We start from the raw sequence: 115,343 nt of genomic DNA, 5'->3' as shown, positions 1-115,343 counted from the left end.
TGTCGGAAGCCTTATCGATCCGCAAGTTGATTTCGTTTCATTATTTCGAATACGCGAAAGGGTTCACGTTCGACGGCGAAGCCCACGATTTCTGGGAGTTGCTGTACGTCGACAAAGGGGAAGTCGAGGTGCGCGCCGGCGAACGGACGCATCTGCTGAAGGCCGGAATGGTTATTTTCCACCAGCCGGGCGAATTCCACGCGGTTCGCGTCGGAGCCGCGCACAAACCGCCGAACCTGATCGTCATGGCCTGGGCATGCGAGTCGCCTCATCTGAATAGGCTGGCGGGCAAAATCGCGGCGCTCGGCAACGAAGAGCGGAATTTGCTGTCGCTCCTGCTGCAGGAAGGATTCCGCACCTATAAGCCGCCGTTCGACGATCCGTACGCGCACGGCTTGTCGCTGCGGGAAGATGCGCCTTTCGCGGGCGAGCAAGCGCTGAAGTCGTTTTTGACGCTGCTGCTCATCCGCCTCATTCGGAACGAATGCCGCGACGAGGAAGCCGCGCCAGACAAGCGGAAGCTTACTTCGGCCAGACAGGAGAAAGCCGAACAACGAATTGTTCGGCTGGCAATCGCGTATATGAAGGACAACCTATCGGAGGCGCTTACGCTGGACGATCTGTGCCGGGAGGTCCATCTCGGCCGTAGTCAGCTGAAACGCATCTTCCGCACGCATATGGCGCAAGGCGCGCTCGATTGTTTCAAACGGCTGAAGATCGAAGAGGCGAAGACGATGATTCGCGAGGAGCTGTACAATTTCTCGGAAATCGCGGCCAAGCTCGGCTACGCGAGCCTGCATTATTTCTCCCGGGATTTCAAGCGCGCCGTCGGCATGTCGCCCTCGGAATATGCAAAGTCGACGCAGGCTCGCATCGGCGTGCGGGGGCAAAGCGAAATGCTGCCGTAACCAAAGATTACGGCAATCCAAGTCGCTGCCGACATGCTGCACGCAACCTTCAGTTGCTGCAATCCAAGTCGCTGCCGACATGCTGCACGCAACCTTCAGTTGCTGCAATCCAAGTCGGCCAACTTACCGTTCACCCGCTCTCTCACCTCGAGCAGCCAGGATGCCGAACGCGGGTAGTCGCTGAAGGTAATCGGCCGCTCCAACCCGTCTTCGATTAGCGCGACGACGGCTTCTTTCCCGATTCGCGATTCCAGCAGCTCCATCGCCCGCAGATCCTGCAGCGCTTCGGCGAACACCTCCAGTCGGATCGACTCGATCGGCCCGTCCTCGCCCGGATAGACGAGGAACGAGTCCCCGGACGGGAAGCTCATGTCGGCATCCGTCACCCGGAAGGGATCGACCGCCTTGCGCGAGTATTGCGAATTCCAGAAGTTGTAGCCCCAATGCAGGAAGCCCTGCAATCCGTATTTGTACAGCTGCAGCCCGATGATCCGGTTGCGGCTGGACGGCATATGGAAGAACCGGTTCGATACGCCCTGCCGCTGGGAGACGCAATAGTAGGTCCACAGCGGATCCACGCCATGTTCGAGGAACGACTCGATATGGTCGTTGGCCGGCACCGGAATTTCGACCAGCCCGAGCTCGTGGAAGGCGTAGTCCGATAGCGCGTCGATCATCGGGAATTCGCTCAGATGCTCCCGCAGCATCGCGCTGACCGTCCGGTACTGCTCTAGATGCTCCCGGGAAGGCTCGTCGGATACGTGAAAATAACTGCGGGCCTCAAGTCCGTTCGCCTTGATGAAGGCCACCAGCTCAGGCAGGAACGCATTCAGGAAACCGCGGTACGCTTCGCCGGCCGCATCCGTCTCCCAACCGAAAATCCGCCGCTCCTCCCCATCCGCGATCGCCACGATCTTCGGCGCGTGCTTCGCCCCCCACTGCGTGAACAGATGAGAGAACTCGAAGTATTCGATTCCCTTCTCGAGCGCAAGTTCCACCCACCGCTTCAAACGATCGAACCCGAAGCTGTACCGCCCGTCCGCAAGCGTCACGTCGACGAGCTGCACGGTCGGCCGCTCTCCGCCGATTTCCGTATCGAGCGGCGGCGTGAAGAGCGGCGTCAGCAGCATGTTGATGCCGTGCGCGGCCGCCGTCCCGATGAACTGTTCCAGCCGCCGCCAGTGCTCCTCGCTGAATGCGGGACAGCCGTAATACGTGGCAATGCAATCCGCGTGGAACCACTCGGTATGGATGAGACGCTGCTTCGGCAGCTGCTGCGGAACGACGGTCAGCCGGAACGTCTCTTCGCCTAGCGCATCGCCCGACTCTTCCTCGAATAGGACACGGACCGGGTAAGTTCCGCCTGCCGCCGACGTCGGAATGTCAACCGTCACCCATACCGCCCGCCACTGTCCCGGCAGCGCCCGCGGCGGCTGCACGTCCGGCGGGTACAACGGATCGGGATACAGTCCCGGCGTCGTTCGCAGGCTGTCCGCGTCGGCGTCGTCGAAGCACGGCAGCTCCGACGGAGCCAAGCCGACGGTGCGGATCGCGACCGTGCCGCCCAGCGTCGATTCCGCGCGCACGATCAACGGCTTAATCATGTTCTTGGATCGGTACGCGACCTGGAAAGCGTAAGTCTCGCCCTGCAAGGCGGATGCCTGTTGGAAGGACATCTCCGTCAACTCTTCGTCGCTGAATACTTTCGACAAGGAGCTCAAGACTCTCGTCTCTAATTTTTCGTTCACGCCTATCGTTCTCCCTTCACAACCACGGGAGGCTTCGCGCATGCGCCCTGCCTCTCCCTTGCCCCTATTGTAGCGGCACCTTGGCTGGCGCGAATTTAGCAGAAAAGCCGCTTGGTTTGTACGATTGGAGCAAGGAGCGCGCGAGACCAAGCAGCGGCGGACAAGTACCGTCCGTGCCCCGTCCACACGAACCGTCCCCCTCACTCCGAGATTACAATATGAAAAAGCCTCCGGCGCCGCAGTATAGCGGATTCGAAGGCTTCCGAATCGTATGGCTCGTTAAGCATGTACACGCTGGCGGCGCTCGATGCGTTCAGGCGCGGCGCGTTCACGTCGCATCCGCCGGAATCTGGCATAGCACGTATCGCCCCGTCCATTGCGTCGTCGCGGCGATCGCCGTTTGGCCGTTCCGTTCGAAGAAAAGCGCCGCGCCTTCCTGATCCTTGAACGTCCAGCCTCGATCCGTAAACCAACGTTTGACCTTCTCTTTGGCGCCGTCCGTCTTCGTCAGATACCAGTCGAAGCGCGCGTCGTCCGCCACCTTCGCAAGCGTGTCCTGGGGCGCCTGCCGGACGATCGCGAGCGCCTCGCGCTTGCTAACCGAATCGAACGGCAGGGGTGGATAATAGCTTTTGCTCCACAAGACCATACCCGCGATGGCGGCTAAGCCGAGGAGCAGCAGTCCGGATACATAGGCTCCTAATCGACTGGTTGTCATCCCTGTCACCTCCGTTGATGGCAAACTTTCGCAGTGCCGAAGCTAGTTCGGCGAATTCAGCAAGCTGCCCGCTTCGTCGTAGTATTTGTAACCGAAACGATAGGAGTCTTCCTCTGTCTTAGGCAGCTCCAGCCAAGTTGCCGACTTCTGGCGGACAGGGAACGTCTGCACGATCGACTCGTCGTTGACGGACAGCTCGAGCTTCGCGACTTCGCTTCGTTCGTTAGCTATGAAGAGAAAGTTCGGAACGGCGCCTTCCGGGCCGTGAATGAGGAAAGAAGCGAAATCTTCGTTACTCGGTCCCGTGCCGCTGCTCCATGCGTAATTGCCCTTATCGTTCCGATTGAATTCAATATAGGCCGGTTTGTTATTCGCCAAAAAAGCGACGTAGCGGTCATCGCCGATATCCCTGGTTTCCAGCAGCTCGACCTCGGCGCCGCGATAGCCGTCGATCGATTGAATGACTTGGATGACCGATTCGTTGTCATTGCCGTACAGCTGCTTGTCCTTGCCCGACGTATAAAGGATGAGAATCGCTAGCAGCGCGACGGCGGCGAGAATGAAGCCGTTCGCTTTATATTTCCGGTTCATGCCGCCCCTCCTACTCGTCCGTCATTTCGGTCAAGCTGGACATGAAGTCCTCGAACGAAGCCGCGATCGGCATGGTCGTCACGCCGATTATCGCCATGCCGTCCGCATACACGCCTTCTTCCCACTCTTCCACCACCTGCACGATCGGCGGACTGTCGTCCGTCTCTTCGCGGTAATCGAAGAAATAATATTCGCCGAACGGATCCCAAGCGAACGGAACGAGCTTATCCGGGAAGCCGCGGCTCTCGACGAACACGCGATGCTTAGCGGGCAAATAATCTTCGCTGGCTTGATCGAAATTCAGAAACCCGCTCAGCAGCAGCGTGCCCTCGCCGTCCGGCAGCACGACCTGCATGACCGATTCCGGCTGCGAGCCGCTCTCCAGCAAGCGGAGGAACGCGGGCGGATATGGGAACTCGCCGGGTTCGCCGGCAATCTTATGCTCGGGCGGAGGCGGCGGCAATTCCTCTTCCTCGGGCGGCGTACCGGTCTCGTCGGGGGTCAGCAGCGTCGAATGCATGGGGCCGTCAATCAATTCAAAATAAGGCATCGTCGCCAAACTAACCGCAGACTCCGGCCTCATGGAGACGCCAACCAGTTTATCCAAACCCTCGTACTCCGAGAATGGATTCATGGCGACCAGCACGAGCAGAAACAACGCCGCAATGCCTCGGCGCCAGTAACGCGGCCCCCTCCTTGCCTGCACTCGCCCTTCCTCTTCCGCTTCCGCATCCTCCACGGGATCGGCCAACTCTTCCCGCCAATCGGCGTCCGCCGTCAACGCGGCGATCAGCTCATCGGCCTCTTCGTACCGGTCTCCCGGCACGTGAAGCTCGATCGGGAACGGCGCGCTCCCCATAAATACGCGCATATAGCCGCCAGCCCCCGGCTCGCGCCGGAAATACGGGATGCCTTCCGCTTGCAGCAATTGCTCGAAGAACATCGCCTCCAGCTCGCTGCAATCGCGTAGTTTCACATAATGGCGCCGATCCGCCAGCTTCATATCCAACTTGCTCTCCTCCTCTATTCATAGCTCTTGCGAGCTCGATCCGTCGTTAAGGTACCATATTGTACCACGAATTCCAATATCCCCATACCTCTATCTTTTTGACGACGGTGCTGCCCATTTTGTTCCACTGCCTACAGCCAAAATGGCAATTGGGAAGACGCCTATATTCGGTACCTCAAGCTACGCAAGCTCGGGCTCGTCAAACCGAATCTCACGGCCGAAATGCCGTTCGAGCGCATCCGCGATTATACGGCGCGCTTCGGCCATCAGCTGTTCATATTGCACGCAAAAAAGCCCGCCCGCCGCGATGCGCAAGCGCAAACACAGCCAAGCAGGCTCTCTCATTGTTGCCCGAATAACAAAATCGCCGGCGGCTAGGCGCCCTTAACTCCCAAGCCCGTCTTCGGCTCGCCCGGCAGCCGCCGCTTCATGTTCGTGATCGCGACGCCGGCCAGGATCAACACGCCGCCGCCGAGCTGCGCGAGCAGGATCGGATCGCCCAGCACGAAATGACTGACGATGATCGCGATGAACGGCGGGATGTTCATGAACATCGCGCTCATGGACGCGCCCGCCACCGCGATGCCGGAATTCCACCAGAAGCCGGCCAGTCCTTGGCCGATGACGGCGACGCAGACGAGCAGCGCCCACGTGAACACGCGATGGCTCGCGTGTAGATCGCCGTTCATCGCTTCGACCGCGACGGCCGGCGACATGAGGATCGTGCCGATCACCGTAGCGTAGATCGTGACCTCGTACGAGGACATTCCCGCCGTCAGCTTGCGGATGAATAGCAGGCTGACCGACATTCCCAGCATGGCGACCAGCAAATAGAAGTCGCCGTGCGAGATGCCGAGCTCCTTGCCGCCGTACAGCACGATGCAGACGACGCCAATGAGCGCCACGATCGCGCCGGTCAGCTTTTGCCCGGTGATGACCTCCTTCAGGAAGATGCGCGACAGCAGCGTCGTCGCGATGGGGGAGAGCGCGACGATCAGCGCGGCATTGCCCGCCGTCGACTCCTTCAGACCGGTAAAATAAAACAGCTGATTGATCAGCGTGCCGGTTATGCCGGCCATGAGCAGGAGTCCCCACTCGCGCTTCGTCGGCCGCCGCATCGATTTGTTGATGAGCGCAACCGAGATGAGGAAGAGCGACATGACGACCAGCCTCGCGAACGACAGGAAGATCGGCGAGAATTCGCGCAGCATGTACGCGCTCGCCACGTAGTTGCCTCCCCACAGCAGGGAGACGCCCCATAATTTAAGATATACCGTACGATCCGACATGTAAGAGATTCTCCTTGGTTGAAAATATGCCGGGACGGATTCAGCCCGCCCCTTTCCGCTATGCGCGCGGACTGCGCTTCAGCGCGTTCGCCCGCGCGAGCCGCTCGGAGAATCCATCCCGCAGCGTCCGCAGCTTTTCCATTTTCTCGTCGATGTGTCCGAGAATGTTCTCCAGCCGACGCGTCGCCTCGTCCAGCAGCGCATCGCGCTCCTCTTCCGTATGCGGCTCCTCGTAATATGAAGCTTTAAGCCGGTCCAGTTCTTCCTCCGCCTGCAAAATATCGCGAATCTCCTGCAGCGAAGCGCCAAGCACCTGCTTCAGCTTCAAAATATGCCGGGTGCGCGCCAGCATGCTCTCGCAATAGAGCCGATGGCGGCCTTCGGTGCGCGAGACGTCCGGCAGCAGACCGACTTCCTCGTAATAATGCAGCGTTCGTGCGGTAATGCCAAGCTGCTGCGTCACTTCTTCCACCGTATATTTGCGGGTATCCGTCATGAGGCGGAGGCAGCCTCCTCTCTTCCGTTGCTTCATGTTCTTCCTACCATACCAGATTTTGAAGCTTACGTTAACGTTAGATTTTGGTTGAACAAGGTGAAACAGCTGCGCCGTCCGTTGGCGGCACAGCAAGTTTCATTCCGGAGAAATAGAAGATTAATTATATACGTGAAAACTATAAATTCTTATATTTCAAGAAAAAACCTTTGCGGGCGACGGTACATTCACCGTCCGCAAAGGTTTCCTGCTCGCTCGCGCTATGCCGCCTTACACGCGCTCCGCCGTTTTCTTGGCTTCCGCGTAACGATTCGCCGGAATCGGCAGTCCCAAATTCCCGCGCAGCGTATCGCTCTCGTACTCGGTGCGGAACAAGCCCCGCTCTTGGAGAATCGGCACGACGTGCGTAATGAAATCTTCCAGCCCGCGCGGCACCGAGGTCCCGACCATGAAACCGTCGGCGGCGCCCGCCTCGAACCACTCCTGCACCCGGTCCGCGACCTGCTCCGGCGTGCCGATGAAGGTCGGACGAGGCGTCGCGACCGACAGCGCGACCTGCCGCAGCGTCAGCCCCTTCTCCTTCGCCTGCGCCTTAATCCGGTCGGTGCTGCTCTGGAAGCTGTTGCGGCCCAGGTCGCCCAGTTCAGGGAACGGCGCGTCCAGATCGTACTGGGAGAAATCGTGGTGCTCGAAGAAGCGGCCCAGATAGAGCAGCGCGTTCTCCGGCGACACGAGGTCGACGACCTCCTGGTATTTGCGCTCCGCTTCCTCTTCGGTCGCGCCGATGACCGGCCCTATGCCCGGGAAGATCAGAACGTCGTCCGGATTCCGGCCGAATCCGACCGCGCGGCGCTTCACGTCCTGATAGAACGCGATCGCCTCCTCGATCGTTTCGTGTCCGGTGAAGATGGCGTCGGCCTCCTTGGCCGCGTAGTTCTTCCCAACCTCGGATGAGCCCGCCTGGAAAATAACCGGACGGCCTTGCTTGCTGCGCGCGATGTTCAGCGGACCTTTCACCGAGAAAAATTCGCCCTCGTGATCTAGCGCGTGCATTTTCGCCGGATCGAAGAACACCCCGGCATCCTTGTCGCGCACGAACGCGTCGTCTTCCCACGAATCCCACAACCCTCGCGTTACCTCGAGATATTCCGTCGCGATCCGGTACCGCTTGGCATGGTCCGGATGCTCCTTCTTCCCGTAATTGAGCGCCGAGCCTTCGAGCGGGGAGGTCACGACGTTCCACCCCGCGCGGCCGCCGCTGATAACGTCGAGCGAGCCGAACTGGCGCGCCACCGTGAACGGCTCGCTATAGGACGTCGACAGCGTCCCGACGAGTCCGATATGTTGGCTAACCGAAGCGAGCGCGCTCAAGATCGTGATCGGCTCGAACCGGTTCAAGAAGTGGGGAATCGACTTCTCGTTAATATAGAGGCCGTCCGCAATGAAGGCGAGGTCAAATTTACCGGCTTCGGCTTGCTCGACCCAGCGTTTGTATACCTCGAAATTGACGCTCGCGTCGGACGGAACGTCCGGGTGACGCCAGAGCGAAGTGCTGCTGCCGACGCCGTGAAGCATCGCGCCGAGCTTCAATTGCCTGCGTTTGCTCATGCCGGATGCCCTCCTTGCGAAGCGGCCGCCGATAGCGCCGCGGACGACTCGCTTCCGATGCCTGCGGATGGAACGCCGCTCGCAGATACGCCCGCGGATGGCAGGCTGCACGACGATGCTTCGCCGGAAGCGGCCGCAGGAACCCAAGTCGCCGGCCGACCGGCTTCGCCGCCCCGCTCCGCCTCGTACGCCTGCTTAATCCGCTCGATCTGGTTCAGATGCGTCTGGACATGCTTGGCGAAGCCGCGGATGATGTCGCGGACGCGCACCGTCTCGCCTTTGAAATTAATGCCGCTCTTGTCGAATTCCGCTTCGCCGAGCCGGCGGAACAGCTGGCCGTTGTAGCGAAGCAGTCCCCAGAACGCGTCGAGAATCTCGTAGACGTCGCTGTCGTTCGCATGCTGCCCGGACACCCACAGATCTTGGTTGAACGCCGGCAGCTGCGCTTTCGTGTCCGCGAGAATATCCCGAATGCGGAAGGAGACGACGATATTATGGTCGGCCAGGTGGGCCAGCACTTCGGCGACGCTCCACGTGGTCTCGGATTGTTTCCATTTCAGTTGCTCTTCCCCAAGGCCCGCGATGGCCCGGGTTAACTGCAGATGGGTGTCCAGATAGGACTGGATATCGGTTTCGCTCATACGGTTCCCCTCCGTTTAATGGTCGTGTGCCGGCGCGGACGCCGGGTTGAAGCGAGAGAGCGCGAACAGACGGCTATACGCTCCGTCGGCGGCACCGTCGGCCATGTCGGCCAACAGTTCGCCGACCGCGCTCGCGAACTTGAAGCCGTGGCCGGAGAAGCCGCCCGCGATCAGCACGTGCGGGTGCTCCGGATGACGGTCGAGGATGAAATGTTCGTCCGGGGTCATCGCGTATTTGCAAGCCGAGCCGCGCAGCAGACGTCCGGCGGCGCCGGGCATGAAGGCGCCGAGCGCGCCGCGCAGATCGCCCTCGTCCTCGGCGTAACGGCCGAAGGGCGCAAGCGGCTCGCCCGGCTGCCATGGATGGCCGCCGTCGTGCCTGCCGATCTTCAGCCCCGTCCCCGCGATATCCGGGAAGCCGTAGTACACGCCGCCCGCGGTCGCCATCGTGAATCCCGGGAATGTTCCTGCCCGGAAGCCGCCTTCGCGCGTCTCGAACCAGCCGACGACTTTGCGAAGGGGGCGGATCGGCAGCGGCAGGAAGTCGGCCAGACCGCCGAACCAGGCGCCGGCGCACAGCACGGCCGCCCCGGCATGGTAATCGCCATGCGGCGTATGCGCGCTTACGCTTCCAGCGCGGGCCGTAACGCCGATTACCGGCGTGCCGGTCAGCAACTTCGCGCCATGAGCCAGCGCAAGCTTCCGGTAGGCGGCTACGCATCGCTCGCTGAACAAATAGCCGGCTTCCGGCTCGTACAGCGCCTCGAACCGATCGGGCAGCGCAAGACCCGGCCAGCGGCGGCGGATGTCCGCCGCGTCCAGCAGCTCGGCGGACACGCCCAGCCGAACCGCGTCCGAATATCGGCCGCGATGCGAGTGAACGTCCGGGTCGGCGATATTGAGCACGCCGGACTTCGCGAGCAGGCGCTCGCCCGTCAGCGCCTCCGCCTCCTCCCACAAGTGCTGGGCGCGCAGCGCAAGAGGGACGTACGCGTCCCCGCCGCTATAGGCGTGCCGGATCAGCCGCGTCTCGCCATGGTGGCTGCCTTCGCCGTGCGGCGGATCGAACGCGTCGAGCAGCAGCACGCGGGCTCCCCGCTTGGCCAGCTGATAGCCGGCGCTCATGCCCATGGAGCCCGCGCCGACGACGAGGAAGTCGTAGACGCGCTCGGCGGCCGTGGTTCCGCGGTTGCCGCCCGCCCGGCTCATCCGGCGAGATTCCCGCCTGCTTCGCCCGCGAAATGCGCGAGCGCCCGAACCGCCGCCGCGGCGAGGAAATCGGCCGCGACCGGCAGCGCGCGTTCGTCCAGATCGAACGCAGGATGGTGCCACTCCTGCGGTCCGGACGTGCCGAGGAAGACGAACAGTCCCGGCACGAGTTGCTGATACACCGCGAAATCTTCGCCCGCCGGCGAAGGAACGGGCACGACCGGCAGCAGGCCAAGTTGCTCCGCTTCCTGCCAAGCGAGCGCGGCCAGACTCTCGTCGTTGCGGACCGGGGGCGGACCTTCGATCCACCGCAGCTTGGCGGTCGTGCCGTATGCGGCCGCGACGCCGTCCACGATCTGGGCGAAGCGCGTTATCACGCGGCTGCGCACCTGCTCGTCGAACGTGCGGATCGTCCCTTCGAGCACAGCCAACTCCGGGATGACGTTCCAGATCGTGCCGCTGTGCAGCTTCGTCACGCTGACGACCGCGCTGTCGAGCGAGCCGACGCTGCGGCTGACGATCGACTGCAGCGCGGTCACGATATGCGCCGCCGACACGATCGGGTCGATGCCGGCTTCGGGCACCGCGGCGTGCGAGCCGAGACCGGCCACCTCCACGATGAACCCGTCCGCGGCCGCCATGATCGGGCCGCCCTTGATGCCGATCGTGCCGACGGGCAGATCCGGCTTGTTATGCAGGCCGAACACGGCGAGCACGCCGTCAAGCGCCCCGCTCTCGACCACCTTCCGCGCGCCCGAAGCCTTCTCTTCCGCGGGCTGGAACAGCAGCCGAACCGTTCCGGCCAGCTCCGCCTCGCGCTCCTTCAACAAATAAGCGGCGCCGATCAAGGCGGCCGTATGGAAATCATGGCCGCAGGCATGCATCTTGCCCGGATGCTCGGACGCGAAAGGCAGCCCGGTCTCCTCTTGGATGGGCAGAGCGTCGATGTCCGCGCGCAGGGCGATGACCGGCCCCGGCCGCGCGCCGCCGATCTCGGCGATCAGCCCCGTCCGAAGCGGATAGGGGGCGATGCGGATGCCGGCGGCTTCCAGCCATCTGCGTATCCGGGCCGTCGTCTCGAACTCCTCGTGGGACAGCTCCGGATAACGGTGCAGCTCCCGCCGGATCTCGGTCAGGCGTCCCGACAGGGCCGCCGCGCTGCGAAGCGTCGTTTCGTTACTCATATCGCCCTCTCCTCGCTTTGCTTTATGCCGTCACTTCGGCGAACGCCTCGTTCAGCAATTCATAGGAGCGCACCCGCTTCTCGAACGGCGCGACGTTCGCCGTGACGATGAATTCGTCGACGCCGGCCGCCTCCTGCAGCTCCAGCAGCTTCGCGCGCACCGTCGCCTTGGAACCGGCCGCGATCAGCGGCGCTTTCTCCTCGATCGTATACGGCTCCCCGGACTGACGTCCGTATTCTTCCGCTTGCTCGATCGTGCCGAGCGTTACCTTCCGCCCGCTGGCCAAGTAAACTTTCACGAGCTTCTGAGGCGGGATCAAGCCTTGCGCCTCCTCATCCGTGTCCGCCACGATCGCGGATAACGCCAAGATCGCCTGCGGCGAGGCGCCGCTCGCGCCGTTGAATTCGGCTTTGTACTTCCGCACCGCCCGGATCGCCGCGTCTTCGTCCCCGCCGATGAACAGCGAGAACACGTACGGCAGGCCAAGGCTGGCCGCGAGCGCGGCGCTGTCCTCCGATGCGCCGAGCACGTACAGCTCCGGCGAGGCGAGCGGAATCGGCGTCGCCGCAAGTCCCGCCAACGGATCGCCTTCTTCGAGCTCGCCCGTCAGATGGCGGCGCAGCCCGACGATCTTGTCCGTGAGCGGCTCCGGATTCGCCACGCCCCGCTGCAGCGCCTGCGTGCTGCGGGGCAGCCCGCCCGGCGCGCGGCCGACGCCCAGATCGACGCGCCCCGGCGCGAGCGAGGCGAGCACGTTGAAGTTCTCCGCGACTTTGTAGGGGCTGTAATGCTGAAGCATAATGCCGCCGGAGCCGACGCGGATGCGGTCCGTCTTCGCCAGCAGATACGCGATCAGCACTTCGGGCGACGAGCCGGCCAGATGCTCCGAATCGTGGTGCTCCGACACCCAGAAGCGCCGGAAGCCGAGCGCCTCCGCGCGCCGGGCGAGCTCTACCGTCTTCGCCAAGGCGTCTTCTGCCGTTTCGCCCGGGTAGATCGGGCTTTGATCCAATATGCTCAATGAGACGGTCATCCTCATTCCTCCTAAATCGTATAGCTCGCCTCCGGCGTCAGCCGCTTCAGGAACTGCCTCGTCCGCTCTTCCTTCGGATTGCCGAACAGCTGCGCGGGCGGCCCTTCCTCGACGATGACCCCTTCGTCCATGAACACGACGCGATTCGCCACGTCCTGGGCGAAGCCCATCTCGTGGGTCACGATGATCATCGTGATGCCCTCCTTCGCGATGCGCCGGATGACGGCCAGCACTTCGCCGACCAACTCGGGGTCAAGCGCCGAAGTCGGCTCGTCGAACAAGATGACCTCCGGCTCGAGCGCTAGCGCCCGCGCGATGCCGACGCGCTGCTGCTGTCCGCCGGAGAGCCGGCTCGGATAGGCGTCCAGCTTCGCGCCGAGACCGACTTTCTCCAGCAGGGCGATGCCCCGCTTGCGCGCCTCGTCCTTGCTCATTTTCTTCACGACGACGAGACCTTCCATAACATTCTCGAGCGCCGTCTTGTGGCTGAACAAATTGTATTGCTGGAACACCATCGCGGAGCGCCGGCGCAGCGCATGGACGTCCTTCTTCCCGGCGCGCCTGGCGTCCAGCGCCTGATCGCCGATGCGAATTTCGCCTTCGCCCGGCTTCTCCAAGTAATTGATGCACCGAAGCAGCGTCGTTTTGCCCGAGCCGCTCGGCCCGAGAATCGCGACGACTTCCCCCTTCCCGACGTGAAGGTCGATGCCTTTGAGCACCTCCTGCCGCCCGAAGCTCTTGCGGATGCCGCTTAGTCGGATCATGCTACCCCTCCTCTGCTATACAGGCTGATCCGCCGCTCGATCGCCGCCGCGATCCGTTCGATCGCGATCGTCAGCCCCCAGAAAATAATCGCGGCAGCCAAATACGCCTCGAAATATTTCCAGTTCGTCGACGCGACGATCTGCGCCTTCGCGTTCAAATCGACGACCGACACGGTAAACGCGAGCGTCGATCCGTGCAGCATGCCGATGACGGAGTTCGTCAAGTTCGGCAAGGCGGCCGCGACCGCCTGCGGGAACACGATGCGCCGAATCGCCTGCGGCACCGTCATGCCGACCGACAGCGCGGCTTCCATCTGGCCGCGGTCGATGGCCATCAGACCGGAGCGAACCACTTCGGACATATAAGCGCCGGCCGTAATGGAGAAGGAGACGAACGCGAACGCGATCATCGGCACCTTGGCCGAGTTCCAGCCGAGATCGAACTGCGCGGATAACGCGTCGATCAGCAGCGGCAGGCTGAAATAAATGAGCAGCAGATGCACGAGCATCGGCGTCCCCCGGATGAACGTCACGTAGCCGCTCGCGATTTGCGCCAGCACCGGAATGCGATACATGCGCGCGAGCGCCGTACCCGTGCCGATGACGAAGCCGCACGTGACGGAGACGAGCGTCAGAATAAGCGTCGTCGGAATCGCCGGCAGCAGTCCGACGAACGCGGTCCAGATAAAGGATGGATCAAGCTTCATATCGTGGCACCTCCTTGCCGCTCACCTCCGGGGACCGCTCGCGCATCGGCTTGCGTCCGCGCCACAACCGCCAGCGACGTTCCGCGTCCGCCGCGTCCCTCCGCATATGGCGCTGCAGCTTGCGCTCGAAGAGCAGCAGAATCCGTTCTAGCGTGAAGCTGACAGCCAAATAGATAATGGCCAGCGCGATATACGTCTCCATGAAATGGCGGGTCAGCGTGCCGAGCGTCTGCGCCTTGCCCGTCAGTTCCATAACGCCCAGCGCGAAGGCGAGCGACGTCTCCTTCAGCATGGCGATGACCAAGTTCGCGAATACCGGCACGGCGATCGCGATCGCCTGCGGCAGCACGATGCGCGCGAACGCCTGGTAGCCCGACATGCCCACCGAGTAGGCTGCTTCCACCTGTCCCCGATCCACGGCCGTCACCGCCGCCCTGATGATCTCCGAGATCGTCGCTCCGGCGTTCAGGCCGAACGTGACGATGACGAAGAACAGCACCGGTAACTTGGTCACGTCGATATAGACGAGCTTCAGCAGCTCCGGCAGCCCGTAATAGAACAGGAACAGCTGGATGAGGATCGGCGTGCCCCGGAAGAACGACGTGTACACCTGGGACAACCGCTGCAGCACCGGCACCTTGTACAGCCTGGGGAGCGCCGCCAGCAGGCCGACGATTAGCCCGATTCCGATGGCGCCCGCCACGATCGCCAGCGTCAGATGCAGCACCTGCAGCAGCTTGGGGATAAAATCAAAAATGTAGGTGATATCGAAGCCATACTCCATCCGTCGCTCTCACCTTTCTCGTCTTAGTGCCGTACGCTATTTGACCGTATCTGCCGTAAAGTCGCTGCCCAGCCATTCTTCGCTCAGCTTGCCGAGCGTGCCGTCGGATTTGATCTCCGTCAGCGCGCCGTCGATCGCGTCCGCGAGCTTCTGCGCTTCCGGTTCGTCCTTGCGGAAAATAAACAGGATATCCGCCTCGGACAACGGCTCCCCGACCGTCTTCAGCTTCTTCTGCGGATCTTCCAGCGCCAGCGCGAAGTCGGCGCCGATCGTCGCGTCGACGCGGCCGCTCGCGATCTGGTTGATCGAATCGTTGGCGGCGCTGCCCTCGTAGACGATCTCGATTTTCTTGTCGTGATCCTTGTTGTAATTCTCGAGAATCTGATTGCCCGCGCTCGTCGGACTCGTGATCGCCTTCTTGCCGGCAAGGTCATCCAGCGTCTGGACCGAATCGTTGTCCTTGGCGACGATGATCCGGTTGCGCCAGTGCGCGTAAGGCACTTTGTTGAACAGGTACTTCTGCTCGCGCTCCGGGTTCTTCTCCATCTCGTGCGCCACGAAGTCGATCTTCTTCGTCTCCAAGCTCAGCAAGAGGTTCGAGAACTCCATCGTCTGGAATTCGAATTCGTACGCCGCCAGCCGCTCGTCGATCTCGCGCACCAGCTCCACGTCGAAGCCGGTCAGCTTGCCGTTCTCGTCGATGAAGCAAATTTGCGGGAATTCCGTGCCCGTGCCGACGACGATTTTCGTCACCTCGCCGCCAGCTTTGGCATTGCCGCCCGATGCTTCGGCCGACGCGTTCACCGCGTTATTGCCGCCTTCGTTATTGCTCGAGCCGCAGCCCGTAACGACCAGCGTCAAGGATAAAGCGGCCGCAGCCGCCGTCAACATTCTTCTTTTCATCTTCATGCCCCTCCATATTTAGGCGAACGGCCGCGCCCATGAGCGGGTCGCCTTGCCGGTTTCGCCGTTTCTAATTTGATGCCGCGCGCGTGTTATTGCCCGGCCGCCTGCCGCCGATCTCCGTTTCGCCGCGCGAACAAATCCGGATCGATCACCTTGCGCAGCAAATGCATCGTGCCGTCCCCGTTGCCGGGGTCGAACGCGCGAATGCTCTCGTAGCCCCGGCGCAGATACATCGGCAGCAGCCAAGGATGGCGCTCCGCCGTGCCGAGCGTGACCGCCGGCTCGCCGATCCGCTCGCGGATGACTTCGTATTCCACCCAGGTCAGCAGCTTGTCGCCGTACCCTTTGCCTTGCTCGTCCGGATGAACGGCGAACCATTTGATGAACGGATAATCCGTAAAGTCCTTCACTTCGTTCCCTTTGGACAGCGTGATGGTCGCCTTAATGACGCCGTCCGCCTCCAACACGTAGCATTCGTTCCGAATGATGTTATCCCTCACGAGCGCGACGTCCGCATGGGCTGCCGGCCAGTTCAACTTCAGCTCCCGAATGAGCGAATACGCCCCGTAGATGACTTCGCGCAGCCGCGCCGCATCGTCCACGCCTGCCAAACGGAACACTTCCCCCATGACTTCACCCCTTCTATTTGCGCGAATATAATTCCCATGTGTTTAATGGGATTTAAGATGCTACTACTGTATCACCGCCTCTTGACGTCGCGCTAATAGAGTTTCTCTATAGATGGATTGAAGAATAGCAAATTGGTTGGGCATGCAAATTGGTTTGAATATGCAAATTGGTTTGAATATGCAAATTGGTTTGAGCAGATGTAATGCTGCTCAGCATTTTGCACAGATGTTATGCTGCTCGGCATTTTGCCTCAAATACTATACATGCTCTCTTTCGCCAAAATCGCGTGGATGAATTCCTCGTTCTCCCCGGTCAGGGCGATCAGGTTCGTATACAGCGAGATGCCCTTCGTTTCCTCGATCTCGACGGGAATGAGGCTCCCCCGCTCCTCTTCCTCCTTGGCGCACAAGCCCGGCAAGAAGCAGATGCCCGCCTTCTGAAGCACGAGTTTCTTGGCGGTCTCGGAGTTGTCGGCGTGGAACGCGATATGCGGCTTATGCTCGAGATGCTCGAAGACGCGGTGCAGCCGCAGCCAATCGAGCGAACCGCACTCGAAGAAGACGAGCGTCTGATGGCGAATCTCGCCGATCGTCACCCGGCGCGTCTCGGCGAACGGATGTCCCTCATAGACGTAGAGTCGGATCGGATCTTCATAGAACGGATAAGATTGCAGCGAAGGATGGCTCAGCTTGCGCACGAACGCGAGGTCGATCTCGCGGTCGAGCAGCTTTTTGACCAGCTCGTCGGACGGCGCGGTCGTAAGCTTGAACGCAAGCTCGGGGAAGTGGCGGCGCAGCTGCGGCAGAATATCCGGGATCAAATAATTGGACACCGACACCGTGCTGCCGATGCGCAGCTCTTGGGGACGGACGACCCGGTCCTGCAGGTGGAGCCGGCCCTTCTGGATCGTCTGAAGTATTTGCTGGGCATAAGGAAGGAACTGCTTGCCTTTCTCCGTCAGCATGATCTGCTTGCCTTGGCGGTCGAACAGCTTGCAGTCCAGCTCGCGCTCGAGCGTCTGAATGCGGGCGGTCACCGACGGCTGGGACAGGAATAACACCTCGGCCGCCTTGTTGAAGCTGCCGTAATGGTTGACGTACACGAACGCTTCGATGTTCTCGATATTCATGCATGGATCCCTCCTTGGAATGAATGGGCGCGATAGAAGTTTTCAATTCCAGCATTGAAATTAACTTTATCATATAGGAATAGTTGGGATTTTGGAATATAGTAGCCGTATGAAAAATGTAAAGGGGGATGCGCATGCATAATGCCGTTATCGAAGTGCGAGATGCGAGAGAGGAGGATCGTGGCGGCTTCATCGACGTGCTGCTAGCCGCTTACGTTCAATACGCGGACGTGCTGCCCGCCGGACGGTGGGAGACGTATCGGGCTTCGCTGCGCGCGTCGTTCGATGAAGGACGGCCGATCGCCCGTATCGTCGCCGTGCTGGAAGGGCGCATTCTCGGGAGTTTGCAGCTGTTCGGTTCTTCGGAGGAAGCGTACGGGATGCCGGAGCTGAACATTCGCAATCCGGTCTTTCGTTATTTGGCGGTCGCGCCCGAGGCCAGAGGCCGCGGCGTGGCGACGCTGCTCATCCGCGAGGCGATCCGCCGCGCCAAGACGCTCGGCGGCGATCGGCTGAATCTGCACACGACCGATGTAATGCAGGACGCGATCCGCCTGTACGAGCGGCTCGGCTTCGAGCGCGCGCCCGAGACGGACATGACCGGCGGCGAAGCGATCGTCAAAGGGTACCGGCTTGAGCTGAACGAGGCGGCGCTTCGGATCTAGAGGCGCACAAACGAAAAGGCGTCAAACGCTCTCGTTTGACGCCTTGCTACTTTCATCGCCATACGAATTTCCCCATCCCGAGCAGAGCCGCGGCGCTTACGTCTTCACCGCTAATTTATGCCGGTCCGGCGCATGCGGCGGCTGCTCCATCCAGCCATTCTCGATCATGATGTTCCCGCCGTCCTCGGCGTAATTTCCCGTTTCGGCGAACAGCTTGGCATAGGTGACGCTCAAATCATGTCTCGGGCTGACCGCGATCGAGTCCCCGAAATTACGTGCCTTGGCCGAGGACAGACTCGTAACGAAAAACAGCATCAGTTTGTCCGAGAACGGCGAAACCGTGCTCGTCGTTATCGTGTATTGGGGAGGGATCGTAGCGGGCAAATCCTCCTTGCTCAGCACGTTCAATAGGTCGCGGTTCTGTTTGTGATTGATGTTTTTGCCGCGGAGGAAATAATCCCGGATTTGCTGGGAATCCGCCACTTGGGCGAAACCGACCAACAGCACGGCCTTCAGCGTGTTGAACTGCAGGTTCGCGAAGATTTGCGAGATCTCGACGCCGAGTAACGGCCTTTTATCCCCCAACAATCCGTTGAAGAAGCTTTGCTTATGCACGATCTCCGGCTCGGAAGGAGCATATACGGCGGGCGGATATATAAGCCTTTGCGCTGCATCAAGTCCGTCATTTCACTTGGAGATCCCTTTGCGTAAATCGTGGCGCGATGTATTGGGCAAGGTAATTGCATAGAAGATCGTGCCGACCTTGAGCATCAAGTCCATGAACTCCAGGTAGAAATTATCCGAGAATAACCGGGGTACGCCCTTGTTCACATCCTTCTCCGTAAACCCCAGTGGCAGCGAGTGACGTTCGGGCCGATACATGTTCACAACGAAATCCGAGATATCCAAGGCCAGCTTGTCGCATTTTTTTAGAATGCGGTGGACTTCTTTATCTTCGACGGTCGCAAGGAAATGACTGATCAAGCAGTGCGACAGCGTATTGGCTATGTAAAAATTCCATAGGTTTCCTACCTCGGCCGACGTCATCTGAAGCATGATGGTTCATCGTGTCTACCTCCTCCCGGTGCAGGTCGTTGTCTCATACAATGCCCAACTCTTATAAAAGCATACTAAGATTAGCCTAAGCTTGGACATCCTGCAGTTGAATTCATCGCCATGGGACAAAAAAGAACCGCTCCCTCGAGCAGCTCTCCTGGCAGACGGTAGACGAAATATTCGCATCCGTCATACTGTTACGCATGATCAAGCGTGCTTACTCGCCGTAGGCCACCCGAACCGGCAGCCCGCTCTGCGCCGAGCGCAGCGCGGCATGAGTCACCGACATCGTCCGCGCCGCGTCCGCATACGACGAACGAATGCCCGAGGCGTCGCCCGTGCGCACGGCGCGAATGAACGCTTCGTTCTCGCGCTCGTACGGATTGCCGGCGTTCCGATGCTCGGTCAGCACGCCTTTCTCCGTCAGAATCAGCTTGTCCGGCCGCACCTCGACTTGTCCTTGCGCGGTGTAGACGGTCAGTCCGACCTGCCCGCCTTCCGGCAAGATGCACGTGTTGGAGATCGTCGCGACGGCGCCGCTCGCCAGCTTCATCGTGACGGTGCCCACGTCGTGGACGGTCACGCCCTCGTACCGCTCGTGCATCGCGCGCTGCGCGAAGGCGGCATAGACCTCTTCCACCTCGCCGAGCAAATACCGCAGCAGGTCGACGATGTGCGTCGTCTGCTCGATGAATTGACCGCCGGAGCCCTCCTGCTTCCGCCACCAGTACACCTGCGGCATGTCGCCCATCCAATACCCGAGCGCCATCCCGGCCGTCCGGTCGCGGAGCAGTTCCGCCGCTCTCGAGGCCGCGTCCGCATACCGGAAGTGATAGCCGACGGAAGTCGTCAATCCGGCTCTCTTCACCGCTTCGGCGATCGCCAGCGGCTCGTCGATGTCGGCGCCGAGCGGCTTCTCGACGAGGAACGGAATGCCTCGCTCGACGAGCTGCCGCTCGATGTCGCCGTGCGCGAAAGGCGGGACGCAAATATACACCGCGTCCGGCTTGGCTTGATCGAGCATCTGCTCCACGCTCGCATACGGCTGGGCCGTCGCGTAACGCAGCGCGGACTGCTCCGCTTTGGCCAGGCTGGAACCGACGAACGCGCTCACGGCTACCCCGTCCATTTTGGTTAAAATATCGGCGTGTACGTTGCTGAACCAGCCGGTTCCGACAATCCCCACGTTCAACGTCATGTTTACCCTCATCCTCTCGCTCATTCGTATAGCGCAGCCTCCGGGACGTAACGCACCGGAGGCTCTAACCAATTTCGTTATGAAAGCCCGCAAGCCTCATTACCCCGTCTGCCTCGGCCGTAACTTACGCCGTCAGTTCGCCGGCGCTCTCCTGCTTCGTTTCCCGGCGCGGTACCGCGAAGTTGAGCAGCAGGAAGCCGGCGACGAAGACGACCGTGCCCAAGATGACGATCCACGTAATCGGCTCGCGGAAGAACAGATACGCCCATAGAATCGTGAACAGCACCGAGCAGTTGCCGACGATCGCCACGATCGCGAAGGGCACCTTCTTAATCGCCTCGGCGAACCATAGGAAGCTAAGTCCCGTGATGACGCCGAGCAGAACCAATGCGATCCAGGCGCCGGCCGTCCACTCGCCGGATAGCCCCTCCGACCGGAAAGGCAGCGGCAGCGCGCACAGCACGGCGCTCCATAGAAATACCGAGAAGTTCAAATTGCCCGCGTCTATCGTACGCACGAGGACGCGCTGACTTAGGATATGCACCGCCGCGCCGATACCGGCGAGCGTGAAGAGCAGCGTCGTGAGCGCGCCTCCGCCAAGCAGCAGCCCGATCGGCATGCCGTTCCAACCGACGATGAGCACGCCAACCACGCACAGCGCGGAGGCGATCCAGCCGCGAGGCGTCATCCGCTCGCCGAGCATGAATCGCGCCGCCAGCAGCAGCGTGATCGTCTGCGCGGGCTGCACGAGAATGTCCGCGTAGGCATACCCGATCGCGATCGCGATATTCTCGAATAGGTAGTTCAGCGACTTGCCGATCGCCCCGATCCAGATCCAGGGAAGCGCCGACCGAAGCGAGATACCCCGGTCTTTCACCAGCAGATAGACGCCCAGGAAGACGACTCCGAGGAAAAATCGCGCGAACGTGATCAGCCAGCTGTCCGCCATGCCAGACGCCATCTTGACGAGAATGCCGACGAAACTCCACGAGAGCGTCGCCAGCAGAAGCAGCACATAGCTCACCGATTAGCGGTCCAGCTGCTCGCGCCACTTGAATTTGGGCTGCCAACCGAGCAGACGCTTCGCCTTCTCGCTGCTGAGCAGCGACTCATGGCCGGTTAGGTCCGCCCGAAAATCGGTCACGCCCGGGTACCGCGCGGCCATCAGCTCGCGGCTCGGGATGTCCATGCTCGATTCGTCCGCCGCCAAATTGAGCGCGACCGAGCCGAGCCCTTCCGCCTCGACCGCCAGCCGGCACGCCTCCGCCGCGTCGCGCGTGTCGATGTAGCTCCACAGAATGCGCTCGCGCTCCTCCGGGTTATGGATGAACGACGGGAACCGCTCGTACCATTCCGGCGGAATGACGTTGCCGAGCCGCAGCGAGACGACCTGCATGCCGGTACGGCGGTGGAACATGTCCGCCGTCGCCTCGTTCACGATCTTCGACAGCCCGTAGCTGTCCTGCGGCAGCTGCGGGTGCGCCTCGTCCATCGGCACGTAGGCAGGACTTAGCGGATGCACCGCGAAGCAGATGCCGTAGGACGATTCGCTCGAGGCGATGACCGCCTTGCGAATGCCCAGACCGGCCGCCGCCTCGAGCACGTTGTAGGTCGTCATGACGTTATTGCGGAACGTCACCTCCGGCGAGGTCATGCCCGCCCTTGGAATCGCCGCCATATGCACGACCGCGTCCGCGCCCGCCAGCGCCCCGTACGTCTGGCCCAGATCTTCCAGATCGATCGTCAGCGACGGGCACAATGCTTCTTCGGGCGGACGGTTGTCCACGCTCAGCACCTCATAGCCCTCCTCGATGAAATGCTTGACGACCCATCTGCCCAGCATCCCGCTTCCGCCCGTTACTACTACCTTCGCCATTGTGCGCTCTCCTTGTCTAATCGGGAATGGAATTTATGCCAAAATCTCTTCGATGCGCTTCAGCGTCTCCTCGCTCAGCTCGATGCCAGACGCTTTCGCGTTCTCGGTCACCTGCTCCGGACGGCTTGCGCCGACGAGCGCGCTCGCTACGTTCGGCTGGCGCAAAATCCAAGCTAGCGCGAGGTTGCCCACGGTGATATCGAGCTCGGCCGCGACGCCTTCGAGCGCGCGCACCTTCAAGATTTTCTCCTCCGTAATGCCATTGCGCACCCACTCGAGCCTTGCCGCCCGGCTGCCATCCGGAATCGCGGAAGCCGACGAATATTTGCCGGTCAGGAGCCCCTGCGCCAGCGGCGAGAACACGACCTGACCAATGCCGGCGCGTTCGCCGAGCGGGATGACTTCCTTCTCGATGTAGCGCTCGAACATGTTGTAGATCGGCTGATTCACGACGATTCGATCCAGCAGGTAGCGGTCCGCGACGCCGAGCGCCTCCGCCATCTGGGCGGCTTGCCACTCGCTCACGCCGACGTACAGCGCTTTGCCTTGGCGGACGAGATCGTCCAGCGCGCGCAGCGTCTCTTCGAGCCGCGTCTCCGGATCATAGCGATGGCAATAATAGATGTCCACGTAATCGTGGCCGAGCCGCTTAAGACTCGCGTCCGCCTGCTCGAGGATATGCTTGCGGGAGAGGCCGCGGTCGTTCGGTCCGTCGCCCATCTGGCCGAACACTTTCGTCGCCAGCACGTAGGAATGCCGTGGATACGCTTTCAACGTTTCGCCGACCAGCACTTCCGCCGCGCCCCGCTCGTACACGTTGGCCGTGTCGAAGAAGTTGATGCCGAGCTCGTAAGCCGTTTTGATCGCGTTCACCGCGTTCTCGCGCTCCACGTAGCCGCCGTATGTAAGCCAGCTGCCCAAGCTGATTTCGCTAACCTTGATGCCGCTTCCGCCTAATTTCCGATACTTCATGAACATAGCCTCCTATTCATTCGTTACCAAAATCTAGTATTGCGATGCGATTCACCATCATTCTATCTTACTTCGATCGCGATGGAAATAAGTTCTGAACGCGGGAAAGGATTTGGCAAGTTCTATGCAAAAACGACGAATTGGATTGCACGAAGCCTTTGGCGCGCGCAGCATTTCGTCACGACGAATTGGTTTGCACGATGCCTTTGGCGCGCGCAGCATTTCGTCCAAAGACGGGAGCAGCATATCGTCCAAGCGAGCCGGCAGCATGCCGTCAACGTAAAACAGTCCCCGGCCCTAACCAGACCGGAGACTGTCGCGCGCAACGGCAAGATACAACCGCTCGCGAAGTTATCTATTTCCTTAAGGCAGCACGTTGCCCGCCGCGCGGAAGATCGAATACCATTCCTCGCGCGTCAGCTCGACGTGGCTCGCCTTGATGCAGTCGGTCAGACGCTCGACGTTCGTCGTGCCCGTCACCGGCTGCATGCGCGCCGGATGGCGGAGCAGCCACGACATCGCGATCGTCGTGGCGCTGACTTCGTATTTGGCCGCGATTTCGTCGATGACCTCGTTCAATTCCGGGAATTTGTCGTTGCCGAGGAACACGCCCTCGAAGAAGCCGTACTGGAACGGCGACCATGGCTGAATCGTGATGTCGTGCAGACGACAGAAGTCCAGAATGCCGCCGTCGCGGTTCACCGCGGATTCATTGGCCATATTCACGTTGAAGCCGTTCGAGATCATCGTCGCGTTCGTAATGCTCAGCTGCAGCTGGTTGGCGACGAGCGGCTGCTTCACGTATTTTTGGAGCAGCTGAATTTGCATAGGATGCTGGTTGGAGACGCCGAAGTGACGCACCTTGCCCGAGCTGGCCAGCTGATCGAACGCTTCGGCCACTTCCTCCGGCTCGACGAGCGTATCCGGTCGGTGCAGCAGCAGAATGTCCAGATAATCGGTGCGAAGACGGGACAGAATGCCGTCGACGGACGCCAGAATATGTTCCTTCGAGAAATCGAACATGCCCTTAGCGGGACGAATGCCGCATTTGGACTGCAGGATGATGTTCTCCCTCACGCGGTCGTTCATATGTATCGCATCGGCGAAAATCTCTTCGCAGGCGCCCCCGCCGTAAATATCAGCGTGATCGAAGAAATTCGCCCCTTGGTCCAGCGACGCCTGCACGAACCGCTCCGCTTCCTTCTTCTCCAGCGAGTTGATCCGCATGCAGCCAACCGCGATTACAGGCACATCCAATCCGCTCGTGCCTAACTTGATCGTACGCATACCGTGTATCCTCCTCTGTGTGTTCGCGCTCTTATCCATTCAAGACCATGATGAAGCTATTAGGCCAACCGCATTGTCTCACATTCGCGCGGCCGCGATCAAGGACGCCGCCCATCCTTGGCCGCTCGCTCGTCCCCCACTATTGTAACGAATGCGTTGCCGCAGGCAAGGGGCGAGAACCGTTATAACGATACTCGCCCGGACAAGGCGAACCGGCTGGCGCCTGTCTAATGCGGCTGCGTGATGCGCTTGTATTTCAAGCCAAAAAAACCCGCCTTTGCCCGGACGGGGTTTTACCAGCTGTAGCCTTTGCCGCTGTTGCGGTATAGCCATAGAAAATACGTTCGCGCCATTAAGAACGTGAGCAAGAGCGTAATCCACGAGTAATACCCGTTCCAATGCAAGAAACGGATCAATTCCGTATTGCGCTCGATCACGACTTCCAGCATCGTCATCGCGGTCGGGAAAGCGAGGATCCACGCCCACTTCTTCCATCTCGCCGCTCGATTCGGATAATGCAAATTGAAAATGACGCACAGCGCCGGATAAATAAAGTATTCGAACGAGAAGCTCGTCGCGTTCGCCTTCACGAATTCCCGAACCGGATATTCGATCAGCCCCCATTCCACGACCAGCAAGCCGAAGCTCCACGTCATCGATTGCTTGAAGAGAAAAATAATGGTCGCTTCCCGGAGCTTGTCTCTGGGCATGAGCCAGATAAGGGCCACCGCGATGAGGAAGTCGATGGTTATAAGAATCGTCCGGTCCATGGCCAATTCGGACACGCCGTTCACCTCCAGTCGGGGCGTATCGTTACAAGTGCACCATTATTTTGCATCATGCAAGGATTTGTATGCGCATCTGTTCAAAAGATCGCACCCTCGCGGCGCAAAAAAAAACGGCCATCGGCATAATGCCGTTGACCGCCTTGCATGATTCGATTTAACCGATTAGCGATTAGTATGCCGTCCAGCCTGCATCGGCCGTCACGACGGTGCCGTTCACGAAGCTGGAATCGTCGGAAGCAAGGAACAACGCAACCTTCGCGATTTCTTCCGGACCGCCTACGCGCGGGTTAACCTGCATGCCGACCATGGCGCGGCTCATACCGAATTCGTTCGGAGCCGTCATCGACGTTCCGATGTTCGTCGCCACGCCGCCCGGCGCGATCGCGTTGCAGCGGATGCCCGACGTCGCGTATTGGAAGCCGACGTTCTTCGTGAAACCGACCACCGCGTGCTTCGCCGCCGTGTAAGCCGCGCCTGCGCGGGAGCCGAACAAGCCGCCGGCCGAAGCGACGTTCACGATGACGCCGCTCTTCTTCTCCTGGAAGATCGGCAGCACTTTGCGCGTCGCGCGCATCGGACCCGTCGTATTGATCGCGAAGACCCGCTCCCACAGCTCGTCCGTCAGATCGCCCGCCGGCACGAAATTGTCCATGATGCCCGCGTTGTTGACCAGAATGTCGACCGTGCCGAATTGCTCGACGGCCGTATCGATCATGCGCTGGATATCCGCTTCGACGGCGACGTTCGCCGCGACCGCGATCGCTTGTCCGCCTTTGCCTTCGATGCCCGTCACGACCTCCTGCGCGGATTCAAGCCGCAGGTCGGCGACGACGACTTTCGCTCCTTCGGCCGCGTACAGCTCCGCGATCGCTTTGCCCATACCCGATGCCGCGCCCGTGACGACGGCTACTTTGCCCGTAAGTTTCATGTTGAATGACCTCCTGAATGGGATGATGTATAGGATTCGGCATCACGCGCGAGTCGATGCCGTCTAAACGAGTAAACCAACAACTGTACAGTAGAGAACAGCTGTTAAACCGAGTATAATAGACGATTGGAAGGGGTTACAATCAGTAAAATCGGCTGATTTGCCCGTTAACGGACAAATCGCGCGAAACTGTTCAATAACGCGAAGAGGGAATGGATGGGCATGTCCGACACGAAGAAAACCGACAGGCGGATACTCCGCAGCCGCGCCGCCTTGCGGGAAGCGCTGCTCGCGCTCATGGCGGAGAAGCCGTTCACCGCGATCTCCATCACCGAGATCGTGCAGCTGGCCGACTACAACCGCGGCACGTTCTACGCCAACTACGAGAGCAAGGAAGCGCTGCTCGACGACGTGCTGGACGAGCTGATCGAGAAGCTGCTCCAATCTTTCCGCGCGCCGTACGAGAACGTGCAAGTGTTCAACATTTACGAGCTGTCGGCCAATTCCGTCACGATCTTCGAGCACTTCAGCGAGCATGCCGACGTGTATACGACGCTGATGAAGAGCGACGTTCTGCCGCTGCTACGAGAGCGCCTGTTCTCCGCGCTCAAGCGGATTACGCAGGAGGAGCTGATCTACGAAGTGGAGGGAGCGGACCGCGAGCTGCTCGCGATCTATTCCATTCACGCGCTGCTCGGCCTCGTCCTCTATTGGGTGGAAAGCGGGTTCGCGCATTCCACTTCCTATATGCAGGATCAGCTCGTGAAGATTATTAATTGGCGTCCTTCAGGAGCGCGGACCGTCGTGCCGCGGCCGAGACGGAAGTAGGCTTGAGCGTTTAACGCGCAAAAAAAGGATCGCGATCCGGCTTGCCGGGGGTTGCGATCCTTTTGTCGATACCGTCCATATATCTTTGCGCTCACCGCTTACCCATACGGACCATTCGGCTCTACATTCACCAAGCCGGCCGCCAACACGTAGCTCAGCCGCACGAAATCATAGCCGCCCTTCCCGTTCGGACGACGATAGCCGAAGTACAGCGTGCCCCTGTCTTCCCCGATAAATTGAATATCATCGCGACTGATGGTCCCGCCTTGGCCGAGCACCCGCTCTAAATCCGCGTCCTTTAATAGCTTGTCGTACATTTCCGCCGTCGCGCGATCCTTCAAGTTGATCAGCGTCACGTAGCCGGTCGATTCCGGGCGAACGACGATGAAGTCTTCGCCCGCGCCAAGTACCGCGTAGTTGTCTTCCTTGCCGGTTAGCGCGGTTAGATCATGCTCCCGAATGACGATGCCGTCGGCCGAGAAAAACGCGACTTTTCGTCCGTCGGACAACAGGTACACTTGAACCCACTTCTTCGCGTTCTCGTCGAGGTATTGATAGGATGTCCCGAACCGCTCTTCCAGCCGTCCCGAGTAAGTAGCCTTGCGCTGGGCGACGATTTTCTTATTGAGGATGAACACGCCATATACGTCATGCTTCCGCTCCTTCGGCTCGCCGTAGGTATCCGCGAAAAGGTACAGCCCGTCATGTCCGTACCCATATAACGCAAGCTCCCCTTTGAACCCGGTCGTCTCCAGCCGGCCGTATTCGACCGGAGCCTGATTGCTGGGCCGAGAAATATAGAGCTGTCCCGTTTCCCGGTTAATCCACGTGCCGCCGCCGATCGCGTATTCGTCCTTCTTCTTAATCGCGACTGTACGCTCGGCCGGCTGCCAGCTTACGTCAGCATCCATTGCCTCGGAAAAAAACCGCATCGGCACATATATCCGACCATCGATGCTGCGAAGCGGCGTTGTCAGCTTCCGGGGCTTGCCATTCACGATCGCCTCGTCCGAGCCAAGCGCTAGCCGAACCGTTAGCTTCGGATAAGTCATCGAGACGAGCTTGACCGAACCGTGCCAGTCGACGACGGTGTCAAGAAGTTCTCCCGTATCCCGCACCGGCAGATAGATTGTACCGTTAATGGCGAGCGCAGGCGTCTCGGGTTGAAAAAGACTGCCGTTCATCGTGATGCGAATGCCCGTTGCCTCTGAGGAAGCGGCGGTCGCGGCGTTGGCGTCGCGAGCTTCCCAAGCCAGGACGGGCATTGCCAGCGCGGCGGCGAGCGCGGCAACGGCAATGCGTTTTGATCGTTTGAATTCGCTCAACAGAGTACCCTCCCAATCAAAGCTAGTATCTCGTACGAAGGAATAATCGCAGATTGTTCGATCCTCATTTTACCATATTTGGCGATACGCCGTTAGGCACCCCCCCAACCGTGCTCCTGAACATCAAGAAACACCGCCCGATTATCGAGCGGCGTTCCTGTCATTCTGCTAGATTCCCGATTCGATTAGTAACGCGGCCACGTCGGGTACGTGTACTTGTCATTATCATAGACGTAGACGAGCCCGGTCGAATACGTCCCCAGCTCGGCTCCCGCCGGATTCGACAGCAGGATCGAGAAATACTCGAACCATTCTTTGACGCTGTCGTCGTACATCGTGATCGTGATCTTCTTCTGCGTTTCGCCCGGGGCGAACGTCAGCACGCCGGATTGAGCCGCGTAATCCCGGCCGGCCAGCGCCGAATAATCCTTCGTCGCATAGGCGACCGAAGCCGTGCCGCTCGTATCGCCCGTTCGGGCGACCGTCATCGTCACTTGCTTGCTCTCTTCATAGACGGTCGTCGTGAACGGACTGAACTGCAGCACGCCTGCCGGGTCGTTGTCCTTGATCGTCACGCCGCTCAAGTAGTTAGGGCCGACGACCGCGCCTCCCGTCGCATCGAGCAGCCGGACTTGAAACTGCTCCTCCGCCTCGTGCATGCTATCGTCTACGATCGGGACCTCGATGAACTTCTCCGTTTCGCCGTCCGCGAACGTCAACTGGCCGCTATTGCCCGCGTAATCCGCATTCTCCGCGGCCGAACCGCCTAGAATCGAATACGTGAGGGTGGCTTCTCCGTCAGCTCCGTCCATGCGCGTCACCTGCAGCTTCGCAGATCCGCCGTTCTCGTCCACGGCGTATTGGCTCGCGCCCAGCATGAACATGCCCGGGTGCTGCTCCTCGTGCGGCTCGTTGTCCTCGATCGTATACGTTCTCGTGCCGTACGTACCGATGACCGCGCCGCTGGTCGGATTGGACAGCGTGATCGTCAACGTCTCGTTGCCCTCGGACAGCGCATCGTCGAGAATCGGCAGCGGAATATATTGCAGCGTCTCATCCACCGGGAATACAAGCGTGCCGCTCGATCCGGTAAAATCGCTTCCTTCCTCGGCGGTGACGCCGGCGATCGTATAGTCGATGGCAGCCTCCACGTCCGCGCCGTCCGTGCGAATGACGTTAATATAGTGCGTGCCGGACGCTTCGCCCATCGGCGCGGTCGGATTCACTTCGAAGCTGCCGGCGCGGGGCGTCCACGGCTCGTTATCCAGAATGCGCACCTTCGTAAAGGACGACTCGGCGAGCGTGGCATCGTTCGTCGGATTGCTCAAGGACAGGTGGAAATATTCGTTCCCTTCGCTCTCCGCGTCGTCATACAGGGTCACCTGAATCGTCTTGCTGCTCTCGCCCGGCTCGAACGACAGCGTGCCGCCCGTTCCTTCGAAATCGGCTCCGTTGCCCGCCGTGCCGCCGTCGATCTGATAATCGACCGCGACATAGCCGTCCGTTCCTTCGGACCGCGCGACGGTGAGGGAGACCGTTCCGTCCGGATGGTTCTCGTCAACCTCGGTCAGCGCCGTCGCGAAGCCCAATTTGCCCGGATTATACGGCACGTCGGGATCGTTGTCCGCGATGGTCACCGTCGTCGTGCCGCGGTCGATCGACGTTACGCCGTCGCTGACGTTGAACAGCTCGACGCTGAACGATTCGGCCGGCTCGAATTGGATATCGTTCGTGATCGGAATCTCGATCGTCGCGAACGTCTCGCCCGGCCCGAAGGTGATTTGGCCGCTCGCCGCCAAATAATCCGTCCCCTCCGTCGCCGTCCCGCCATAAGTCGCGTAGTCAACGGTCAAAGAGCTTGCCGCGCCCGTTCGGCTCACGCCGACGTACGCATAACCGGCGCCTTCGTCGACCGTTACGACCGGCGCGTCGAAGGAGATCGCAGCCGGCGGATCCGGAATCCAATCGTCGCCCTCCTCCGCATAGATGACGCTGCCCGGCAAAGCGAGCGAAGCGGCCAGCAGCGCGGCTCCGATTTTACGGCCAATCGTTCTCGTGTTCAGCACAAATAAACCTTGCATGAATAAAACCTCCGATATGATTTGATTTTCATGGGATAAAGGAATGGGTGGAACCGGCAGGGTAAGCAAAGACATACGCAGGGCGTGATGCCATGAGGATCACGGACGGACAAGCGTTGTCGAATAGGGAGCAGATGCTTCCAAAACGGGGAGATGTGCGGTCGTGCGCGGATGTATCCGTTAAGCCGTTCTAGAGACGGCGACGCTTGTCGTCAATCGTTCGTACGTCCGTCACCTCCTTTCAGAGCGTAAGGACAATGCGAATGGTAATGAGAGGGAACGAGAAATAAAGCCATAGAAAAACAATTGCGGGAGAAGAGAAAAGGTTGGGAGAAGAAAAGATTGAGAGAAGAAATGAAAACTTGCTTGCGGGTACCAACTCGGTGTGATAAGGAGGTGCTGCCGATCTTGCATAGGGGGTCATGCGGTGGTGTTCGATACGCTACGTATCTATATTGCCATAAATTTCGAAATTGGCAAGACCTTTCGCGAAAAATAGGCCCTTGGTGGTACTTCGTGCCCAAGGCGAAATGGCTAATTCCGTCTATATATGTTGATAACGAGACGCGCCCTCCCGTGCCAAAGTCTCCATGCCCGATGTAGCGGGCGGATCCAGAGGTTTGGGGTAGACGCATCCCATGCAGCGTAATAAGAGCTACTTTTGAATGTCGGGCAGCTCTTCTACCGCCGAAGCGCCCACATCCCCGCCTGCTTAATCAACCGCCGGTACATCTCGCTCCGGAACGACGGATTGTGATGCCCCGGCATCAGATAGACGACGCGGCCGAGGCCGAAGTCGTGCGCCCACGCCGCGGGCCAGCGCGCGCCTTCGTGCTCATACTCGAGCAGCAGCGTCGTCTGCCCGATCGGATCCATGTCGAACCGGTACGGTTCTTCGTCCATGACGAAACCGTCGATGCCTGCCATGATCGGATGCCCTTCCGCGTCCGCAGCCGGATGGAACCTCAGCTCCGTATACGGCGGATGCCCCGTGAACTTCGCTCCGATCAGCTGCGCCAGCTCCGGGTCGCACTGCAGCGAGATGCCGTTGTGGATGACGAGCAGTCCGCCTCCGCCGCTGACGCAGCCGAGCAGTCCGGCGACTTCCTCGGGCTCCTTCTTGATCTGCCACGCGTCGGAGTAAGAGATGACCAGCTCGAAGTGCGCGAGTTCCGGGGCGCGCAGTCGCCCGTAATCCTCCGTAACCGTAACCTCGAGCTCGCCCTCGAAAATACTCCGCACCTCGTCCATCGCCGCCTGCAGCGGGTGATACTTCGGATTCGTCAAATCGCCGATCAACAAAGCTTTTGCAAGTTCCGCCACTGTTCTCGCCTCCTTCGTATTAGGTCCAGCTCATCTCGGCTCCGGTGTAGTCCCGGAACGCCGGATGCGCGCGATCTTCCGTCTCGTCTAGGTAGGCCGCGATGACGCCGGCAATGCCCGTCGCCGCTTCCTCCGTGGATATTGCGCCATGTTCGCTGAGCTTGCCGCCCATGTAACTGCGCATCCAGCCGGGATGGATGACGAGCACCTTGCCGCCGTGCTTGCGCAGCTCGTTATGCAAGATGTTGGACTGAATGTTAAGCGCCGCCTTGGACATGCAGTAGCCGTACCAGCCTTCGCGCCACGTCTGGTTAATCTGGCCCGCCTCGGACGAAATGTTCACGACGAGTTTCCGTTCGCCCGCGAGGAGCAGTCCGGTCAGCGCCTCCGCCATCCGCAGCGGCCCGACCGCGTTCACCCGGTACATCGTCTGCAGTCGTTCGAAATCGATGCCGCCGTGGATATTCCCTTCTTGGTTGCCCGCGATGCCCGCGTTGTTCACGAGCAGATCGATCCGATCCGTGCGCGCCGCGATCCGCTCGGCTGCATCCCGCACGCTCGCTTCGTCCGAGACGTCGAGCTCAAGCACGATCACTTGATTCCGCGTCTCCTCCGGGAGTTCATCAAGCGCCGGCCAATCCGTCAAATACCGGCCCGCGAACACCGTGTAGCCATCCTTCACGAGCTCCATCGTCAACGCGAAGCCGAGTCCCCGGTCCGCGCCGGTGACAACCGCGTATTTCTCCATGCACGTCTCTCCTTCTCATCAAACTCGGGCTGCCCTGCCGCATTCGTTATCCCCTGTTGTGCCGCCAGCCGTGCTCGGGCTTCCAGCCGAGCAGCCGCTTCGCCTTCGCGTTGTCGGACCAGGCCGCATGACCGGTCAGATCTGCGTAACGGTCCGTTATGGACGGGTAGTACCGCCGCAGCAGCTCGGCGTTGTCCACCGGCGAACAAGTATCGTCCGCCGTAATGTTCAACGCCTCGCAGCCTGCCCCGTCCGCCTCTACCGCAAGACGCGCCGCCCGCGCCGCGTCCCGGACATCCACATAGCTCCATAGGAATCGGGACGCGCCCTCATGGCGGGCCAGCCATTCGTATTCGTCCGGCAGCGGCACGTGGCCGAACCGGAGCGAGACGACCTGCATGCCGCATCGGCGGTGGAACATGGCGGCCGTCTGCTCGCTGGCGATCTTGGATAAGCCATAGCCCTCCTGCGGCAGCAGCGGGTGCGATTCGTCGACGGGGATCGCATACGGGGCGAACCGGTTCGCCGCGTAGCAATAGCCGTAGATCGATTCGCTGGAAGCGATTGCAGCCTTGGCGATGCCAAGCCCGGCCGCCGCCTCAAGTACATTATAGGTGGACATGACGTTAAGTTGGACAACTTTTTCGTTCGGATACGTGCCGGGCGCGTTGATGCCCGCCAAGTGGATGACGGCCTCGGCGCCTTGGAGCGCGCCGTATACTTCGCCCAATTCGAGCAGATCCACGATTCGCGTCCGGCATAGCCGCTTCTGCGGGAACTGCCGGTCCAGATTGACCGGCTCGTGCCCGTGCGCGAGCAGCTCTTCGACGACGTAAGCGCCGATTCGGCCGCTTCCGCCGGTTACGGCGATTTTCATCCGTTCACCGCCTCCTCCGCGCCTTCCCGCCCGTTCGCTTCCTCCCGTTCGATCATCGTCATCGCCGCCCGCATATAGCCCAGCGCGTACGCCATGCCGGCATGCCACGGCGCCGCGCATTGCGTCATCGGCGTATGGTCGGGAATGAGCACGCCGTCGAAGCCGGAACGCTTGCACAACCGGAGCGCCCGAATCATGTCGATGTCTCCTTCGTCCAGGAACACCTCGTCGTAATGCGGCACCTTGCCCCTTACGTTGCGAAAATGAATATATCCGAAGTCCCGGCCATATTCGGCAATCGCCTCGTAGACGCTGCCTTCCGTCATCTCCGCCGTCGTGCCCATGCAGAACTCCAGCTTGTTCGACGGGCTCGGATACAGGTCAAGCAGACGCCGGTAATAATCCGGCTTATAGACCAGCCGGGCCGTCCCGCGAACGGTCGCAAGCGGCGGGTCGTCCGGGTGCGCGGCCATAACGACGCCCGCCTCCTCCGCCACCGGGATGATCTCCCGCAAGAAGCGTTCAACCCGGTCCCACAGCTGCTCCTCCGAGATCGGGGCGATGAACCCTTCCGGCGCGACGGGATCATACGTGAAGTTCCACACCGTCCCGTTCGGAATCGGCGTCTGCGCCGGATCGTGGAACACCGCCGTTCTCGCCCGTCCGCGCGCCGCCTCGACGCTCGTCAGCCCCCAGACGCCGGCGATGCTGAAGTTGTAGCCGAACACCGGAATGCCCGCGCGTCCGGCATTGCGGATGATCGTCTTCAGCCGTTCTATCTGCTCGCCGCGCCGCGGCCCGTCGAGCAGCACGTCGTGCCAGTGGGCAGGGCAGAAGTTCTCGATCGCGTGAAAAGCAAGCCCTTCCGCGTTCATCTGCGCCTTCAGGCGAAGCATCGATTCCAGCGAATACATTTCCTCGTGCCGCGCCAGATCGATGACCGGCTCCATGTAATCCGTCAAATGCGCCACGATATCGGTGCAGCCCAGCTGCCAGGCGAAGCGGAAGTTGTCCGGCGTCAGCATCCGCTGTCCGAGTCCAAGTCCGAGCCTCATGGCGACACCCCCTCACGCGGCTCGCCGTACGCCGCCAACTCGCGGATCGAATACCCGAGCGTCGTGCCCGCTTCCGTCATATTCACGCGGATATACCGCGCGGTAAGGGGTTCCGGACAAATCTGCTCCGGCTCGCCCGCCCCATCTGTCCGCTCGAATATCTTCGTCCACCGTTCGCCGTCCGTCGAGACGGCCAGTTCGAATGCGCGCGCGTGCCCTTCGCCCCACAAGAGCTTGATTCGCTTGATCCTGCGCTCCGCCTCCAGGTCGACGGCCAGCCACTGATCGCCCCGGCGCTTCGATACCCAAGCGGTCTCCCGCCTGCCATCCACCGCGCATTCGCCGCCCTGCTCGTTCGAATACTGGCAGGAGCTGACGGCAACCGGACGATGACGCGCGACATTGCGCGATGAGGCGAACCGAACGCCCCCTGCCTCGGCGCCGGCTTCCAGCGTCGTCAGCAGCAGCACGCTTCGTCCCGGAAGGCGCATCTCCATTCCTTCCGCCAGATCCGCGTCTTCGATGCGAAACGCCGGCGCCGGATATCCCGCGGCATCCGCCGTTCGTTCGTCCTCGCGGTATTGGTACCCGCGCAAGACCGCGCGTCCGGCCGCGTCCGGCACGACCAACCGAATTCGCTGCTCCTCTTCCCGATGATTAACCACTACCAGCGTCAGATGCCCGCCCCCGTCCGTTGCCGGGATGACGGCCGCCGCCGCGCGCACGCCAGGAACGCCGCTATCGCTTGCGTAAACGATTCGGCTGCCCCGCGGACAATACCGCGACAACATCGCCATCGGGTCATACCACGGACGAAGCGCACGATCCGCTTCGTCGCCGACCGTGTTCCAGAATCCCCACGTCTTCAGCTGGCCGGACCCTGCCGGGTAGCCGGGAGCCCGATGCATCGAATCGTCCAGCATCCAGGAGATGACGCCCGCTTGCCCGCCTCGCATCGTCTGAATCGCGAAATCCGCCATCAACAGGCCGTATTCGAACGTCTTCACGCGGCTCTGTTGATCGTGCGCCTCGTCCTTCCCTTCCACGATGCCCGCCTCGGTCATCAGGTACGGCTTCGCGGCGCCCTCCGAATCGTACCGATCGACGAAATCCCGCTTCTCCCGCACCATCCGCTCCATATCCCCGCTTACGATATCATGGTCGTTCACATAGCGGTGGACGTCGTAGGCGGCCACGATATCGCCCAGCGCGTACACGGTCAGATCTACCCAGTCATCCTCGTTCGAGGAGTCCGGTCCGATCAGCCCGATGCGTTCCGTCAAGCCGCGCTCCTCCATCATCCTTCGCACATGGAGCATGCCGCGCCGCCAGAGCGCGAACCGGTTGCCGTCTTCCGTCGCCCAGGAGCCGTTCGGCTCGTTGATGAAGTTATAGTACAGCAGGACGGAATAACCTTTCACGTCCAGCATATGTACGAGGAAATCGCCGATCAACTCCGCCCACGCCGCATCGTCCGTGGCCGTCAGACCGATCTCCGGACTGCGGCTCCATTCGCCGATGATGACCTTAATATCGTGGCGCTCGCAATAATCCAGAATACGGTAAGCCCGCAGCATCATCGGCGTGTTCCAATCGTAGATCGGCCTTCCGTCCGCATCCCAGCCGGTCGTATAGGCGTTCGCCCGCAGCATGAGCCGGATCAGCGGCGCCCGCGTGAACGCGACGCGCTCGACGATCATCGCCCATTGTTCGTCCGTGTAATCGTAATCGTCGGACGGGTCCCATTCGAAGCCGACGCCCATATAGGATTCGACCAGCACGTGATCCATATCGACGATGATCGTGCCTTCGTCACTCCGGATGCTCCCCTCGTGCCGCCATTCTTCTTCCCGCATCGCTGCCTTCGCTCCTCTCGCAAAGTACCTTTTCCTCGCCAAGCCTACTCCTCGTCAGACGCGCTGACCGATCGGTTCTCAAGCCCGCTCGCCGTCCCCCGCCGGATCGGCAGCCAATCCAGCACATGTTGGATCTCCTCATCCCAATAGCTCCACTCGTGCCCCGCATTCGGCGTCTCGACATACGTCAGATCGACGCGGTCCGCGAAATGCCGGTGGAAATCCCGATTGATCGCCAGGTTGAAATCGGCCGTCCCGCATGCTTGATAGAACTTCGGCAGCCGCGCGCCCTCCCCGATCTTCCCTTCCAGCACATGCGCCAAATCGTGCTCGCTCCCGTCATACGCCTCCGCGGAACCGAACGTAAGCCGCGCCATCTCGAACAGAATCGGATTGCTGAAACCCGCGTTCGGGTCGACGACAATCCGGCTTCGTTGGCTTAGACTACCCGACAAGCTCGCGACCGCCGCGAATCGATCCGGCTGCCGGATGCCGAGCTTGAACGCGCCGTAGCCGCCCATCGACAGCCCCGCGGCGAACGTGTCCTCGCGCCGGTCCGAGACGGGGAAAAAGTCCCGCACGATGCCCGGCAGCTCCTCGGTTAGATACGTCCAATACGGGAAGCCCTGCTTCATATCGGAATAGAAGCTGTACTGCACCGCGGGCATGACGATCACGATTCCTTTGTCCGCGGCATACCGTTCAATCGAGCTGAACCGCTGCCAGCAGGTGTGATTGTCCGACGCGCCGTGCAGCAGATAGAGCGCCGGATAAGGCGGGCCGCCTTCCGACGAAGCAAGCCCCACCCTTCTGCGCGTCCGCTCCGGCAGAATGACGTCGATCGAGCTCTGCAGCCCGAGCGTCTCCGCGAAAAATTCCACATGCGCAAGCGCCAACTTTTTCCTCCCCCTTCCCCCTCCTCCGAGGGGAACCAAAGGGCTTCGCCCTCTGGACTCCGTCTTCGTGCCAATACAATTGTTCGCTGTGGGCGGTTGGTTCGAGCTTGGCACGCTTTTGTCCTTGCGGACAAAGCTCCAAGCGCTTTCTCCCTCGCCCCTTCCCCCTCCGCCGAGGGGAACCAAAGGGCTTCGCCCTCCGGACTCCGTCTTCGTGCCAATACGATTTGTTCCCGTTGGGCGGGTAGTTCGAGCTTGGCACGCTTTTGTCCTTGCGGACAAAGCTCCAAGCGCGCGTGGGTTCCCAGTCCTCCTCCGGCGCGGGAGCTAGGATTCCTAGCAATGACAAAGCCCCCGTTGCCAGGGGCCTTGCTTGTTTTGGATTACTAGCCTTTCACCGAGCCGATCAGCGCTCCCTTGACGAAATGCTTTTGCAGGAACGGATAGACGGCGAGAATCGGCAAGCTCGATACGATGATCGACGCCATTTTGACCGTGAACGGGTTGACCTGCTGCTGCACCGCCACCGAAATGCCCGCCTGCGAGATCGCCGCCGACGTGTTGCTGATCAGATCCTTGAGCACCATCTGCAGCTGCCACATATCCTTCTCCGTCGCGTAGAGCACCGAGGAGAAGAAGTCGTTCCAGTAGCCGACGGCGATGAACAGCCCGACCGTGGCGAGCACCGGCTTGGAGAGCGGCAGGACGACCTGGAAGAAAATCGTCAGATCATTCGCCCCGTCGATGCGCGCCGCTTCCTCCAGCTCATCGGGAATGCCTCGGAAGAAGCCGACCATGACGAAAATGTTCCACGCCCCCATCGTCCCCGGCAGGATGAGCGCCCAATACGTATCGATCATATGCAGCGTCTTCACAAGCAGGTAAGTCGGGATTAAGCCCCCGCTGAACAGCATCGTGAACAGGATGAGCAGCGAGAACAGCTTCCCGCCGCGCAGCCGCTTCCGCGAGATCGCGTAAGCCGTCGTCGCCGAGAAGAACGTGCCGATCGCCGTGCCGCAGATGGTCGTAATGAGCGTCACCTTGAAGCCGGAGAGGATCGACACATTTTGGAACACCGCCGCGTACGCCGTCAGCGAGAAGCCCGCCGGGATAAGGAACAGCCCGCCTTCGGCCGTCCGGTCGGACTCGCTGATCGAGCCCATGACCATATACCAGAACGGGTAAATCATGATCAGCATCAGCACGATGAAGAACAGCCCGTTTGCATAGGAGAACATTTTTTCGCCTCGCGTAAGTCTCATACCGCTCGCTCCTTTACCACAGGCCTTCCTGGCCGCTCTTCTTCACGATCGTATTGACGGTCAGGATCAGCACCATGGCCACCGCCGATTTGAACAATCCCGCCGCCGTGGCGTAGCTGTAGTTCGCCTCCTGAATGCCGACGCGGTACACGTACGTATCGATAATGTCCGCCACGTCGTAGACGAGCGCGTTGTACAGCAGGAAGATCTGCTGGAAGCCCGCCTCCAGAATGTTCGCCAGGCTAAGGATGATGAGGATGACGATGACCGGCCGGATCGCGGGCAGCGTCACGTGCCACATTTGGCGCAGCTTGGTCGCCCCGTCGATGCGCGCCGCCTCGTACAGCTCCGCGTTCACCCCGGCAATGGCCGCCAGGTAGATGATCGTGCCCCAACCGACTTCCTTGTATGCGTCCGTGATGACGAGCATCGGGCGGAAATAGCGCACGTCGCCCAGGAAATCGACCGGTGAACCGCCGAAATGCTGGATGACGACATTCACCATTCCGTCGACCGGGTTCAGGAACGTAATAATGATGCCGGAGAAAATGACCCAGCTGACAAAATGCGGCAGGTAAATCACCGATTGGGCGAACCGCTTGAAGACGACGCCGCGCAGCTCGTTCAGCAGCAGCGCCAGAATGATCGGGATCGTGAACGAAGCCGCCAATTTGTACAAACTGATAATGATCGTATTGCTGAGAATCTCGACGAAATCCGGCGAGTTGAACAGCCGCGTGAACTGATCGAACCCGACCCACTCGCTGCCCGAGATGCCCTTGTAGATGTTGTAGTCCTGAAACGCGATCACCACGCCGTACATCGGACCGTAGCGGAACAAGAGGATGAGCAGCAGGCCCGGCAGCAGCAGCAAGTACAAATACCGGTCCCGGATCAAATCCTTCCACAGCGGCCGCCTAGCGCCAGCGCCTGCGCCCGCAGCTTGGCCCCGGCGCGCCGCTCCATTCATAACTGCCATGCGCTTCTCCTCCTATCGCCCTTTACTTGTAAGGCGTAATGTTCGCTTCATACCACTTGTCGTACTCGGCGCGCTCGGCTTGCTCCTTGTCGAACAGCCCCGCCGCCTCCTCGTCGATCTTCTTGCCGCCCAGCTTCTCGTACGTCTTGGCGAAACCGTCGAGCGCGTCGATCGGCGTCTTGCCCGTAATAATGCCCCAGAACAGCTCATCGCGCGCCTTCTTCACGTCCGCGGAATAGCGGTCCCACTCCGGCCGGTTGATCGCCTTGAACACGACGATCTTATCGCGCATCGGCTGGGAAGTCGTGAGCTTCTGCTCGAACATGGCCGTCACTTCCGGCGTGTTCTTGATGTTGGCCGCGTCCTTGCGCTGGATGTACCAGCCGAAGTTGCCGAGGCCGAGCTTGCTGCCTTCCTCCGGCTGAATCGTCGGCGTGAACGTGCCGTTCTCCATCTTGTAGTGCTCGCCTTCCCGGCCGAACGTGACGAGCTTGAACACCTCCGGCGTCGCCATCGTGTTCAGCACCTGAACGGCGTCGCCCGCTTCGGCCGCATCCGTGACGATCAGGTAGCACCAGCCGATGCGCGGATCCGGCAGATCCGAGCCGAAGCCGTCCGGTCCTTGAATCGGGTCAACCGAGATATATTCGCCTTGCGGGTTGAGTTTCTTGAACGACATCGCGACCGAGTTCCCCGGGTTGAAGTAATCGACCCACCGGTAGAACGAGCCGACCTTGCCGGAGGCGAAAATATCGTTCACCTTCGTGTCGTCGTTGTTCGCGCTTGTCGTCATGCGGGGATCGAGGACGCCTTCCTTGTACAGGTCCGCGAGCAGGGCGAGCACCGTCTTCACCTTCGGATCGAGCGCGCCGAATTGGATGGAGCCGTCCGGCTGCTTCACGAAATTCTCCACGTCCAGCCCGTACGCGTAGAAGAACGGCGCCAAGCTGCGGTAGTAGTTGTCGCCCGAGAGGCCGAACGTATCCTTCTTGCCATTGCCGTCCGGATCGTTGTTGGCAAAGGCGCGCAGGACGTTCACGTATTCGTCGAGCGTCTTCGGCACCTGCAGGCCGAGCTTGTCGAGCCAGTCTTTGCGCAGAATGGTCGTCATGTAGCTCGCCTCGGGCACGTCGCCCGGAATGCGGAACATCTTCCCGCTCTTATCCCAATGGTAGAACAGGGTGTCTTTCGAATAGTAGTTGATGATTTCTTTGCCGTATTTCTGAAGCGACGGGGTCAAGTCCTGCGCGATGCCCGCGTCCACCCACTTCGTGAATTCCTTCGTATCGCCCGTCCACAGAATGCCGGGCCGCGTGTCCTTCGCGCTCATCAGCAGGTTGATCTTCGTGTTCAGCTCCGACCAGTCCGGGAGAAAAACCGGCTTTACGTCGACCTTCCGCCCCATCGTCTTGCCCAATTCTTCCTCCAGCGTCTTCTCCGCCCAGGAATCCGGCGTCTTGGAACCTGCCATCAGCGCCATGCTAATCGCCAGCGGCTCCGTCGGCGCGGTATCTCCGCCCTCTTGATTCGCCGTCTGCCCACCGTTGCCGGGTTCGTTGGCGCCGTCGCCATTCCCATCGCCATTCCCGCTGCCGTTACTGCCGGAGCACGCGGCGACGAACATCACCGACGCCAGCGTTAAAGCCAGAAGCACTCTCGTCCGTTTCATTCACAATCCCCCTATTATGAATTCATCCATTGGGCGCGACTGGAAATGTACGCGCTTTCAATTACACGTTGATTATATCCCCGCCGTTAAATTCTGTAAACAAAATTATTTTATTTTAATAAAAATAATTCAATTTGTTTAATTTAGTTTCTCGAAAACGGTCGAAAGAACTCCGCAATGAAGAGGGTCTTGACGAATAGAGGCGGATTTGAGGGATGAAGGAACATCGAAGAAAAAGTAGAGTTTCATTGGGTTCCATCCTGGTGCAGCGTATGATTGCGAACTAAGTTTCCGTGTCATACACGGCGGGTTTCCCTATCGGGGCAATCACGCGATTTTGTTGAATAAGTTGAAACACCTTTAGTGGATATATGACACTATCCGTGAACTAGTCATCATTCTGCTGAAATTGGTACTCGCAATCCAGTTGCTCCCCCTCCCCCAAACGGGTAATACCTCATATGCGCCGCCTATGGTAGGATGACACTATCCTACTTGGAGGTGCCATCATGTCGGAATCGCAGAACCCGAAGGAAGAAGATCCGCAGCCAAACGCGCCGGAAACGGAATTGAACGATCTGGAGCAAACGCTGACCGAGCAAGAATTGAATGATACGCAAGGCGGTTGGGGCAGACAACGACGCCGCAACTTCTAATAAACGAACAAAGCCGGCCGCGCACGATATGACGTGCACGGCCGGCTTTGTTATTACCCAATTAGTTACCCCTTATATTCGTTTACCGAAGCGCGCTCCACCAGCTCGGTCGACAGCAGCACGTGCTCGGCCGTCGCGTCCGGCTCGTTGATCCGGCGCAGGATGAGCTGCGCCGCTCGGCTGCCGATGACCGACTTCGGCACGCGGACCGTCGTCAGCTTCGGATGCATGATCTCGGTCAGCGTCAGATCGTCGAAGCCGACGACCGAGACGTCCGCCGGGCAGTGAATGCCGCCCTCCGCCAAGAAGCGCAGCGCCTCGAAGGCGGTCAGGTCGTTCGCGCAGAACAATCCCGTCACCGGCCGCTCGCCCGAAGCCTGCGCCCTCAGATCGCTGGCGAACTGCGGCGAGACGTACATGCCGGTGCCGCTTACCCCGACGCCGGCGACAAATTCATACGACACTTCCTTGCCGGTCCGGCGGATATAATCGCGGATCGCCTCGATGAAGCCGCGATTGCGCTCCCGGAAACTCCAGGACGTATGCTCGTCGCCGACGAAGGCGACTCTGCGGTGTCCGGCTTCTAGCAAATACGTCGTTGCTTGGTAGGCGCCAAGGAAGTTGTTGGCCAGCACGTGGTCGATCGAAGGGTCGAGCAAATTCGCGTCCACCATCATGAACGGGAAGGCGTTCGCCTTGAGCGAGTTGACATAGCTGTCGGGCAGATGTCCCATGACGATAGCGCCGTCCACTTTGCGCTCGTGGATGCTCGACGGAAGCCCGTCCTTCGGGGAGAGCGAAATATCGATGCTGGAGAGAATCATGCTGAAGTTATGATTTTGCAGCTCGTTCTCGATGCCATGGAGCACCTTGCCCCAATACTCCATATCGTCCAGGTAGGCTCTTGGCATGAGCACCGCCAGGTTGCCGGTTTTCGCCGCCGGTATCGTCTTCCGGGACATTTTGAAGCGGTAGCCCATCTCCTCCGCCGTCTTCCAGATCGTTTCCTTCGTCCCGTCGTTGACGGCCGGATCGTTGGACAACGCCTTCGATACGAGCGCCTTCGATACTTGCAAATGATCCGCGATCATCTGCAGCGTTACTTTCTTCACGGCTATCGATCCCCCTTGATGTTGCGTGTATAGCTTAAGCATAATGGTTAGTTCAACAAATTTCAACTATCAAAGTAAATAATTAGTGGAATTGTTAGGCATTAATTAGCCGCTTCCCCATGTTCAAGCCACCTTGAACTTCGCTATCCGCCCCAGCGATATTCCCCGACTCATTTCTCTCCTTCAGACATAAACGGAATTTCGGTATCGTGCCGCATGCTTCGATCGCGCTTGCCGCATTTGCCTCCCCTTATGCTTCTTAGCGGATTTCGATGACCTGGTTTATAAATAAAATTCAACTTTATCAAAGGTATTGCAAATTTGTTTATTTAACTTTATTATATCGTTCGAGGCGAAACGGCTGCGATGACTTCAGTGACGCGGCGCGTTTCATCCCGAAATACAAGATGATTGATAAGCGTGCAGCTTATTAATGCTTGTATTCGAACAAATGAAAGTGCTTACATGAAAATGAGGGAGGTGAGGCCGAAAGAAAATCCGTACGGTGACGGCAAGACGGCTTGATTCGCGTCGTAGTTCGGTTTCGCCCGGACGGCCTGCTGCAATCATCCGGCCCTTCGGCCCATCTCATTCCATTAGGAGGTAAGATTCATGACGTTTAATACCCGTACGATTTGGCTGGCGATATTATCGGCGCTCCTGCTGCTCGCATGCGCCGCCGCGTTCGCGACCGCCCCCGTCAAGGCGGCGACGGTCAATCTCGCCCTTGGCAAAGCCGTTACCGTCTCTTCCACGGAGAACGCCCAATACGGCGGCGCCAATGCGGTGGACGGCAGCACCGCCACCCGCTGGTCGTCGATCGCGAACGATCAGCAGTATATCATCGTCGACCTCGGCGCAACCCGTTCCGTATCCAGCGTAGTACTGAAGTGGGAAGCCGCCTACGCCAAGGGGTTCCAAATCCAAACCTCCAACGACAACGCGACCTGGACGACCGTTTACTCCAACTACAACGGCACCGGCGGCACCAATACGATCACATTCAACGCCAACGTCCGTTATGTCAAAATGTACGCGTTCCAGCGCGCGACCGCGTACGGCTATTCCCTTTATGAATTCGAGATTTACGGCGAGGACGGAGCCGGATCGGGCGGCGGCAACCTCGCGCTCGGCAGGCCGGTGAGCGTAGCCACGACGGAGGACGCGACCAAGGCCGCTTCCTACGCGGTGGACGGCAGCACGTCGACCCGCTGGAGCTCGGCCTACGCCGATCAGCAGTATATCACCGTCGATCTCGGCTCTCAGCAGACGGTGGCCAAGGTCGTCCTGCGCTGGGAGCTGGCTTACGCGAAGCAGTTCCAAGTACAGACCTCCGCGGATAACGTCTCGTGGACGACCGTTTACTCGAATTACAACGGCACCGGCGGCGTCAATTCCATCACCTTCTCGCCCGTTACGGCCCGCTATGTGAAGGTCTATCTCATCCAACGCGCGACGGCTTACGGATTCTCGCTCTATGAGCTCGAAGCGTATGCCAGCGCAAGCGGCGGCACCGGCGGCGTCGCGGCGGTCAAGCAGCGCGTGTTGGATTACCTGTACGGCATTTCCGGCAATCACACGATCGTCGGCATCGAGAACAAGAACGCCGGCACGCCGACGAGCGACAGCAATACGATCGCCTCGATTACGGGGAGAACGCCTTCCTTGTGGGGTGGGGATTTCGGATTCGGGAGCCAGGCCGTCAACAACCGCTGGAACATGATCAACGAAGCGAAGAACCAGTTCAACAAAGGCGCGCTCGTCACGCTCATGTATCATCCTTGCGCTCCGACGCGCGACGAATATTGCTCGTGGGACGACATCGGCGCCGGCAATGCCGCCAAGCTGACCTCCGCTCAATTCACCCAGCTGACGACGCCGGGCACGAGCTTGTACAACGCCTGGATCGGCCGTCTGGACACATTAGCCACCTACCTGCAGGATCTGGAGAACAACAACGTCGTCGTGCTGTTCCGTCCGTTCCACGAGATGAACCAATGCGTCTTCTGGTGGGCATGCCACAAGGGCGCGAACGGCACCGCGAAGCTGTATCAGATCACGCACGATTACCTCGTTAATACCAAGGGGCTCGAGAACTTGATCTGGGTATGGAACGTACAGGACTTCTCGAACTTGAGCACGGAGATCGACGCATACAATCCGGGCTCCGCTTACTTCGACATCGCCTCGCTCGACGTGTACAACACCGGGTACACCCAGAACAACTACAATACGATGCTCCGGGTATCGGCCGGCAAGCCGATCGCGATCGGCGAATGCCAGTTCATGCCGTCCGCCTCGTTGCTCGCCAGCCAGAACAAGTGGATTTACGCCATGCTCTGGCCGGATTTCATCGAAGAGAACCGCAGTTCGCTGCCGGGCATTTACGGCGCATCCAACGTGCTGACGTTGGACGAAATGCCGGGCTGGAATTAGCGCGCTTGCACGCAAAATAGCCAAAGAAACCCGTCATCCTCGCTGGATGACGGGTTTCTTTGGCTTCTAGACTCTTGAGGTCCGCTTTACTTCGCCGCATAGCTATCCAACAGCTGACGAACCTGCCGCATCATGAACCCCACGTGCTTGGCGTCCCGGGTCAGACCGCTCGCCATGACGCTGCCTTCAAGGGCGGACACGATAAAGGACGCCATCGATTCCGCGTCCAGCTCGTTCCCGAATTCGCCATTCGCGATTCCCTCATCCAATATCCGCCGTACAAGTCCGAGCATGATCTCGTACGCGGTCAACGCTTTATCGCGAAGCTCGGGGAACGTATCGTCGCTCTCGACGGCCGCGTTCAGCAGCGGACAGCCGCCCTTGAGCGGCGGATTATGGACCGGATCCGCGTGCACGCCGCAGATCGCCATGATTTTATCCGTCGCCGAGCGCGCCTCGGCGATCGCCTTCTTGAGCTGCTCCAGCAGCAATTCGCCCGCGTATTCGAACGCTTCCAGCGCGATCTCGTCCTTGTTCGCGAAGCGCCGGTAGAGCCCGCCTTTCGTCAGTCCCGTCGTATCCATGATGTCTTGGATCGACGAAGCCGCATAACCCTTCTGATTGAAAAGCTCGGCCGCTTTCCTCACGATTTGCCGCCGCGCCTGCTCGTCTTTGCGCATTATTCACGCCTCCATGGTCCCTAAATCGCTTTGGCGCTATTGTAACACTGATCAGGAGCCGCGTCACAACCCGATGTTGAGCGGCATGGAAAATTAGTGTTGAATCGCCTCGAGAATTCGACTATGATTAATCCGAACCGAACGGTTCGGTTCGGACTTGGCACAGAAAAGCCTTTACCCCTACCTTGAGAGGAGCACTCGCATGAACGCATTCCGAATTGTCCGTATTCCCATCCTTCCCCTGCAGATGGTCAACGCCCACCTGCTGATCGGTCCGAACGGCTGCATCCTGGTCGACGCCGGCATTCCGGGGTCCGAGAAAAAAATCGAATTGGCGCTCGCCCAAGAGCGGCTGACCTTCACGGATATCAAGCTCATCGTAATCACGCATGCGCATATCGACCATGCCGGAAGCGCCGCGATCGTCCGCGAGCGGTCGGGCGCGCCGATCGTCGCCCATGAAGGCGACGCGAAGCATTTTACGCAGGAAGAAGCAATGACGTTCTGCCCGACCGGCTGGGTCGCCAGACTGTATATCAAGACGCCGGTCATGTTCCGGCCGTATCGCGCCTTCGCGCCGGACATTCTGCTCCGCGGGCAGGAGACGATCGATTTGAGCCGGTTCGGCATAGAGGGGCAAGTCAAGCCTACGCCCGGGCATACGGCCGGCTCGGTGTCGATCGAATTGGACCGCCGCGAAGCGTTGGTCGGCGACTTGGTCGCCTCCGGAATTCTGCTCGGCGGCATCGTCCGAACCGGCCGCGCCGCGCGCCCGCCCTTCGAAGATGACCCCCACGCCGTAGCCCGCGAGCTCGACCGGCTTCTCGCCTCCGGCGTCGAAACGTTCCACATCGGGCACGGCGGTCCCTTGAAGGCGGCCGAGGTCGAGCGTCACGTCCGCTCGCTCCTGCTGCTCCCGCCGGCGCTCGAGCATAAGCGCTGCTGCGGAGGTAGCCACAGCGAGACTCTCGTTCATTCCGCGAAGTAGATATATTCGTATTCCGTTTCGAAGAAAATTTCTTTGTAGCCCGCCCACGACGGGTCGTCTTTCAGTTCTTCCGCGCTTAGCAAGTTGTGCGGCAATGGAAAAACGATCCGGTCGTCATCGATCAAACGCCCGTTCAGATAGAATCCCGGCGTCGCGCTCGGATAGCGGACATCTAGCTCCTCGAGCGGATTCCGTTTCCGGTATTCCAGAATCAGTTCCGTCTTTCTGCGGATGCTGTTTTCCGCATACGTCACTAGCAATGCCGGCGGTCTCAGCTCATACGTATATCCTTCGATCTGTTCAATGAACCAATACCGGTACAAATTATGCGCGAACTCCAACGTGGGCTCGTAATAATGATGCCACTCCTGGTCATCGACCAAGGCGTTCGTCCACATCGTCACGAATGCTTCCAGACGGCCGCTGTACTGCGACTTACTCGTTCGGTAGATCTGCATGTAGTTCTCGTATTCTTTGAAAGCAAAGAAGATCGCCGAAGTAACGGTCTTGTTCCGATAGTTCATCATATAGGACTGAATGTCCTCGGCAAGCTCGGCATGCCGGGTCAACGCATCCTTCAGCACGGGAACCGGTAATCCAGCAGAAACGCCCGCAGCTGCTCCGGCCGTTCCGCCACGAATACCGGATCGCTCTCCCGGAGCAGCCCGGCCGAATCGTAGCCCCATGCGGCGCCCACGCTCGCGATCCCGATCCGGTTGCCCGCCGCCAAGTCCCTGCGCTCGTCGCCGACGTACAGCAGCCGCGCCCGGTCCGTGCCGCTAGACTTGACGAACCGGGCTAAGTCTCTCGACTTCGAGAACGGATGCGCCGCGTATAACTCATAATCAAACGGCTCCATCCGGTTGTGCCGCAAGAACGCGCGCGTCGCTTCCTTCCCGTTCGAAGTCAAGAATCCGAGCTTGTATCCACGCGACTTCAATTCCGCTAGCAATTCCGGCATGCCCGGAACGGCGGGCAGCGTCGGCAAATCCGCCTGATACCGCCGCTTAATCGCCATCCCGACGAGCGGCATCCGGTGCAACGGCACGCCCAGCAGTCTGCAGCGCTCCCGGATGGACAGACCGCCAAGCGACTCCGCTTCGTCCGGAGCAATTGGCCGATATCCCTTTTCGCCCGCGATTTCGTTATAATACTTCACGGCCAGCGGCCTGGTCTGCACCAGCACGCCGTTAAAATTCAGCAACACGCACGCCAATTCAGCCCTCTCCCATCCCTGGAAAATAATCTCATGCCATCATACCAAATCGGAGACTCCTCCGCTATGGCGCGCGCCAAAAGCCCGCCATCACGGAAGACGGCAGGCGGATGCCTTACTTCGCGGCCGCCTTCCGCTTGCGGAACAGGCTCAAGAACAGCAGCGCGATCGGATACGCCAAACCGATCAGCAGCGCCACCGCGACCCATGTCGTGTTGTCCCACTCTTGCTGGTACACATAGTCCGGATAGACGACGGCCGAGAAGATGGCGATCAGCAGGCCGACCGGCACGGTTAACGTTTTGGCATGCTTCGTGATGCGGAACGTCTCGGCGATCCCCATGATTACGACATCGAAATACAGGATCAGTTTGATGAAAATCAAAATGAACCACAGGAACGCCACGATCACCTCTACCCGCTGAAGAAAGTTACCGACGTTGATTTTGCGAGCCACCACGTAGGTCGGATAGAGTTGGGTCGTCGTATTGTCGGGACCGAGCACCATCGTGCTGACCATGACCAGCACCGTCAGCATAACGCCGCTGAGCAAGGTGCCGTAGACGAACGCCTTCGCCATGGATGAACGCCAGTCGTAAGCCGCGTTCAAGGACGCGAAGGTGACGAACATTGGAAGGAACGAATAACTCATGACTTGCAACGCCCCTCTGACCAACGACATCGATTCGAACTCGCCGGCCGGCAGCAGCTGGTTAACCCGAATATCCGGCATGATAAAGAGGATGAAAAAGATAAACAACAGCAGCACCCACGGAAAGTAAATTTCCGCGGTGCGCGCGATAGACGGAATCCCCATGCGCATCCCCACGACGACCGTAATGATGAAGAGCACGTGAATTGCTTCGCTCGGCGTATCCGGCATGATCTGCGTCGTCACGAAGCGGCCGATATAGTAAAGCACCTGCGCGCAAAAAACGAACACTAGCAAGGCAATCGTCAAGCTGATCCCTTTGCCGATCCATCGGCCGAACAACCGCTCGTTGATTTGGAACAAATTCGAATTGGCGTTGCGCTTGAATACCTGGACGTATAGCGCAATGAGCATCAGCCCGCTGCCCGTGCCCGCCAGCTGCAGGATCCAGGCGCTCTGCTTCGCTTCGGCCGCGAGCGCGGAAGGCACGACGAGAATCGTCGTGCCGATGATGAAGTACGCGACCAGAATCATGAGCTGCCGGGGCGTAAGCTGTTCGTTCATCTTTCCTCCCCTTCCCTTACGAGGCGATAAGACCGAGTCGGGTTAATGCCTCGGTCATCGGGGCTAGCCCGACCCGCATCCAATCTGACGGATTCGGCAGCGCGTAACCGAACGAGCGCGCTGCGAACGCGACATTGCCGGCCGCCATCATGCATACATACAGGAGCACCGCTTTTTTGGCTCCTCCGGTCCACAGCCTCGGAAGCTCGAGCGCCGCAATCGATACGGTGAGCAACAGCACGATGACCGCGGCCATCACGAGGGGCCGTCCCCCGCTTTATTCACGGGCGATTCTCCGATCGTGCCGGTTCCGGTAATGGATACATGGACGTCCATCGCGATATCCAGCTCCTTGAAGCGCTCGTCCCAATTGTCTTTGACCTTCTTCCAATGCCCTGGATCCGCGCGGTGGATGGCGATGCCGAATCCGAAAATATCGGTTCCGAGCCGCTTCGCCTTGGCGACCGCTTGCCGCATGACGTCTTTGCCGACAGCCTCGACTTTCCCGTTCAAGGTTTGCAGCACCGCCGGATCTGTCAGGTCGATCTCGCATTCCACGCTGGAGATGTCGGCGCGGATTTTAGTTTGGAGTTGGATGCTCATGCGACCCTCCTTCACCTCGCCGCGCATCTTCGTTCGAATCGCGGCGATATTGATCCCGACCACGCCGCCGTCCGGACAAGACACGTGCAGCGAAGTGCGTTTGATCCGATCCGTAATGGCGTTGTAGCCGCGGGATTCCTTCTCGTTCAGCCAGCCGACGAGCTTATCCTTCTTGAAAGCGGCGATGCCGGCATGCTGAAGCCGCACGCTCGGCGAGGACGATTTCACGTTCTCCTCCAGCTTGCCTTTGGACGGCTCGCCGTAAATATGGATGCCGCTTAAGACCGGGCTCACCCCTTCGGCGAGTATGAATTTGCTTAGCTCGTCCAGCTTGATGGCGGCGACCGGCGACCATTCCTTGTTCGCCACTTCCAGCGCGTTGAAAATAAAATTGGCGGGTATTTTCTCGATCGGCGTCAGCACGCCCAGCACGTCTTTGGCCGAGTTGCCTTTGGCGATGACCACCGTAAAGTCGGACCGTATTTCATTGCCCCGCATAAGAAAATCGAGCGGTCTGGCAATGCCGCGCTTCGCGAGCTCCTCGGAGAGGACGACGATCCGAATATGGGAGAAAAAGATTTTTCGAGAGATCGAAGAGGTCAGCCGCCGCACCCCTTCGTTCAGCGTGACCCCTTTGGCCGAATAGACGACGACCGGCGCGCTCGTATCGCCTTGTTTCTGCGAGACGTTGCCCGGGTTGACGACTTGCACCGTCAACAAATATTGATTATCCTTCCAGTCTATGCCCATAGCCGCCGCGATCGAGATATCGTTGAGCTCCTTGCGGCTCCAGCATCCGCTCAGCGCGATCATGCAGGCGAGGAGCGCCATGGCGGATAGCAGCCGTCCGCTCCGCGCGCTCATGCTCGATCCTTCATCACGCGGATGCGATTGAACAGCTTGCGGAACGGCAATCGAAGGAAAGCATCCTTCTGCTTGGCCAGCTCGAGCGGCGCGAACGGGCTTAAATACGGAATGCCGAACGACTGCAGCGAATTCAGATGCATGATGATGAGCAGCGTTCCGATGAAAATGCCGATAAGCCCAAAGGAAGCCGCCAGCGCCATTAACGGGAACCGCAAGATCCGAATGGCGTTGGATAAATCGTAAGACGGGAACACGAAGCTGCAGATCGCCGTAATCGCCACGACGATGACCATCGCGGCCGAGATGATGCCCGCTTCCACGGCCGCTTGGCCGATGACGAGCGTCCCGACGAAGGAGAGCGCCGAACCGATGCTTCGGGGCATGCGCAGCGCGGCCTCCCGCAGCACCTCGAACGTTCCTTCCATAATGAGCGCCTCGACGAAAGCCGGGAACGGGATGCCCTCCCGCTGCGCGCTTAAGCTGATCAACAGCTGCGTCGGAATCATTTCCTGATGGAAGGTCGTGATCGCCACATACAAGGAAGGCGCCGACAGGGCGACCACGAAGCCCGCATACCGCAAAATGCGCAGCAGCGTGCTGATATCGAACCGATGGTAATAATCCTCCGAAGCCTTTAAGAAGGTGGCGAACAGAGCCGGCGCAACGAGCACGAAGGGCGTGCCGTCGACCAGAATCGCGATTTTTCCTTTCGTCAGTTCCATGGCGATGACGTCCGGACGCTCCGAGTTATAGAGCGTGGGGAATATGGTCAGCTGCTGGTCTTGAATCATTTCCTCGATATTGCTGCTCTCGAAGATCCCGTCGATCTTAATCTTAAGCAGTCTGCTGCGCGCCTCGGCGACCAAACTATCTTTGGCCACGCCGCGAAGGTACATCATCGCCACGTCGGTCTTGGTTACGTCGCCGATCTTGAACGATTCCAGCCACAGATTCGGATCCTTGATCTTCCTCCGAATAAGCGCCGTATTGGTTCGGATCGATTCCGAGAACGCTTCTCGGGGACCGCGGACGACCGTCTCGACGCTCGTCTCGCTGACGCCCCGATCCTTCCAGCCTTTGGTCCCTGCCGAGAGCGCGGAAGTCGAGCCGCCGATGAAGATCGCCGCATCCCCGGACAGGACGTGGTCGAACACCTGCTCCATATTCGTTAACACGCTAATTTCGCCGACTGCCAGCATCGTTGCGGCCACGACCGCGATCGGATCTTGATCGCCGTCGAGAGGGGCCGACGCCGTCAACAGCGTGCGCATAATAAAATCATTGATTACCGTCACATCAACAAGACCATCGGTATACACGACGGCCATCGGCTTGCCCAGCGCGGCAAAGCTGCTCTCGCGGATAATGATATCGGCGCTATGGCCCACGCGATCGCGAATGCACCGGAGATTATCCGGTAATTGCGCGGCTATCGGCGTTTGCGGTGAAGGCTCCGTAATTACGGGCTGTTTGTCGTGCATGGCATCTGATGCGTGAGTCCCCATCCCGGTGTCCCCCGAAGTCGAATTCGGTTTACATTATTCCCCACTGGAGGAAGGGTATGCACGTCTGACGGGGATGACGCCAACAACCCGGTAGTCGTCCTCGTAGATGACGTTTCAGGCGACGCGGCCGGCGACCTGTAACCTCGTCAACAATAAAGAGAGCTGCCCGGCAGATCCTAGCGGATCTCTTGGGCAGCTCACGACTTCTCTTTGTTCCTATCCGAATTACGAGAATTTCTGAATAACAATCGATGCGCTAACGACTGGCGTTCCCCCGCCAATGGCTGCTTGCAAGGTCAATGCTCCCATATTATCAATCCGGTTTAACGTCAATATCCCGCCGGCCGTTAATTGGGCGACGACTTGGCCTTGATAGGGATTGTTCCCTGCGCTTGAACCGTAATTGCTGCAAGGAACCAAGGCCGGCGGAACCGGGCCGGCGGCGTCCGGATCAAAGAACAGCCCGAATGCGGAGTTGCCCGGCGTAGGGAAGACTTCCCAGCTAATATGGTAGAACCCGCTCTCCAGAATATTAATCGTCGACGGCGAAGTGAATGTTAGCGCGGTCGAGTTGATGACCCCGTCGTTAAAAGCGACGGCTCCTCCTTGACCGCCCGGAGCCGGTGCCGCGGCTATCGTTTGAGCAACCGTGCTGCACAGAAACGCAAAGGATGCTACTGCGGCAGGACCGACTGGGCCGACAGGACCGGCAGGACCGGCAGGACCGGCAGGACCGACAGGGCCGACAGGACCGGCAGGGCCCACGGGACCGACAAGCCCTTGAGGACCGACAAGTCCTTGAGGACCGGCGGGACCGACAAGCCCTTGGGGACCTGCGGGACCAACTGGACCGGCAGGACCGGCAGGACCTTGTGGACCTTGCGGTCCCGGAGGTCCTGGAGGACCAACTAATTTACCCATTAATTGTTTCACGCCCCTTAACATTTTTTTAAGTGAAAGCGGCGGTCTCGAGGAACGCGGGCGAGCGAAGACGGCTGCCGTCGCCATGCGGTCCCGAGCCCTTAGAATTACAGAATAATGTATTCCGAATGAGGTCTTTTTGTGTGCGTAAGCTGTATTGTCGTCTATACCATTCTATCTCTCCTACATATGCTATCCTATGATGCTTGTTAGTACAGGACGGAGGCGAATCATGAACAGCTTTAAAACCGGATTAGTGGGGATTATGGTTGCCAACCCGCAGCAAAGGAAGCGCGTTCTAGGACAATATCTCCGGCACAATACGACGAATATGAAGTTATTCAGTTTCACTCCCTCTTCGATAGACTGGAAGAAGAACACCGTGGTCGGACTACATCGTTCCAACCGAAAATGGGTCGTCCGACGATTCCCTCTTCCCCATGTCGTGTATAACCGCTGTTACGGCACGAATCATGAGATCATCGAACGACTGGAGGCGGCGATCGGAAGCGATAAATGTTTCAATCATCTCAATCAATTCAACAAACTTGAAATCTACCAACGATTAGGCCGATGGCTAAGCGACCATTTACCGGAAACCGTTGCCTATGATCCCAACGCAGCCGTTCACATGCTAGATAAGCATAAAGTCATCTATTTCAAACCCGTTTTTGGACATCAGGGCAAAGGCGTTTACCGCGTAGAATTGAATCATGCAGGCGAAATCCACATTGGTCACCACTATTTTTCGCCTCAAACCATCGTGAACGACTTCAGCGCGTTTCAAGCTAGCATGCAGGAACTTCTTGGCGTAACGCCCTATATCATTCAAGAAGGGGTCGATATTCGAAAAATAAACAATCAAACGTTCGATATACGGGCTCTCGTCCAAAAAAACGACAGAGGCACCTGGTCGGTTACGAATCTCGTCAGCCGGATTGCTTCTAAAGGCAGCTACAATACAAGCATCTACGAGAAGGCTTGTTTATCGCAAGATGTCCTCAAACGATTGGTTCCGCTTGAAAACGTGAACGGGATTGTTCGTTCCATTTATGACATCAGTTTACGATCAGCCGAAATCATCGACACCGAAACCGATTATCATATGGGCGAGTTCAGCGTTGACATCGCGTTGGACGACAACGCGCATGCTTGGATCATCGAGCTCAACGGGAAGCCGCAGAAAGAGCTCTATCAGGGCATCCGCAAGCAAACCGCCGTCTACACGCGACCTATGCAATACGCTCAATATTTGTGCAAACGCTAATCTGTACTGGTTATTAACATATGGGTTATGGCTTGGCAAGGTTACACGTCTATATTCAACTCGGTATCGTCTCATCGCGGTTACTCGCACGGTCGCCCCCTGCCGACGCAAGCCGGCGGGGGGCGCAAGCCGGCTGGGATTTGCAATCGCCTAAAATTGCTCCCTTCCCATCAAGTTGTGTTAAGCTTTGGATGTGGACAAGCACGACACGCCGAAGGAGCGAATTTACCATGACCACTTTCAATGCCGATCCGGTCGTCAAAGCGGAGATGCTCATCCGCAAGCCCGCGGAGCAAGTGTACGGAGCTTTCGTCGATCCGGATATCACGACAAGATTTTGGTTTACGAAGAGCAGCGGAAAATTGGAGGCCGGCCGCCACGTGACATGGGAGTGGGAAATGTACGGCGCGTCCGATCGCATCTACGTGGAGGAGCTCGAGCCGAACAAACGGATCCGAATCGCCTCGTCGGACGGCACCAATGTCGAGTGGATCTTTACGGCTCGCGCCGAGGACCAGACGTATGTCGTCATTACGAACACGGGATTCGCGGGCACCGGCGACGAGATCGTCAACCGGGCCATCGATTCCATGGGCGGTTATACGATGGTGCTTTGCGGCCTGAAGGCACTGCTGGAGCATAACGTCGAACTCAACCTGGTGGCCGACAAGGCGCCGGATTTCCACGTCTAGATCGAAATCCCGCCGCCGTCCCCGGGCAAGCAGCTGCGCGGATCCTCCTTCAGACTGCGTCGCCAGCTTGCCCGTCCCTCTTCGGCCACAGCAGATAGGCGCTCAACCCTCCTCCTAACACGGCCATGACCGCTACCCCGGCAATAACGACTTCTTGCATCGCTCCGGCCTCGGCCGTCGCCCCCATCGCGATTGTCGCCGTCATGGCGAGCAGCGCTTCGACGAAGCCGTTCACGCTCCCGATTCGCCCCATCAAGTCAACCGGAATATGGTTCTGATAGAACGTCGCATACCCCGTATTGGCGAATGCAAGGAAGAACGCCAGGATGAAAAATCCCGACGCCGCGCCGGCAAATCCGGACGAGCATGCGTAGATGAAATACCCGGCGCATACGCCCGGCGTTCCCAGTCCGATCAAGCGGGTCGCCGGCATCCGGCTAACCATTAGCGCATTGACGCCGGCACCCGCAATAATGCCCGCTCCCGCCACGCTGACCAGCAAGCCATAATCCCGCGCCGACAAGCCCAGAACCACCTTGGCGAATGCCGCCTCCAGCGAATCCACGGCCGAAGCCATCACGACCATGACGCCGCTGAACAGCAGAATAACCGTCAGCACATGTTTCGAACGCGCATAGAAGCCGATCACTTTGCGCCAATCCTGCCGGATCATCGTCCAGTTCATCCGCTCCTTCATAATGCCGCCTTTATCGCCCTCGAGGTTCGGCATCAACAAGGTAAGCATGCCGGAGACTAGCAGCGCCGCGGCATTGATATAAATCGCCGCGGACGGCGAACCGGCGACGAACAGCAAGCCCGCGATCGCCGGGCCGATCAGGAACGCGCCCGAGCCGATCAAAGCGTTCCAAGCGTTGAACCGAGACCGGCGATCCGGCGGAATCAGCTTCGTAATATAAGCGCCCGATGCCGGGCCGAAGACGGCGCCCGCCATTTGGATGACGAACACCATCAGATAGATGTACCACATCGCGTCATGCAGCGGAAGCAGCGCAATGAGTCCGGCGCGTCCGACATCAAGCGCGATCATCAGCGTGCGTTTATTCAGGCGATCGATTAGGCTACCGGACCAGGCGCCCGCGCACAGCGAAGCCAGCGTCCGGACGACGTATAGTCCCGATACGGCGAGCACGGAGCCCGTCGTTTTCAGCGCGATCAGATTCAAGGCGATAAAATAGATCCATCCGCTCACATTGGCGATGCCGATGCCAACCAGCAGGATCGCCGGATATTTCCAGGTTTCCGCAAAAGTTCTCATTGTCATGCAGGGCAGCTCCTTCCGCGATCGATTCGTGCGTTAAAACAAAAAAATCCCACCCCCAAGACCAAGGTCTTGGGGGCGAGATCGATCGTCGCGGTGCCACCCCAATTTGCCGATCCGTCGCCGGTTCAGCCTTGTCAGGTACGGCATGACGTGGCATGCATATACCCCAGCTCTGTAACGGGAGCACCCGTCCCGCCATCACCGGACAATACCGGTTCCATCGGGCTGCTCGGAGACTTGGTTCAATAAAGCGATCTTTGCTCCTTTCCAGCTGCCGGAGCTCTCTGCGAAAGACCGCGTTTATCTACTCTTCTCGTCATCGCGTTTGAGCCATATTAGCAGATCGGGCGTTTGGTTGTAAATCCCATTTTTTCTCGGATAGCGAGCCTCCCGTTCTGTGCCGGTAGAAAATCAATATAGCCATTTTGTCTATCGCCAAGACTATTGCCGCCCCTCTAAAGATCACATAGACTGTAAACATACAAAGTTCATGCTTACTGGGAGGAAAATAGGATGATCATTAAACCGATGGGGCTCGAAGACGCACCTCGTATCCGCGATATCGACCGTTCGGAAACGATCGGAAACGTATACTCGTGCGCGAACGGCGTGCTTGCGGAAACGAAGTCGGGACATGAGTGTCCGAACTGGCAGGAGGAGGAATACAACTCCATGATTGCACGGTTCGAACAGGAATTGCGAATGGGAGGTACGGCATACGGAGCTTATGACGGCGAGACATTGGTCGGGTTCGGCGTATTAGCGAATACGTTCCGGGGCAAGGATCGGGACCAACTTCAAGTCGATCTGATGTATGTGACGCGGGCGTATCGGAGGCAGGGCATCGGCAGCCGAATTATGGACGCGCTGAGCGAAGCGGCGATCGCCAAAGGCGCGAAATCTCTCTACATCTCCTCCACCGAGACCGAATCGGCCGTCAAGTTCTACGCAAGCCGGGGATCGGCGCTTACCGCCGAAGTGGACGAAGAGCTCTTCGCGAAAGAGCCGCTTGATATTCATATGATTAAGCGGCTGTGACGCTCGTGCCGGGCGAAGAAATCTAGCTGACATGTTTCGTATTCTCGTTGCGTGTATTTTCTCCCTCGCCCCTTCCCCCTCCGCTGAGGAGAACCATAGGGCTTTGCCCTCTGGACTCCCATTTTCGTGCTGGCGTACTTGTTCGCGGTCGGCGATGGGGCTGGGCTTGAGCGGGGCACGCTTTTGTCCTGACGGACAAAGCTTCTGTAGGTTTTGAAGTCCGTCCTAAGACTTAAGCCTGTCAATTATAGGCCCTTGTTGGCTTCATCGGACGTTTTTCCTTAACTTGACAACATTGCCCTCCATTGGAGGGGAACCAGAAGGTTAGCACCTCTGGACTCTGCTAATTAGCGTGACTCGGTTCGCGGCCGTCTTCGATCTGTCCTTTCGCGCGCAGCCCGCCCTTGTCCTTTCGGACAAAGCTTTTTTCGAGCTTCGTTCAGCACAATTAGCCTTGGGTGGTATTCTGTCCATTCGATCTTTATGCTGCTTGTGTGCTGACCTTCGCTCTAGTCCGCTTTTGCGGACACGCTTTACTTTAACCAAAAATTTAGATCGATCATAATTCTAAACATAAAAATCTACCGAATTTCGGTAGATTTTTATGTTTTCTTGCAGATTTATATGAAGTTTCCGACCCGCTTGCCCTTCTACTTAAAGGGCACCGAATGAAACACGTCCGAATACGCGCCTTCCACGTTCGAGCCGTTCGCCGCCTTGATCCGGTAGTAGGCTTGCGCGGACTGAACGCGGGTCGGGTCAACCCACGGCATGGCGTGATCCGCCGGCCGATCGTCGTAGACAATCTGCCAGCTGCCGTTCTCGCCGGTGAGCGATTTCTCCACCGTATAGCTGGCAGCGCCGACGACGCCGCGGAACGCGATGCGGCCGCACTCCGCGTCGACGATGACCGGCTTGCCCGGCACCGCTTCCTCTTTCACTTCCCGACCGCTCATTGCGAAGGCATGCTCACGCAGCGCCGACACCCGCATGCGGTGGTCTTCGTTGACGCCCGTACCCGGATAATGAACGGCAAACCCGTCGAAATGCTGCACGTACCCGCCCCGGTCATGATGACCGAAGAGCGACCAGAACAACGTCCCCGACACCGCTTCGTTCGACTCCGCCTCTCGCAGGAAGGCGACAAGGTCGCAATTGGGCCAGCCGAACTCACCCGCGATATACACTTTGCCCGCCGCCTGTACGGCTTCGGCATCCTGCCGCAGTTCCTCCGCGTCGGCCGGATAATAATGCACGTCGAGGATATCGAGCGCTTCGATCGCCAGCTTATCGGCATCGAGCTGGAACTGCTTGCCGTGCGCGACTAGATGGTTGGCATCGATAGCCTTCACATGCTTACAGATACGTTCCGCCCAAGCCGGAGGCGCATCGTTCAGCTCGTTCCCCAACTCCCACGCCATGATCGTCGGATCGTCCTTATAAGCGATGCCGGTATAACTGTTCACCCGGTTTAGCAGCAGCTCGATATACGCCTCGAAGTCCGCGATGACGCCCTCGTCCGTATAGAACAGATTCTGATCGTCCAATCCGCGCCACAGCGTGAAGGTGCGGCGTCCGCCGTGATAATAGTGCCAGTTGCAGACGAACGGGATAATGAGTTTCAAGCCCCGCTGACCCGCTTCCTTGATCGCGAAATCCACCCGGCGAAACGCCTCTTCGTTCGTCTCGCCGAGCGAAGGCATCAGCGCCTTCTCGCAGCCGTGCGACGCGCCGAGCGTGTGCGAGCGGACGATCGTAGCGCCCATCTCGACCGCCGTATCGAGCGCGTTCATCACCCGGAACGTCGACGGCCAATCGACGCCGTCCACGTTCTCGTCCAAGCCGAGCCAGTATATATTCGGTCCCGCAAAACGGAATGGCTGCCCGCCCAACATGAGGCGAGCGCCTTCCCGGACTACAAATTCTTTCTCATTCATCGCCAGTTCCCGCCCTTATGGATAGGTATTCGCCGCCGCAGCCGCGTTGAAATAAACAAATTCGATGCGAGGCCGCCCTTGCGCGTCGTCCGCGGCGCTAGTCGAACTCTCCGCGAATAATTCGCCCGTTCGCTTCCTGCAGGTGACGCGCACGATTCGTTCTTCGCCGGGGAAGAGCGTGAAGTAGGCATCGCTCGCTTGCGTCCAGTAGAGGTCCGCGCGCTCGATCGGATACACATGCAGCAGAACCCGGTCGCCCGTATTCTTGACGGCGTAATCGCGCGCATGTACGGCGTCGTCCGTGGTAGCGCTATCCATCGAATCAGTCACCCACTCGCCCAGAGCTTCCGCAGCGAGCTTCCCGCCGGCAATCGACAGCGCGGGAGCATAGATCGGAGCCGGCCGCGTCGAGAAAATATAAGGCGTGCCGGACTGCTCCGCCTCTTCGCCGTTCACTGTAAGCGTCAACCGAACATAGAATAGCCCATCGGCCGTCTCCGGTGCCTGGAAGGACAAGCTGCCGAGCAGCAGCGTCTTGTCCGGGGACGTGCATCCCTGGAACGCCTGGCCGTGCAGCACCGCGCCGGCGCTATCCAGCACCTCGGCGCAGACGAGACATTCCGCGGACTCGCCGTCCGTGGCGACATAGACCGGAAGGCTCATCGCCTCTATCGCCGAGCAATCAAGCCGAGCGTAATCCAGACTTGCCCTTCTGCCTCGGAACGCTTCGCGTACCCAGTAGTACGCCATCTTCGGCTCCATATAGTAATCGACCAGATTCGTGCACGTCACGTTCGGCCAAGGCTCGTTCAGCTGCCAAATGATGCTGCCGCTGTTATTGAACTTCCGCCTTCGGTTAGCGTCGAGAATATAGCGGAGCCCTTCCGCTTGGATCCATTGGCTGCAATCGGCGAACAGCGAGAGCATCGTCATCTTGCCGAACAACGTCGTGTCGCGGTCGAACGTATCCCACCACTCGCCGTGATGCCGCCAGACCAGGCTGTCCTTCATCGGCACGGGCTTCCGGTGCGCTTCCCCGATGAACTTCCGGATGCTCTTCACTCCGCTCAGCCCGTCGACGCCGAATTCGCTGTGGAACAAATGGTCCGCCTGGCCATAGATCCGATAATGATCCGGGTTGCCCATGTACTTCCAATGACCGTGAACATCATGGCTGACGCCGCGTTCCTCCGTAATATATTGGACCGGTCCCGAAGCCGACGTCGGGAGGAACAGCCGCCCGGGATCATGGAGCCGCACGAGTTCGCGCAGCATGGCCAAGTTCTCGTCGGCGAACGTCGACGGCACGTTCGGCGCGCTCATCAGCTCGTTGCCGCCGCTCCACACGGTCAGACTCACATGGTTGCGGCGATCCTTCAGCGCGGCAACCGCATTGCGCGCCAGCAGCGGCAGAAACTCCGGCCGCTTGGACGGTTCGTTGTCGATGCCGGAGCTGGATTGAATGAACTCCTGCCAGATCAGAATGCCATGTTCGTCGCACAGGTCGTACAGCGCCGACTTCTCGATAATCCCGCCGCCCCAGATGCGCAGCAGGTTCAAGTTCCCCTCTTTCGCCAACCGCGCCATCCAGCTATAACGCTCATCCGTGACGTTCCCGTACATATGATCGAGAGGCGTCAAATTCGCGCCTTTCACGTACACCTTCCGCCCATTGACGACAAAGGTGTACGGCAGCGCATCGGCCGGACTGCCCTCGTTCTGCATGTACTCGAGCTTGCGGATACCGGTGCGCAGCGAGCGCGAATCGTATTCGCGGGCGTCGTCCGCGAGCGTCAACTCCACCCGGTAGAGGGGCTGATCGCCGTAGCCGCTCGGATACCAGAGCAGCGGCGCTTCGACCGCGATCGTGCAACGCGCCCGACCGGCATCGTCCGGCACGATCCGCTTCGTTTGCGATAGCGCGCCATCCGGGGCGTACAACTTCACGATGACCGCAGGCGAATCGGCTGCCGCCTCGCTCTCTCCTGCCGCGCGGCCGTTCCTCTCGACCGACGATTCCACGCGGATAAGCCCCTGCCCGGACTCGTCCTGAACATCGGTCGTCACCGACAGCTCGCCGAGCGAATACGCTCCTTTGGCCGCGAGCACGATATCGTCCCAGATGCCCACGTTCACGAGCCGGGTCGAGAAATCCCATTTGTAGTTGAAGCGGCTCTTCTGCGTGAACGTCTCGCTCGTCCGTCCGATCTGTCCCATCTCGTCCGGCGCTTGCTTGAAGACGACGAGCAGCTCGACTTCTTCTTCCGCACGGTAATGGTCCGTCACATCGAATGCGGCCGCCTCGTACATGCCCTTATGCTCGCCGAGCAGCGCGCCGTTCCAATACACCATCGCCTCGTAATCCAGTCCGCGGCAAATTAGCTGCATCGTTCCGCTCGCGTGCGACGGCGCGCGGAACTTTTTGCGATACACCCACCAGCGATTCTCGACCCACTCGGCTTGCAGGCTGTTCAAATCCTGGTACGGATTCGCCAGCAGCCCGGCCCGGTACAGATCATGATGCACGCCGCCCGGTACCGTTGCCGACATCCAGTCGGTCACGCCCATCAGCTCGTTGCCGATCTCCATGCTTGTGCCCTTCAAGGGCACCCAGGGCCAGAAGCCTTTCAGCTCCCAGCCTTCCCCGCCAAGATTCCATTCCATGGCGCTCTTCGTTGTCATCGTAACCGCTCCTTCTTCCGCGTGTAAGCAGGGAGAGCCGGCGGCTTACCCTTTGACCGCGCCGCTCGTCACGCCGGAGAAAATGTATTTCTGCAGGAACAAATACATCACGACCGTCGGAATCATGATGAGCAGGATCGCCGCGCAAATATTGCCCCACTGCGCCTGATTGTTGCCCGCGAAGCGCATGATCGAAGTCGAGACGACGACCAGCTCGGTCTTGGGCATATACAGGAACGGAATATACAGCTCGTTGTAAATGTTGATCGTCTTCAGAATGACGAGCGTCGCCGTTGCCGGACCGAGCAGCGGGAAGATGACCGTCCGGTAAATGCGGAACAGGCTCGCGCCGTCCATCATCGCGCTTTCGTCCAGCTCTTCCGGAATGTTCTTAATGAACTGCAAGTAGATGTAGATTTGCACGACGTCTGCACCGATGAACAGCATGATCGGCGCGCCGAGCGTGTTGTACAGCCCCAAGTCCTGCAGCAGCGAGAAGACGACGACCTGCGTCGTAATCGTCGGGATGAGTGTGGCGAACAGGAATGCGCCGAGAATGATGCCTTTGCCTCGGAACTCGATGCGCCCGAGCGCGAACGCGACCATCGTGCCCAGAATGATGTTACCGATCAGAGACGCGACGATAATAACAAGCGTGTTCAGGAAGGCATGCCCAAGGTCGGCGCGTTCGAACACGGTCTTGAAATTGTCCATGTTCAGGAAGCTGGCCGGCAGCGCGAACGGACTGCCGCCCTCGTCCTCCCGCTTGAACGCGTTCACCAGCACCACGTAAGGCGGGAACAACACGACGAATGCGCCGATAAGCAGGAACACATATTTGATCGGTTGAACGAAATCGAAACGTCTGGTCGTCATGCGATTACTCCCCTCCTCTGCGATTGATGACGGCGTTCTGGATGCCGAGGACGACGATCGTAAGCAGCAGCAGGACGACGCTCATCGCCGACGCCAACCCGAAATTGTTGAACTGGAAGGCCGTCTCGATCGTCTTGAGCAGGAACGTCTCGCTCGCGCCGGCCGGGCCCCCTTTGGTCAGGACGAACGGCAGATCGAACACGGCGAGCGCGCCGCTGATCGTCAGGAACATGTTGAGCTGAATGATCTTCGTCAGGTTTGGCAGCGTCATGTACCACAGCGTCTGGAACCGGCCTGCGCCGTCGATCCTGGCCGCCTCGTACATATCGCCCGGAATCGCCTGGAGCGCCGCCAAATAAATGACCATGTTATACCCCATAAACCGCCAGAATCCGATGGAAGCCAGCGAATAGTTGACAAGAGAAGCATTGCCTAGCCAGCTTTGCTGCAAGGACGAGAGGCCGAGCGCCCCGAGCAGTCCGTTCAGCGAGCCATTCGTCGTATCGAGCACATATTGGAACATGAAAGCCACGGCGACCGCGTTCATGATGAACGGCAGAAACAGCAGCACGCGGAAGAAATTCCGCCCCTTCAGCCTGGAATTCAGGATGACGGCGAACAGAATCGCAACGATATTTTGGATAATGCCAATTAGCGCGTAAGGAATCTGATGAAGAAAGACGCCGAATAAATCGGGGTTCGTAAAAATTTCCTTGTAATTCTCAAAGCCAAGCCACATGCTCTCGGAGCTGATGCCATCCCAATCGGTGAAGCTTAAGTAGACCAGCTTGACCGCGGGATAGTACGTCAAAAGGCCAAGCAGCAGCAGCGGGATCGCCAGAAATCCGATCAGAATCAGCTTGCGCTGCGCGTTGTACGAGATGCTTCCCATGGTTCCACTCCATTTCCGCCTCGGTCTTTCGCCTATAGAAAAGGCGGGCTATCCCTCCCCAGATAACCCGCCTGGTCCCAAACGCCGAGTGCTTATTTAAGAACGTGTTCAAAAAGGCGACCATTCAGCGTCTTTTTGAACGACCTATTTAAGAACGGCTTTCTTCGCTTTCGCCCATTGCTTGTTGTACTTGTCTAGAATTTGCTGCGGATCTTTCGCCAGGACGAACTCCTGCACGAGCGCTTCCTTGACGATTTGCGCCTTGTTCACGACTTCCGTCGTCTCCGGCGTGTCCGACACCGCTTCGATGTAATTCGGGCTGAAGCTGTTGAATTCGGAGAGCTGCGCGACCTTCGCTTCTTTATCCTTCAGGACCGGAATGAAGCCCGCGAAGTCGTCGAATCCGGACTCTTCGACCATCCACTTGACGAAGGCCTTCGCCGTCGCCAAGTTCTTGCTGTCCTTGTTGACGCCATAACCCCAGTCCGGCGCGAGCGCCACGTTCACTTTGCCGGAGTTGTCGTACGGCATCGGGAAGAAACCGACGTTGTCGCTCGTCGTGCCGCTTTCGATGACTTGCGGGATAACCCAGTTGCCGAGCAAGTACATCGCGAATTTGCCGCTGGCGATGTCTTTCTTGGATTGCTCCCAGTTCGTGGAGTTGACGTCCGGCTCGAGGTAGCCTTTCTCGTACATCGTGCGGATGATCGTCATCGCTTGGCCGTACGGGTTATCCAGCGTATAAGGCGTGTCGCTGTTCACGCGCTCGTTGTTCAGGTTCGCGTTGCCCGCGATCGAGGACGGCACCTCGGATGCCCACGGATAGAGCGTCCATTGATCCTTGAAGTTGGAAGCGAGCGGTACGATGCCTTTGGCTTTCAGTTTCTCCGCCGCCGCGTAGAATTCGTCCAGCGTCTTCGGCACTGCGGTTACGCCCGCATCGGCGAACGCTTTCTTGTTGTACACGATGCCTGTCGTGCTGCCGCCCGCGGAGATGCCGTACACTTTGCCTTCGAACGACTTATAGTCCTTGAAGTAGATGCGCTCGTTCAGGCCGAGATCGTCGAGCGGCGCGAAATATTTCGGCAGATCGCTGTTCGGCAGCGTCGGGACAAGCACGACGTCCGGGAACTCGCCGGAGGCGATGCGGATCTTCGTTGTCTTATCCAGGTCGGTGACCGCTTCGAATTTCACGTCCGCGTTCGGATATTTCTCTTTGAAGCGCTTCGCGTAATCGACGTATTCCTTGTCGATCATGTCCGTGCGGTTCGTCAGGAACGTTATCGTGCCGCTGATGTCGCCGCCTTCCGCCGCATTGGCGTTGCCGCCCGCGTTCTCGGATCCGGCATTGCCGCCGCCGTTGCCTGCGTTCGCCGCATCACCGCCGTTGTTTACCGCGTTGCCCCCGTTGTTGCCTCCATTGCCGCCGCCGCAAGCGGCGAGAAGCGCGACCGTCATGAAGACCGTAACCAGCACTAAACCGAACTTCTTCATTGCATGAATCCCCCTTAAGGCATGATGTAATTTGATATCGCTTACAGAAACGATTTTAACATGTTGAAACTTATAGTTCAACATATTTTAACTAATTCAATAAAATTTAATTCAACTTATTGAAATATAGTTAGTCTCATTACCAGACTTGTTTCCAATACACGCGAATTCATTGCTCAACAGCTAATGAGATAAGGATTTGTTAGGATCTGTTCGATTTCAATAACGGATTGTACAATGGAACTATCAAAAATGAATAACACCATGGGCGCACCGGCGGCACGACTTGTCTGAGCGGTCCTTGCGGACTTAGCCTTACTTTTTCGGAACAAGTTTGCATGGTGGAACATTATACTCGCCGGCTTACTTTTGTACTTAATGATCTCGAGATCAAATTCAGAGATCACTTTAGAAGTATTGCCTTTGAGTTATCGCGGCATTTCGGATCGACTGATGCCATTTACGTTCCGGATAACGCCGCCAAAGAGTCCGATTGAAGAGATCTATGAAGAATGCGAGGGGCAAGGGAGAACAAGAGGATATTGTATCGACAAATTCCGCGATTACAGCTACGGTCCTAGAATATAACCCCATTGGTAAATTTCTAAGGCTTCCAAAATGCTGCTGCATAATGGCATACTGAGGATATTCTCACAGCGGAGGCGCGGCATTTTGATCTTAAATCGTCACACGATTTTACCCGGCACGTTAAACGTGAATGTCATACATATATTGCAAAGCGATATTGGGATTCGCGTTAAAGAAGAAGCGGGGCATTTTATACTAATAGATGCCGAGGATTGCCCGGAGATGGCGCGGTTGTCCCGTCTTTTTAGACATGTCCATGAGACGAACGATGTCATTTATCTTCAACGCGACAATCAAACGCATACAAATCTTTTTATTTTTAACGGGGCAGTGCACCCTTTAAACTTTAAACGGGCGAAAGAAATAACGTCTGCGCTTCTTCATTCAAAAATAGAAAGACTTGAATTATCGGTTGATACCGCTACCGATGAGACATTCTGGAGTATCAGGACTCGCTGGAAATACGAGAAGCAGCTGAGAATTCAGGCCAATCCACATCATGCTCTGCTAAACGTATCCAAACTTGGCTCCGAATTGTTGACCCACTCTTGCGCCCAATTGGCCGATTCTTACCTGGGTCATTCTCATTTCGACTGGTATTCGACCCCAAATTCCCCTGAATTAATTATTCGAAATATGGCACGAAATGACTAGCCGTACATGCGTAAGAAGCCCAGGCCATTGCATTGTATTGGGCTGATAGCTAAATTCACAAGTTAAGGGGCAAATCAATTGAATCGCAAATGGATCATCGCCATGCTATGGCTGTTAACTTTTAGTTTAGCGCTCGGACAAGCGCCCGTTTCCTTGGCAGCTACCACGCAAGGAGACGAAACGCCGAAATTTACCGCCATCGCCGGAGAATATTATCACTTTCTAGCATTGGATAATAATGGAAATGTATGGGGTTGGGGAACAAACATAAGCGGTCAGCTTGGAGATGAACGGATGGATTACCATGTCGCGCCCTTCCGGATTGCAGGTATTGGTCATGTACGCTTGATCGCTGCGGGCTACGCGCATTCCACGGCCGTCACGGAGGCCGGAGAAGTTTGGCAGTGGGGCAATTATAGAGCTAACATGCCTGGTGCGACCGCGGCGGATATTCAACTGAGCCACGTGCCCAAGCGGGTCGAAGGCATCAATAATGTCGTTGGGGTAGCGGATAGCGCATTTTATACGCTTGTGCTCAAAAAAGACGGCACCGTATGGGGCTGGGGACGCAACAGCAAAGGAGAGCTTGGTACAGGCCACGCAACAACATTCGAGCCGAATCCGGTTCAGGTATCGCAATTGTCGAACATTAAGGCGCTGTATGCTTCTTTCGATCAAAGTTATGCCGTCGATGACAAAGGAAAACTATGGCGTTGGGGTAGCGTTCCCGAATGTAACGCCGAACGCGGGTCGTGCGTTGAGCAAGTAGTAACGGTCCCCGAACGGTTTGAAGCGCTTGACCAAGTATCGCTCATTTCCGAAGACATGGCGGTACTCCAAGACGGAACGGTCTGGAAATGGGGCCTTAATTATCAGGGCAGCTTGGGCGTAGGCTCCGACGTACATGCTTACAGCGATAAGCCTTACAAGCTTATAGATCTGACCGATCTTATTGAAATTTCGGGAACTAAGGCCGTAACGAAAGAAGGTGAAGTCTGGTCATGGGGGCCCAATAACTATGGTCAAGTCGGAGACGGCACGACTTCTTCTCATACAAAGCCCGTCCTCCTAAAGGGTATTCAGGATGTAGCAGCGGTGACCAGCGGCGAAGAGATCACGGTTGCGTTGACCCATGACGGGACTCTTTATAGATGGGGACAAAACCGTAACGGCGAGATTGCCAATATCACTCATAACGTGATGCCCCCCACTAGAGTATCGACCACTTCGCCCGACCTTCATTATACGCTCCCTATTCCCAAAGACGGGTTAAGATGGACGTATCTGGACGAGCATTACTCGCCTATCAAAGATAGCCAGATCTATTTTAAGACCTTGCCCTATTCGGAAGGACTCGCCGCAGTCCAACGGGCATCGGACAGTCTGTGGACCTTCATTGACGAATCGGGCAAGCGCCCTTTCCTCAAAGAGTTTCAAGTGGTCAGGGAATATCATGAAGGCCTGGCTGCCGTTAAACTACCAACAGGCTGGACCTATATCAACAAACTGGGGAAAGACGTCGGCAAAGGCGGGTACAACGCCGCCGAGTCCTTTTCCGAAGGAATGGCTGCCGTGCTGCAAGGCGGTAAATGGGGGTACTTGGATCAGACCGGCAAAATGAGAATTCCCCCTGCATACGCAGAAGCGCGATCGTTCTCCGGCGGCCTCGCAGCCGTCCGGATCAACGGAAAATGGGGCTTTATCGATAAGTCAGGTAAAGTCGTTATTCCGGCCAAGTACCAAGCAGCCGAGTCTTTCTCAGACAAAGCTGCTCCCGTATCGCTGAACGGCAAGTGGGGCTTCATCTCCAAGAATGGCTCATGGTTCATCAAACCTCAGTATGAAGCAGCGAAAGGCCATGGCGGGAGCGGTCTTGCGCCAGTCAAGACCAATGGTAAATGGGGCTATGCCTCGATTTCAGGTAAAATGGTGATCTCCGCACAATTCGATGACGCCGCGATGTTCAGCGAAGGGCTGGCTGCGGTCCGCAAGAATGGCAAATGGGCTGTGCTGGGCAGCAACGGCAAAACCGTGACTGGCTATGTCTTTACGGAAATAAAACCGTATTCGAAGGGAGCGGCCTGGGTCAAAGACGGTACGCAGCAAGGCTACTTGGATCGAAACGGCAAGTGGATCTATAAATCGGCGAGTCAGTAAAGTTCACCGCGAACATAAGTTCTGGTATAATGGCTTCATTCTGTTGTAGAAAGGAACCACCCTATGCACGCAATTGACGCCATCGTATGGAACTTAGAAGAAGTTAGACGCAGAAGCTTGCTCCTGTGGGCGAGCATCCCGACCGCGTATATGGACTGGAGACCGGACCCGGATGCAATGAGCATGAAAGACATGATCCGCCATGTCCTCGATAGCGAACATTATTATCACCTGGCCTTAATGAATCGAGGCAGTCTGACAGACTACGATTCACCTTATGAGCCGCGCGCTTTCACGACGATCGATGAAGAGATCGCCTTTTCGCGCCCTTATCGGGCCGCCTTCTTGGAGACCGTCAAAGGGTATACCGACGCGGATTTGTCCAACGTTCAGATCGATCGAAGCGACGTCGGCTATGTGCGTTCGTTAGGCGACATGCTTCTGCGAATTGCCTACCATGAATCGGTCCATGCCGGCCAGCTGCTGGACTATATGCGCACCGCAGGCTTGCCCCGGCCCAGGGTGTGGGATTAACACAATCGTCACGACGAATAAGGCAACCGCACGGCAGCGGTTGCCTTATTCGCATTGCGCGCACGCGCAAGTGCTGACTAGTGTCTAATAAGCAAGTGGTCAATCCTTGCGTTCGTACTCCCCGTGCACCCATACGTTATGCCCGAAATATCCCACGCCATTGTCGCTAACGTATAGCTTGTTGTTGGCAATCAAGGAGATCGTCAGCTCGAACTCGCCATCCCGGAAAACCATATCCTCCCCGGAGATCGTCGCCTCGCCCGATTCGATATTGCCGATATTGACGCCGCCACGCTCCGCCGCCTCTTCATCCGCCGCATAGAAAGCATCGAGCCGGAATTGCAATCGGTCTGCGGCAACCTTCTCGACCGTAACCGTAGAGCCTTGCAGCTCATCCGAGCCCTCCAGCTCATAGTCGCCGGACTTCAACTTCTTCCATGCATTCGGTACGCTGTCCGACGGTTCCGTCGCTAGGCCCGTCATGACGTCCTGAATCGTTAAGATCCGGTAGGGCACGCCCGCCCTCGCCTTCTCCTGCAGCGCTTGATCTTGGACGAAGCCGGATTCCGTCTGCTTATACAGCAGCAGTTGCGACACCGGCACGGTTCCCATCTGACCCGCTCCGGTCACGTATTCCATCAGAATGATAATGTCTTTGCGGTCATCCCCGCTAACGTCCCGGAACGCGACCGCCGCGACGCTATAATAAGCTCCCGGAGACTCCGGTTCATAGGCAAGCTCCGTCACCGCATCCGCTTTTTTGACGTAAAAATGAAGCTTCGGCCTACCGTCCACGTCCTCCGCGGTCGTTATAAATTCCGACTCGCCCGCCAGCTCGAACTCAACCGGAAAGGACTGCTCCTTCACCGTTTCTCCGACGATGGCGTCCGAGGCTTGCGCGGGCGGCGGGGAACTCGGCTGGTCACTTGGCGTGTTGTCCGGCGTATCGTTGGGCGGTATGATTTGCCCCACAATGCCGCCGATCGACTCCGATTGGTCGTCTGACGGCGCCGCCTGCCCCGCGTTGCCGCCCGAAGGCGATGCGTCGTTCGCTCCATTGCTGCACCCCACTGCGAGCACAAGCAGCGCGACGATCAAGATCCGTGCGTTCATAGGTCACTCACCACCTCCACTCGTATTCGTACATGATGCCGCGTCTCTTCAACCAAATTAACAGCTTTTGGCACGGGAGACAACAAGCAAGCCTTCTCGAAGATTCCCCGTCCGGAACCTAGCATGCATCGAAAATAATGAATGTCCCGATCGTTTTCTCTCGATAACTCGTACGCCTCGGCTCGTGCTATTCTTCAAGTTAAGAATGTTAAAAAACTCCCTGACGAATAGGAGCGAACCCTATGACCTTAAACGCCGCTGCCCGTCTCGAATCCCTCCTTGCTTTAGTACCCGTCGCGACCGCGGACCTATCCGCCGAAGCGATGATAATTCCCCCGCATCCAGGCAAATGGTCGCGCCTGCAGATCCTCGGTCACCTGTGCGATTCCGCGCTTCATAACTTGACCCGGTTCGTGCACGCGCAGCATATGCCGGAACCCTGGCAGCTGCAGCCGTATAACCAGGACGAGTGGGTGGCGGCTCAGCGCTATGCGGACGCCCCCATTGACGAGATCGTCGCGCTCTGGGTGAGCTTGAACCGATCGATCGTGCGCGTCATCGCCCATCTCCGAGAAGAAACCGCGGCTCGAAATGTGCTGCTGCCAAGCGGCGAGACGCAAACCTTGGCGTGGCTGATCGACGACTATGTCGCACATATGAACCACCATCTGCGTCAAATTTTGCCGGGCGAAGAGACGATTGCGGAATAACGTCCAGCCGTAGATTTGCCGTGAAACGTTCAAAAACCGCCCCTCGCATCTTGCGAAGGGCGGTTTAGTCTATTTATGGATGGAGCGATTGAAACAACCGGTACACGACGACCGCGCTTTCGGCGCGCGTAGCCGCATTATCCGGCAAGAACTTGCCGCTTGCGCCTTGCATGAGGCCTGCTGCCTGCACCGCTTGCGCCGCTTCGCGGGCAAAGCCGGCGATGGCGTCCGCGTCCAGGAATGCCGCCGTTTGCTCCGGCTGCGCCAGCTCGACATCAAGCAAACCGGCAGCGCGGTGGAGCATCACGGCCATCTCCTGCCGCGTGATCCGCTCGTCCGCGCCGAAGCTGCCATCGGCTCTGCCTTTCACGAGGCCAAGCTGCTTCGCCGCCGTCACGGATTCGTAGTACCAAGCCGACACCGCGACATCCGTGAATGCCGGTTCGGCACCCGCTCCGCCTTCGCCGCCCTTCGTCTCGAAGCTCGCCGCGTTCATGAGCATCTGAACGAACTCCGCTCGCGTCACCGAACCGTCCGGGTTGAACCGTCCTTCGCCGACGCCGCGGACGATATCCCGCGCCGCCAGGAATTGGATCGCGTCGGCTGCCCAAGGCGCGCTGCTCGCATCGTCGAATGCGATCGCCCGATACGCCGCCGCATAGCCGCTGAAGTGCTCCGCCGCGAATACCGCTTGGCCGGAAACCGACTCGTAACGCGCACCCGGAACAATGGTAAGCTTACCCGCTTCATCGACATAGTAGACGATGACGGCATTCGTATTCTTTCCTTCTTGAAGCTTGTAAGGGATCGCCACTTGAACCTGCCGCCCCTCGAATTCGTGTACGGGCTTGCCGTTCACGCGCAGCGCGAAATCGTACACCGTGCTGCCGGACAACTGCGCCTGCGTGTCGGATGGCAGACCGGATGGATCGATCGCCTTGATCGTCAGTTCCAGCGTCTGCTCGGTTGCTCCGCTACCCGCGAGCGCCTGGAAGAATAGATCGCGCGCCACGGTTACCGCGCCGAGACCGGATTCGATCCGGATGCTCTTCGCGTCCGCATCGTTCCCGAATGCGCCAACCGGGATGCTCACCTTGAGCGTCTTCGCGTCGGCTCCGATTTCCACTTTAATAGCAAGCACGCCGTCTTTGTCTTGCTCCAACGCTTTCTTCACTTCGTCGGTCTTAACGGTAACGACCGCTTCAGCACCCGTGCCGGCAGCTTTCAGACGGATGTCCCCGCCTTCTACCACGCGATTCGGGTCGGTAGTGACCGGCGGCGTAACTACAGCCCCGGAGCCGCCTCCGGTCGTCGGCGATACGACCGTTACCGTCGCCGATGCTTGCTTCCCGCCGTCCGCGGTCGTCACGGTAATGACCGCCGTGCCCGCTTTCTTCGCGGTGACGAGTCCGTCCGCGATCGACGCGACGGTAGCGTCGCTCGAGCTCCACGTTACGTCTTTGTTCGTCGCGTTCGCCGGCGTAATCGTCGCCGTCAATTGGACGCTTGCGCCGACGTCGAGCGTCGACGCGTTCTTGTTCAAGCTTACGCCCGCGACGGCCGTGACCGCCAGATTGCCGCTGCGCACGAGCGTCACGTCATCCACGGAGATCCAAGTGTTGCCCGTCGCATCTTTGGAATGGATGGCGATCGTGAGTTCGCCGCCTCGCACCTCGATATTCGTAACGCTTGTCGTCACCCATGCGCCTTCGCCGGCCGGGATGGCAGCCGAACGCACGGATTCGCCGACGATCGCTTGCAGCTCGGCTTTCTCCTGTCCGCCCTTGGACTTCGTGTACGCGCTCAGCGTGTACACGCCGTCCGGTAAATTCGTCACCGTCTGCGAGGTCGTCGCTTCATATGCGGCGGCGTTGTAATGCACCAGACGGTAGGCGCCGGAATGCGTATTGGCCGCTTCCAGCTTCACGATGCCATTAGCGATATCTGCGCCGCTCGCATCCTTGTTCACCCACTGCTTCGGCAATATCGGCCAGACGCCCGCGTCCACCGGTTCATCGAAGCTCGGATTCGCCGCGTAATTAATGTCGCCGGTTTTCACCAACTCCACGTCTTCGACCGCGATCCAGTTGCCGCCGAGGTCCTTCGAGTGGAAGCCTACGGCGAGTTCTCCGCCGCGAACCGTCAGGTCGGACAGCTTCAAGTATGCCCACGTGCCTTCGCCGGCCGGAATGTCGATCTTCTTCGTCTCGCCGCCCGGCGCGGTTGCCGTCATCTCGGCGATTTGCTGGCCGCCCTTGCTCTTCGTCCAGGCGCGCAGCTCATAGATGCCGTCCGGCAAATTGCTTACCGTCTGCGAGGTCGTCACCTCGTAAGCGACATCATTCCAATGCGCCAGGCGATGCGTGCCGGAACGCGGGGATACCGCTTCGATCTTCGCAATGCCGCTTGTTACTTCCGCGCCTTCCGCGTCCTTATTCGTCCAGTGCTTCGGCAGCGCCGGCGACGCGTTCGCGTCCACGGCTTCCTCGAAGCCCGGGTTCTGCACGTAGTTGGTTAACACCGGTCCCGGCTCGCCGCCCGTGTTCGGATTGTTCGGCACGTTGACGGAGAGCGTATGCGTATCCGAGCTGAGCGCGGTGCCGTCGAACAGCTCAACCGCCGCTTTGATCGCGATATCGCCGTTCGGCAGCTTGTCGCTCGCGTATGTCCACGTACCGTCCGGTTTGACCGGCGTATGGAACACAAGGTCCCCGGCATGGATCGCGACATATTTGGCTCCGGTCGCCGTACCGTGAATCGTTACCGGCAGCGCGGTGGCCGACTGTACCGATTTGTCGATCACGACGGTCGACTCTCCGAGTTCTTCCATGAACTGGGCGCCGTTAATATCGTCGACGTAGAACGTGCCCGAGCTTGCGAGCGATCCTTCGCCCCCGCCGATATACAACGAGAACGCCACGATATTGCGATTCGCGTCCGGCCGCGCCGTCTGGTCCTGGCTGTACCAGCCCGGATGGCGGAAGGCATCGAACGGCACGTACATAAGCCGCGCGTCGTTCCCTTTGTACACGACTTTCGTCTCCCAATACTTGCCGGCGTCGTCCGTGAACTGGATGGCCAGCTCGTTGCCCGCGCCGTCCGGCTGGAACCAGAACGTGAAGCCGTCATAGCCCTTCAGGTTCAGGAAATCCGGGTTGAAGCTGCCGCCCGCGTAGCCGGGACCGGCGAAGTTGTAATCCACGCGCATGCCGTAGTTGCCCTCGGAGCGATGCTCCGCATCGAGGGACACCGCGAAGGCGCCGCCGCCCGCGTTGCGCGAGAAGGCTTTCTGCAAGAGCACGTTATAGCCGCCGTAGCCTTCGAAGCCGTCCAGCTTCGAGGCGTTGGCCAGCTTGACGTTGTCGAGCGTGATCGCGCCGCCGGCGGACGTTGCGCTTTCGCCGCGCGCGACATACATGCCGAACGCCGTGACGTCGCGCCAATTCGGCTCCGCCGCCTCGCCGCTTACGCGCACGAAATCCGTCAGCTTGATCTCGATCGTCTCTTCGCTCGTGCCGCTAAGCGTTTTGCGTCCTTCCCAAGTACCGCCGTCCGCCGTGGTCAGACGAATCGCCAGCGTATTGCCCGAACCATCGCCTGCGACGACCGCGTGCAGCGCATCGAACATGGACAGGTCGGCATGACCGGTCGAACGCGTCAAGCCCGCAAAGTCTTCTTCGCCAAGATCGTAAGCGAGCTGCATGCTGCTCGTGCCCTTCTTGGCATTCGCCGCGACCAGCGTATCCAGCGCAAGCAGCGTAACGGCGATATCGCCGCCTTCCGCGTCCTTCTCGTATCTCGCCTGGATGCTCTCGTTCTGGCCATAATCGTATTCGCCGTCCTCCAGCACGTTCGCCGGCGGCTTATCCGTCGGCGGAATCATGCTGCTGCCGTAGCCCAGCTCGAAGCGCGCCACCGCCGGCGACTGTTCGTCGGCCGCCGCCGGATAGACCAGCTTCACGTAACGCGCGCCGGCCGGCACGGCGAAGTCGGTATAAACGACTTTGCTCCATCCGCCGGAGAGGGCGGCGCGGCTGACGGTAGGCGTCGCTTTAGTATACGTCACGCCGTCGATCGACGCATGGAACTCGATCTCCTCCGCCGTGTTCGCATACGCCGTTACGCGGTAGGAGTTAATGTCGCCGTCCGCCTTGTAGACAAGCTCCGCGTCGCCGCTAGCCTGCTTCGTCAGCGCATTCACGGTCTCTTCGCCGGCCTGAATCGATTCGACCGACAGATTCGAAGTGCGCGCGACCGGCGCGTCTTCGAACGCCGTATCCTTGATGAACCCGCTCCGGACTAGCGGCGGAACAGCCTCGTATCCCGTGCCGTCATAGTCGTAGAGCAGCTGGATGCAGTCGATCTGCACCGAGTTGCCGCCCGGTATGCTGAATTTGACGTACCGGGTATTGGCCGGCAGCTCCTCCGCGACGAGTTGACCGTCCTGCTCCGCGGGCTGAATCTCCTCATACTGGCGGCCGTCCTCCGACGCGAACCATTTGACCGCGCCGCTGCCGGCCGCCGCCATCCGAACTTCGGACAGCGGAACGGGCGACGCGTAAGTCAGCGTGCCGGCCGCCGGCGTCGATACGTAGGCTTTGTACCCGTAGCCCCGCTCGTTGCCGTCCGGCGAGCTCGTCAGTACGTTCGAAGAATGGTCGTACGCAAACGTGCGCCGCTTCTCCTTCTCGCTGTAGAGCAAACTCAGCTCGTCGGTGATAACGTGCTTCGCGGTCGTCGGCACGACGTTCGACCAATCCGAGACGCCGGTCTCGTTGACGCCGCGCACGCGGTACTGGTACGCCTGCCCCGTGATCGCCTTCTCGTCGTGGAAGGTCGGCGTTCCCGCGCGGCCGCCGTCGGAGAAATCCGTTGTCACGCTGATCCAATTCTCCCCGTCGACGGAACGCTGCACCTCGTATCCCGAGGCGCCGACAGAGCCGAGCCAACGGATATCCGCGACCGATTCGATCGGGAACAGCACCGGCGCGTTCGCAGGCGCCGGTATCGGCGGCACTGGCGTTGTTTTGGCGGTATCGCCGGTGTTCATATAGTGCGCATACTTATAAACCGTACGAATGATGTCCTTCTCGCCGTAATAATTGCCGGACGCGAAACCCGGCCAGTGGTACGACGCCCAGTTGCCCGGATTCTCGTCGTGCCAGTAGAAACCGCCGTCGTCCTTGTGCGGGCGAAGCGACCAGATCATGATGCCGTCCGTCCCGTTCTGGAGGGCGGCGTTGTACAGCTGATCGACCGGCTCGCCCGTCGTGTAGAGGCCGAATTCGCCGAGAATGTACGGCTTCTTGCCTTCGGCGGACGCCTGGTCGGCATTGATTTTGTCGATGAAACTGCCCGTGTAGAAATGGTTGCCCACGATGTCGATGTTCGGATCGGTCAGCGACTCCGCATGCACGGCGAACCGACCGTCGAGCAGCAGTTGGCTCGGATTTATGTCCTCCTGGATGTAGCGGGCGATCTCCGTCGTCCACGATTGCGGGAATTTATCTTGATTGTAGCCGCCGAGTTCGTTGCCCGTCTCCCAAGCGAGGATCGCCGGGTCGTCCTTGTACTTCACGCCCGTGACCGTGTTCACGCGGTTCATCATGTAGTGGATGACCTGCTTAAAGTCCGAAATGACGAGCGGATCGGTATAGAACTTCCATGCATCCGGATCGTTCGCCGCATCGTTCGAGATCGTGCCGGGATAGCGGAAGTTGACGTAGCTCTCGATGCCGCCCTCCCACTGCCATTGGTCGACGAACGGAATGATGAGCCGCACGCCGTACTGGTTCGCCAGCGCCAGCAGATGGTCCAGCTTGCGGAAGCCCTCTTCGTTGAACTGCATGACCCCTTCGGCATCCGGCCCCTTCACGAGCGCGTACGACGCGTTCGCGTTATCGTACCGTTTGACCGGCGGCACGTATGTCCGCGTCACTTTGCCGCCCATGGCGGCGATCGTGCGGAGCGCATCCTCCTGCGAGAACGCCGGATCGCGCATGGCCCCCGGATAGTTGAGCGAGGCGAAACGGAACGGCTGGTCGCCCTCCATCAGCGCGTCGCCGTCCACCGTGATGAAATCGGAGAAGACGGAGGCGGCTGGCTGAGCCGCCGCTTGTACTTCGTTCGCGGCCGGTTCGCCTTCGGGAACAGGACCGTTGGCCACGGCCGGGTTGACGCCGATCGCCGGCGATAACAAGCCGGCTAGCAGCGAGCACGCCATCAGCGCGTGCGCGGGTTTCTTCAATTTTCGAGTCGTTGTGCCCAATTCGTTCATCCTTTCGTATGCGTTATTCGCGAGGTCGATATGGGAAGAAAACGTTCGTTCATGCAGGGTCTGACGCGCGTCTCGACCCCGCTTTTTATGTAAGCGCTTAACATGATTATATGCAGATTCATCCTTTCGCACAATAGATAATTGAAATATTTATAATTTAGTATAATTGATTAGTTGAAATTGTTGAATTCATTATGTGTGATAAAAAGAAAAACAGCCCCCCTCGACTCACGTCATGGTAGAGCTGTTTATAAAGATGGAACGACTGTTGATGTTACGCTCATGCTTGGCGATGCCGCAAATGCGGCTAGTCTTCCGGGCGAAGCGTAAGCACGAGCGCCCATTCCGTGCTGCCCAGCGATTCAGCCGAGAAGTCCGCCGTAAGGATGCTGTTCGTGCTCGTCGCATGCATGCCGAAGACCGAGATTGCCTCGCCTAGCGTAAAGGTTCGCGGTTCGGTGTAAGCGATCAGCCCGCGCGCCGTCAGCTTAGGGTCCCATGGAATCGTGAAAGTGGAGAGACTCGCTCCTTCTTCGTCGACCAGGCATACCTTTACGCCGACCTGCCCGTTCTGAATGTTGGCGGTTGAATCGTCGATGGCGATGAGCACCTCTACCTCTTTGCGAGTCGGCCCCTGCGTGCTGTGGAATACGTCCCCGATCGATCCCGCCTTATCGACGCGCTTGCCGCCCCGCCAAATATCCAGGTCCAGTTTCATACTCGGCTTCTCGCCCTCATACGCCAGTTTGAACGCCCCGCTCATGGTGCCTAGGAAGAGTTTGAATTTCGCCGCGTCCCCTTCGAACAGATCATCGACGGGCGTTAACGCGATCTCGGCCGCGCTTGGTTCGATGACGGGCGAAGATTCGTCCGACCCGCCCCAGCAGCCCGTCAGCAGGAGCAGCATAATTAGAACCCCGGCATAATTACGCACTAGGAATCCTCCCCCACTTTAGATTCATAACGGCTTGGCTATTCGCAACGTTCGGCCCGATCATGTTTCCCGACTATCTCGCCCTTGCCGCGATCGGATGATCCTCGTTCAGCTGCAGCAAATCCCACAGGTTCCCGTACAAATCTTTAAATACCGCTACTGTGCCATACGGCTGTACTTGAGGCGGTCTCACGAATTCGATTCCTCTTGACGTCATCTCGTTATAATCCCGCCAGAAATCGTCCGTGTTCAGAAACAAGAATACCCGTCCGCCAGCTTGGTTGCCGACGAACGGCTCCTGCTCCGGTTTGGATGCCTTCGCGAGCAGCAAGTTCGTGCCGATGGAGCCCGGCGGCGCCACGACGACCCAGCGTTTGTCCTGCTCCGGCTGGTACGTGTCCTCCAATAGCGTAAAGTTCAGCTTCTTCGTGTAAAATTCGATCGCCTCGTCATAATCGTGGACGACGAGCGCGATATGGACGATCGACTGTTTCATTACGATCACTCCTTCCAATAATTGAGTTAAGATTCTCGTCCACTCGACAGTAGACCGAGCAATTAGGACTACAGCCGCAGCGAAGAGCAACCCCCGGCAGCTGGTTTCAAACGCAGCCTTTCGGATATACTTGGACATGGAACCTTTATCCAATCCGAATAGGAGCTGTGACGAAATGACCGTAAGATTGATTCCTTACTTGGTAATGGATGGCAACGCGGCAGAGGCGATTAGCTTCTACCAGAAAGCGCTGGACGCGCAGCTGCTCTTCAGCCAGAAGTTCGGCGAAATGCCGGACAACCCGGATTTCCCGCTGCCGCCGGAAGCGAAAGACCGGGTCTCGCATGCGACGCTCAAAATCGGCGAATCCGACGTCATGTTCTCGGATACGTTCCCGGGCCAGCCGCATGTCATCGGCACCCAGGTGACGATCTGTCTGAGAGTGGGCGACAAAGAGCAAGCGACCCGCTATTTCAACGCCTTGCAGGACGGCGGGACGGTCAACATGCCGCTGCAGGAAACGTTCTTCAGCCCGGCGTACGGCATCGTCGTGGACAAGTTCGGCGTGACGTTCCAAATCTTCACCGAAGGCAAGCCTCACCAATAAGAACGACGGCTCTCTCGCGATGAACGGCGGGGGAGCTTTTTTTTGCGCGCTAGCCCTGGGCCGCGGAATCGCGTTTATTTGAAACTAGCGGGTCATAGGCCGCCCACCAGCTCGCGCAGCTCCCCTAGGTTGTTCGCCAGCCAATTCATCTCATACGCGAACCGCTCGGGAGGCAGACCGCATTCGCTCCCCTCGGCCGTGATCCACCATGGACTCTCCAGATACCACAGCATCTGCAGCGCCCGGCTCAATTCCCCTGCCGCGAGCGCGCGCTCCTCGCGGTATCCCATGACGAATGCTTCCGCCAGCGTCGCGTCAAGCGACTCGCCCAGCGCCAACGAGAGGACGGCGCGGGCTATGTCGAGCGCCGGATAATCGTATTTAAGCCGATCGAAATCCAATATGGCGCTCACCCGGGAATCGTCGAACAACAGGTTATCCGCCCATAGATCGCGATGCGCCCATCCGGTCTGCAGCGATTCGAACGCGGTAAGCGCGATCGTCTCCGTCGCCCGGCGCTGGGTGTCGATGTCGTCCAACAGCTCTTCTCTCCCCGCCGCGACGGCCTGGCCCCGGACGGCGTCCCAGTGAGCCAGCCGCTCCTCGCGGGATGGAGGACGGAATTGCGGCCCAGCCGCCATCTTCCGATTCGTCCCGTCGTTCAGCAGGCGGTGCATGAGGCCGGCCGCGCGGCCGAGACCGTACATCTGATCCGCGCTCGCGCCTCCGGGCGGCACCAGCCTGCCCGGGCAGAACGGCATGACCATGAACCGCTCGCCCCGCTCGGAATCCAGCATGACCCGGTCTTGATGCGCGAGCGGTCTCGGGCAGGGCAAGCCGGCGTCATGCAGGCGCGTCTGCTGCTCGAAGGCGAACGATAACGCTTCGGGGTCGTACAGCTTGTACCGCTCGCGGTTGTACTGCTTGAGCAGGAAGTCTCCCTCGTCCGTAACGATTCGCCACTTCAAATTCATCCATCCGCGCTTGATCGGGACCGCCTCGCGCACCCGCCACCCCCAGCCGCGGAGGCAGGCGCGAAGCAAGTCGTCCAATACCTCCTGCTCTTGATTCGTCCTGTCGATGTTCATTCGATTGCTCCCAATCCGTCGATTCGTCGCGCGCCGAGGACGGCTTTACTTCTTCGTCTCGAGCTCCGCTTCTTTGCCTGCCTTGATCTGGTTCTTCATCGAACCGTACACGTCGAGCTTCCAGACGCCATCTTCTTTCCGAAGACCGCGCAGCATCGAATGGTAATGAATTCCGACGCTTACGCTTGTTACGACTGCTTTATAATCCGGCTTTGAGTTAAGCTCATCGACTTTAATCGAATCGTAGTACCGGTAATGCAAGGCGGTTTCGGAATGATGATTGCCCACATACTTGAAGTACTCATCGGTAAACCGTGCCAAATCCGCCAAATACCCGCCGTTATATATCATCGGGTGCAGCGCGTACGGATCGCCGTTCGAGATGGTATGAAAATAGGCCAGAACCATTTCCTCCGGCGAAAAATTCGTCAGTAGTCCCAAATCCCGGCTCTGCTCGAACGCCTTGTACGCCTCTTGCTTCTCGGGCGACAGCTGCGCCAAGTAGGAGAATCGCTCGCGCGTCTCGGACGCATGTTCTGCCGTCGTTGCGGCGCCCGGGGCCAACGTTTTATTCTCGGAAGCCGCCCCTGATTCAGCGGCCGTTCCCGAATCCGTTGACGCCTCGGTCTCCTTTTCCGCTGCCTGCTCGCCCTTATCCTGCGTCTCCGATACCGATACCTTGCGCTGCCCCGTATTCCCGCCGTTGCCGTCGCAGCCCGCCGATAGCAGCACGATCGCGGCCGCCGCTGCGGCCAATGCCCATGTTCTCATTCTCCTGCCCGCTCTCTCTTCGTTGTTCGCCGTCTATCCCAGCGCTCTTCCATACCGGATGGCATGGCTGTAATCGTCCCGTCCGTTCCGGGCCGCGATCTCGGCAGCCACCTCGTGCGCGTATGGCAACGCGATATGTTCAATCTCCCATGCCTCACCCTGCTTCGACGCAATCGCATACCTCGCGTGAGGCGTGCACGCTTCCATCGCGTGCGGGAAAGGGAACGCTTCTTCGTACGCCGGCAGACCGACGCTCCCCGGGTTGACCAGGAGCTTGCCGTCCGGCAGCCGGATCGTCTTCTGGAGGTGGGTATGTCCCGCGAAAACAACCCGCTGCCGGATCGGCGCCAGCTCCGCCATCAACGCATCGTAACTTCGGTTCCTGACGCCCGCGGCCGTCACCTCTTCCAGCAAATACGCTTCGTCCGAGAACGGCGTGCCGTGGCAGAACAGCGCGTCATCCCGAGCGGCCGTCCGGACGAAGCCGCGCAGCCACGCCTCGATCTCTGCCGTGAGCAGCGGCTTGACGTATCGGAACGTTGCCGAGTCCATCTCGTCCTGCAGCAGATAGCGGTCGCAATTGCCCATAATGTGCGTCATGTCCGGCCTGGCCATGAGCAGCCGCGCCGTGCCGACCGGATCGAGCGGACCGAACAGCGCGTCTCCCAAATTTACGATGCTATGAATTCCCCGGGCGTCTGTATCCCTCAACACCGCCTCGAGCGCGTGTTTGTTCCCATGAATATCGGAAATGACCGCAATGGCCGACGCATGCTCCATGCTCATCGTTCCCCCACCATTCGTATCGTCTCAACTCTCGCAACATTTCCCATTTCGTTCCAACATATCTTTGACGCTGATTTTCTTGAAAAGTTGCTCCCCCGACCGAATCGATGACGTGCGTATTCCGACTCATCCCGCACATTCTTGGTTCTACGGCAAAAAAAGCCATCCAGACGGAATGTCTCCATCCAAGATGACTTCATCTGCCTTATACGGCCGGCCCCGGCGTATACTCGAATCCCGCAAGCCGGGCTTGCTTCGACCGGTCGAAGAAAAAGAATCGGTAGCGGTCCCAGGCGAGCTCCGAATACCGGAACTGAATCTCGCCGTCCGTCAGCTTGCCCGTCTCGCTCACCTGGAAGACACGATGGTTGCGGCGAAGCAAGCTCTGGATGTCTTCCAAGGCGTCCCCGATCGCGATGCCTTCGCAAACTTCGAAGCGATCGCTCAGCATCTCATGCCTGCGCAGGGAAGGCGTCAAATTAAAATACGATTCAAACCCGCGCCTGTACTGAAAAAAGAAGATGCCGGCCAAGTACGCCCCGCGCGCGCCGAATTCGATCCTGTCCGGGCCTCCCGTGCCGAATTTCTTCTCGGCGGCGGTTAGCCAGAACCCGTCGCCCGCCTCGTACATTCGCGCGCCGACCTCGGACGGTTTGGCGAACGGCAGCTCCCCGATCGGCGTAAACCGTTCCAGCTCTTTGAGCATTTCCCACTTCATGTCTTCACCCCGTATGGATAAGAAACTCCCCATATCCGGCAGGAATTATTCACCAGCGGCAGAACTAGCTGTCTGCGGAGGGGCTCCCGCCGCCCCAAAAGACGCCGCGCGGCGGCTCTACCGCTTATGGATCATGCCGCTGCGGCGCCGCTACGCAATCGGCATGATCCGATTGACCGCATAGAGCGCTACCAAGAACGTTCCCGCGCAGCAAGCCGAGTAGGCGACCCGGCCGATGCCGATTTTGCGGGACAAATAACGGTTTCCGGCGACGATCGCGGCGACGAACACCCCCAAGTGAACAAGGACGATCGGCAGCAGGATGAAAAACCCGCTTTCTTCCCCGATTACGTCCGCCCCGTTCTCGATGCCCATCCACACCAAGAGAATATATACGCAAGTCGCGGCAAGTTTAACGAAGAACGGTACGGTGAGCGCCAATATGACGTGCATCGCGACCGCCAGCAGCCAATACCAGGCTTTCACTCGCAAAACCTCCTCCGGGTGCGGTCTCGAACCGAAATCCCGACCGGACGCTACGCCCTAATCCATCATCTATCTATTCGACGATAGAAGCGGGATAAAAGGTTTAACGGCTCGCCACAACGCGGTTCTTGCCCGCCCGTTTCCCTTCGATCAGCGCCACGTCCGCGAGGTGGATGCATTCGTCGACGCGCTGGCCCGCGCGGTGCGACGCGACGCCGATCGTGAGCGTGATCGGAATGAACTGCGCCTCATGCCGGAACTCCCTTCGCTCCGCCTCCGACCGGATCCGTTCGGCCAGCGCCTCCGCCTCCTGAAGCGGTTTCCCCTGCAGCAGCACGAGAAATTCTTCGCCGCCCCACCGGACCGCAAGCGTCCCGTCGCCCGCCGCCTCCTCGATGAGGGACGCGCAGTGCCGGATGGCCGCATCGCCGCAGTTATGCCCATAGCGGTCGTTCACCTGCTTGAACCCGTCTATGTCCGCCAGCAGGAGACTGAACGGCACGCCTTCCCTTTCGTGACGCAGGCGCGCCTCTTCCAGCCGCTCGTAAATCATTCGCCGATTGCGCAAGCCCGTCAACGGATCGGTACGGGACAGCAGCTCCAGCTCCTGGATGGCATCGTGCAAGTTCGCCATGGTGCTATCGATGCTTTGCCTGTAATAATACGACAGCAGCGTCGTATAACCGAGCGTGCTGATCAAATTCAAATAATGCAGCATCCGGCAGACGGGCACGCCGCCGCCGGCCATTCCGCTCGGCGCGTAGCGGTACAACAGGACGTAAGCGATCATGCTTACGGTCACGAAGGCGCGCGAAGCCAGCTTGGACGTCTGCGTTACGTATGCGCCGTACAAGACGAAGAACAAGTAATAGTGAAAACCCGCGCTCCACCCCATGTGGACGGTGGCTACCACCGCATAGATCAGCAGCTCGGAGGCGACCAGACAACCCCACAACCCCATGCGATCGCGCTTCAGCAATCGCATGGCTACCGCGTAGCAGGCGGAAGAACCAAGATTCAACCAGGCCATGAAGGAATAGCCGAGCGCGTAAAAAAACGCCGCGAACGCCAGATGAATGAGCAGCCCCCCGATCGTCGCGTACCGGTAGATCGAAGGGGCGAGCAGTCTTGGAGACCGCGTAAGTTCTATCCGCATTTCTAGCGCTCCTCGGTCTGTTTTAGCCACATCTCCTTTCGCCTAGTATGCCTCCTTGCTGACAAAAAATCCCGTGAGCAGAATGCCCGCGGGATGGTCGTTGCTTATGACTTTTTATTGCGAGGTTACGGCTTCTTCGGGTTTATCGCGTCGCCGGCAGGGCTTTGGCAGCCGGCACTGCAAGAGCCGCTTTGTCCGGATTTGCTTTCAGTTCCTCCGTTTGCGCCTCGTACTGATCCAGCAGCTCGGCCAGCGCGGCCTTGATCGCGGCCGCGTCCTCGGATGCCGCCGCTTCGGCCAGCTCGGCGCGCGCCTCGAAGAACGCCTTGTCCGCCTCGGTGAACGCTTTGATCTTGATCTTCACGCCGCCAGCGCCTTCGGCCGCGCTGTCGATCGCGATCGTCTCGGCCCGGATCGCCTCCGCATGCTCCCCGATCGGCGATGAGATCGCGAACTCGGCGCCCTTCAGCTCCTTAAGTTTCGCGATGGCGGCTTCGTCCAGCGGGATCGCCGTCTTCACCATGCCCGCGCCTCCCGCTATACTGCCGTCTTCCTTGATCTTCACGATATGAACGGCGTCGCCGATCTTCTCCGCCTCATTTGCCTTCGTAATTTGCAATGCCGGCTCCGTTAACACGTCCTGATCGCCGACTTGGGCAGGCGCCTTATGGAAGCGCACGGTTACTTGGTGCTCGCCGCTCTGCGTCAAATCGTGCACAATAACCGCGTCACCTATCTCGTCCGACTTGAGGAGCGTATCGCTTCCCTCGATGGCGGCCGCTTTCCCGACGCGCATATTACCCGGCAGGGCGAAGCCGCCCGCCTCCTTATAAGCGTTCAGCACACGCTCCCACTCGGCTGTCGTCTCCGGGGCGTACCGCTTGGCCAGCGCCAGCGGATCGGCGGCGCCGAAGCGGATGACCCGCTTCTCGGCGGCTTTCGTCGGCGCAGACGGCTGGGCGGCCTGCGACTGGTTACCGGCGTCCGCGCTCGTGGCGGCAGGCACGGCGACGAGGCTGGTCAGCAGCAGCGCGGAGAGCGCGGCGTTTTTAAGATGGATGCGTTTGTTCATGGGGAAAACACTCCTTATCGGTTCATAGTGGTCTTGCCGTAACCAATGTACCGAACGGGTGTGGCACGATAATGGTGGATTTGTGGAAAAACGATGGCAGCGCACTATCGGCCGCTCTACCTTTGGTATACTTGAGATAGAGAAGAGAGCAGGAGGATCCATGAATCCCATGAACAACGATTACGTGATCGCCGTCGTGGATGACGACGCTAATATAAGGCATTTGATCGAGGCCTATTTGCGCAAGGAGCATTACCGCACGATCGGGCTGTCCAGCGCCGAGGAAGCATGGGCGTTATGGCAGCAGGATCCGCCCCACATGTGGGTACTCGATATTATGCTCCCCGGCATGGACGGGTACGAATTATGCCGGCGCATCCGCCAGGAGGCCGAGGTGCCGATCATCATGATCTCCGCCAAGGATAACGAGGTCGACAAAATACTCGGGCTGACGCTCGGCAGCGACGATTACATGGTCAAGCCGTTCAGCCCGCGGGAGCTCGTCGCGCGCGTGAAGCGCCAGCTGGAGCGGTGGGCGAGGATGCGGCAAGGGACGAACGCCGCGCCGCCGGCGGAAGCCGCAGCCGCGCTCCAACTCGGCGAGCTGTCGCTGCTGCTCGAGGAGCGGCGCGCGTTCTGGCGCGGCGAAGAAGTGGAGCTGACGGCTAAGGAGCTGCTGCTCGCCAAGACGCTGGCCGAACACCCGAACCGCGCGTTCACCCGGAGCGAGCTGTTGTCGCTCGTGTGGGGGGAGGACTACTTCGGCAGCGACCGCGCCGTGGACCATCTCGTCAAGCGGATCCGCAAGAAGATCGACGGCCTGCCGGTGGAATCCGTATGGGGTCACGGCTACCGGATGAGGACGTCCGAGGAGCGATGCCGGCCATGAAGCTCGTCCATCAGATCAATCTCGCGTTCGGCTTGGCGCTCGCGCTCATCCTTGCCATAACGGCCGTCATCGTCCATTACGTCCTGCTCGACCATTTCGTCGGCGCGCAGAAGGACGACCTGCGGACGTTAAGTTCGGCCATGTCGTCGACCCTGCGCATTACGAGCGCCGATACCGGGGCGCAAGCCATCGAGGTGAAGCGTTACCTTGCCTCTGCCGGCTATTCGGGCGTGGAAGCGATCGTCGCGGACAGCCAAGGCAACATCGTCTCGTCGACGACTCCGCTCGGCACGTCCGCGGCCGTGCCGTTCGTCACCGAGCTGACGCGGAAGCCGATCTACGAATTCCGCGCGTCGCAGGCGCAAATCGTCGACAGCGCCGCCGGGCAGTACGTCGTCGAGGTCAGCCCCATTCCGGCGGGCACGTTGACGCTGCTTTCCCCGATGAGCAAAATCCGGGCGATCGAGCAGGCGCTGCTCGGCCGGCTCGTGCTCATTCTCTTCGCCGTGGGCGCGGTGCTCTATTTGCTGAGCCTGTTCATGACGCGCAAGCTCATCCAGCCGCTCATGCTGCTGCGCGAGGAACTCCGCAAGGTCAAAGGGCGGCAGTTCATGGAGGTGCGGCTCGTGAAGGGAGGCGGCGAGATCGGCGCGGTCGCGCAGACCGTATACGAGATGGCCGGCGAGCTGAACCGGGCGAGCGTCGCGCAGAAGCAGTTCTTCCAGAATGCCTCGCACGAGCTGAAGACGCCGCTCATGTCGATCGCCGGCTACGCCGAGGGCATCCGCGACGGCGTCTTCGAAGGCGATAGCGCGCGCAAAGGCTTGGAGATCATCTTGGACGAAAGCGGACGGCTGACGCGTCTGGTGACGGAGATGACGCTGCTGGCCAAGCTCGACAGCGAGGAAGATATTTTCCGCCCGGCCCCGGTCGGCGCGGCGGAGCTGCTCAAGGAGACCGCCGAACGGATCAATCCGCTGCTCGTAAGGCGCGGCTTGACGCTGCATCTGCAGGGCGAGGACGAAACGGCGACGATCGTCAAGGCCGATCCGGAGAAGCTGCTGCAGGCGCTGCTCAACGTCGCCGCCAATGCGGCCCGATACGCGCGCGGTCATATCTGGTTGACCGCGCGACGGGAAAATGGCGAGCTCGTGTTGACCGTGGCGGACGACGGCCCCGGCTTCCCGGAGGAGCTGCTGCCGAGCTTGTTCCACCGATTCGTCAAAGGCAAAGACGGCGAATCCGGCTTGGGGCTCGCCATCGCCCGGGCGATCGTCGAGCGCGGCGGCGGCACGATCGGCGCCGCTAATCGCAGGGAGGGCGGCGCGCTGATCGCGATGCGCTTCCAAGCCGCGGAGGAATGACGCCATGGTTCAACTGCAAGCGCAAAGCCCGGCAAACCATGGTTTGCCGGGCTTTCGCGCGCGATAGGCGCTCCTTGCTGACCTTCCTTCCCTCTAGTTGCCTTGCTCTTGGCTAGCCTCGGAAGACAGGAACCGCGGGATGCGGCTAAGGGTCGATGGCAGGACGCTGACATGCTCCTCGTCCGCGAACGTGACCCGCTCCAAGAAGACGCCCTTGTCCTGCAGCAGGCTCACGCGCCGCTCGACCTCATTCGTCCCTTCGAGCATGTCGGGCAGCTCGTTCTCGCCGATCGCCAGCAGCAGCCGAAGCGTCCGTTCGCCCTGCCAAGCTTCGGAGAACGCGTCCAGCTCGCGAATTACCTCGTTATCCGCCCACCAGACCGATGGACTGCCCGCGATGACGTGCGAGAAAAGATGCGGCCGGGCCAGCAGCGCGTGCAGCGTGAACAGTCCGCCGAGCGAATGGCCGACGATCGCCTGCCTGTTCTTGTCGATCGGCCATTCCTCGTTAATCGCGGGCAGCAGTTCGCGCTCCAGGAAATCCAGAAAGTCGTCCGCGCCTCCGTGCGGCGGCCAAGGACGGCCGTCAGGCCGCTCGGGCAGCGTCCCTCCGCTTGCCGGCATCGTGAAGTCGCGGCAGCGACGCTCCATATCGAACGGCTCCCGCGACGGGTAGCCGATGCCGACGACGACAATCGGGTCGAATCCTTTGGGCTTGCGCGTCTGCAGCTTGACCGCCTCCGCGAGCGTGCCGAACAGCGCATCGCCGTCAAGCGCGTAGACGACGCCGTATCCGCTGGCGGGCGGCTCGTCCGCGGGAGCGGCGACCATGATGCGGTACGCCAGCCCGTTCGCCGACCGGAAGCCGCATTCGAAGCATCGTTCCGGCGCGTATGGAATCTTGACTCTCGTCCTCATGGCGCCAGGAACCCCAGCACATCGTCGATGACTTTCCCCTGCGCGATGTAGCCGCCGCTCAGCCAGTAGCCGCTCGAGGTCTCGTACACGCTGCCGTTCTTCACGGCCGGGACGTTCTGCCAGATGCCGCTCGCCTTTAAGTCCGCCAGCGCGGCGTCGCCCAGATGGCCGTCGTTCACGAGGAAGATATAGTCGGCCTCCAGCTGCGGCAAAATTTCGAGCGAGACTTCGAAGGCTCCGCCTTTCACCAGCTCGCTCTGGCCAAAGCCCAGATCTTGGGCGAGCACCGCTCCGCTATAGGTGTCTCCGCTTAGGAAGAACATCCCTTTCGCATTGAAGCGGATGATCGCCGCCTTCTTGCCTTCCGCGATTCCGGCGAGCTTCTCCTTGGCCGAGGCGACTTGCTCCGCATAGCGGGTCGCGGCTTCTTCCGCCTTGTCCGGCACGCCCAGCAGCTTCCCTAACGTCGCGATCGAGCTCCGCAAATCATCCGATGCGCTCTCGAACACATAGGTAGGCGCGATCTTCGCGTACTGCTCGTACACGCCGTTCTCCGCATAGAATTTATTGTGGAGGACGATCAAATCCGGCGTCTGCGCCAGCACGGCCTCCGCGGACGGAGGTCCGCTGGCGAAGCTCATCTCGGGCACGCCGCTCAGCCGGTCCTGCAGGTAGAGTTGGGGCTCTACGCCGTTCGACCATTGCATCGCCGGCTGGATGCCCAGCGCGACCATCGAATCCTCCATCATAGGGGCGAAAACGCGGACCGGCTTGGCCGGAATCGTCATCTCGTGGCCCAGCTCGTCGGTTACCGTCAGCGGATAAGCCGCCTCCGAATGCTCGGCTCCCTGCGCAGCCGATGCCGCGTCGTTGCCTGTCGCCTCCCGTCCGGCGTTGACGGTTGTCCCGGACGTCTGCCCCGAGGCGGCATTGGAAGCCGGCGCGCCTGCCTGCTCGCTATCCGCGCTCGAACCGCATCCGGCAAGCGCTCCCCCCGTCAGGATAAGGGCGGCCAGCAGCGCGGCCCGTCCTTTGCGTATGTAATTGTTAGGTGTGACATTCATGTGTAACGTTAACCCCTCTCAGTGATTATCATTCTCATTGTGAGGGTAATTATAGCTCGCTTCCTTCGGGTCGCCCATGGACCGGAACAGGAGCGAGCGTTGGATTTTTCCCCGTTAACAGCAGTACCGTCTCCTCCAGCATGCGGCTAACCGCAACGGGTGAGTATTCGAACCACGGATTAGACGGGAGCTGATACACGAACCTGTTCTTCACCGCCTTCAAGCTTCGCCACCGCTCATCGTGCTGCAGCGACAGCCACTGCATGCGCGTGCCGGCATCCGGACAGACGAGCAGCATGAGACGATCCGGATCTATCGCGGCCAGCTCCAAGACCGACAGCGGTTCATTATACACTTCGCTCAGTCTTGGAATCGCGGCCAGCTCCAAATCGCGGTATATCACGTCTCGGATGCCCCTGTTGACATACATGTAAAGTTGATCGCCCGACAAACGAAGCGTAAGGAACCGATCCGCGCCGACCGCCTCCCGGATGCTCTGCTTCGCCTGGGCGGCATTGCTTTCGTAGGCGCGAATCCACCGGTCCGCGCTCGCCGACCTGCCCAGCGCTTTGGCGGTTTGCCAAAGCCTGCCTCTCCAATCCTCCGCGTCGATCCGAATCAGCTCGATGGCGCTCGATGCCAGCCATTCCTCCATGGCGGCCTCGCATGACTCCTGGATCAAGACGGCATCCGGTTTCGCGGCCATGAGGCTCTTTATGTTGTCGGCATCCTTGCCCGAGTCCGGCGCTTCCAAATGCACGCGAATTTCGGATTGGTAGTAATAGTGGTAATAGGGCGACCATTTCGGGTCAAGCGGAGCCGCGACCGGCACGATGCCGAGCGGGAGCAAATAACCGATCGATGACGCGGACAACGCCGCGATGCGCTGCCGGGCGCTTCGCCCGAACACCGACGGCGAGACGCCGACCTCTTTCTTGAATTTGCGGCTAAAATAATATTCGTCGCTGTAGCCTACGCTTCTGGCGACCTCCCGCATATAGAGGTCCGTCTCCCGGATCAGCTGCTTCGCCCTGCCGATGCGCAGCCCCGTCAGATAATCCATGACGCTGCGCCCGGTCGCCTTCTTGAACGCTTCGCCGAAATAATTCGGACTCAGCCCGGCCAATTGCGCCAATAATTCGATCGACAACGGCTCATGGTAATGACCTGACATATAGGCGCGCACTTCATCCATAGACATCCGCGCCGCGCTGCCGTCCGAGGCAGGAGTAGTTTTCGTATGATCGAGCACGCGATACCTCCTAACTGGAAAAATCGACAAGTTTAATTGATAATAATTATCATTATCAATTAAATCATAAATCATTCCGCCGCGAATGGCAACATAGAAGCTGACGAGACCTATGCGAAAACGCCCTGTCGAACAGAGCGCTTCGCCATTCGTTCATTACAAAAGAGTCGTCGCCGCTCCGAATCGTCTATCGAGCCGGTGATGCGAATACCAGCCCCTGCGACGGCGATTCTCCGCGCGACCGTTATGGACGACGCTTGCCCGCTCCCTTGACGCCCCCCCCGATGACCGCCCCGACGATCGCGACCGCCGTCGCGCCCCATACGAGCATATAAGCGAGACCAAGGCCGATATTCGCATCCTCGTACTCCCCTTTCCAGTCATCGTATTGGCTGTACAGCAAAAGGAAAGCCAGCGCGGCGAACGCGATCGCGACGACCGTACGCCCGGTTCGTCCCGTCATGCGCGCGCCTAGCGCCAAAAACGATGCGCCGAGCAACGCAATCGTCGTGATCAGCATACCATCCCACATACCCAAGCCTCCCGTCGAAATCCTCTCTATCCCATTTATACAGTTCCCCGCCGGATTCTAACCTCGCGACAACAAAAAAAAGCTTTGAACCCCGGTTTCAGACCGGAATTCAAAGCGTCAATTAGCCAGTACGCATTACACTTACCGTTCTTGCAGATGGAGCATCAATGCGGATTACACTTTCAGTTCAGCGGTCTTCTTCCAGTCGGCCGCGAACTTCTCCATGCCTTGATCCGTCAGCGGATGTTTGGAGATTTGCTCGATAACCGTGAACGGAACCGTCGCGATGTGCGCGCCGGCCATCGCCACGCGCGTGACGTGATCCGGATGGCGGACGGATGCGGCGATGATTTGCGTATCGAGGTTATGCGTGCGGAACAGCTCGGCGACTTTGGAAACGAGCAGCACGCCATCTTCGGAGATGTCGTCCAGACGGCCCAGGAACGGCGATACGTACGTTGCGCCCGCGCGAGATGCAAGCAGTGCCTGATTGACGGTGAAGATGAGCGTTACGTTCGTTTTGACGCCTTTCTTGGTCAGGTAGCGGCAAGCTTCCAGACCGGCCAGCGTCATTGGCAGTTTAATCGTGATGTTTTTATCGTTGTTGTTCAGCTTGATCAGTTCGTTCGCTTGCGCGATCATTTCTTCCGCCGTCAGCGCGTCCGGCGTCACTTCCGCCGATACGGATTCCACTTCGGGCACTTCGCGCAAAATCTCTTCGATGCGGTCTTCGAAACGTACGCCTTCCTTGGCTACCAGGGATGGGTTCGTCGTTACGCCGGACAACACGCCGATTTTATAGGCTTTCTTGATATCGGCCAAATTCGCGGTATCGATAAAAAACTTCATGATTCATTGCCTCCGTTCGTTTTTTGGTCTCACGGTAATCGGGCTTGCTTCTCTCGTGCCACTCCTGGCATTTCTGGTCTCTCTTTTCTAAGTCCCATTACATCAACTATAATACGATTAACCAATATATGCGTAATTAATACATTTCACAGGAGCTATAGATCGTGTCTATGACCAATAACTACGAACTTTACAAAGTATTTTACTGGGCCGCCAAGAGCGGCAGCCTGTCCCAAGCCGCCAAATCGCTGTATTTGACCCAGCCGAGCGTCAGCCACGCCATCAAGCAGCTGGAGGAAAGCCTAGGGTTGACCCTCTTCTACCGGACGTCCAAGGGCGTGACGCTGACGCAGGAGGGTACCGTGCTTTACTCCTACATCGAGCAGTCCCAGATGCTGATTTCGCTCGCCGAGGAGAAAATGAGCGCGCTCAAAAATCTGGACAGCGGGGAGCTTCGGATCGGCGGCAGCGATTCGCTGTTCAAACATTATCTGCTGCCGTACCTCGAGCTCTTCCACCGGACCTACCCGGGCATCCGCCTCCACCTCAACCACGGCACGACGCCGGAGATCATCACCTTCTTGAAGGAAGGGCGCATCGACATGGGGGTCGTGCGGATGCCGATCGTCGACCCGCAGCTCGCGGTGAAAGAGAGCCTGCAGCTGCAGGATTGCTTCGTGGCCGGGGCCGCGTTCTCCGGGTTGAAGGACCGCGTCATCACGCTGGAAGAGCTGCTCGAGCACCCGATCATCCTGTTCTCGCGCAACAGCCGGGCGCGCATGGCCATCACCGAGCTGTTCCGGGGCTACGGGTACAAAATCAAACCGGGCATCGAGGTCGGCAGCGTCGACCTGCTGATCGAATTCGCGCGCAAGGGACTCGGCCTCTCCTACGTGGCCAAGGAGTTCATCGCGAAGGAGCTGGAAGACGGATCGCTGTTCGAAATTCGGCTGGACGTGCAGCTGCCGCCCTCGCACGTCGGCATCATGACGCTGCGCAGCGTGCCGCTGTCGGGCAGCGCGAGCAAATTTCTCGAACTCATTCAGTAAAGGGTTCGGCAGGCGAGCTTGCGATAGAGTTTTTGCATGGCGATATGCGGGGCACGCTAATCCATGGTTGGCATGCCCCGTAAATCGCACGCGATGCCGATTCAATTCTGCTCTGACTCCGCGGCTGCCATATTTAAAATAAAAATAGATACAAATTGTATCATGACTGATATAATCAAGACAAAAATAGAGGTGATGCTAGTCATGAATAGTGATCGTTTGAGACTTTCTTGGATTGATGCAATTCGAGGTTATGCAGCGATTGCGGTAGTTATTTACCACCTTTGGGAAATCAACAGCCGTTTTCTGCATTTTGAGGCCGGAACAACATTACAGCGCGTTTTGGAATTTTTCATTCGCGATGGATTAGATATTGGTAAAATTGGCGTTGTCATGTTTTTTGCGGTTAGTGGATTTGTTATCCCGTACAGCTTGCTCAAAACCAAGGAGTTCAACCTTTTGAAATTCGTCTCAAGCCGTTTTTTTCGGCTTTATCCCTTATATTGGCTATCCATTATTCTTGCGCTGGTCGTAATGGGAACGAAGTTCGGAGGATTCCAAATCGCTGCCAACGCTACAATGTTTCAGAGCTTTATCGGCGTTGAAGACATGTTGGGCGTTTATTGGACGCTACAAATTGAACTTATCTTCTATATACTTTGCGCCTTGTATTTCTTACTAGGGATTATACAGAAAAGCAAATCAATCTTACTTAATATGTATTTTTGGTTGATCGCCTCTTTGATGTTGGCAGCGGCCCGCTATGTAACTGAAATTAACCTTCCAGTAGCTCTTACCCTCGCGCTCTCTGTCATGTTCTTCGGAATGGCTTGGCGTAAACTTAAACAAAATGAAGGTACGATTCAAGTGAGATCGGTTTACATTTGGATGGCGTCTTTTGCGCTTTTTATGTTCCCGATATCTTATCTCGCTTACGCGGACGAGTGGTTACAGTATGCCATGTCATATATCGTTGCCCTGGTTATTTTTCTTGCTTTTTCGAAAGCCTCGCAAAAGGAATTCAAAATTTCCAGCTATTTCGGGAAGATCAGCTATTCGGTCTATTTGCTGCATCCGGTTATTGCTCTTCCCATGTTTAACGCGATTATGAAAACAGCATGGGGGCAATCTTTGGGATTATATGGGGTGATCATACTCTGCTTGGTTGCCGTCGTTATTGCATCCTCTATCACATTTCGATTCATCGAGCAGCCATGCGTGGATTATGGAAGAAAGGTCACCAATAAGTTAATCGATCAATTCACAAGAAGAAGAAAAAGAGGCATAAAAACGGATCCGTCCGAAGCGCCGTCCACCATAATATAGCAAATCCTTCTAAGCCCAATATCCAATGGCTCATACCGCGTGCCTGCGGCGAAACAAATTTGGTAAATTTCCCGAGAAGAAGGCTCCCAATCGTCTTTTAACGACTTTGGGACACCTTTTTGTTGTTGCGAATCGATAAGATCGGATTCGGATACTCACCGCCCTAATTCATGACGGAACCGCACGTCGGCATCATGACGCTGCGCAGCGTGCCGCTGTCGGGCAGCGCGAGCAAATTTCTCGAACTCATTCAGTAAAGGGTTCGGCAGGCGAGCTTGCGATAGAAGCGCCGTCTTATCCGGGCGATCGACCGGCGAAGGACGATGGACAACATCACGCCGGCGAACGATCCGATCAGCAAGCTCGCCAAGGATAGCGGGAACCCCACGACGAGCAGCAGGATGCCGGCGCCGTAGTCTTCTTCCGCTTCGTTCGGGCTTGTTAACGCGTGCCTGCCGGCGAACATGATCAGTTGGAACAAGAGGAAGAGCAGAAGGTTCGTCATCATGACATACCCTCTTCCGCGGGCGGTCATTGCCGTCAGCGCCGTATGGACCGCGAGCATGAGCACGAACAAGGCGCAGATGACGATGAAGTCGGCGTAGTTCAGCAGATACGCGAGGAACACCATGGCGAAGCCGCTGTGCACGAACGGGGACAGGCTCAATTCTATGGCTCTCCGCAAGCTGCGCACGTCCTTCCTCAAAGATTGTTACTACCATTATAAGGGAACGTCCGCGATCGCAAAAAGCGCAAAAAGCACGAATGTTTTTTCTTATTTTTCGCGCTCGGTGCGCACAAAAGAGCGCCTGCATGATGCATGCGCTCTTTGACGTGTACATTTATCCCGCCATAAAAAGCAGATACTCGCTGACCAGCACGACACCACCAAGCGCGATGGCATATACCGCGTCATGGTTGGCCGCTCTTGCTTGGACGATGTGTACGATGCCGGTTGCGATCCCGAGCAGCGTGAATCCAGGTATGACGAAAACCAGCACGCACAAGTTGATTGTTACGATCACAACTGCAAATATATACCAAGAAGAACTCACTTCTAAAAGTGGTTGAAACGACATGACCAACAGGCTGGCTACTAGCAAGACCGCTCCGGCAATCGCCATTCTTCTGGCAAACTCCGCATACGACAAGCGTTCGTTTTGGGCTACGGCATGATTCACGAATAGGAACTCCCTTATGCTTGCGATTCGATCTCGCACTTCCTCATAAGCGAATTGTAGCGAATCCCCCAACCAGCCGGCAGTACCAATTTCAAGTAGTACCCTTATTACCGCTAATCCATGACCGAGCCGCACGTCAAGTTCGCGATCGCGCCCGTTATGGCGCTAGCCCGGTCGGAAGCCATAAGCACGGCGGCGTCCGCCACCTCGCGCAGCGTCGGAAGACGTCCCAGCGCCGTTCCGTCCGTCATGTACGTTCTTGCCGGCGCATCCTGGTCGTCCCATGTCTCCGGAATCGCATCCGACCGCAGGCAGACGACCCGTACGCCTTGCTGGCCGACCTCGCCGGCCAGGCTGCGGGTGAATCCTTCGATCGCCAAGCATGCCGTGGAGAAGCCGCCGGTCAAGTGATAGCGTCGGTCACGTCCGGACAAGCTGGCTGCCGACGTGGACAACGTCAGAATAACGCCCGACCGCTGCCGGACCATATACCGGGCCGCGGCCGTCGCCGTGAGGAAGTACGTCTGGACGCCGGTCAACACCGGCAGGGCGAAATTCTCGCACGCCATCTCCAGCAGCGGCGTGCCCTGCAAATCCCCGCGAATGCCGATGGCATTGAACGAAATATCGATGCGGCCCGAACGGCTTGCGATTTGCTCCATGTGATGCTCGATCGCTTCGCGGTCCAGCGCGTCCACGGCCGCCGCTTCGGCCTCCCCGTCCTCTTGCGTAATCTCCCTGGCAACCGCCTCAACCTTGTCCAACGTGCGCCCGGCCAGGTAGACCTTCGCGCCTTCGCGGGCGAACGCCCGGGCGGCCGCGCCGCCGATTTTTCCGCCTGCGCCGTACACGACGGCAATCTTATCCTTAAGCAGCATGCAGCATCCTCCTTAATGGTGGTATGGGATGAAAGCTAAGCCTACCTCCATCTTACCCGAATGCGGCGATCCTGGCTTCTTATCAATTGCGGGATCGTCCCCTCGCTCGGAGAAACGACGAAAAAAGCTCCTCCCGCCCTAGCTTGCAGGGAACGGAAGGAGCTTTCTTCGCGCTATTTGGCCGTACGGGATTTGAACATCAGGAAAATCAAATACGGCGCGCCGATTAACGCGACGACGATGCCGGAGGGAATCTCGCGCGGCGACAGCATGATGCGACCGATCCAGTCGGCCGCGACGAGCAGGATCGCGCCGAGCAGCGAGGACAGCACCATGAGTCGTCTATGGTTCGAGCCGACGAGCATGCGCGCGGCGTGAGGCGCGAGCAGGCCGATAAAACCGACGGCGCCGACGGCTGCCACCGCCGCGGAAGCCAGCACGACCGCAAGCAGCGTCACGAGCAGCCGGGTCCGGCGGACCGGCAGGCCGAGCCCGGTCGAGCTGTCGTCCTGGAAGGACAGCAGATCGACCTTGCGCCCCATCCACCAGCCGATCGGCAGCAGAACGAGCGCAAAGGGCAACACTTGCGCGAATTCCGGCCAACTGCGCGCATAGGTGCTGCCGGCCAGCCACGTCAGCGCCGGGGCCAACGTTAATTTGGCATAGACGACGAGAATATTGATCAGCGCCGTGCCGGAGGCCGCGACCGCGATGCCGACGAGCGTCAGCACGGTCGGGCTCAGCCCCCTCCGCCAAGCGGCGGCGTACACGATGACGGCCGCGGCAATACCGCCGATGAAGGCGCCGACCGGCACCCAGCCGGCCGGCAGCTGCGGGAAAACGACGAGGAGCAGCATCGCGCCGACGCCGGCGCCGCTCGAGACGCCGACGATCTGCGGATCGGCGAGCGGATTCCTTACCGCGCTCTGCATGAGCGCTCCGCTCGCCGCCAAGATCATGCCGACAACGGCGGCGGTGAGCAGTCTTGGCAGCCGCAGCTCGAGCAACACCTTCTCGTGAAGCTTCGTGCCGTTGCCGGTCAACGTCGCGATCACTTCGCTCACGGACAGATGCAGCGTGCCGCTCATCAGCGCCGCGATGCTGACCGCGACCAGCAGCACGGCCGATACGATGACAAGCGGGACGAAAGGCAGACGTCTGACAAGCGACCCGACGCTCATCGACGATCGGCCCTCCAGCGGAGACGAGGAGGCCGCGTGCTTGGAGGCTTGAAGCGCAAGCCATATGATCCACGGTCCGCCGATGAACGCCGTCACCGCTCCCGCGGGCAGCTCGCCGACCGCGCTGGCCGCGAAGCCGCGGGCGACCGTGTCCGCGCCGACGAGGATCGCCGCTCCCCATATCGCGCTGACCGGCAGCAGCAGCGCATGGTTCCGCATGCCGGAAAGCTTGACGATATGCGGCGCGAGCAGACCGATGAAGCCGATCGGCCCGACGACGCTAACGCTGACGCAAGCCAGCACGATGCCGATCGCCATGGCGAACATGCGGGTGCGGCCCACGTTCTGGCCAAGCGAGCGGGCGCTCTCCTCGCCGAAGGCGAGCAGGTCCAGGTGGCGCGATGCGAGCAGGACCGCCGCAATGCCGCCCAGCACCCACGGCCAGACGAATTGGACGCCGCTCCAGTCGTTCTGGTTCAAGCTGCCGGAGCCCCACACGAACAGCCCTTGCGTGTCTTGTTCGAACAGCATCATCAACGCGCTCGTCACCGAGGAGAGGACAAGCGTCACGATCATCCCCGACAAAGCGATCCGGATCGGCGTCCCTTTGCGCCCGCCGCCCATCCCGAAGACGGAAAGCGCGGCCGCGCCGCCGCCAAGCACGGCGAATAAGAACGCATACTGATGCAGCAAGCCCGGCCAGAAGATCGTGCCAATGACGACGACCAGGAAGGCGCCGGCGTTGACGCCCAGCGTCGTCTCCGAAGCGAGCGGATTACGCGTGACGGACTGCATGAGCGCGCCGGCCACGGCTAGCGCGGCGCCGGACAGCAGCCCCATGACCGTGCGGGGCAGCCGTACCCCGTTGATGGCGCGATGTTCGGGCGTATCCTGCGGCCAGAAGAGCGCGTCGACGACGGTCGACGGCGATAAGGCTTTCATCCCTTGCGTCAAGCTGAAAAAGGTCAGCGCGATCAGCAGCAGGCTCCCTCCGGCAAGCATCGCCAACGGCATCCAGCCCTTCGCACGCGAGGTGCGACGGGCTGGAGTATCGTTCGACGGAGAGGGAGCGGTTACCCGTTCCTCCGCTAGCTTCATTATTGACCTGTCAGGACGCTAACGGCGCGTTCCGCGAGCAGTTTCGCGGAGTGAGGACCGCCATATGGCCACGTGTCGCCGCCAAGCGCGAATACGCGGTTTTCTTTGACGAAGTTCAGACCGGTCCAAACCGTGTTCTTCTCCAGCACGCCCAGGACGTTGTCTTCGTTCGTAATGTGCAGATAGTTGGCATCCGGCACTTGCTGCAAGAGCTCTACGCCGCCCTGCGTGTAGCCGTATACTTCGAATTGCGTCGGCTTGAACGTATTCTTAAGTCCGATCTGCTCCAGCACTTTAATGGCAAGCGCATTATCCGTGGAGACGCGGAACGTGACCGCGTTCTGATCGACCCATGGCATCGCCAGCGCGATCTGCGCGCCTTCCTTGCCGGCCGCCGCAAGCTTCGCTTTGCCGTCATCGTACGCTTGCTGCAGATCGGCGAGCACCTTGTCGGCTTCGGCAGTTTTGCCAACGACGTCCGCGATCGTCTCGAACGTCGCGATCATCTCTTGGTATTGGTCGCCTTGACCTTCGGCCGGATACGGATCGAACAACAGCGTCGGCGCGATCGCGTTCAGCTGATCGTACGTCGCTTCGTGACGGAACTTCACGCCGATGATCAGATCCGGCTCGAGCGCCGCGATCGTCTCCAGGTTCGGCTCTTGGCGCGTGCCTACGTCGGCCACGTCGGCCGAGAGCGCGGTCGGAGGAGACACCCATTTTTTCATATTCTCGATATCCGCTACGCCGGCCGGCTGCACGCCGACCATCAGCAGATCTTCCGCGTACGTCCATTCCAGCACGACAATCTTCTGCGGCACGCCCTTAATCGGCAGCTCGCCGAGCGCGTGTCTGATGTTGCGCGTCTCGCCTGCCGCGTCGGCCGTGTCGGCTGCCTGCTCGTTAGCGCCGGCATTCGTCGAAGCTGCATTGTTCGCGCTGTTGGCGCTATTAGCACTATTAGCACTATTAGCACTATTAGCGCTGTTCCCGCTGTTCGTGCTGCTCGCATTGTTCGCGTTATTCCCGCAAGCGGTCGCCAGAACGAGCACGATGGCAAATACGATGAGAAGCGTTGACTTTCTTAACCCTGACACAATAGTTTCCCCCTAGATGTGTATGATGCCTTTCCTTGAAGCAAGAACGAACACAATTGATAATCATTCTCAAATCAACTGAGCCTATGATAATCGTTCTCAATCATGGTGTCAATGTAAAAAAAGGAAATCCGATCGGGAATTGAAGCAATACCCCCGAGACCTCTTATCGAAAATACGAAAGATTCAGACGCCGCGGCCCGCGTAGCCGAGAGTTAGGTCGTGGATGCGAATGCCGGATTCGTTAATCGGAGCCCGGCCAGAAGTAACTCGGTTGGCTATTTGCGCAAATAAAATAAGCCTACCGATCATCGATAGACTTCTGAATATACCGGAAACGCATGACAGACTTGGGTGGGACAGGAAGCCTCCGGGAAGGCGGTGCATGCCTATGACGTTTACGTTCGAAGAAGTGATGTTGCTCGGGATATTCGTTCTCGCGTTACTCACGTATCTTAACGGCAAGGCGAAACGGCTGGCGCCGTCTATTAGCGGCGATGGCGAGTTTCGTTCCGGAGAAGCTGATTGGTTTGCGTTCACAATCCGAGGATTGTGAATGCAGCATTCAGCGATAGAAACGAAAATAACCCGCCCAGGTTAGCGCCACGGGAACGGGTTATTTCTCTGTTACTTTGCGGAGGATTCTCACCCAAGTGTCGTGCAGGGAGAGCGTTGGCGCGCTCTCCTGTTTGTTATTTATAATCATACAATGTGCATTAATACACGAAAGGCGATTTGAAACATTTAATTCCGGATTTGCGCTGGCAGCAACCGGTATCTCTCCTTCATCCCACCTTAATGGCGATCAGCAAACCATCCTCCGTCTCTTCGTACTCGAGCGGAATCGGTCCGCCCGGGAACGGCACCTCGATCCGGTAGACGCGCCGCTTGGCATCGCCGCCGGGCTGCTCCTCCGGCACGTAAGCATCCTGCTCCCCGGCTTTCGCGATATACAGAAGCACCTCTCCCAGACTGGCATGTGCATACAATCGCTTCAATTCGGCGCTCCACTCCGCGGCATCCCGCTCCGGCGCCGTCACGGTTACGCCTTGTTGACGCAACATCTGAAGCAGGTCCGCCACCATGCGCCCGTCTCCTTGCTGAAGCGCGGCCGCAAGCGTCATATAGGCACGAGCGGTCTTCGGCATCAAGTTAATCCGGTTTCGCGCTTCCATTAGCGCGAAGACGTCTTCCGTCCGATGCTCGTCGGAGAACCAATAGACCTTTACATTTTGCGGGTTGGACGTACTCGTTCCCGGAAGAATGTACCGACCATCCTCGGACATGCGGAAGAGCAGCTGTTCGTCCATCCCCCGCTGATATTGCAACAAGGAAATATCTCGTCCGTCTCCGCTCACCGCGAGATGGAACGAGAACGGTTGGATCGGGCTCGCTTTACCCGGCATGAGGATGACTTGACCGCCGTTCATGCTCGAGTATACCGGCGTGCCGTCGCTAGCGGTATCCCGCACGAGCTGGTACATCAGCTTACTCTCGCGCTGGACTGGCCGCATCTCTATCGTCGTTCCCGTACCAACGCGGGTGTTCACCAGCTCGTCGACCGACCACCGGATATCGGCAATCCCCCGAAGTTCCTTCGGTCCATCCCCAGTGCTCAAGTCCGGCAGCCGCATCGCGATCCGCCACTCCCCGCTCGCCCACCAATACGTCGTAAACTGCCGGTCCGACGCGTAGAAGGCATCGGAGAAATTCGTCCCGTAGGCCATTCCCGCCAACCGTTCTTTGCCGCCGAAATCAAGCGCGTTCAGGTGCTTCCCCGACGAAACGAAAACGCCTGCCGCGACCAACGCCGGCACGAGCGCAGCCCAGCCATAGACGGCGATTCGGCGTTCCTTCTTCTCCGGCAGTAGCAGCGGCGGCACCGCTTCTCCTTCCGCCCGAAGCCGAACGTCCAAGCTCCTCATGAGGCCGGCGATCAGCAAAGTGCCGACAACGACATAGACGACCAGCGGCACCGGATAGCTCCAAGGTTCAGGCAGCCCTCGGAAGAAGCTGATCACAACCGTGCACATTAGCGCGCCTACCGCAAGCGGCAGCCATTCGCCCACATAGCGGCGGAGAATGCGAGGCGATCGCGCGATCGCTTCCCCGAGCGGGAGCTCCTGCAGCACGGCCAAGTATGGCGCAAGCGCGAACGCCAACATCGCAGCCATCGCGAGGAAGCCGAATAGGAAAAACATCATCGCGAACAACATGGCAAGCAAACCCGCGGCGATTTGCAAACACGCAAATCCAAACAGAACGCCAAAATAACGGCGGCCGCAAGCCACGAGCGAGACGCGCCGGCCTTGGATATGGGCTTTGATACCGCCTAGATACATGCCGCGCACGAAACTTTGAAGCACGACTAAGGCGATCGATGCCAGAATCGAGAGGGCGCCCCATTGGGCAGGCCCGGCTTCGAAAAACGTATAAGAGGCTTTCAAGTCCGTGAGCGTCGGCATGTACATCGGCACGGTCGCGTTAATACCGGGCGTCTGCCCCGCCGCCTGCGCGTAAGGAAACACGGAGAAGCCCGCATAAATGCCCAGCCCGATTACCGCCGACAGGAGCACCTCGAACGCAAGCACCAGCACGACCAGCCGCAAATAGACTGCCGACAAACTCCTCATCCGCGACCATCCGCCGTTCTGTTATTCCGAAGCCTAGCCTCCGCCGCCGCGACGAACGGGTAGAGCAGCAACAATGCCAACGTCCAGTAGATCGACATTCGGAACGCCGCACGAAACAAGGACTGCGACCAGCCGTCTTCGCCTATGATCCAGTAGGCGACCGGGTTGGAGATGCCGATGCCGTCGTTCGCTTCGGGTATAAGGCTTTGCGTATAATTTTGAGCCAAACACGCCACCGCGAGCAAAGAGAGACCGGCCGCTAGCGCGACGCCTTTGGAGAACGGATTCCGGACCCCCGCTTTCCGAAGTCCCAAAATGGAGCCGGTAACTACGATCAAGCTAACCGCCCAAAAGACCACGCGCGTCAACCCTTCCTGTAAGACATTTCCTTATTTAGACGCAATCCGGATGACCGATGTTGCACGACGCGTCTGTCGGAAGTAAAATTCCGTCGTCCAACGCTAAACTCTTTCGTCACGCTCCATATCCTGCTGCTCCAACCGCTGTTCCCAAGCCGGACTTTCGCCGAAAGCTCCAGGCCGCGTCGTCCGGATCAGCCGGTATAGATAGCTGACGCCGCGCATCTGCGCCTGATTCAGCTTGTTCATATGCGCCATGGCATCTGTCGCGATACGCATGGCCCCCTGTCCGTCCGCATCGTCCGCGCTCGCCTGGGCGACCGCTTGCCGGAGCATGACCGTATCCGCCGAATAAACGGTATTGCGCAGCACGCCCAGCAGCCGCATGAGCCGTACATCCGACGCGCCGAACAGCCGATAGCCGTTGTCCGGATCCCGCTCCGCCGTCAATAGTCCCGCCTTCTCCCAATAGCGGATGGCCGACTTCGGCACTTTGACCCGCGCCGATGCCTGTTGCAGCGTCAGCCGTTCGTCGCTTCCGGCCGGCTTTGGGCTTGACTGCTCGCTTCTCAGGTCGGCGATTAACGTCTCGAGTCTGCGCTTCTGTTCGCACAGCGCCAACTCCCGCTCTTTGACCAGCCACAATGCCTCGTCCAGTTTGCCCTCACTAAGCAAACGCAGCACCGCTGTCGTTATTTCGATGCTGAAGGCCGGCGCCATCGCCTGAATGCAGGCCAGATAGGCCGCGTGCTCCTCCGTATAGCTGCGATAGCCGTTCTCGGCTCGGATCGCCGGGGGAATCAATCCGTTGGCTTCGTAATTGCGCAAGGTGCTCGGACTAATGCCGAACCTCGCGGCCATTTTCGCCGGATGCATGCTCACGTTCCTTCTCGCTCCTCTCCACGACCAACATTAGCTCTATTATAAGGTTTGGGATGATGAATACAGTATTTTCAGGTTAAATTATCGCTAAACCTTTCAATTTGCACGCATGTTATATGATGAGTGAGCATGAGAAAATTTCGCTGAATGCCGCATCCGCTTACGTGGACGCACACCAATCAGCCTAGGAGGCGTTCTCTGATGAAAACCGAGTATCCGACTTTCCGGCAAGGCATGACGATCGAGGAAATTAGCGAGGCGGGCAACCGCTACATCGTGGCCGAATGGAAGCGGCTATACGAGGAGATGCACGCGGAACTGACGGAGGCATTTCGAACGATCGAAGACGCGGCATACGGCGTGTACTTGGACCGGTTGATGCCGGGCGTGTTCGGCGGTCTGATCGAGGCGGGATTTGACGTGATGGAACCTTTGCGGGAGGACGATTTCGTCATCGGCCAATGCTTGGTGTTCCGCAGCTCCATGGAAAAATGGGGCAGCGAGGATAACCGCTCCCGCGTCTTCTGGAATGTCATTCGCGATGGGCAAGGCGAGCCGATCGGCACGCTGTTGACCGACATCCCCCACTCCCATCTGAAGTTCGATATTCCGTCCAGTCCGAGGTTGTACGCGCTGCGGGAGCATGGACGGACGGAGATCTCGGCGGGCATCCGACGCGTGAAAGGCGAGGGCGGCAAAGAAGACTAAGCGCCGGTTTCGAGGAGAGCAATCGCTCCTAGCTAGGTAACGATCGCACGCTAACGCTTCTGGCAGACGCATGCCCGGACGCTTCCATCGATAGGAAATACCTATCATTTCGATATCATAATCGCAATTGATGATCGAACCGCAACCGGGTAACATCAGTCATGCAAGGGCCGTGCACGACCCGAACCTATATCCGTATAAGGAGTGATTCGAATGTCGAAAGCCGTCTTCTATCATGCCGGATGCCCCGTTTGCGTGGATGCCGAGCAAACCGTTCTGAACTACCTGGATGCCGCCAAGGTTAGCGTGGAGGTCGTCCATCTGGGCGCCGACCGCGACCGTATCCCGGAGGCGGAGCTGGCCGGCGTGCAATCCGTGCCCGCGCTGCTGATCGATGGCAACGTGTATCACATCAATTTCGGCGCGAGCCTAGAGGATGTCAAGAAAGGGTAATGCCGCCGAAGGCGCCCGGAGCGAAAGGGGACGTATCCAACTCGAGTTGGATACGCCCACCAATCAGCTTCAGGCGCCTTTGTCTCATGACATGCCGATTCGCTCTCTCACCGAAGCTTCGAGCTCCTGGATGAACGCCCGGCTGGCCGCGCATAGATGCTTGTGCTTCCTGTAGATTAACGCGACTTCCGTCGGGATCGCCGAGCCCTCCAACGGGATCGCGCGAACGCCCGCGCCGCCGCCGGACTTGACGGCAGATGCCGGCACGATCGAGAGGCCCGCCCCCGTCGCAACCATGCGCAGCAGCGCTTCCGTCGTCGTCATCTCCATGACCGGCTTGAGTTCGAAGCCGAGACCGCCGCACGCTTCATCCAACTGCCGTCGCAGCACGAACGACGGCGGGAACAGGATGGCGGACATATCTCGCAGCGCCGCGAGCGGCAGCGACGTACGCGGCGCGAAGGGATGGTTCGGCGGCACGGCGAACACCAGCTCGTCGCGATAGAGCGGCATGCGCTCGAACAAATCTCCCTCCGCTCCGGCCGACATCACGATGCCGATATCCAATTCGTTGCGGATCAGCCGATCGACGATTTCGCCCGTTCGCGCGCCTTCCACCGACAGCTCGATCGTCGGGTAACGGGCATGGAATCTCGCTAGAGCCGGCGGCAGCAGGTCGCTCGCGACCGAAGGCAGCGCGCCGAGCTTAAGCGAGCCTCGCTTGAGTCCCTGCAGCTCCCCGATGGCGGCCTTTGCTTGGGCCAGCTCGTGAAAGACGTGGAGCGCATGCGTCTGGAGCAACCCGCCGGCTTCCGTGAGCGCGATTTTTTTGCCGATGCGGTCAAAGAGCGGCGTCCCGATCTCATGCTCGAGCAGCCTAATCTGTTGGCTAAGCGAAGGCTGCGCGATGCCGAGCTTCTCCGCCGCGCGCGTGAAATGCAGCTCCCGGCAGATCGCGAGAAAATATTCCAACTGCTTCAGTTCCATCGGCTCGACTCCTCCGCGCGCAATGCGCGTCTTCTATGGATGAACATGCTGCTTTCCCTGTTACGTAATGAATAGTAAAGCCCTTGTACCGCTTCGCTTTCTCATCATACCAGCTATTGCCGACAGCGTCTGTTTCCCATTCGTTCCCGGCCCTGCCGGGGGTTCGAACCGTTGCCCCCTGCCGCCTGCCCTGATATGCTGATTAGACAGGATCATGTCTATTCATCGGGAGATGTACCTAGATGCACGACGACAAACCATTGTTATTGCTCCAGCAAACATACGCCGCCTTAATAGCTTCAGCCCATGGCCTGCAAGCCCAAGGCGACAAGTACGTCGAAGTCTTGACCTCCAGACAATTGATGGTGCTGACGGTCATCGCGCGGATGGCCGACGAACCGGTCACGATCAACGCCGTCGCCCGCGAGATGGGCACGACGAAGCAAAGCATGCGGCAATTGATCGCCAAATTGGAGACGGACGGCATCGTCCTGCTGCAGCAGAATCCGCATGACCGCAGAGCGGTCAGCCTCATCGTGACGGAGCGCGGCCGGAACCTGCTGCAAGCCAACGGCGACAAGAATGTTCATTTTCTGCAACATGCGTTCGATGGACTGACGCGAGAAGAGACCGAGCGGCTGCAAGAACTGCTGGCCAAGCTGCGCCGCGACGATGGCGATGGACAAGCCCGTTCCGCGTTGAACGCGGATGCGGCGCCGGATCGGAGGACGACTCATGATCATACGGCTGTTTAGCCTGCTGCTGTCCGCCGTATCGCCATGGCTTGCGGTCGCAACGGTCGTCCTCCTCGGCGCGCTCAGCTATCGGGCGCGAATGCGGCGACGTCTCGCGCAAGAGCATCGCATCGTGACGGAACACGGAATCGACGAGGAGTTAACGCTCGAGATCGGCGGTCTGCGCCAGTACGTGAACATCCGCGGGCACGACGTCCGCAATCCGGTCATCCTGTACCTCCACGGCGGACCGGGCGGGCCGTTCACGCCCGTTATGCACAAATACCAATTCGGGTGGGAGCGCGACTACACGGTCGTCAACTGGGACCAGCGCAATGCCGGGCGTACCTACCTGCTGAACAAGTCGAAGGCCGGGCAAGTACGGGATTCATTGACGACGGACAAGCTGGTCGAGGACGTCCGCGAGCTCGTCCTATACTTGCGGGAACGATTCGGTCAGGAGAAGATCATTATTATGGGGCACTCTTGGGGGACCGTCTTAGGGAGCCTATTCGCGCAGCGCTACCCGGCATGGACCCGCGCCTACGTCAGCATCGCCCAGGTCGTGCAGCTCCACGACGGCGCCGCGCGGATGGCGGGGGACGTCCGACTGCTCGCCTTGTCGCGGGGAGCCGAGCGGGATGCGGCGGCCGCAGACCGGCTGGCGGAACGGCTGCGACGCGATTTTAAGACGACCGAGCAAACGACGGCCAAGCTGCATAAGCTTGCCGCCAAGCACCAGCCCTACAAGCCGGACTCGCTCTTGTTCCTGAAAGCCGGCAGCGTGTCCCCGACGTTCTCCTTGAAGCAGCTTGTCTACTTCGCCCGGCGAGAGAAACTGCAGGCGCCGCTGACCGAATACTTGAGCGCGTTCGACCTCCGGACGCGCGGTTCCGCGTATGAAGTGCCGGTCATCGTCATGCTGGGCGAATTCGATCGGCCTTACCGGCCTTTGATGGAAGCCCATTACCCCGCGATCCAAGCGCCGCTCAAACAGCTGCATGTCATCGAAGGAACCGGACACGACGCCATGCTGGAGCGGCCCGAGGTATTCGAACGCGTACTGCGGGAGGCGCTGAAGGCGATTTTGTAGACGATGTGATCGCAACGCGAAGGAAGCCGTAAGCAGCCGAACGAGGATCGGCTGCTTTTTGACGTTGTTAGCCCGCGTCTCTTGGCGGCGCGGATGCCGCCTAAGCTTGCGATCGGCGAACGCACCGGGCAAGCGGAACGCTTACCTTTACGATAGTACCTGTTCCAAAAGTGCGTACTTCTCATGCCGCCGCGCCAGCCGTATACTCAGAACACGAATCGACATCCGTAAAAGGAGGCAATCGCATGAATACGCTTATCATCGTCGCGCATCCCGATCTCGAAAATTCCGTCGTCAATAAACGATGGGTCGAAGAGCTTCGCAAGTTTCCGGACCAATACACGGTGCACGACTTGCACGAGGCTTACCCCGACGGCCGCATCGATGCGGACCGCGAGCAGCGATTGGTCGAAGCGCACGGCAACCTCGCGCTGCAATTCCCGATCTATTGGTTCAATTGCCCCCCGCTCCTGAAGAAGTGGCTGGACGACGTGTTGACGTACGGCTGGGCGTATGGCTCGAACGGAGGCGACAAGCTGTTGAATCGCAAGACGGCGCTGGCGGTCTCGGCTGGCATCAAGGAATCGGATTACCGGCCTGAAGGCAGATACCGCTATACGCTCGGGCAAATTTTGGCCCCCTTCGAATCGACGTTCCGCTATTGCCGGGCGGATTACCGATCGCACTTCGCGTACTACGGCACGGAAGGCGAGCCGGGCGAGAATGTGCCGGGGCAGGAGAACGAACCGGCCTCGAACCTATTGGATCGGAGCGCGCGGCAGTACCTGCATTTTATCGACAGCCTCTAATCCGCTCAGAACGGACCGTTCTCCTCGCCCCACGCGCACATCCAATCCAGCAGCGGCATGAGGGAACGTCCGCGCTCCGTCAAGGAATACTCCACCTTGGGAGGCACCTGCGGGAATTCCTCGCGCCGGACCAGCCCGTCGGCCTCCATTTCTTTCAACATGACGCTAAGCGTCTTGAAGGTGATGGTGCCGATCCCGCGTTGCAGCTCGTTGAACCGCATGACCTGATGTTCGGACAACCAATACAGAATGATCATTTTATACTTGCCGCCGATGACGGACAGCGTGTATCCGAAGCCGGTGTCATGGAGCTTGACGCCGGTCGGCACGCACGTATCGTCCATCGTCCGCGCACGCCGTTGTCCCTCGTCGACCTGCGCTCCCGCGGCGTTTGCATTATTCTTCACTGCCTCCGCCTCCCCTAAAATATACGACTCGCGATTCATTTCACATCGAAGACGAGCCGTTTCCTCTCCGTATCGCATTCCCGCGGTCTGCCGATTGGCGTAAAGACGAACGTCATGCCGGCCAAATCATCGGGCAGCGGCGGCCAAACGACGAAGTTGTACGAGCCGTGACCGCTCGAGCTTCCGCCTTCCGTCATCCGGCATTCGTAGTCCTCGCCCGCATTTAGTTCGTATAGGCCTCTCGCGCTCATATGATTCGGCATGTCGTCCGACATGGTATCCCAATCGATCGCAAGGGTGACGATGCTGGCATTGTTATATTGCCGAACGGCGTTCAGCGTGTAGAAGAACCCGTCTTGTTCGAACGATTGCAGCACGGGGATGTACGCTCGAAATCCCTCGGGTTCAACGACGGGCTTAAAGATGTCTTCGTTCATAAGCGTACCGAATAAGACCTTCACAAACTCCTCCTGCAGTCCATTATCCGTCGCCCAACGCTCCACGTATTCGATCGGCGGGTAGCCCGGATTGCCTCCGGAAAGCGCCTTTCGCTGCTTCAAGAGCGCGCACAGCTGCTCGTCGATCGGCAGCAACTTCTCATCGTAATGGTCGGTCGGACGCTCGAACGGCATTCTTTTCAACATCGATCTCCTCCTGGACATGTTGATCCTCCTCTGTTGCATTGCATATGCCGCGCAGAATTTGCGAGCTCCATCTTGTTCGGGGAAGCGGCTGCCGTCCCGTTTACGCGCTATTATTTTACCTTTAATTAGGAAATAACGAAAGCGTTCCAAACAGGACGAGCGCGCACCGCTCCCGCCGCGGCCAAAAATCGTATGGCCTACAATTATCGCGTTGAACCGTCATACCGCCACTGCTACAATGGCACATAGACGAACGATAGCTAGCACAAGGAAGGTGTATGACCATGAAGTATTACGTCGTCGACGCGTTCGCGGATCGCGTGTTCGAAGGCAATCCCGCCGGCGTCCTCGTCACGGACGCGCCGCTGCCGGACGGCCTCATGCAGCGCATCGCGATCGAAAATAATCTCTCCGAAACCGCCTTCGCCGTCCCGGAAGGCGACGATTACCGGCTGCGCTGGTTTACGCCGGGCGGCGAAATCGACCTCTGCGGCCACGCGACGCTCGCGACCGCTTTCGTGATCGCGAATTTCCGCGAGCCTGGCGCGGAGACGATCCGGTTCCGTACGCTGAGCGGCGAGCTTGTCGTCCGCCGGCTCGGCGAGCTATACGAAATGAATTTTCCGAGCCGCATGCCGGCCGTTCATCCGTTCGCCGCTCCCATGGCCGACGCGCTCGGCATCACGCCGCTCGAAACCTACTTGGGCCGCGACCTGATGTTCGTCTTGGAGTCGGAAGCCGACGTCGCGAACCTGTCGCCCGACTTCGCCAAGCTGGCGGCGCTGCCGGATGGGCTCGGCGCGCTCGTGACGGCGCCAAGCGCGGGAGGGAAGCCGTACGACTTCGTCTCCCGCTGCTTCTTCCCGAAGCTGAAGGTACCGGAAGACCCCGTCTGCGGATCGGCCCACTGCAGTTTCGTGCCGTACTGGTCGGAGCGGTTGGGCAAACGGAAGCTAACCGCCCGTCAAGTATCGGCGCGAGGCGGCACGCTCTACTGCGAAGACCTTGGCGAGCGCGTGAGCATTAGCGGGCGGGCGGTGCTCTACGCCACCGCGGAGCTTCATGTCGGGGTAGACTAATGGCCATGGAACAACCGTCAGCAGCGCAGTCCCGACTAGCCGCCGGCGCCCGCGAATTCCGCCAAGGGATGAAGGATTGTCTGCCCACGCTGCCGGGATATCTGAGCATCGGCCTGGCGGCCGGCGTCATCCAGACGACGGCCGGGCTTAGCCTGATGGAGATTACGCTGTTCTGCCTGCTGCTGTACGCGGGCTCGGCGCAATTCATGGCCGTCGGCATGCTCGTCTCCGGCAGCTCGGTGGCGGGGATCGTCATCGGCGCGTTCTTCGTCAACCTGCGCTATCTGCTGCTTAGCGCGGCGCTGTCCCCGTATTTCCGCCATCTGACGCCGCTGCGGAACTTGTTCGTCGGCGCGCTCGTCAGCGACGAGACGTTCGGCGTCGCCATCAGCAAGGCATCGGACGGCAAGGCGATTAGCGAGCGGTGGATGCACGGGCTCAATTTGACCGCTTACGTATTCTGGTGGCTCGCGAATATCGCGGGCGCCATGCTCGGCCAGTGGATCGCCGATCCGGAGCGGTTCGGGCTCGATTTCGCGCTGCCGGCGATGTTCATCTCGCTGATCGTCTTGACGATCCTCGGACGGAATCAGATTCGGACGGATGTCATCGTCGCCATTATCGCGGTCGTCGTGGCAACCCTCAGCTTCTACTTCCTCTCCGGCAGCCTCGCTGTCATCGCCGCGACTCTGATCGCTTCGACGGCGGGATTGGCGGTGGAGCGATGGAAGTAAGAGGGGACGTGCTCTTGGCGATTGTCGGCGCATCGCTCGTCACTTTGCTGCCGCGCGTCGTGCCGCTCATGCTGCTGAGCCGCTTGAGTCTGCCGCAATGGTTGACCAGATGGCTCCATTACGTGCCGGTCTCGGTCATGGCGGCGCTGGTCGGACAGGCGCTGTTCTTCCCGGAAGGCGAGGCCGTCGGACTGAGCGGCAATCTCGCGCTCTACACGGCGGTGCCGTCCTTCTTGGTCGCGATCAAGACGCGCAGCATCCTGGCTACCGTATCGACGGGCATCGTCGTGCTGATGCTTCTGCGGCTGTTATTTCCCGGGACATAAACACAAGCCAAATCCAAGCCAAAAAGCCGCTTCGCGGATTCTCGGAATCCCGCGATAGCGGCTTTTTATACTTGTTACGGCGATGCGCCCTACCCTTTCACCGAACCGCCGAGCAGTCCGCGCACGAAATACTTCTGCAGGGCGAAGAATACGGCGAGCGGCGTCAGCATCGAGATGAACGCGGCCGCGGTCAGCAGGTGCCAGTCGTTGCCTCTCGAACCGACCAGGTTCGCGATCTTCATCGACATGACTTGCACCTCCGGCTGGCTGCCAAGGAAGATGAGCGATACCAGGTAATCGTTCCACACCCACAGGAACTGGAAGATGCTGATCGACGCCAGCGCCGGCACGGTGAGCGGCAGGATGAGGCGGCTGAAAATCGTGAAGTTCGTCGCGCCGTCCATGAACGCCGACTCGAACAGGTCCTTCGGCAGCTGGCTGATCGCGTTGTACATGAAATACGTGATGAGCGGCAGGCCGAACGCGGCGTGCGCGAGCCAGATGCCGGCATACGTGCCGTTGAGGCCGAGCGACGTGTAATCCTTTAAAATCGGGATAAGCGCCACCTGAATCGGCACGACGAGCAGCGCGATGATGATGACGAAGATCGAGCGCCGCCCCGGGAAGCGCAGCCACGCGAACGCGTACGCCGCGAATGAAGCGATCAGGATCGGGATGACCGTGGCGGGCACGGTGACGGCCATCGTATTCCAGAACGACTGCCCCATGCCGCTGCCCTTCTCCGTCTTCGTGCCGCCGTCCGGCAGCGCGATCTTGTACTCCTTGCCGCCCAGTACCGCTTCGTAGTTCTGGGTCGTAAAGTTGGTGATCGCGCCCCAATGCTTCTCCTGCACGTTCAGGAGGCGAGCACGGCGATTTTCCCAAATATAACGCTCATCGCCTACCGTGACGCCGGCGCGCAGCTGGTCGTCCGTATACGTCTGGCCTTTCACGTCGATCGGCTCCCGCAGGTCGGTGTCCCTCGGCAGCGTCAGCTGCTCCACCGTCTGCCATTCCCGGTGCGGCAGCACGTTCCACCAGCCGGATTGCAGGATGTCCGCCGCCGGCCGGAACGAGGAGACGAGGAGCCCGATCGTCGGAATCGACCAGACGAGGCAGATAACCGCGAGGACGGCGTTGACGAGCCACTTCGATTTCTTCAGCTTGCTTCTGCGTTTGGCCATCCTAGAATCCTCCTTCCTTGCGGAACTGGCGCAGGTTGACGATAATGACCGGGATTACCGCGATCAGCAGCACGATGGCGAGCGTCGAGCCGTAGCCCGTGTTTTGATACATGAACAACTGCCGGTAGAACTGCGTCGCCACGACGTCGGTCTCGTATTGGCCGCCCGTCATGATCATGACGACGTCGAAAATTTTCAGCGTGAACACGATAATCGTCGTCGTGACCGACAGCAACGTGCCGGATATCGTCGGAATCATGATTTTGAAGAAAATCGTCCATTCGTTCGCGCCGTCGACGCGGGCCGCCTCCAGCATATCCTCCGGAATGCTCTTGATCGCCGCGGAAAAAATGACCATCGCGAAGCCGGTCTGCATCCAGACGAGGATGGCGATAAGGAATAGGTTGTTCCACGGCTGGATCATGCTGAGCCACGCCTGCGGCTCGCCCCCGAAGGCGACGACGATCGCGTTCAGCAGGCCGATCTGCTCCTGCTCCGGCTGGTAGTAGTAGATGAATTTCCAGATGACGCCCGCCGCGACGAACGAGATCGCCATCGGCATGAAAATAATCGCCTTGGCCACCCGCTCGAAGCTGCTGCGATCCGCCAGAATGGCGATCAACAGGCCGAAGCCGACGCACAGGAGCGTGCCGAACACGACCCATAGCAAGTTGTTGCGCAGCGCGGTGACCAGCAGCCGGTCGGTGAACACGGCCGCGAAGTTGGCGAAGCCGACGAATTCCGTCGAATTCGCGTTCATAAAGCTCAAATACAGCGTTCTTACCGTCGGCAGGACGAGCAGCCAGCCAAGAAGCAGCGCCGCCGGCCCGACGAATACGAAAGGCAATAGTCTCCGCTTCCATTGGTCGGGATACTGCTCGACCAGCCAGTTGAACGAGTAGTAAATGCTGTAGATCCCGAGTCCGCCCCACAGCACGGCCAGCACGGCGTTCGCGATCGGCGGCAGCCCGGAATCCCGGAAGAACAGGAAGATCAGCCAATGCACGCCGATATTCAGCACCGGTACGAGAACGGACAGCAACAGCAAGCGCAGAGCATTGCCTTTTCCAGCTCTAAGCTCCATCCGACAACCTCCTCACATCAATAGAAAAAGAGACGTGCGCGCCGCGTCAGGCGCGCGCACGCCTCCAGCTTGCCAAAGTTATTTCCAGCCGGCCTGAATTTCCTCCATGGCCTTATCCAAATCGACCGTGCCGCTGACGTAGTCCGTCATGCCCTTCCAGAAACTTCCTGCGCCTACCGCGCCCGGCATCAGGTCGGAGCCGTCGAAGCGGATCGTCTTCGCGGACGAGAGAAACTCCGCCATGCGCTTCTCTTGATCGTTCGCGTACCACGACGGATCCGCGCCGTTCATCGGCGCCGTCACGCCGCCGGATTGAATCCACGTCTTCAGCGAGTCTGCCGTCGTGAAGAACTCCATAACCGCGCGTACTTCCGGACGATCGTTGAACATCGCGTAGATGTCGCCCGAGATGAGCGCCGGCTGGCCGTACTGCGCGTCGATCGGAGGCAGCGGGAACCAGTCGAAGCTGTCCGCGCTCAAGCCTTCCGGGAAGAACGAGGTGATGAAGCCCGCCTGGCGGTGCAGCCATGCTTTCGGCGGGTTGTCGAACAGCGGCTTCACGGCGTCGCCGAACGACGTCGTGGCGATCGATTTGCGTCCGCCGTACACGTAGTCGTCGTTGAACCAGATGTCGGACATTTTCTTCACCGCGTTCTTGACGACCGGATCGGTGAACGGCAGCTCGCCGCTAACCCACTTGTCGTAGTTCTCCGGCGTCGTCGTGCGCAGCATGATGTCCTCGATCCAGTCCGTCGCCGGCCAGCCCGTCGCCGTGCCGCTCTCGATGCCGATGCTCCAAGCCGGATCGCCGTCTTTGGCGATTTGGTCGGTCAGCGTCATCAATTCGTCCCACGTCGTCGGCACTTTGTAGCCGGCTTCGTCGAACGCCTTCTTGTTGTACCAGACGAGGCTCTTCACGCTGCTGCGCGCCCAGACGCCCGCATACACGTCGCCAGAAGCTCCCGGCATCGTCGCCATGTCCAGCCAGCTTTGGTTATATTGCTTCTTCAAGTAATCGTCGG

The 115,343-nt window shown here is 59.1% G+C and carries 109 protein-coding genes and 1 other annotated feature (2 of these 110 running past the window's edge); of the genes, 27 read left to right on the top strand and 82 right to left on the bottom strand.

Going from position 1 to position 115,343, the window contains the following annotated elements; translation table 11 throughout:
* On the top strand, positions 1–908 hold the 3' portion of the coding sequence (locus BCM02_RS15530) for a helix-turn-helix domain-containing protein (RefSeq protein ID WP_187434233.1). It extends 22 nt beyond the left edge of the window; only the last 908 of its 930 coding nucleotides appear in the window; the start codon falls outside the window, past its left edge; its stop codon occupies positions 906–908.
* A 95-nt stretch (positions 909–1,003) separates the two neighbouring features.
* On the opposite strand, the gene BCM02_RS15525 is transcribed toward BCM02_RS15530, so the two are convergent.
* The 17 genes from BCM02_RS15525 to BCM02_RS15445 form a co-directional block, all read right to left on the bottom strand.
* Entirely contained in the window at positions 1,004–2,698 is a 1,695-nt protein-coding gene (locus BCM02_RS15525) for a glycoside hydrolase domain-containing protein (RefSeq protein WP_148930008.1), read from the bottom strand.
* 286 nt (positions 2,699–2,984) lie between these two features.
* Positions 2,985–3,374, bottom strand: a complete 390-nt coding sequence (locus BCM02_RS15520; protein ID WP_148930007.1) for a hypothetical protein — start codon at positions 3,372–3,374, stop codon at positions 2,985–2,987.
* Positions 3,375–3,416: 42 nt separating this feature from the next.
* Entirely contained in the window at positions 3,417–3,965 is a 549-nt protein-coding gene (locus tag BCM02_RS15515) for a hypothetical protein (RefSeq protein ID WP_148930006.1), read from the bottom strand.
* Positions 3,966–3,975: 10 nt separating this feature from the next.
* Positions 3,976–4,968: an SMI1/KNR4 family protein gene (locus BCM02_RS15510; protein ID WP_246183406.1), complete on the bottom strand. Its 993-nt coding sequence runs from the start codon at positions 4,966–4,968 to the stop codon at positions 3,976–3,978.
* A gap of 380 nt (positions 4,969–5,348) precedes the next feature.
* Positions 5,349–6,263: a DMT family transporter gene (locus tag BCM02_RS15505; protein WP_148930004.1), complete on the bottom strand. Its 915-nt coding sequence runs from the start codon at positions 6,261–6,263 to the stop codon at positions 5,349–5,351.
* A 58-nt stretch (positions 6,264–6,321) separates the two neighbouring features.
* The gene (locus tag BCM02_RS15500; RefSeq protein WP_148930003.1) at positions 6,322–6,759 is read right to left on the bottom strand and encodes a MerR family transcriptional regulator; all 438 of its coding nucleotides are present in this window, start codon (positions 6,757–6,759) and stop codon (positions 6,322–6,324) included.
* A gap of 267 nt (positions 6,760–7,026) precedes the next feature.
* Entirely contained in the window at positions 7,027–8,364 is a 1,338-nt protein-coding gene (locus tag BCM02_RS15495) for an LLM class flavin-dependent oxidoreductase (RefSeq protein ID WP_148930002.1), read from the bottom strand.
* Entirely contained in the window at positions 8,361–9,005 is a 645-nt protein-coding gene (locus BCM02_RS15490; RefSeq protein WP_148930001.1) for a DinB family protein, read from the bottom strand. The genes BCM02_RS15495 and BCM02_RS15490 overlap by 4 nt, the downstream gene beginning before the upstream one ends.
* Positions 9,006–9,020: 15 nt before the next feature.
* On the bottom strand, positions 9,021–10,214 hold the full coding sequence (solA, locus tag BCM02_RS15485; RefSeq protein WP_148930000.1) for an N-methyl-L-tryptophan oxidase: 1,194 nt from the start codon (positions 10,212–10,214) through the stop codon (positions 9,021–9,023).
* Complete coding sequence (locus BCM02_RS15480) at positions 10,211–11,398, bottom strand: amidohydrolase (protein WP_148929999.1); 1,188 nt, start codon at positions 11,396–11,398, stop codon at positions 10,211–10,213. Before BCM02_RS15480 ends, solA begins: the two co-directional genes overlap by 4 nt.
* A 22-nt stretch (positions 11,399–11,420) precedes the next feature.
* Positions 11,421–12,431, bottom strand: coding sequence for an LLM class flavin-dependent oxidoreductase (locus BCM02_RS15475; RefSeq protein ID WP_148929998.1), 1,011 nt, complete (start codon positions 12,429–12,431; stop codon positions 11,421–11,423).
* Between the two features lie 11 nt (positions 12,432–12,442).
* Positions 12,443–13,195 (bottom strand): amino acid ABC transporter ATP-binding protein, encoded by a 753-nt coding sequence (locus tag BCM02_RS15470; RefSeq protein WP_148929997.1) that lies wholly within the window; start codon positions 13,193–13,195, stop codon positions 12,443–12,445.
* Positions 13,192–13,902, bottom strand: coding sequence for an amino acid ABC transporter permease (locus BCM02_RS15465; RefSeq protein ID WP_148929996.1), 711 nt, complete (start codon positions 13,900–13,902; stop codon positions 13,192–13,194). The genes BCM02_RS15470 and BCM02_RS15465 overlap by 4 nt, the downstream gene beginning before the upstream one ends.
* A complete protein-coding gene (locus tag BCM02_RS15460) occupies positions 13,892–14,686 on the bottom strand; it encodes an amino acid ABC transporter permease (RefSeq protein WP_148929995.1) in 795 nt (264 codons plus the stop codon). Before BCM02_RS15460 ends, BCM02_RS15465 begins: the two co-directional genes overlap by 11 nt.
* Positions 14,687–14,722: 36 nt before the next feature.
* Positions 14,723–15,595 (bottom strand): transporter substrate-binding domain-containing protein, encoded by an 873-nt coding sequence (locus BCM02_RS15455; protein ID WP_425466180.1) that lies wholly within the window; start codon positions 15,593–15,595, stop codon positions 14,723–14,725.
* Positions 15,596–15,681: 86 nt separating this feature from the next.
* Positions 15,682–16,221, bottom strand: a complete 540-nt coding sequence (locus BCM02_RS15450; RefSeq protein ID WP_148929993.1) for a GNAT family N-acetyltransferase — start codon at positions 16,219–16,221, stop codon at positions 15,682–15,684.
* Positions 16,222–16,472: 251 nt separating this feature from the next.
* Complete coding sequence (locus BCM02_RS15445; protein ID WP_148929992.1) at positions 16,473–17,351, bottom strand: LysR family transcriptional regulator; 879 nt, start codon at positions 17,349–17,351, stop codon at positions 16,473–16,475.
* Positions 17,352–17,485: 134 nt separating this feature from the next.
* On the opposite strand from BCM02_RS15445, the gene BCM02_RS15440 reads away from it, so the two are divergent.
* Positions 17,486–18,016, top strand: a complete 531-nt coding sequence (locus tag BCM02_RS15440; protein ID WP_246183390.1) for a GNAT family N-acetyltransferase — start codon at positions 17,486–17,488, stop codon at positions 18,014–18,016.
* Positions 18,017–18,112: 96 nt separating this feature from the next.
* On the opposite strand, the gene BCM02_RS35990 is transcribed toward BCM02_RS15440, so the two are convergent.
* The 9 genes from BCM02_RS35990 to BCM02_RS15400 form a co-directional block, all read right to left on the bottom strand.
* A complete protein-coding gene (locus tag BCM02_RS35990; protein ID WP_246183389.1) occupies positions 18,113–18,631 on the bottom strand; it encodes a DUF3231 family protein in 519 nt (172 codons plus the stop codon).
* A gap of 72 nt (positions 18,632–18,703) precedes the next feature.
* Positions 18,704–19,072, bottom strand: coding sequence for a DUF3231 family protein (locus BCM02_RS35985; RefSeq protein ID WP_246183388.1), 369 nt, complete (start codon positions 19,070–19,072; stop codon positions 18,704–18,706).
* 217 nt (positions 19,073–19,289) lie between these two features.
* The gene (locus BCM02_RS15430; RefSeq protein WP_148929990.1) at positions 19,290–20,270 is read right to left on the bottom strand and encodes a Gfo/Idh/MocA family protein; all 981 of its coding nucleotides are present in this window, start codon (positions 20,268–20,270) and stop codon (positions 19,290–19,292) included.
* Between the two features lie 124 nt (positions 20,271–20,394).
* Positions 20,395–21,294, bottom strand: a complete 900-nt coding sequence (locus BCM02_RS15425; RefSeq protein ID WP_148929989.1) for a DMT family transporter — start codon at positions 21,292–21,294, stop codon at positions 20,395–20,397.
* A 3-nt stretch (positions 21,295–21,297) separates the two neighbouring features.
* Positions 21,298–22,146 carry an NAD-dependent epimerase/dehydratase family protein gene (locus BCM02_RS15420; RefSeq protein WP_148929988.1) on the bottom strand — a complete coding sequence of 283 codons (849 nt, stop codon included), beginning with the start codon at positions 22,144–22,146 and terminating at the stop codon, positions 21,298–21,300.
* Between the two features lie 33 nt (positions 22,147–22,179).
* Positions 22,180–23,118, bottom strand: coding sequence for an aldo/keto reductase family protein (locus tag BCM02_RS15415; protein WP_148929987.1), 939 nt, complete (start codon positions 23,116–23,118; stop codon positions 22,180–22,182).
* A 363-nt stretch (positions 23,119–23,481) separates the two neighbouring features.
* A complete protein-coding gene (locus BCM02_RS15410) occupies positions 23,482–24,405 on the bottom strand; it encodes an aldo/keto reductase (RefSeq protein ID WP_148929986.1) in 924 nt (307 codons plus the stop codon).
* A 293-nt stretch (positions 24,406–24,698) separates the two neighbouring features.
* Positions 24,699–25,190, bottom strand: a complete 492-nt coding sequence (locus BCM02_RS15405; RefSeq protein WP_342791312.1) for a CBO0543 family protein — start codon at positions 25,188–25,190, stop codon at positions 24,699–24,701.
* 172 nt (positions 25,191–25,362) lie between these two features.
* Positions 25,363–26,121, bottom strand: coding sequence for an SDR family oxidoreductase (locus tag BCM02_RS15400; RefSeq protein WP_148929985.1), 759 nt, complete (start codon positions 26,119–26,121; stop codon positions 25,363–25,365).
* Between the two features lie 216 nt (positions 26,122–26,337).
* On the opposite strand from BCM02_RS15400, the gene BCM02_RS15395 reads away from it, so the two are divergent.
* Complete coding sequence (locus BCM02_RS15395; protein WP_246183387.1) at positions 26,338–26,949, top strand: TetR/AcrR family transcriptional regulator; 612 nt, start codon at positions 26,338–26,340, stop codon at positions 26,947–26,949.
* Between the two features lie 98 nt (positions 26,950–27,047).
* Here the strand turns inward: BCM02_RS15395 and BCM02_RS15390 are convergent, their stop codons facing one another.
* The 11 genes from BCM02_RS15390 to BCM02_RS15340 all read right to left on the bottom strand — a co-directional run bounded on the left by BCM02_RS15390 (position 27,048) and on the right by BCM02_RS15340 (position 41,020).
* Positions 27,048–28,274, bottom strand: a complete 1,227-nt coding sequence (locus BCM02_RS15390) for a copper amine oxidase N-terminal domain-containing protein (protein WP_148929984.1) — start codon at positions 28,272–28,274, stop codon at positions 27,048–27,050.
* Positions 28,275–28,459: 185 nt separating this feature from the next.
* Positions 28,460–30,355: a Calx-beta domain-containing protein gene (locus BCM02_RS15385; protein WP_187434232.1), complete on the bottom strand. Its 1,896-nt coding sequence runs from the start codon at positions 30,353–30,355 to the stop codon at positions 28,460–28,462.
* 681 nt (positions 30,356–31,036) lie between these two features.
* Positions 31,037–31,678 (bottom strand): ThuA domain-containing protein, encoded by a 642-nt coding sequence (locus tag BCM02_RS15380; RefSeq protein WP_148929982.1) that lies wholly within the window; start codon positions 31,676–31,678, stop codon positions 31,037–31,039.
* 19 nt (positions 31,679–31,697) lie between these two features.
* Positions 31,698–32,426, bottom strand: coding sequence for an SDR family oxidoreductase (locus BCM02_RS15375; protein ID WP_148929981.1), 729 nt, complete (start codon positions 32,424–32,426; stop codon positions 31,698–31,700).
* Positions 32,427–32,472: 46 nt separating this feature from the next.
* A complete protein-coding gene (locus tag BCM02_RS15370; RefSeq protein ID WP_148929980.1) occupies positions 32,473–33,303 on the bottom strand; it encodes an NAD-dependent epimerase/dehydratase family protein in 831 nt (276 codons plus the stop codon).
* The gene (locus tag BCM02_RS15365) at positions 33,300–34,358 is read right to left on the bottom strand and encodes a mannonate dehydratase (RefSeq protein WP_148929979.1); all 1,059 of its coding nucleotides are present in this window, start codon (positions 34,356–34,358) and stop codon (positions 33,300–33,302) included. Before BCM02_RS15365 ends, BCM02_RS15370 begins: the two co-directional genes overlap by 4 nt.
* A complete protein-coding gene (locus tag BCM02_RS15360; protein ID WP_148929978.1) occupies positions 34,355–36,214 on the bottom strand; it encodes a discoidin domain-containing protein in 1,860 nt (619 codons plus the stop codon). Before BCM02_RS15360 ends, BCM02_RS15365 begins: the two co-directional genes overlap by 4 nt.
* Before the next feature lie 44 nt (positions 36,215–36,258).
* Complete coding sequence (locus BCM02_RS15355; protein ID WP_148929977.1) at positions 36,259–37,110, bottom strand: alpha/beta hydrolase; 852 nt, start codon at positions 37,108–37,110, stop codon at positions 36,259–36,261.
* Between the two features lie 386 nt (positions 37,111–37,496).
* Positions 37,497–38,372 carry a carbohydrate ABC transporter permease gene (locus BCM02_RS15350; RefSeq protein WP_148929976.1) on the bottom strand — a complete coding sequence of 292 codons (876 nt, stop codon included), beginning with the start codon at positions 38,370–38,372 and terminating at the stop codon, positions 37,497–37,499.
* Positions 38,373–38,385: 13 nt separating this feature from the next.
* Entirely contained in the window at positions 38,386–39,342 is a 957-nt protein-coding gene (locus tag BCM02_RS15345) for an ABC transporter permease (protein ID WP_187434248.1), read from the bottom strand.
* A 31-nt stretch (positions 39,343–39,373) separates the two neighbouring features.
* A complete protein-coding gene (locus BCM02_RS15340; protein WP_148929975.1) occupies positions 39,374–41,020 on the bottom strand; it encodes a type 2 periplasmic-binding domain-containing protein in 1,647 nt (548 codons plus the stop codon).
* A gap of 509 nt (positions 41,021–41,529) precedes the next feature.
* Here BCM02_RS15340 and BCM02_RS35285 point away from each other — a divergent pair.
* Positions 41,530–41,676, top strand: a complete 147-nt coding sequence (locus tag BCM02_RS35285) for a hypothetical protein (protein ID WP_187434231.1) — start codon at positions 41,530–41,532, stop codon at positions 41,674–41,676.
* A gap of 65 nt (positions 41,677–41,741) precedes the next feature.
* Here the strand turns inward: BCM02_RS35285 and BCM02_RS15335 are convergent, their stop codons facing one another.
* Complete coding sequence (locus BCM02_RS15335) at positions 41,742–42,788, bottom strand: LacI family DNA-binding transcriptional regulator (protein WP_148929974.1); 1,047 nt, start codon at positions 42,786–42,788, stop codon at positions 41,742–41,744.
* Positions 42,789–43,400: 612 nt separating this feature from the next.
* Between BCM02_RS15335 and BCM02_RS15330 the strand changes: the two genes are divergently transcribed.
* Positions 43,401–45,224, top strand: a complete 1,824-nt coding sequence (locus BCM02_RS15330; protein WP_148929973.1) for a galactose-binding domain-containing protein — start codon at positions 43,401–43,403, stop codon at positions 45,222–45,224.
* Between the two features lie 86 nt (positions 45,225–45,310).
* Here the strand turns inward: BCM02_RS15330 and BCM02_RS15325 are convergent, their stop codons facing one another.
* Positions 45,311–45,904, bottom strand: a complete 594-nt coding sequence (locus BCM02_RS15325) for a TetR/AcrR family transcriptional regulator (protein ID WP_148929972.1) — start codon at positions 45,902–45,904, stop codon at positions 45,311–45,313.
* Between the two features lie 202 nt (positions 45,905–46,106).
* On the opposite strand from BCM02_RS15325, the gene BCM02_RS15320 reads away from it, so the two are divergent.
* A complete protein-coding gene (locus BCM02_RS15320) occupies positions 46,107–46,892 on the top strand; it encodes an MBL fold metallo-hydrolase (RefSeq protein ID WP_148929971.1) in 786 nt (261 codons plus the stop codon).
* On the opposite strand, the gene BCM02_RS15315 is transcribed toward BCM02_RS15320, so the two are convergent.
* The 7 genes from BCM02_RS15315 to BCM02_RS36340 form a co-directional block, all read right to left on the bottom strand.
* Positions 46,877–47,476, bottom strand: coding sequence for a hypothetical protein (locus tag BCM02_RS15315; protein WP_148929970.1), 600 nt, complete (start codon positions 47,474–47,476; stop codon positions 46,877–46,879). The two genes, BCM02_RS15320 and BCM02_RS15315, sit on opposite strands and share 16 nt — an antisense overlap.
* Complete coding sequence (locus tag BCM02_RS15310; protein ID WP_246183405.1) at positions 47,470–48,099, bottom strand: HAD hydrolase-like protein; 630 nt, start codon at positions 48,097–48,099, stop codon at positions 47,470–47,472. The genes BCM02_RS15315 and BCM02_RS15310 overlap by 7 nt, the downstream gene beginning before the upstream one ends.
* A 124-nt stretch (positions 48,100–48,223) precedes the next feature.
* Complete coding sequence (locus BCM02_RS15305) at positions 48,224–49,324, bottom strand: GerAB/ArcD/ProY family transporter (RefSeq protein WP_148929968.1); 1,101 nt, start codon at positions 49,322–49,324, stop codon at positions 48,224–48,226.
* A 16-nt stretch (positions 49,325–49,340) separates the two neighbouring features.
* Positions 49,341–49,583 carry a hypothetical protein gene (locus BCM02_RS15300; protein WP_148929967.1) on the bottom strand — a complete coding sequence of 81 codons (243 nt, stop codon included), beginning with the start codon at positions 49,581–49,583 and terminating at the stop codon, positions 49,341–49,343.
* Positions 49,580–50,791 carry a Ger(x)C family spore germination protein gene (locus BCM02_RS15295; RefSeq protein ID WP_148929966.1) on the bottom strand — a complete coding sequence of 404 codons (1,212 nt, stop codon included), beginning with the start codon at positions 50,789–50,791 and terminating at the stop codon, positions 49,580–49,582. Before BCM02_RS15295 ends, BCM02_RS15300 begins: the two co-directional genes overlap by 4 nt.
* A complete protein-coding gene (locus BCM02_RS15290; RefSeq protein WP_148929965.1) occupies positions 50,788–52,299 on the bottom strand; it encodes a spore germination protein in 1,512 nt (503 codons plus the stop codon). Before BCM02_RS15290 ends, BCM02_RS15295 begins: the two co-directional genes overlap by 4 nt.
* A 225-nt stretch (positions 52,300–52,524) precedes the next feature.
* Entirely contained in the window at positions 52,525–53,220 is a 696-nt protein-coding gene (locus BCM02_RS36340; protein ID WP_148929964.1) for a collagen-like protein, read from the bottom strand.
* Positions 53,221–53,452: 232 nt separating this feature from the next.
* Between BCM02_RS36340 and BCM02_RS15280 the strand changes: the two genes are divergently transcribed.
* Positions 53,453–54,487, top strand: coding sequence for a YheC/YheD family endospore coat-associated protein (locus BCM02_RS15280; RefSeq protein WP_148929963.1), 1,035 nt, complete (start codon positions 53,453–53,455; stop codon positions 54,485–54,487).
* A gap of 230 nt (positions 54,488–54,717) precedes the next feature.
* Positions 54,718–55,179 (top strand): SRPBCC family protein, encoded by a 462-nt coding sequence (locus BCM02_RS15275; RefSeq protein WP_148929962.1) that lies wholly within the window; start codon positions 54,718–54,720, stop codon positions 55,177–55,179.
* A gap of 49 nt (positions 55,180–55,228) precedes the next feature.
* Here the strand turns inward: BCM02_RS15275 and BCM02_RS15270 are convergent, their stop codons facing one another.
* Positions 55,229–56,461 (bottom strand): MFS transporter, encoded by a 1,233-nt coding sequence (locus tag BCM02_RS15270; protein ID WP_246183386.1) that lies wholly within the window; start codon positions 56,459–56,461, stop codon positions 55,229–55,231.
* Positions 56,462–56,529: 68 nt separating this feature from the next.
* Positions 56,530–56,790: a binding site (T-box leader), on the bottom strand.
* Positions 56,791–56,974: 184 nt separating this feature from the next.
* On the opposite strand from BCM02_RS15270, the gene BCM02_RS15265 reads away from it, so the two are divergent.
* Entirely contained in the window at positions 56,975–57,499 is a 525-nt protein-coding gene (locus BCM02_RS15265) for a GNAT family N-acetyltransferase (protein WP_148929961.1), read from the top strand.
* A gap of 650 nt (positions 57,500–58,149) precedes the next feature.
* On the opposite strand, the gene BCM02_RS15260 is transcribed toward BCM02_RS15265, so the two are convergent.
* From BCM02_RS15260 to BCM02_RS15240, 5 genes are all read right to left on the bottom strand, one after another.
* Positions 58,150–59,436 (bottom strand): cellulase family glycosylhydrolase, encoded by a 1,287-nt coding sequence (locus BCM02_RS15260; RefSeq protein ID WP_148929960.1) that lies wholly within the window; start codon positions 59,434–59,436, stop codon positions 58,150–58,152.
* Positions 59,437–59,451: 15 nt separating this feature from the next.
* Positions 59,452–62,118, bottom strand: coding sequence for a glycoside hydrolase family 2 protein (locus tag BCM02_RS15255; RefSeq protein WP_148929959.1), 2,667 nt, complete (start codon positions 62,116–62,118; stop codon positions 59,452–59,454).
* 45 nt (positions 62,119–62,163) lie between these two features.
* The gene (locus BCM02_RS15250) at positions 62,164–62,994 is read right to left on the bottom strand and encodes a carbohydrate ABC transporter permease (protein WP_148929958.1); all 831 of its coding nucleotides are present in this window, start codon (positions 62,992–62,994) and stop codon (positions 62,164–62,166) included.
* Positions 62,995–62,998: 4 nt separating this feature from the next.
* Positions 62,999–63,886, bottom strand: coding sequence for a carbohydrate ABC transporter permease (locus tag BCM02_RS15245; RefSeq protein WP_148929957.1), 888 nt, complete (start codon positions 63,884–63,886; stop codon positions 62,999–63,001).
* 144 nt (positions 63,887–64,030) lie between these two features.
* Positions 64,031–65,380, bottom strand: a complete 1,350-nt coding sequence (locus tag BCM02_RS15240; protein ID WP_148929956.1) for an ABC transporter substrate-binding protein — start codon at positions 65,378–65,380, stop codon at positions 64,031–64,033.
* 672 nt (positions 65,381–66,052) lie between these two features.
* Here BCM02_RS15240 and BCM02_RS15235 point away from each other — a divergent pair.
* The 3 genes from BCM02_RS15235 to BCM02_RS15225 all read left to right on the top strand — a co-directional run bounded on the left by BCM02_RS15235 (position 66,053) and on the right by BCM02_RS15225 (position 69,313).
* Positions 66,053–66,622: a hypothetical protein gene (locus tag BCM02_RS15235; protein ID WP_148929955.1), complete on the top strand. Its 570-nt coding sequence runs from the start codon at positions 66,053–66,055 to the stop codon at positions 66,620–66,622.
* Positions 66,623–66,700: 78 nt separating this feature from the next.
* Positions 66,701–68,779: a WG repeat-containing protein gene (locus BCM02_RS15230; RefSeq protein WP_148929954.1), complete on the top strand. Its 2,079-nt coding sequence runs from the start codon at positions 66,701–66,703 to the stop codon at positions 68,777–68,779.
* Between the two features lie 63 nt (positions 68,780–68,842).
* A complete protein-coding gene (locus BCM02_RS15225) occupies positions 68,843–69,313 on the top strand; it encodes a DinB family protein (protein WP_148929953.1) in 471 nt (156 codons plus the stop codon).
* A 99-nt stretch (positions 69,314–69,412) separates the two neighbouring features.
* On the opposite strand, the gene BCM02_RS15220 is transcribed toward BCM02_RS15225, so the two are convergent.
* Positions 69,413–70,426 (bottom strand): hypothetical protein, encoded by a 1,014-nt coding sequence (locus tag BCM02_RS15220; protein WP_148929952.1) that lies wholly within the window; start codon positions 70,424–70,426, stop codon positions 69,413–69,415.
* A gap of 242 nt (positions 70,427–70,668) precedes the next feature.
* Between BCM02_RS15220 and BCM02_RS15215 the strand changes: the two genes are divergently transcribed.
* Entirely contained in the window at positions 70,669–71,136 is a 468-nt protein-coding gene (locus BCM02_RS15215; protein WP_148929951.1) for a DinB family protein, read from the top strand.
* A 73-nt stretch (positions 71,137–71,209) separates the two neighbouring features.
* On the opposite strand, the gene BCM02_RS15210 is transcribed toward BCM02_RS15215, so the two are convergent.
* The 3 genes from BCM02_RS15210 to BCM02_RS15200 form a co-directional block, all read right to left on the bottom strand.
* Positions 71,210–77,404, bottom strand: a complete 6,195-nt coding sequence (locus tag BCM02_RS15210; RefSeq protein ID WP_187434230.1) for an S-layer homology domain-containing protein — start codon at positions 77,402–77,404, stop codon at positions 71,210–71,212.
* Positions 77,405–77,720: 316 nt separating this feature from the next.
* Positions 77,721–78,347, bottom strand: a complete 627-nt coding sequence (locus tag BCM02_RS15205) for a hypothetical protein (protein ID WP_148929949.1) — start codon at positions 78,345–78,347, stop codon at positions 77,721–77,723.
* Positions 78,348–78,420: 73 nt separating this feature from the next.
* Positions 78,421–78,843 carry a VOC family protein gene (locus BCM02_RS15200; protein ID WP_148929948.1) on the bottom strand — a complete coding sequence of 141 codons (423 nt, stop codon included), beginning with the start codon at positions 78,841–78,843 and terminating at the stop codon, positions 78,421–78,423.
* A 175-nt stretch (positions 78,844–79,018) separates the two neighbouring features.
* Between BCM02_RS15200 and BCM02_RS15195 the strand changes: the two genes are divergently transcribed.
* A complete protein-coding gene (locus BCM02_RS15195; protein WP_148929947.1) occupies positions 79,019–79,450 on the top strand; it encodes a VOC family protein in 432 nt (143 codons plus the stop codon).
* Between the two features lie 92 nt (positions 79,451–79,542).
* On the opposite strand, the gene BCM02_RS15190 is transcribed toward BCM02_RS15195, so the two are convergent.
* The 7 genes from BCM02_RS15190 to BCM02_RS15160 form a co-directional block, all read right to left on the bottom strand.
* Positions 79,543–80,538: a phosphotransferase gene (locus tag BCM02_RS15190; protein ID WP_148929946.1), complete on the bottom strand. Its 996-nt coding sequence runs from the start codon at positions 80,536–80,538 to the stop codon at positions 79,543–79,545.
* A 45-nt stretch (positions 80,539–80,583) separates the two neighbouring features.
* Positions 80,584–81,309, bottom strand: a complete 726-nt coding sequence (locus BCM02_RS15185) for a hypothetical protein (RefSeq protein ID WP_148929945.1) — start codon at positions 81,307–81,309, stop codon at positions 80,584–80,586.
* A 33-nt stretch (positions 81,310–81,342) separates the two neighbouring features.
* On the bottom strand, positions 81,343–82,095 hold the full coding sequence (locus BCM02_RS15180) for a metallophosphoesterase family protein (RefSeq protein ID WP_148929944.1): 753 nt from the start codon (positions 82,093–82,095) through the stop codon (positions 81,343–81,345).
* 205 nt (positions 82,096–82,300) lie between these two features.
* Positions 82,301–82,813 (bottom strand): hypothetical protein, encoded by a 513-nt coding sequence (locus tag BCM02_RS15175; protein ID WP_148929943.1) that lies wholly within the window; start codon positions 82,811–82,813, stop codon positions 82,301–82,303.
* 150 nt (positions 82,814–82,963) lie between these two features.
* Entirely contained in the window at positions 82,964–83,299 is a 336-nt protein-coding gene (locus tag BCM02_RS15170) for a hypothetical protein (RefSeq protein ID WP_148929942.1), read from the bottom strand.
* 103 nt (positions 83,300–83,402) lie between these two features.
* Positions 83,403–84,455: a GGDEF domain-containing protein gene (locus tag BCM02_RS15165; RefSeq protein WP_148929941.1), complete on the bottom strand. Its 1,053-nt coding sequence runs from the start codon at positions 84,453–84,455 to the stop codon at positions 83,403–83,405.
* A gap of 142 nt (positions 84,456–84,597) precedes the next feature.
* Positions 84,598–85,527: a hypothetical protein gene (locus BCM02_RS15160; RefSeq protein ID WP_148929940.1), complete on the bottom strand. Its 930-nt coding sequence runs from the start codon at positions 85,525–85,527 to the stop codon at positions 84,598–84,600.
* 169 nt (positions 85,528–85,696) lie between these two features.
* Here BCM02_RS15160 and BCM02_RS15155 point away from each other — a divergent pair, with 169 nt between their 5' ends.
* Both BCM02_RS15155 and BCM02_RS15150 read left to right on the top strand, forming a co-directional pair.
* On the top strand, positions 85,697–86,416 hold the full coding sequence (locus tag BCM02_RS15155) for a response regulator transcription factor (RefSeq protein ID WP_148930152.1): 720 nt from the start codon (positions 85,697–85,699) through the stop codon (positions 86,414–86,416).
* The gene (locus BCM02_RS15150; protein WP_148929939.1) at positions 86,413–87,780 is read left to right on the top strand and encodes a sensor histidine kinase; all 1,368 of its coding nucleotides are present in this window, start codon (positions 86,413–86,415) and stop codon (positions 87,778–87,780) included. Before BCM02_RS15155 ends, BCM02_RS15150 begins: the two co-directional genes overlap by 4 nt.
* 93 nt (positions 87,781–87,873) lie before the next feature.
* Here the strand turns inward: BCM02_RS15150 and BCM02_RS15145 are convergent, their stop codons facing one another.
* From BCM02_RS15145 to fsa, 5 genes are all read right to left on the bottom strand, one after another.
* Positions 87,874–88,698 carry an alpha/beta hydrolase gene (locus BCM02_RS15145; RefSeq protein WP_148929938.1) on the bottom strand — a complete coding sequence of 275 codons (825 nt, stop codon included), beginning with the start codon at positions 88,696–88,698 and terminating at the stop codon, positions 87,874–87,876.
* Positions 88,695–89,762, bottom strand: a complete 1,068-nt coding sequence (locus BCM02_RS15140) for an ABC transporter substrate-binding protein (protein ID WP_148929937.1) — start codon at positions 89,760–89,762, stop codon at positions 88,695–88,697. The genes BCM02_RS15145 and BCM02_RS15140 overlap by 4 nt, the downstream gene beginning before the upstream one ends.
* A gap of 49 nt (positions 89,763–89,811) precedes the next feature.
* Positions 89,812–91,014: a helix-turn-helix domain-containing protein gene (locus BCM02_RS15135; RefSeq protein WP_246183385.1), complete on the bottom strand. Its 1,203-nt coding sequence runs from the start codon at positions 91,012–91,014 to the stop codon at positions 89,812–89,814.
* A 244-nt stretch (positions 91,015–91,258) separates the two neighbouring features.
* A complete protein-coding gene (locus tag BCM02_RS15130; RefSeq protein ID WP_148929936.1) occupies positions 91,259–91,546 on the bottom strand; it encodes a hypothetical protein in 288 nt (95 codons plus the stop codon).
* A 174-nt stretch (positions 91,547–91,720) separates the two neighbouring features.
* The gene (fsa, locus tag BCM02_RS15125; RefSeq protein ID WP_148929935.1) at positions 91,721–92,395 is read right to left on the bottom strand and encodes a fructose-6-phosphate aldolase; all 675 of its coding nucleotides are present in this window, start codon (positions 92,393–92,395) and stop codon (positions 91,721–91,723) included.
* Between the two features lie 170 nt (positions 92,396–92,565).
* Here fsa and BCM02_RS15120 point away from each other — a divergent pair, with 170 nt between their 5' ends.
* Both BCM02_RS15120 and BCM02_RS15115 read left to right on the top strand, forming a co-directional pair.
* Positions 92,566–93,444 (top strand): LysR family transcriptional regulator, encoded by an 879-nt coding sequence (locus tag BCM02_RS15120; protein ID WP_148930150.1) that lies wholly within the window; start codon positions 92,566–92,568, stop codon positions 93,442–93,444.
* Positions 93,445–93,648: 204 nt separating this feature from the next.
* Positions 93,649–94,770 carry an acyltransferase family protein gene (locus BCM02_RS15115; RefSeq protein WP_187434229.1) on the top strand — a complete coding sequence of 374 codons (1,122 nt, stop codon included), beginning with the start codon at positions 93,649–93,651 and terminating at the stop codon, positions 94,768–94,770.
* A gap of 250 nt (positions 94,771–95,020) precedes the next feature.
* Here the strand turns inward: BCM02_RS15115 and BCM02_RS15110 are convergent, their stop codons facing one another.
* The 5 genes from BCM02_RS15110 to BCM02_RS15090 all read right to left on the bottom strand — a co-directional run bounded on the left by BCM02_RS15110 (position 95,021) and on the right by BCM02_RS15090 (position 100,205).
* Positions 95,021–95,455 (bottom strand): hypothetical protein, encoded by a 435-nt coding sequence (locus BCM02_RS15110; protein ID WP_148929933.1) that lies wholly within the window; start codon positions 95,453–95,455, stop codon positions 95,021–95,023.
* A 157-nt stretch (positions 95,456–95,612) separates the two neighbouring features.
* A complete protein-coding gene (locus tag BCM02_RS15105) occupies positions 95,613–95,951 on the bottom strand; it encodes a hypothetical protein (RefSeq protein ID WP_148929932.1) in 339 nt (112 codons plus the stop codon).
* A gap of 113 nt (positions 95,952–96,064) precedes the next feature.
* Positions 96,065–96,829: an SDR family NAD(P)-dependent oxidoreductase gene (locus tag BCM02_RS15100; RefSeq protein ID WP_148929931.1), complete on the bottom strand. Its 765-nt coding sequence runs from the start codon at positions 96,827–96,829 to the stop codon at positions 96,065–96,067.
* A 173-nt stretch (positions 96,830–97,002) separates the two neighbouring features.
* Positions 97,003–99,024 (bottom strand): Fe(3+)-hydroxamate ABC transporter permease FhuB, encoded by a 2,022-nt coding sequence (gene fhuB / locus BCM02_RS15095; RefSeq protein WP_281288190.1) that lies wholly within the window; start codon positions 99,022–99,024, stop codon positions 97,003–97,005.
* 83 nt (positions 99,025–99,107) lie between these two features.
* Positions 99,108–100,205, bottom strand: a complete 1,098-nt coding sequence (locus BCM02_RS15090; RefSeq protein WP_148929929.1) for an ABC transporter substrate-binding protein — start codon at positions 100,203–100,205, stop codon at positions 99,108–99,110.
* A gap of 385 nt (positions 100,206–100,590) precedes the next feature.
* Between BCM02_RS15090 and BCM02_RS35280 the strand changes: the two genes are divergently transcribed.
* Positions 100,591–100,761: a hypothetical protein gene (locus BCM02_RS35280; protein ID WP_187434228.1), complete on the top strand. Its 171-nt coding sequence runs from the start codon at positions 100,591–100,593 to the stop codon at positions 100,759–100,761.
* Positions 100,762–100,990: 229 nt separating this feature from the next.
* Here the strand turns inward: BCM02_RS35280 and BCM02_RS15085 are convergent, their stop codons facing one another.
* The 3 genes from BCM02_RS15085 to BCM02_RS15075 all read right to left on the bottom strand — a co-directional run bounded on the left by BCM02_RS15085 (position 100,991) and on the right by BCM02_RS15075 (position 104,073).
* Complete coding sequence (locus BCM02_RS15085; protein ID WP_148929928.1) at positions 100,991–102,838, bottom strand: hypothetical protein; 1,848 nt, start codon at positions 102,836–102,838, stop codon at positions 100,991–100,993.
* Positions 102,835–103,176 (bottom strand): hypothetical protein, encoded by a 342-nt coding sequence (locus BCM02_RS35275; RefSeq protein WP_187434227.1) that lies wholly within the window; start codon positions 103,174–103,176, stop codon positions 102,835–102,837. The genes BCM02_RS15085 and BCM02_RS35275 overlap by 4 nt, the downstream gene beginning before the upstream one ends.
* 123 nt (positions 103,177–103,299) lie before the next feature.
* Positions 103,300–104,073, bottom strand: a complete 774-nt coding sequence (locus tag BCM02_RS15075; RefSeq protein WP_148930149.1) for a MerR family DNA-binding transcriptional regulator — start codon at positions 104,071–104,073, stop codon at positions 103,300–103,302.
* Positions 104,074–104,280: 207 nt separating this feature from the next.
* Here BCM02_RS15075 and BCM02_RS15070 point away from each other — a divergent pair, with 207 nt between their 5' ends.
* Positions 104,281–104,787: a DUF6022 family protein gene (locus BCM02_RS15070; RefSeq protein ID WP_148929927.1), complete on the top strand. Its 507-nt coding sequence runs from the start codon at positions 104,281–104,283 to the stop codon at positions 104,785–104,787.
* A 213-nt stretch (positions 104,788–105,000) separates the two neighbouring features.
* Entirely contained in the window at positions 105,001–105,240 is a 240-nt protein-coding gene (locus tag BCM02_RS15065; protein WP_148929926.1) for a glutaredoxin family protein, read from the top strand.
* Between the two features lie 84 nt (positions 105,241–105,324).
* Here BCM02_RS15065 and BCM02_RS15060 read toward each other — a convergent pair whose 3' ends face one another.
* Positions 105,325–106,227: a LysR family transcriptional regulator gene (locus BCM02_RS15060; RefSeq protein WP_148929925.1), complete on the bottom strand. Its 903-nt coding sequence runs from the start codon at positions 106,225–106,227 to the stop codon at positions 105,325–105,327.
* A gap of 242 nt (positions 106,228–106,469) precedes the next feature.
* Here BCM02_RS15060 and BCM02_RS15055 point away from each other — a divergent pair, with 242 nt between their 5' ends.
* The 3 genes from BCM02_RS15055 to BCM02_RS15045 all read left to right on the top strand — a co-directional run bounded on the left by BCM02_RS15055 (position 106,470) and on the right by BCM02_RS15045 (position 108,863).
* The gene (locus BCM02_RS15055; protein WP_148929924.1) at positions 106,470–106,982 is read left to right on the top strand and encodes a MarR family winged helix-turn-helix transcriptional regulator; all 513 of its coding nucleotides are present in this window, start codon (positions 106,470–106,472) and stop codon (positions 106,980–106,982) included.
* Positions 106,963–108,054: an alpha/beta fold hydrolase gene (locus BCM02_RS15050; RefSeq protein WP_187434226.1), complete on the top strand. Its 1,092-nt coding sequence runs from the start codon at positions 106,963–106,965 to the stop codon at positions 108,052–108,054. Before BCM02_RS15055 ends, BCM02_RS15050 begins: the two co-directional genes overlap by 20 nt.
* Positions 108,055–108,299: 245 nt before the next feature.
* Positions 108,300–108,863: an NAD(P)H-dependent oxidoreductase gene (locus BCM02_RS15045; protein ID WP_148929922.1), complete on the top strand. Its 564-nt coding sequence runs from the start codon at positions 108,300–108,302 to the stop codon at positions 108,861–108,863.
* A 5-nt stretch (positions 108,864–108,868) separates the two neighbouring features.
* On the opposite strand, the gene BCM02_RS15040 is transcribed toward BCM02_RS15045, so the two are convergent.
* Complete coding sequence (locus BCM02_RS15040; protein WP_148930148.1) at positions 108,869–109,207, bottom strand: winged helix-turn-helix transcriptional regulator; 339 nt, start codon at positions 109,205–109,207, stop codon at positions 108,869–108,871.
* A 98-nt stretch (positions 109,208–109,305) separates the two neighbouring features.
* Complete coding sequence (locus BCM02_RS15035) at positions 109,306–109,914, bottom strand: hypothetical protein (protein WP_222871012.1); 609 nt, start codon at positions 109,912–109,914, stop codon at positions 109,306–109,308.
* A gap of 284 nt (positions 109,915–110,198) precedes the next feature.
* Here BCM02_RS15035 and BCM02_RS15030 point away from each other — a divergent pair, with 284 nt between their 5' ends.
* The 3 genes from BCM02_RS15030 to BCM02_RS15020 are packed head-to-tail and all read left to right on the top strand — an operon-like array spanning position 110,199 to position 112,053.
* Positions 110,199–110,993 (top strand): PhzF family phenazine biosynthesis protein, encoded by a 795-nt coding sequence (locus tag BCM02_RS15030; RefSeq protein ID WP_148929921.1) that lies wholly within the window; start codon positions 110,199–110,201, stop codon positions 110,991–110,993.
* A 5-nt stretch (positions 110,994–110,998) separates the two neighbouring features.
* Positions 110,999–111,727: an AzlC family ABC transporter permease gene (locus BCM02_RS15025; RefSeq protein WP_148930146.1), complete on the top strand. Its 729-nt coding sequence runs from the start codon at positions 110,999–111,001 to the stop codon at positions 111,725–111,727.
* Complete coding sequence (locus tag BCM02_RS15020; RefSeq protein WP_148929920.1) at positions 111,718–112,053, top strand: AzlD domain-containing protein; 336 nt, start codon at positions 111,718–111,720, stop codon at positions 112,051–112,053. The genes BCM02_RS15025 and BCM02_RS15020 overlap by 10 nt, the downstream gene beginning before the upstream one ends.
* Before the next feature lie 89 nt (positions 112,054–112,142).
* Here the strand turns inward: BCM02_RS15020 and BCM02_RS15015 are convergent, their stop codons facing one another.
* The 3 genes from BCM02_RS15015 to BCM02_RS15005 form a co-directional block, all read right to left on the bottom strand.
* On the bottom strand, positions 112,143–113,237 hold the full coding sequence (locus BCM02_RS15015) for a carbohydrate ABC transporter permease (RefSeq protein ID WP_148929919.1): 1,095 nt from the start codon (positions 113,235–113,237) through the stop codon (positions 112,143–112,145).
* Between the two features lies 1 nt (position 113,238).
* A complete protein-coding gene (locus tag BCM02_RS15010; RefSeq protein WP_148929918.1) occupies positions 113,239–114,321 on the bottom strand; it encodes a carbohydrate ABC transporter permease in 1,083 nt (360 codons plus the stop codon).
* A 78-nt stretch (positions 114,322–114,399) separates the two neighbouring features.
* On the bottom strand, positions 114,400–115,343 hold the 3' portion of the coding sequence (locus BCM02_RS15005; protein ID WP_425466179.1) for an ABC transporter substrate-binding protein. 472 nt of this gene lie beyond the right edge of the window; the window shows 944 of its 1,416 coding nt (coding positions 473–1,416); its start codon lies off the right edge, out of view — the gene reads right to left on this strand; its stop codon occupies positions 114,400–114,402.

This window comes from Paenibacillus methanolicus (genome assembly GCF_008124765.1).
GTDB classification, from domain to species: Bacteria; Bacillota; Bacilli; order Paenibacillales; family Paenibacillaceae; genus Paenibacillus_Z; species Paenibacillus_Z methanolicus.
The sequence above is the reverse complement of the archived record's forward strand: the minus strand, read 5'-3'. Positions and strand labels throughout refer to the sequence as shown.

Coding starts and splice junctions, on each gene's coding strand:
- BCM02_RS15115 (WP_187434229.1), top strand. CDS start 93,649: ATGAATAGTGATCGTTTGAGACTTTCTTGGATTGATGCAATTCGAGGT.
- BCM02_RS15415 (WP_148929987.1), bottom strand. CDS start 23,118: ATGAAGTATCGGAAATTAGGCGGAAGCGGCATCAAGGTTAGCGAAATC.
- BCM02_RS15190 (WP_148929946.1), bottom strand. CDS start 80,538: ATGAACATCGACAGGACGAATCAAGAGCAGGAGGTATTGGACGACTTG.
- BCM02_RS15160 (WP_148929940.1), bottom strand. CDS start 85,527: ATGAACAAACGCATCCATCTTAAAAACGCCGCGCTCTCCGCGCTGCTG.
- BCM02_RS15155 (WP_148930152.1), top strand. CDS start 85,697: ATGAACAACGATTACGTGATCGCCGTCGTGGATGACGACGCTAATATA.
- BCM02_RS15220 (WP_148929952.1), bottom strand. CDS start 70,426: ATGAACGCACGGATCTTGATCGTCGCGCTGCTTGTGCTCGCAGTGGGG.
- BCM02_RS15035 (WP_222871012.1), bottom strand. CDS start 109,914: ATGTTGAAAAGAATGCCGTTCGAGCGTCCGACCGACCATTACGATGAG.
- BCM02_RS15430 (WP_148929990.1), bottom strand. CDS start 20,270: ATGACGTTGAACGTGGGGATTGTCGGAACCGGCTGGTTCAGCAACGTA.
- BCM02_RS15290 (WP_148929965.1), bottom strand. CDS start 52,299: ATGGGGACTCACGCATCAGATGCCATGCACGACAAACAGCCCGTAATT.
- BCM02_RS15480 (WP_148929999.1), bottom strand. CDS start 11,398: ATGAGTAACGAAACGACGCTTCGCAGCGCGGCGGCCCTGTCGGGACGC.
- BCM02_RS15165 (WP_148929941.1), bottom strand. CDS start 84,455: ATGCGGATAGAACTTACGCGGTCTCCAAGACTGCTCGCCCCTTCGATC.
- BCM02_RS15070 (WP_148929927.1), top strand. CDS start 104,281: ATGAAAACCGAGTATCCGACTTTCCGGCAAGGCATGACGATCGAGGAA.
- BCM02_RS15450 (WP_148929993.1), bottom strand. CDS start 16,221: ATGGGGGAAGTGTTCCGTTTGGCAGGCGTGGACGATGCGGCGCGGCTG.
- BCM02_RS15280 (WP_148929963.1), top strand. CDS start 53,453: ATGAACAGCTTTAAAACCGGATTAGTGGGGATTATGGTTGCCAACCCG.
- BCM02_RS15375 (WP_148929981.1), bottom strand. CDS start 32,426: ATGGAGAAATACGCGGTTGTCACCGGCGCGGACCGGGGACTCGGCTTC.
- BCM02_RS15455 (WP_425466180.1), bottom strand. CDS start 15,595: ATGAAGATGAAAAGAAGAATGTTGACGGCGGCTGCGGCCGCTTTATCC.
- BCM02_RS15360 (WP_148929978.1), bottom strand. CDS start 36,214: ATGCGGGAAGAAGAATGGCGGCACGAGGGGAGCATCCGGAGTGACGAA.
- BCM02_RS15025 (WP_148930146.1), top strand. CDS start 110,999: ATGGAACAACCGTCAGCAGCGCAGTCCCGACTAGCCGCCGGCGCCCGC.
- BCM02_RS15215 (WP_148929951.1), top strand. CDS start 70,669: ATGACCTTAAACGCCGCTGCCCGTCTCGAATCCCTCCTTGCTTTAGTA.
- BCM02_RS15060 (WP_148929925.1), bottom strand. CDS start 106,227: ATGGAACTGAAGCAGTTGGAATATTTTCTCGCGATCTGCCGGGAGCTG.
- BCM02_RS36340 (WP_148929964.1), bottom strand. CDS start 53,220: ATGGGTAAATTAGTTGGTCCTCCAGGACCTCCGGGACCGCAAGGTCCA.
- BCM02_RS15030 (WP_148929921.1), top strand. CDS start 110,199: ATGAAGTATTACGTCGTCGACGCGTTCGCGGATCGCGTGTTCGAAGGC.
- BCM02_RS15050 (WP_187434226.1), top strand. CDS start 106,963: ATGATCATACGGCTGTTTAGCCTGCTGCTGTCCGCCGTATCGCCATGG.
- BCM02_RS15040 (WP_148930148.1), bottom strand. CDS start 109,207: ATGGACGATACGTGCGTGCCGACCGGCGTCAAGCTCCATGACACCGGC.
- BCM02_RS15445 (WP_148929992.1), bottom strand. CDS start 17,351: ATGAATATCGAGAACATCGAAGCGTTCGTGTACGTCAACCATTACGGC.
- BCM02_RS15400 (WP_148929985.1), bottom strand. CDS start 26,121: ATGAAACTTACGGGCAAAGTAGCCGTCGTCACGGGCGCGGCATCGGGT.
- BCM02_RS15055 (WP_148929924.1), top strand. CDS start 106,470: ATGCACGACGACAAACCATTGTTATTGCTCCAGCAAACATACGCCGCC.
- BCM02_RS15330 (WP_148929973.1), top strand. CDS start 43,401: ATGACGTTTAATACCCGTACGATTTGGCTGGCGATATTATCGGCGCTC.
- BCM02_RS15045 (WP_148929922.1), top strand. CDS start 108,300: ATGAATACGCTTATCATCGTCGCGCATCCCGATCTCGAAAATTCCGTC.
- BCM02_RS35280 (WP_187434228.1), top strand. CDS start 100,591: ATGCCTATGACGTTTACGTTCGAAGAAGTGATGTTGCTCGGGATATTC.
- BCM02_RS15420 (WP_148929988.1), bottom strand. CDS start 22,146: ATGGCGAAGGTAGTAGTAACGGGCGGAAGCGGGATGCTGGGCAGATGG.
- BCM02_RS15325 (WP_148929972.1), bottom strand. CDS start 45,904: ATGCGCAAAGACGAGCAGGCGCGGCGGCAAATCGTGAGGAAAGCGGCC.
- BCM02_RS35985 (WP_246183388.1), bottom strand. CDS start 19,072: ATGCTTCAGATGACGTCGGCCGAGGTAGGAAACCTATGGAATTTTTAC.
- BCM02_RS15440 (WP_246183390.1), top strand. CDS start 17,486: ATGCATAATGCCGTTATCGAAGTGCGAGATGCGAGAGAGGAGGATCGT.
- BCM02_RS15120 (WP_148930150.1), top strand. CDS start 92,566: ATGACCAATAACTACGAACTTTACAAAGTATTTTACTGGGCCGCCAAG.
- BCM02_RS15250 (WP_148929958.1), bottom strand. CDS start 62,994: ATGACGACCAGACGTTTCGATTTCGTTCAACCGATCAAATATGTGTTC.
- BCM02_RS15490 (WP_148930001.1), bottom strand. CDS start 9,005: ATGAGCGAAACCGATATCCAGTCCTATCTGGACACCCATCTGCAGTTA.
- BCM02_RS15085 (WP_148929928.1), bottom strand. CDS start 102,838: ATGAGGAGTTTGTCGGCAGTCTATTTGCGGCTGGTCGTGCTGGTGCTT.
- BCM02_RS15145 (WP_148929938.1), bottom strand. CDS start 88,698: ATGAGGACGAGAGTCAAGATTCCATACGCGCCGGAACGATGCTTCGAA.
- BCM02_RS15260 (WP_148929960.1), bottom strand. CDS start 59,436: ATGAATGAGAAAGAATTTGTAGTCCGGGAAGGCGCTCGCCTCATGTTG.
- BCM02_RS15270 (WP_246183386.1), bottom strand. CDS start 56,461: ATGACAATGAGAACTTTTGCGGAAACCTGGAAATATCCGGCGATCCTG.
- BCM02_RS15130 (WP_148929936.1), bottom strand. CDS start 91,546: ATGTGGGATGGTATGCTGATCACGACGATTGCGTTGCTCGGCGCATCG.
- BCM02_RS15475 (WP_148929998.1), bottom strand. CDS start 12,431: ATGACCGTCTCATTGAGCATATTGGATCAAAGCCCGATCTACCCGGGC.
- BCM02_RS15385 (WP_187434232.1), bottom strand. CDS start 30,355: ATGCAAGGTTTATTTGTGCTGAACACGAGAACGATTGGCCGTAAAATC.
- BCM02_RS15015 (WP_148929919.1), bottom strand. CDS start 113,237: ATGGCCAAACGCAGAAGCAAGCTGAAGAAATCGAAGTGGCTCGTCAAC.
- fhuB (WP_281288190.1), bottom strand. CDS start 99,024: ATGCCGTTGGCGATGCTTGCCGGAGGGAGCCTGCTGCTGATCGCGCTG.
- BCM02_RS15370 (WP_148929980.1), bottom strand. CDS start 33,303: ATGAAAATCGCCGTAACCGGCGGAAGCGGCCGAATCGGCGCTTACGTC.
- BCM02_RS15240 (WP_148929956.1), bottom strand. CDS start 65,380: ATGAAGAAGTTCGGTTTAGTGCTGGTTACGGTCTTCATGACGGTCGCG.
- BCM02_RS15465 (WP_148929996.1), bottom strand. CDS start 13,902: ATGAAGCTTGATCCATCCTTTATCTGGACCGCGTTCGTCGGACTGCTG.
- BCM02_RS15150 (WP_148929939.1), top strand. CDS start 86,413: ATGAAGCTCGTCCATCAGATCAATCTCGCGTTCGGCTTGGCGCTCGCG.
- BCM02_RS15075 (WP_148930149.1), bottom strand. CDS start 104,073: ATGCATCCGGCGAAAATGGCCGCGAGGTTCGGCATTAGTCCGAGCACC.
- BCM02_RS15365 (WP_148929979.1), bottom strand. CDS start 34,358: ATGAGGCTCGGACTTGGACTCGGACAGCGGATGCTGACGCCGGACAAC.
- BCM02_RS15100 (WP_148929931.1), bottom strand. CDS start 96,829: ATGCTGCTTAAGGATAAGATTGCCGTCGTGTACGGCGCAGGCGGAAAA.
- BCM02_RS15505 (WP_148930004.1), bottom strand. CDS start 6,263: ATGTCGGATCGTACGGTATATCTTAAATTATGGGGCGTCTCCCTGCTG.
- BCM02_RS15175 (WP_148929943.1), bottom strand. CDS start 82,813: ATGAAGTGGGAAATGCTCAAAGAGCTGGAACGGTTTACGCCGATCGGG.
- BCM02_RS15525 (WP_148930008.1), bottom strand. CDS start 2,698: ATGCGCGAAGCCTCCCGTGGTTGTGAAGGGAGAACGATAGGCGTGAAC.
- BCM02_RS15140 (WP_148929937.1), bottom strand. CDS start 89,762: ATGAATGTCACACCTAACAATTACATACGCAAAGGACGGGCCGCGCTG.
- BCM02_RS15185 (WP_148929945.1), bottom strand. CDS start 81,309: ATGAGAACATGGGCATTGGCCGCAGCGGCGGCCGCGATCGTGCTGCTA.
- BCM02_RS15200 (WP_148929948.1), bottom strand. CDS start 78,843: ATGAAACAGTCGATCGTCCATATCGCGCTCGTCGTCCACGATTATGAC.
- BCM02_RS15065 (WP_148929926.1), top strand. CDS start 105,001: ATGTCGAAAGCCGTCTTCTATCATGCCGGATGCCCCGTTTGCGTGGAT.
- BCM02_RS15275 (WP_148929962.1), top strand. CDS start 54,718: ATGACCACTTTCAATGCCGATCCGGTCGTCAAAGCGGAGATGCTCATC.
- BCM02_RS15265 (WP_148929961.1), top strand. CDS start 56,975: ATGATCATTAAACCGATGGGGCTCGAAGACGCACCTCGTATCCGCGAT.
- BCM02_RS15320 (WP_148929971.1), top strand. CDS start 46,107: ATGAACGCATTCCGAATTGTCCGTATTCCCATCCTTCCCCTGCAGATG.
- BCM02_RS15345 (WP_187434248.1), bottom strand. CDS start 39,342: ATGAATGGAGCGGCGCGCCGGGGCCAAGCTGCGGGCGCAGGCGCTGGC.
- BCM02_RS35285 (WP_187434231.1), top strand. CDS start 41,530: ATGTCGGAATCGCAGAACCCGAAGGAAGAAGATCCGCAGCCAAACGCG.
- BCM02_RS15410 (WP_148929986.1), bottom strand. CDS start 24,405: ATGCGTACGATCAAGTTAGGCACGAGCGGATTGGATGTGCCTGTAATC.
- BCM02_RS15395 (WP_246183387.1), top strand. CDS start 26,338: ATGGGCATGTCCGACACGAAGAAAACCGACAGGCGGATACTCCGCAGC.
- BCM02_RS15255 (WP_148929959.1), bottom strand. CDS start 62,118: ATGACAACGAAGAGCGCCATGGAATGGAATCTTGGCGGGGAAGGCTGG.
- BCM02_RS15470 (WP_148929997.1), bottom strand. CDS start 13,195: ATGATCCGACTAAGCGGCATCCGCAAGAGCTTCGGGCGGCAGGAGGTG.
- BCM02_RS15500 (WP_148930003.1), bottom strand. CDS start 6,759: ATGACGGATACCCGCAAATATACGGTGGAAGAAGTGACGCAGCAGCTT.
- fsa (WP_148929935.1), bottom strand. CDS start 92,395: ATGAAGTTTTTTATCGATACCGCGAATTTGGCCGATATCAAGAAAGCC.
- BCM02_RS15245 (WP_148929957.1), bottom strand. CDS start 63,886: ATGGGAAGCATCTCGTACAACGCGCAGCGCAAGCTGATTCTGATCGGA.
- BCM02_RS15515 (WP_148930006.1), bottom strand. CDS start 3,965: ATGAACCGGAAATATAAAGCGAACGGCTTCATTCTCGCCGCCGTCGCG.
- solA (WP_148930000.1), bottom strand. CDS start 10,214: ATGAGCCGGGCGGGCGGCAACCGCGGAACCACGGCCGCCGAGCGCGTC.
- BCM02_RS15020 (WP_148929920.1), top strand. CDS start 111,718: ATGGAAGTAAGAGGGGACGTGCTCTTGGCGATTGTCGGCGCATCGCTC.
- BCM02_RS15350 (WP_148929976.1), bottom strand. CDS start 38,372: ATGAGACTTACGCGAGGCGAAAAAATGTTCTCCTATGCAAACGGGCTG.
- BCM02_RS15305 (WP_148929968.1), bottom strand. CDS start 49,324: ATGAACGAACAGCTTACGCCCCGGCAGCTCATGATTCTGGTCGCGTAC.
- BCM02_RS15010 (WP_148929918.1), bottom strand. CDS start 114,321: ATGGAGCTTAGAGCTGGAAAAGGCAATGCTCTGCGCTTGCTGTTGCTG.
- BCM02_RS15225 (WP_148929953.1), top strand. CDS start 68,843: ATGCACGCAATTGACGCCATCGTATGGAACTTAGAAGAAGTTAGACGC.
- BCM02_RS15180 (WP_148929944.1), bottom strand. CDS start 82,095: ATGAGCATGGAGCATGCGTCGGCCATTGCGGTCATTTCCGATATTCAT.
- BCM02_RS15520 (WP_148930007.1), bottom strand. CDS start 3,374: ATGACAACCAGTCGATTAGGAGCCTATGTATCCGGACTGCTGCTCCTC.
- BCM02_RS15195 (WP_148929947.1), top strand. CDS start 79,019: ATGACCGTAAGATTGATTCCTTACTTGGTAATGGATGGCAACGCGGCA.
- BCM02_RS15295 (WP_148929966.1), bottom strand. CDS start 50,791: ATGAGCGCGCGGAGCGGACGGCTGCTATCCGCCATGGCGCTCCTCGCC.
- BCM02_RS15510 (WP_246183406.1), bottom strand. CDS start 4,968: ATGAAGCTGGCGGATCGGCGCCATTATGTGAAACTACGCGATTGCAGC.
- BCM02_RS15460 (WP_148929995.1), bottom strand. CDS start 14,686: ATGGAGTATGGCTTCGATATCACCTACATTTTTGATTTTATCCCCAAG.
- BCM02_RS15340 (WP_148929975.1), bottom strand. CDS start 41,020: ATGAAACGGACGAGAGTGCTTCTGGCTTTAACGCTGGCGTCGGTGATG.
- BCM02_RS15495 (WP_148930002.1), bottom strand. CDS start 8,364: ATGAGCAAACGCAGGCAATTGAAGCTCGGCGCGATGCTTCACGGCGTC.